Genomic DNA, 115343 nt, shown 5'->3' with positions numbered 1-115343 from the left:
GCCTGGATGCGCTCGCAGACCCGGTCCTCGAAGCGCTCCATGGCCGCCATTTCCTCCGCCGAGGCGGTGCCGGTGCCGTGGTCGTCCTGGTAGGCCCAGATCAGGTTCAAGCGTTCCGGATAGCCGCGAAAGTCGAAGCCGCGCTCGAACTGTTTGATCCGGGTCAGGGACAGGCCGTCGTCGGTGGCTTGCTCGGCCAGGGTCCAGGCGCGGGTGTCTTCCATATCAGATTTCGCGCGCCAGGCGCTCGGCCAGGCCGGTGTAGCTGCCCGGCGTCATCGTCAGCAGGCGCTGTTTGTCGTCGGCCGGCAGGTCCAGCGAGGCGATGAACTCGCGCATCGAGGCCTCGTTGATGCCGTGGCCGCGGGTCAGCGCCTTGAGTTGCTCGTACGGGTTCGGCAGGCCGTGACGGCGCATCACCGTCTGCACCGCTTCGGCCAGCACTTCCCAGGCCGCGTCGAGGTCGGCGGCCAAGCGCTCGGGATTGACGCTGAGCTTGTTCAAGCCGCGCAGCAGCGCGTCGATGCCGATCAGCGCATGGCCGAAGGCGGTGCCGAGCGCGCGCAGCACGGTCGAGTCGGTCAGGTCGCGCTGCCAGCGGCTGATCGGCAGCTTGGCGGCGAAATGTTCGAACAAGGCGTTGGCGATGCCGAAGTTGCCTTCGGCGTTTTCGAAGTCGATCGGATTGACCTTGTGCGGCATGGTCGAGCTGCCGACTTCGCCGGCCTTTACCGCCTGCTTGAAATAGCCCAGCGAGATATAGCCCCACACGTCGCGGCACAGGTCGATGCAGATGGTGTCGATGCGGCGCTGCGCGTCGCAGACCTCGGCGATGCCGTCGTGCGGTTCGATCTGGGTGGTGTAGGGCTGCCAGTCCAGGCCCAGGGACGTGACGAAGCGCTGCGAGAACGCGGCCCAGTCGATGTCCGGGTAGGAGGCGAGGTGAGCGTTGTAGTTGCCGACCGCGCCGTTGATCTTGCCCGGCATCTGCGCGCCGGCCAGGGTCTCGCCCTGGCGCAGCAGGCGCGCGACCACGTTGGCGATTTCCTTCCCGACCGTGGTCGGCGAGGCGGTCTGGCCGTGGGTGCGCGAGAGCATCGGCAGCGCGGCGTGTTCGTGGGCCATCGCGCGCAGCTTCTGGATCAGATCGTCCAGACGCGGCAGCAACACCTGCTGGCGCGCCTGATTGAGCATCAGCGCGTAGCTGAGGTTGTTGATGTCTTCGCTGGTGCAGGCGAAGTGCACGAATTCCAGGGCCGGGCCCAACTCGGCGTCGTCCTTGAGGCGTTCCTTGATCAGGTACTCGACCGCCTTGACGTCGTGGTTGGTGGTGCGCTCGATCTCCTTGACCCGGGCGGCGTCCTCGATCGACAACTCCTCGGCGAGCTTGCGCAGGCGCGCGGCGGCGGCGGCGGAGAACGGCTTGAGCTCGACGATGCCGGGCTCATCGGCCAGCGCCAGCAGCCATTCCACCTCGACCTTGACCCGGGCCTTGATCAGGCCGAATTCGGAGAAGATCGGCCTCAGCGCATCGACTTTGCCGGCGTAGCGGCCATCGAGCGGAGACAGGGCGAGCAGGGTGGTCTGGGAATCGGCGGACATGGCACGCGGTGGGGAGTAAGCAGTCCGCCATTCTACCCCAGCGCCCGCGCCGTGCCGGGCGCCGTCGACCCTGCCGGATCGGGCGGAAATCCGCCGCGCACTCGACGCGCGACGCGCGCGCGGCGATCATGACGGCCGCCAGCGAAAAACGATGCCAGCATGGCGTGCGCCCTTGCGATAGCCGGGCTCGCCCCAGACCTGATTGATACGACGCGCGGCGCGACAGGCGGCGCGTCTCCCCCACGACTCAATGGAGTTGGCAATGGCGAGCAAACGCAAGACCCCGGTCCGGACCTCCGGCCAGCCCGCGAAACCGGCGGCCAAATCCGCCGCCGCCGGGTTCCGCCTCGAACACGACAGCATGGGCGAACTCAACGTTCCCGCCGATGCCTTGTGGGGCGCGCAGACCCAGCGCGCGGTGCAGAACTTCCCGATTTCCGGCCAGCCGATGCCGCGCGAATTCATCCGCGCCCTGGCCCTGGTCAAGGCCGCCGCGGCGCAGGTCAACGGCGGCTTCGGCCTGCTCGAGGCCGGCGCGGCCAAGGCCATCGGCGCGGCCGCGGGCGAAGTCGCCGCCGGCCGCTTCGACGCGCATTTCCCGATCGACGTCTATCAGACCGGTTCGGGCACCTCCAGCAACATGAACGCCAACGAGGTCATCGCCACGCTGGCCTCGCGCGCGGGCAAGCACAAGATCCATCCGAACGATCACGTCAACCTGGGCCAGAGTTCCAACGACGTGATCCCGACCGCGATCCGGGTGTCGGCGCAGCTGGCGGTGGTGGAATCCCTGTTGCCGGCGCTCAAATATTTGCGCAAGACCATCGAGAAGCGGGCCAAGGAGCTGGCCAAGGTCACCAAGACCGGGCGTACCCATCTCATGGACGCCATGCCGCTCACCTTCGGACAAGAGTTCGGTGCATGGGCGGCGCAACTGGATTCGGCGCAGCAGCGCATCGAGGACAGCCTCAAGCGCCTGCGCCGGCTGCCCATCGGCGGCACCGCGATCGGCACCGGCATCAACGCCGATCCGCGCTTCGGCAAGGCGATGGCCAAGGCGCTGTCGGCGGCGACCGGCACGCGTTTCGAATCGGCCGCGGACAAGTTCGAGGGCCTGGCCGCGCAGGACGACGCGGTCGAACTGTCCGGCCAGCTGAGCACGCTGGCGGTGGCGCTGATGAAGATCGCCAACGATCTGCGCTGGATGAATTCCGGGCCGCTGGCCGGCCTGGGCGAGATCGAATTGCCGGCGCTGCAGCCGGGCAGTTCGATCATGCCGGGCAAGGTCAATCCGGTGATTCCCGAAGCGCTGGCGATGGTCTGCGCGCAGGTGATCGGCCACCACAGCGCGATCACCGTGGCCGGGCAGAGCGGCAATTTCCAGCTCAACGTGATGCTGCCGCTGATCGCCTTCGACCTGCTCGATTCGATCCGCCTGCTTGCCCGCAGCATGCCGCTGCTGGCCGACAGCGCGATCGCCCGGCTCAAGGTGCGTCAGGCGCATGTGCGCGAGGCGCTGGACCGCAATCCAATCCTGGTCACCGCGCTCAATCCGATCATCGGTTACGAAAAAGCCGCGGCGATCGCCAAACAGGCTTATAAGGAAGGACGGCCGGTGCTGGAGGTGGCGGTGGAGACCAGCGGTCTGTCGGAGAAGCAATTGCGCCGCCTGCTCGATCCCGGCGTGCTGACTCGCGGCGGCATTCAGGCCGGCGGCGCGGGTGGGGGAGGTTGAGCCGGACCGCGGCTTCGCGCAAAATCCTCGCGCGTCGCGTCAAGGCCAAGTGAAGGTTTTAGCGCGTAAATGTTCCAGGATTTTGTTTCGCGACCGAATTGGGGGTTCCGTTGTTGGCCCTTGGATATCCTCGGCGCGCACAGGGGAGGTAACCGGCATCGCGCCGGATAATCTTTCCGCGTGTCGGACAGGGGGCCGCGCCGGGCTGCGACTAGGGGCCATGCGGATTGGACCATTACGGTCCCAGGCTATCTTTATCCGCGTACAGATTCCCTGGCGCGCCGTCCTCGCGGCGTTGCGCCGCGGAACCGGCGGTCTCGGCCGCCGGGCGCACCCGCCGATACCCGGCGCGGGCGGACGGTTATTGAGCGGTAACCGTGGCGCCATGCCGGGTTTCATATTGGCGGTTTATGTAGTCCGTTCCGCGCGGCGCCGGATGCTCCGCGCGGACGAGTTTCTCCCCCAGAAATCACTGGTCCGATCCGGCCAGCCATAACGATGGAGCATCGCTCATGAAGTCCAGGCATTTTCTTCGGTACGCCGCTGTCCTCTCGCTGCTGGTTTGCGCTGCCTGCAAGCCGCAATTCATTCCCTTCGGCGAGAGCGTCAAGATCGATCTGACCGCGAAGGCCGCGCCCGCGGCGGCGCAAGCCGCGCAGGCCACGGTCGCTCAAGTCGCACCGAAGCACTGACCGGTCGCCCCGGGCCGGGACTGGTTCCGGCCCGGGCATCGGTAAAAGCACGGGCAAGGTGAGCGACGGTTTCGCCGTCGCGCGCCGGCGCAGGCGTTCAAGCCCGCGCGCCGGCTCACACAGGTTCGCGGTTTCTCTTCGAGTCTCAACGCGGCGCGGTCGCCGCGGGCCGCGAACCCAGGCAATCACGCTGCGCATCAGGCGGGCCGGTCCGGCTGGCGTGATGCGATCGCGCGCGCGATCGCTTGATCGCGGATGACAGCGCCGCGGGCGCTTGGCATAGTGAGCGCGCGGGCTGGGAGCGCCCGCACGGCAGCCCGTCTTTCGACGGCGACTTTGGCATTTGCCCGCCGCTACCAACGCTCAAGGATGCGATATGAACCGTGCCATTTCCGGCAAACCCTCGGCGGCTTTCGTCGGCGCTTCGTGGACCGCGCTCATGCTCGGCGCACTGGCCTATCTGATCGGCCTGTGGAACGCGAGCATGCAACTCAACGAAAAAGGCTACTACCTGACCCTGCTGCTCTACGGCCTGTTCGCCGCCGTGTCGGTGCAAAAGGCGGTGCGCGACCGGATGGAAGGCGTCCCGGTCACGAACATCTACTACGGCCTGGCCTGCGTGTCGGTGGTCAGCGCGCTGCTGCTGTTGTTCATCGGCCTGTGGAACGCGCAGATCAGCTTCAGCGAGAAAGGCTTCTACGGCATGGCCTATGCGTTGAGCCTGTTCGCGGCGATCGCGGTGCAGAAGAATACCCGCGACAGCGGCGCGGGCGCGGGCATGGGCTCGGGCGACGAACTGGAATAAGCCGGCGTCCGGGGGGCGGTTATCGGCCACGGCCTTGCTCGCGCAGGGCCTGGTGGCGAACGGCGGGCCGCGACCGGCGGCTCGCTTTGAACTAGCGGCGGCAATCCTTCGCCACGTCGGCGTCGATTTTGGCGAACGGCGCGAACGCCGGCAACGAGGCGCGCAGTTCGTCCTGCGCGCCGCGCAGGCTGGCGATGCGATCGCACATCTTCATCGCCCGCGCCTGCAGCTTCGAGGCTTCGGCTTCGACCTTCTTGCCGATCTGCTCCGGCTGGCCCTTGCTCAGCTCCTCGACCGCGGTGCTCACCGCCTGGCCGGCCATCGCCGCGCCGGCCTTGCCCATCGCGACGCTGTCCTGGCCGACACCCATGGCCTGTTGGTAGTACCGCCGGCTGATCGCCTGCTGCGCCGCGCTCAGGGTTTGCGCCTTGCCGTCGATGCTCAGGGCGCCGTCGGGGGCGATTTCGGCGCGATGCTCGCCGTCGCCTTTCACCAGCACATGGTCGCCGACCATGTTGATGTGATCGATCACCGAAATGTGGAGCGGGCGTTCGGGCGACTTCGAGCAGCCCGCGCTCGACACGGTCAGCACCAGGGCTGCAAGCACGGCGACGGGATGCAGCAGCGAAAGCGAGGCTTTCATGACGGAGTCCTGAGCGCGCGCAGCGCCGGCGGTAGGAGGGAGGCGACGGCGCGTGCGTACACGCGCCGTCGCGGTCAGTCTTCCTGCGGAATATCGATGCGGCCGGCGACGCCGCGGTGATGCACCGAGCCGCTGCCGACGCTGCTCACGCGCAGATTGCCGCGCACGTCGCTGACGTCCAGATCGCCCGAACCCAGGCGCTTGAGTTCGACCGAGCCGCCGACCTGGTTGAGTTCGACATCGCCCGAACCGACCGAGCCGATGCTGACGTCGCGGGCGATGCCGCGCGCCTTCAGATCGCCCGAGCCCAGGCGCAGCAATTGCAGCGAGCCGATCTTGTCCAGATCGATGTCGCCCGAGCCCACTTGCGCGGTTACCAGGCCGCGCACGCGGCTGATGTTGATGTCGCCGGAGTTCACGTCCGCGCTCAGCGCCGACACGTTCTCGACCGAGGCGTCGCCGGAGCCGACCTTGAGTTGCACCATCAGGTTGTCGGGCACCGTGGCGTGCAATTTCATGTGGCGCTGGCCGTTGAAATTCAGGCTGATCTTGTCGGCGTGCGCGGCGGTGACCACCAGCTTGTCGCCGACGCGTTGCTGGGTCAGGGTCAGGCCGGCCAGATCGGCGGCGTTGGACGCGCAGGCCTGTCCTTCGACCGCGCCTTTGGCGCCGGCGGCGCCCTTGACGGTCAGATCGTCGGAGCCGATCGCGAATACCACGGCTTTGACCCCGGCCAGGTCGAGTTGCAAATTGCGCGGCTGGGCGTTGTCGCAGCGGTCGGCGGCCTGGGCGGCCAGCGGCAGCAGCATGGCGGCGGAGAGGAGGGCGGTAGGCAGGCGCATTGGACGCTCCGGATAAGGGTGGAAGCTTAGAGATGCGGCGAAGGCGCAAACGGTTGAGGCCGTTCGGCGGCGCGGGGCCGCCGATCCCGCCCGCGGGGTGCGCGGGCGGGAGGCACGGACTCAGCCCTCGTCGCGCCAGCGGCGCAGGCGGATCGCGGCGTACACCATCGCCGCACCGAGAACCGCACCGATCCACAGGTCGATCGTGGTCAGGGCGTGCAGGCTGCTGGTGATGTTGATCGACTGGGCCAACGCTTCGGGACCATGCGTGGCTGCGTTCTGTGTGTTGGCGGCGACCTGTTCGTTGAGGAACCAGGTACCCGGCACCACGCTGAGCAGACCGCGCAGACCGACCGTGTACCAGATCGCGCCGTGCGGGATGTCGATGCCCGGCATGATGTCGAGGAAGCTGATGAACACGCAGGCCAGCAGCGGGATCACCACCGCCCAGACGAAGGGCACGCTGCGCGCCCAGGCCGAGCAAAGCATCAGCCAGCCGATGGTCGGCAGCGCCCACAGTGCGTAGACCGGGATCGCCAGCGCGATCTGCGCGATCAGTTGCAGCGGATGGGCCTGGGTGAAGATCGCCGAGGCGCCGTCCAGGCCGTTGAGCACCGCCGCCAGCCAGGCGAGCACCCACATCACCAGTCCCACGCCCAGCCCGATCACCGCCGCCAGCAGCGGCGCCAGCACCAGTGCCCACGCCAGCTTGGACAGCACCGCCTGCGTGTCGGAGACCGGCAGCGACTTCCAGAACAGGATGCTGCGGTCCTTGCGCTCGTCGTAAATCGAACCCAGGGCGTAGAAGAACACCACGAACACGAACACCGTGAACACCATGCCCAGGCCGCCGGCCAGGGCGATGTCGCCGACCCCGCCGAGGCTGTCGCCGCCGCTCATGTGGACGTTGACGCCGTCGCCGCTGTTGGCGGCGACCTTATGGAACAGCACGGAACCGGCGAGGATGCCGATCACGGCGAAGCCGATCGCGATCAGTCCGGCGATCAGCGGTCCCCACAGGAAACCGCCGCGGTGTTCCCAGAACTCGCGCTTGAGCAGCATCTTGAACACTTGCTGCGGCGGGAAGGCGGCCACTGCGCGCGGTGCGGCCGGGGTGGTCAGGTCTTGGGCGGCGGCATTCATGCGTAGGTCCCCTTCATGGTGGCGACGAACAGGTCGGCCAGGCCCGGTGTGCGGGTTTCGCCCAGGCCGGTGAGCTGGGCGGCGTTGACGCCGTCGAACAGCATCACCGTCTTGCCGAAGGGCAGGGCGCGTTCGTCCAGCGGTCCCAGGCTGCGCGCGTGCTCGGCCTTGTCGCGGTCGATCAGCACTTCGGTGAAGCGCTCGCCGAGGTTTTCCATCGGGCAGTCCAGGACGATCTTGCCGTCGCGGATGAACATCACGTCGGTGAGGATGTGTTCGATCTCCTCGACCTGGTGGGTGGTGATGACGATGGTCTTGTTCTCGTCGAAGTAATCCTCCAGCAGGCGCTGGTAGAACTGCTTGCGATACAGGATGTCCAGGCCCAGGGTCGGCTCGTCCAGCACCAGCAGGCGCGCGTCGATGGCCATCACCAGGGCCAGGTGCAGTTGCACGATCATGCCCTTGGACATTTCGCGAACGCGCAGGTCCGGCTTGAGCAATGTGCCGTGCAGGAAGCGCTCGCACTTGGCGCGGTCGAAGCGCGGGTGCACGCCGGCGACGAAGTCGATCGCCTCGCGCACCTTCAGCCAGCGCGGCAGCACCGCGACGTCGGCGATGAAGCACACATCGCGCATCAGTTCGTCGCGCTGGGTGCGCGGGTCGCGGCCCAGCACCGACAGTTCGCCGTCGAACGCGATCAGGCCGAGGATGGCCTTGAGCGCGGTGGTCTTGCCGGCGCCGTTGGGGCCGATCAGGCCGACGATGCGGCCGGCGGGGATGTCGAAGGTGGTGTCGTTGAGCGCGAGCTTGTTGCGGTACGCCTTGCGCAAGCCGCGCGCGGTGACGATGTGGCCCGGATCGATATGGATGGCATTGGTCATGATGCGTCCGCCTTGTCGTTGCCGGCGTTGTCGGCCGCCGCGCCGCCGAGCAGTTCCTGCGCGCTCAGGCCCAGTCGGGTGATGCGCTCGATGACCAGCGGCCATTCTTCGCGCAAGAAGCGTTCGCGCTCGTTGATGAGCAGTTTCCTTGCGGCTTCTTCGGTCACGTACATGCCCAGGCCTCGGCGTTTTTCGACCAGCGACTCGTCGGCCAACTCCTGGTAGGCGCGCGAGACGGTGATGGGGTTGAGTTGGTATTCGGCTGCGACCTGCCGCACGGAGGGCAGGGCATCGCCGGGCTTGAGCACGCCGTCGAGCATCATCGCGACGACGCGCTCCTTGAGCTGGCGATAGATCGGAGCGCCGTCGCTCCATTGGATTGCGGTCATGGCTCAGCCCCGCGTCAGAAAGGAGAAATAGGGCATGACGAGATTGCTTCGGTTGCGGCGCGAGGCGGTCCCGGCTTTGCGCTTGGGTTCGGTGCGTGCCGGCTCCGCGGCTGCAATGGGTTCGATGGCGTTGGCCATCGCACTGAGGTCGGCGACATCGCCGGCGAGCACGCCGGCCAGTTGCGCCAGTTCGCTGGCGCTGGCCGCGTTTTCGAGACGGGCGGCGCTGGCTTCGATCCTGCGGGCCGCGCCGCTGATGTCGCCGGAGCGGCTGCGGGCGCGTTCGACGAAGGCGCGGTCGAAACTGATGCGGGCCCTGACCGCGCCCAGATCGACTTCGATCGGGCGGGTGGCCGGCAGGTCGCCGGCGAACTGGGCCAGGCCCTGCGCCGGCGTGGCGACCGGGCCGGGCAGCGGAAGCATGACCACCAGGCCCAGGACCAGGGCGCCGCCGGCGGCCATCAGGGCCGATATGGAGTTATGCAGCTTGCGGTTCATGGGGATGTCCTGCTCGTTAGTGGGCCGGTGTTGTATGCAACTATAACACCTAAACACACCGAGTCAACCGGCGCGGACCCAACTGAAGACATAGGCGTCATACTTGGGCCCAGCCTCGTCCCACGCGGCCTTCGCCCCTGCGGCGACGGCCCCTCCCACCGTCCATCCGAGCCCGCCCCCGATGACTTTCCTGTCTCAATCGAGTCCGCGCCGCGCCCGCGCCGCCGGTTCCGTCCTGCTGCTGTCCCTGGCCCTGACCGCCGGCGTCGCCGCCGCGGCCGGCACCGGTCTGCTCGACCGCAGCTTCCGTCCGCTGGCCGGCAAGGTGCCGGTCGATCTGGCCAAGGCCTATGGCGGCGACGTCGTGCTGGTGGTCAACACCGCGAGCAAATGCGGCTTCACCCCGCAGTTCGAGGCCCTGGAAGGCCTGCATGCCAAGTACAAGGCGAAGGGCTTCGCCGTGCTCGGCTTCCCCTCGGGCGACTTCAAGGCGCAGGAATTCGAGGACGAGAAACAGATCCAGGAGTTCTGCACGCTGACCTACGGCGTGAAGTTCCCGATGTTCGAGAAAGTGCACGTGATCGGCGATCAGGCCACGCCGCTGTACAAGGACCTGAGCAAGGTCTCCGGCGAAGCGCCGAAGTGGAATTTCCACAAGTATCTGATCGGCCGCGACGGCAAGCTGATCGCCAGCTACGGCAGCAAGGTCACCCCGGACGATCCGGCCGTGGTCGCGGCGATCGAGCGCGCGCTGGCCGCGCCCTCGGCCAAGGCGGCCAAGCCCGCCGGCAAGACGGCCGCGGCGGCGGCCGGCAAATAAGCCGCGGCTGCGAAATCCAGGCCGATCGCGCGCGGATTTGCGCGCGCGGTCCGGTTTCGCGGCGGCGCCCGCGGGCGGGCTGCGGAACTTCGCCGCTTGTCCGCCGTCACACTGGAACATTGCCGCATCAGGCCGGGCCCGCGACAATGCCGGGCTGGCGCCGGATCGCGGCGCACACATTACGTAATCAGGACAAGCAACCAGGAGCTGGACCCCGATGAAGGCTTTCGTGCGCGGCGCTGCCGTGTTGATCACCACCGCAGCGCTGTTCGGCGGCGCCGCTTCTGCTCAGGACAAGACCGTGCTCGCCAACGATCGAGAAAAAATCAGCTACGCCATCGGCATGGACGTCGCGTCCTCGCTCAAGCCGGTCGGCCCGGACCTGGATGCGGCCGCGTTCGAACGCGCGGTCAAGAATGTATTCGACGGCGGCAAGCCGCTGATCACCCAGGACGAGGCGCGCACCGTCGACACCGCCCTGCGCGCGCGCATCGCCTCGCGCGAAGGCAAGCCGGTCGCCGGCGCCGCGCCCGGCGCTACGCCGCCGGCGGTGGACAAGAGCAAGGTCGGCCTGCTGGTCGGCACCTTCATGGTCGGCCCGGCGCTGCAGCAAATCAAAGGCGAAATCGAGCTGCCGATCCTGGTGCAGGCCGTGCGCACTTCGCTCGGCGGCGGCAAGACCCTGCTGGCCGATGGCGACGCGCGCACCGTGCTGACCAACTTCAGCGAGAAGATGCAGGCCAAGATCAAGGCCGAAGCCGCCGCCGCCGGCGACAAGAACCTGCAGCAGGGCACCGCCTTCCTGGCCGAGAACAAGAAGGTCAAGGGCGTGTTCGTGACCGGCTCGGGCCTGCAGTACATGATCCTGCGCCAAGGCTCGGGCGAGCGTCCCAAGCCGACCGACAAGGTCAGCGTGAACTACAAGGGCACGCTGCTCGACGGCAAGACCTTCGACAGTTCCTACGATCGCGGCCAGCCGGCCGAATTCCCGGTCAACGGCGTGATCCAGGGCTGGCAGGAAGGCCTGGCGATGATGCCGGTCGGCAGCAAGTTCAAGTTCTGGATTCCGGCCGAGCTGGCCTACGGCTCCAACGGCGCGCCGCCGAGCATCGGCCCCAACGCGACGTTGACCTTCGAAGTCGAGTTGCTCGACATCCTGTGATTGCGCTCCGCGTGCGGCGACGCATGCGGCCGTAGCGTAGCGTTCGACCGCCGGCCGGCAGCGTGTTGCCCGGCCGGCCCGGTTTCCCACCTATCCGGTTATCAGTCTCCTAGGAGTGCAGTTTGATGAAGCCTTTCATGCGTAACACCGCCTTCGCGTTCGCCGTGGCCTCGATGGCGTTGTTCGCCTCCGGTTGCGACAAGACCGGCAAGCCGGCCGGCGACAAGGCCGCCGAGGCCAAGCCCGGCGACAAGGCGGCCGACGGCAAGGAGGTCAAGGTGCTCGGCGGCATGAAGACCGAGAAAGAGCAGGAAAGCTATCTGATCGGCATGGACATGGGCCGTTCGCTGGAACTGCTCAAGGACGATCTGGACCTGGCCGTGCTGCAGAAGGCCATGCAGGCCAACATGAAGGGCGACAAGCCGCTGCTGACCGATGAGGAAGCGCAGCAGATCCGTCAGCGCCTGCAGGAAAAAGTGCGCAACAAGCAGGTCGAGAAGATGGTCGCGATGGCCAAGAAGAACCAGGAAGACGGCGTCAAGTTTCTGGCCGACAACGGCAAGAAGGCCGGCGTGGTGACCACCGCTTCGGGCCTGCAGTATCAGATCCTGACCGAAGGCAAGGGCGTCAAGCCCAAGGTCACCGACACCGTGCGCGTGCATTACAAGGGCACGCTGCTCGACGGCAAGACCTTCGACAGCTCCTACGATCGCAACGAACCGGCGGTGTTCCCGCTCGGCGCGGTGGTCCCGGGCTGGCAGGAAGGCATCGCGCTGATGCCGGTGGGCAGCAAGTTCAAGCTGTGGATCCCGAGCAAGCTCGGCTACGGCGAACAAGGCACCCCGGGCGGCCCGATCGGCCCGAACGCGACCTTGGTGTTCGACGTCGAGCTGCTCGACATCGTCAAGCCCGACGCTCCGGTCGGCGGCCCGGGTTCGGCGGCCATGGGCACCGGTCCGAAGCACTGATCGATTGAGGAATAAGGCGGGAGTGGCGTAGCGGTACCCGAACGCAGGGCAGGGGCTGCAGTTTCCGTCGCGATTGATACGCGACGCGGCTACAGTCTTCACATCCGGCGTTCGCGGTACGCGCGCCACTCCCGTTTTCGTTTCCACCTGAAAGAGAACAACGAATGCGCGTCACCATCTTCGGCACCGGTTACGTGGGCCTGGTTACCGGCACCTGCCTGGCCGATGTCGGTCACGACGTGGTCTGCGTCGATATCGACCAGGCCAAGGTCGAGGGCCTCAACCGCGGCGTGATCCCGATCTACGAGCCCGGCCTTGAGCCGATGGTCAAGGCCAACCACGCCGCCGGCCGTCTGCACTTCACCACCGACGCCGCCGCCGGCATCGTCCACGGCGACCTGATCTTCATCGCCGTCGGCACGCCGCCCGACGAAGACGGCAGCGCCGATCTGCGCTACGTGCTCGCGGTGGCTTCGACCATCGGCCGGCACATCGAGCGCCCGGTGGTGGTGGTCAACAAGTCCACCGTGCCGGTCGGCACCGCCGACAAGGTCCAGGCGACGATCGCGCGCGAGCTGGAAAACCGCGGCGTGCAGGTCGCCTTCGACGTGGCGTCCAATCCCGAATTCCTCAAGGAAGGCGATGCGGTCAACGACTGCATGCGTCCGGACCGCATCGTGATCGGCGCGTCCAATCAGGTCGCGGTGGAAAAACTCAAGCGCCTGTATGCGCCGTTCAACCGCAATCACGAACGCATCGTGGTGATGGACCTGCGTTCGGCGGAACTGACCAAGTACGCGGCCAACGCCATGCTCGCGACCAAGATCAGTTTCATGAACGAGATCGCCAACATCGCGGAGAAAGTCGGTGCCGACGTGGAGATGGTCCGCCACGGCATCGGTTCGGATCCGCGCATCGGCTGGCACTTCATCTATCCCGGCGCCGGCTACGGCGGCTCGTGCTTTCCCAAGGACGTGCAGGCGCTGTCGCGCACGGCGCAGCAGCACGGCTACAGCGCGCGCCTGCTCGACGCGGTGGAAGAGGTCAACGACAGCCAGAAGGGCCATCTGTTCGAACTGATCCAGCGCCATTACGACGGCGACATCCGCGGCAAGACCTTCGCTGTGTGGGGATTGGCGTTCAAGCCCAACACCGACGACATGCGCGAAGCGCCCAGCCGCAAGCTGCTCGCGCAGCTGTGGGCCGCCGGCGCGCGCGTGCGCGCCTACGACCCGGAAGCCGGCGAGGAAGCGCAGCGCATCTTCGGCGAGCGTGAAGACCTGGTGCTGTGCGATTCGGCGCGCGCCGCGCTGGTCGATGCCGATGCGCTGGTGGTGGTGACCGAGTGGAAGCAATTCCGCAGCCCGGATTTCATCCGCGTCCGCCAGGCGCTGGCCGACGGCGTGATCTTCGACGGACGCAACCTGTACCATCCCGATGAAGTCGAAGCCGCGGACCTGGCCTATTACGGCATCGGTCGCGGCCGCTCGATCCTGATCGACGGCGCCTGAGCCGTCGTTCGGATTTCACCTGTAGCCCCACCGGATTGATTGTTTTGGCCGATACCGAACTCCAGCAGCGTCTGATCGACCTGGAAACGCGCGTGGCGTTCCAGGAGCACGCGCTGAGCGAACTCAGCGACGCGCTCGCCGCCGCGCGCAGCGAAGAGGCGCGCAATTCGTTGCTGCTGTTTCGCGCGCTCGAAGAGATCAAACACATGCGCGCCGCCTTGGCGACGAGCCCGCTGACCGGCGAAACCGCCAGCGAACCACCCCCGCCGCATTACTGATCCGACTATCGAGCAATGAGCGACACTCTCCGCGACCAATTGCTGGGTCTGGGCTTCAAGCCCGCGCCCAAGCCCGAACGTACCGAGCGCAAGCCCGACGACCGCCGAGGCGGCAAGCCCGGCGCCGGCAAACCTCAGCATCGCGCCGACGGCGCCAACCGCGGCGACGCGCGCAAACCCGGCGAGCAACGCTCCGGCCGTCCTGCGTCCGCGCCCGGCGAAGCGCGTCCAAATCCGAATCCGAATCGCCCCGCGCACGCGCGTCCCGGGCAGAAACCCGGCGACACCCCGCGCGGCGGCAAGCCAGGGCAGGTCCGTCCGCCGCGTCCGGGCCAAGGCACGGGACAGGGCAAGCCGCGTTCGCGCGAAGACATCGATCTGGCCAAGGCCTATGCGATCCGCGCTCAGCGCGAGAAAGACGAGCGCATCGCCGCCGAGCAGGCCAAGCAGGAAGAGGCGCGTTTGCGCCGCGAAGCGCGCGCCAAGCTGGCCGAGTTGCTCAAGGATCAGGGACTCAATGTCGCCGATGCCGAGATCGCGCGGCATTTCCCCTACGGCGGCAAGATCAAGCGGGTTTACGTCACGCCTGATCAGCTCAAGCAGCTCAATGCGGGCGAACTGGGCGTGGTACAGCTTGAAGGCCGTTATGTGCTGGTGACCGCGGCGATGCTCGACCAGGCCGAAGCCGTGTTCGCGCCGGCGGTGGCTTTGCGGGTCGATCCGAATGCGACCGCGGAAGAGGATCCTTACGCCGATCCGCAGTATCAGGTGCCGGACGATCTGGTCTGGTAAGCCCTGACCGGCTGTTGCCAGTACCGCTGGTGTTGCCGTTGCCGTTGCCGAGATTTTGCTTCGGCTTCGGCTTCGGCTTCGGTTTCGGCTTCGCTTTTGCTTAGGCTTCGCTCCGGCTTTGCTTTAGCCGTTGCCCGGCGCAGCTAGTAACTCGCGGGACCCGGCGCACGTCCATGTGCGCCGCCCTCCGGGTGTCCCTGGTCTCGCGAGTTACTAGCTGCGCCGGGCAACAGCAACGGCAAAAGTAAAAAGCCAAGGCCGAAGCCGAAGCACCGCAAAGCCGAAGCACAACAAAGCGAAACCGAGGCAAGGCAAAATCTCGGCAACGGCAACGGCAACGGCAACGGCAACGGCAAAATAGATTGCAGATTTCGCCGGAATGACAAGCGTGAAAGATCGCCTCCCATCGGAGCGATGGAATCGGAAATCGGCTTCTGTCGAAATGACGCAACAGCGCAGATCACAAGCCCACGAACCGATCTCAGGCCCTCGCGGCCTTAGCCAGCGAAGCCTCCGCGACTTCCCGATGTTCACTCGGCGCGATCGTATCGATCATCGCCTCGATCGCACGCGCCGTCTCCATCGGGCGCTCCATCGGAAACAGATGACCGCCCTCGATCCAGGCCCAGCGCTCGCCGACCAGACGCCGGGTCGCGGCGGTGCCGGCGTTGCGCAGTTCGCGCGAATGCGTGCCGGCGAGAAAGCCGACCGGAACTCGCAGCTTCGACGACAGCCCGCTGAGCGTCGTGGTCGGCAGGCTGCGATAAATCCGATATTCGATTTCACGCTCGAACGCCAGTTCGCGCGCACCGGCATCGTCGGCGCGGGTGCCGTGTTCGACGTAATCGTTCAATACCCGCGCATCCCAACGCGCGAACGCCGGCTTGGCCAGGAAATGCGCGCGCACCGCGGCGCGGTCGGGCCAGTGCTTGCGCCGCTGCAGGGTAGCGCGCGTCGGCATGACCAGATTGTCCAGGCCGGTGCGGCGGCCGATCAACACCAGATGCGCGCGCCAGCCGGCGATCAGCGGCGAGTCGAGCATGATCACCCCAGCCAGGCGCGAGGCGATCGCTGAATCTGCCAGGCGGTGCGCGGCCAGCAGGCTGAGGTAGCCGCCGAGCGAATGCCCGACCAGCCAGATCCGGCGTGCGTTGCCGGCGGCCGCCTCGACCCGCGCGGCCAGTTCATCGACCAGATGCGGCCAGTTCAAAGTCACCGGATAACGCGGGTCGTGGCCGATCCGCTCCGGTCGAACGACGCGGTAGCGCGCGGCCAGCGCATCGAGCATCACGCTGTAGACCGGCGCGGGAAAACCGTTGGCGTGGGAGAACAGCAGAAGATCAGGCATGCGGGCCGCGTCTGGGGGAGAGAGCGGCGGCCGGGAGCGGCCGCCGACACGATGACGGGCAAGAACATACCATTGCGTACTGTCCGGCGATAGGACGCCGGACAGGGCGGCCGTCGAAAATCCGGACGGCCGGACTCAGGCGGCGGCGCGGTAGCGCGGCGCGGGCTGGGATTGCATGAAATTCGGCAGCATCGCCGTGCGGGCGGCCTCGAAGGCCTCCCACTGGCCGGCGTCGTGCAGGGGCGGGATCGTCACCGGCTCGCGGCGGTCGTAACCGGCCAGGGCGGCATCGACCAGATCATCGACTTCCATCACCGCCGGCAGAGCGTCGATATCCTTGCCCGAGCGCTCCCAGATCTCGGTGCGCGTCGCCGACGGCAGCACCGCCTGCACGTACACGCCCTTGGGGCCGAGTTCGAGCTGCAGGCCCTGGCTGAGGAACAGCACGAAGGCCTTGGTCGCGCCGTACACGGTCATGCCCAGCTCCGGCGCCAGGCCGACCACCGAGCCGACGTTGACGATGGCGCCGCGGCCGGCGGCGGCGAAACGCGGGGCGACCGCGGCGCTCAGCCGGGCGAGGGCGGTGATGTTGAGGCCGATCAGCTGCGCGACCTGATCCGGGGATTGGTCGAGGAAGCCGCCGGTCCCGGCGGCGCCGGCGTTGTTGATCAGCACGCCGATGCGCTCGTCGTTGTGCAACAGGGCTTCGAGCCGGCCCAGGGCGGCCGGGACGTTGAGATCGGTGGGGACGACATCGACGGCGACGCCGTAATCCTGGCGCAGGCGCGCGGCCAGGGCGTTCAGGCGGGTCAGATCGCGGGCAGCCAGGATCAGATCGTGGCCGCGACGGGCGAAGCGGTCGGCATAGACAGCGCCGATGCCGGTGGAGGCGCCGGTGATCAGAACGGAGGGAAGTGCGCTCACGGGGAAAACCTCGGGATGGGGAGGGATTTATTCATGATGGTTATCATGTATGAGTTATCATGATGATCATCATGTAAGATGTCAAGCACCCGGAAGGAGGGCGTTCCATGAAAGTCAGCCGCGAGCAAGTCAGCGAAAACCGCCGCCGGATCCTCGATGCGGCCGGACGCCTGTTCCGCGCCCGCGGCTTCGACGCGGTCACCGTGTCCGAGGTGATGAAGGCCGCCGGCCTGACTCACGGCGCCTTCTATGGCCATTTCCAGTCCAAGGACGACCTGATCGCCCAGACCCTGACCCACGTGCTGACCCACACCCGCACCGGCGACGGTCCGGCCGCGTTCCTCGACGGCTATCTGTCGCCCGACCACTGCGCCGACCTGGCCGGCGGCTGCGCCACCGCCGGGCTGGGCGCGGACACCATCCGCCAGTCGCCGTCGGCGCGCACCGCAATGACCGCCGGCCTGCGCGAGCAGTTGCGGCGCATGACCGCGCACATTCCCGGCGCGGACGAGGACGAGCGCCGCCGTCAGGCGATCGGGCAGTGGTCGGCGATGGTCGGCGCGCTGATCCTGGCCCGCCTCAGCGACGATCCGGCGCTGTCGCAGGAAGTGCTCGGCCAGACCCGGGCGTGGATCGCCGGGACGCAGGCGGCCGGAGCGGCGTCGTCGGACGAAGCGGCGGATTCGACCGCCGCGGGTTGAACCGCAAGCTCCCCGACCTCATCGCCGCGCACGCGGCGTCGCTGGTTGCGAAGGCGAGGGCATCGCACACAAAAATACAGTCGCCATCGCCATGGCTGAGATCGCTCATGGCTACTATCCAGGCTCGCAAGGATTCGCGACGCCGGAACGATCGCGGCCTGCCGTGTCTTCATGGATATCCACCCAGAGAGGGAACTCATGCGCATGCTTCCGCTCGCGGGCCTGGCACTGTCGGACCTGTTCTTCAGCCACTCCGCGCTTGCCGCCTGCGACACCGTGCTGGCGCCGAACCTGCGCTATATCGAGGCGCCGGGCTCGTACTGCCTCAACGCCGATCGCGCCCGCCAGATCATCATCTCCGCCGACAACGTCGAACAGCCGGCGCCGCCGCAAGGCCCGTAAGCGGTTCGGGCCCGGTCTCGGGTCGTCTGCGATCCGCCGGCGGTGTCACCGCCGGCGGAGTTTTTGTCTGCGGATCGGCGATGTCGGATCGAAGCCGGTGCGGCAACACATGCTTCGGCCGGACGCGGTCCGCTCGGGGGGCGCCAGCCGTTCAACCGCCACTCAATCGAGCGCGGAATCGATCCACTGCAGCGAGCGATGGCCCAGTTCGCGCACGGTCGACACGCCCAGGTCGCGGATGATGCGATGGGTGCTGTGCGGCAGCGGCGATTCGTCGATGTCGTGCGGGGCGATGTTCTTGCCGGGCACGCCGGGCAGAAACTCGATGCCGCCGGCGGCGTAGCAGTGCTGCACCAGCGCCGAGCAATACAGCGCGCCTTCCTTGGCCAGCAGATTGCTGCGCTTGCGCAGGCGGCGGCTGTGCATGGCCATCAAGGTGCCGACCAGCTCGCTGATCGAATAGCTGGACAGCCCCGACAGCAGGTCGAGGCCGGCGATCTGGATCTTGCGCAGCTGTTCGTCGTTCAGGTCGAAATCGAGGATCGCGATGTTCGGGAACGCCTGCGCGTCGTAATAGCGCTCGACGCGGTTTTCCTGCACGCCCAGGCGGATCTGCTTGTAGCGCATGTCCAGGTCGGACTCGATCACCCACCAGTGGCCGTCGATGCGCCGCTCGCTGAACAAGAATGCGTGCGACCACAGGCTGCGATGGCCGTCCACGGTCAGCGGCGACTGCGCCTTGCGGATCAGCTTGTTGATGAAATCGCGGCCGCCGCACAGGCCGATGCGGCCAGGGCCGGCGTGCTTCTCGATGAAGGCGGCGTTGCCGCGCGGGTCCGAGGATGCTTCGTCGGCGATGTCTTCGGGCAGGAGAATGTCGCTCATCCGTGCAACTCTCGTATCGGTCCTGTGGATCGGCAATCGCGCCAGGCCGACGCGCGCGGAAAGCGGCCGGCGAGGGCTGGGGATCGAGCCGCGCGGGCCGGGCGGCCCGCGTCGGCGCGTCAATCCGGATCGTAATCCAGATTCGAGGCCAGCCAGCGTTCGGCCTGGATCACGCTGACGCCCTTGCGGCGGGCGTAGTCCTCAACCTGTTCCTTGTTGACCCGGCCGACCACGAAGTACTGGCTGCCCGGATGGCTGAAGTAATAGCCCGAGACCGCCGCCGCCGGGTACATGGCGAAGCTTTCGGTCAGCTCCAGGCTGGTGTGGCGGGTGGCATCCAGCATCTGGAACAGCGTGGCCTTCTCGCTGTGCTCCGGGCAGGCCGGGTAGCCCGGGGCCGGGCGGATGCCGCGGTAGCCTTCGTCGATCAGCGCTTCGTTGTCCAGGGTCTCGTCGCTGCCGTAGCCCCAGAACTCCTTGCGCACGCGCTGGTGCAGGCGCTCGGCCAGGGCCTCGGCGAGGCGGTCGGCCAAAGCCTTGACCATGATCGAGTTGTAGTCGTCGTGATCGGCTTCGAAGCGCGCCACGTGCGGCTCGATGCCGATGCCGGCGGTGACGGCGAAGCCGCCGATCCAGTCCTGGAGGCCGGACTCCTTCGGCGCGATGAAATCGGCGAGGCAGAAGTCGGGGCGGTCGGCCGGCTTGTCGGCTTGCTGGCGCAGGAAGTGCAAGGTTCGGGAATGGGGAGTCGAGAATCGGGAATCGGAAGAAGCCTCGGCGGCCTGAGCCGATTGCCGATTCTCAATTCCCGATTCCCAGACCACGACATCGTCGCCGACCGAATTCGCCGGCCACAGCCCGAACACCGCCTTGGCCCGGATCCACTTTTCCTCGACCAGCTGCTTGAGCATCTTGCGCGCGTCGCGGTACAGCTCGGTGGCCTGCTTGCCGACGATCTCGTCGCTCAGGATCGCCGGATAGCGCCCGGCCAGTTCCCAGGTGTTGAAGAACGGCGTCCAGTCGATGTACTCCACCAATTCGGCCAGCGGATAGTCGTCGAACACGTGCAGGCCCGGATGCTTCGGCGCCGGCGGAACGTAATCGTCCCAGCCGCCGTCGAAACGCTGGCCGCGCGCTTTGTCCAGCGACACCAGGCGCTTGCCGTCGCCGCGGTTCTTGTGGCGCTCGCGGATTTCCGCGTAGTCCGAAGCGTTGGCGGCGACGAAGGGCTCGCGCAGCTCGATGGAGATCAGCGACTGCGCCACGCCGACCGCGCGCGAGGCGTCCTTGACCCAGACCGTCGGCGATTTGTAGTGCGGGTCGATCTTCAGCGCGGTGTGTGCGCGCGAAGTGGTCGCGCCGCCGATCAGCAGCGGCATGGTGAAGCCCTGGCGCTGCATTTCGCGGGCGACGTGGCTCATTTCCTCCAGCGACGGCGTGATCAGGCCGGACAGGCCGATCAGGTCGGCCTTCTCCTCGCGGGCGCGATCCAGAATGGTCTGCGCCGGCACCATCACGCCCAGGTCGACCACGTCGAAGTTGTTGCAGGCCAGGACCACGCCGACGATGTTCTTGCCGATATCGTGCACGTCGCCCTTGACGGTCGCCATGATGATCTTGCCGTTGGACTTGCCGACATCGCCGGTGCGCAGCTTCTCGGCTTCGATGTACGGCAGCAGGTAGGCCACGGCCTTCTTCATCACCCGCGCCGACTTGACCACCTGCGGCAGGAACATCTTGCCGGCGCCGAACAGGTCGCCGACCACGTTCATGCCCGACATCAGCGGGCCTTCGATCACGTCCAGCGGGCGCGTGGATTCGGCGCGCGCCGCTTCAGTGTCTTCCTCGATCCACTGGTCGATGCCATGGACCAGCGCATGGCTGAGGCGGTCGCGCACCGGCTTGTCGCGCCAGCGCAGGTCTTCGACCTTCTTCTCGCCTTTCTTGCCCTTGAAGCGGTCGGCGATTTCCAGCAAACGCTCGGTGCCGTCCGCGCGGCGGTTGAGCACCACGTCCTCGACGCGTTCGCGCAGGTCCGGGTCCAGATCGTCGTACAGCGGCAGGCCGCCGGCGTTGACGATGCCCATGTCCATGCCGGCCTTGATCGCGTGGTACAGGAACACCACGTGGATCGCCTGGCGCACGATCTCGTTGCCGCGGAACGAGAACGAGACGTTGGATACGCCGCCGGAGATATGGCTGTACGGAAAACGCCGCTTGAGCTCGCGCGTGGCCTCGATGAAATCGACCGCGTAGTTGTTGTGTTCCTCGATGCCGGTGGCGATGGCGAACACGTTAGGGTCGAAGATGATGTCTTCCGGCGGAAAGCCGATTTCTTCCGTCAGCAGCTTGTACGCGCGCGAACAGATATCGACCTTGCGATCGATGGTGTCGGCCTGGCCGACCTCGTCGAAGGCCATCACCACCACCGCCGCGCCGTAGCGCCGCACCAGCCGCGCCTGGCGCAGGAACTCGGCTTCGCCTTCCTTCATCGAGATCGAGTTGACGATGCCCTTGCCCTGCAGGCATTTCAGGCCGGCCTCGATCACCGTCCACTTGGAGCTGTCGACCATCACCGGAATGCGGGCGATGTCGGGCTCGGCCGCGATCAGGTTGAGGTAGGTGACCATGGCCAGCTCGGAATCGAGCATGCCCTCGTCCATGTTGACGTCGAGCACCTGCGCGCCGTTGTCGACCTGTTGGCGCGCCACGACGATGGCTTCGTCGTAGCGGCTTTCCATGATCAGTTTCTTGAACTGCGCGCTGCCGGTGACGTTGGTGCGCTCGCCGACGTTGACGAAGTTGCTTTCCGGCGTGATCTGCAGCGGTTCGAGACCGCTCAGGCGGGTTTGGCGGGGAAGGGTTGCGGTCATTGCTCGGTATGTGTCTTAGTCTTGTGCTCTTGCTCGTCATTCCCGCGAACGCGGGAATCCAGGGCCTTTCGTGCGAGAACGTTCGAAGTCCGTGGATTCCCGCCTTCGCGGGAATGACGGTTGGAAAGTGGCGCGGTCGCGGAAAGAAAACTCACGCCGCCGCATCGACCAACTGCAACGGCCGCCGCGGCTCCACGCCCTCGACCACCGCGGCGATCGCGGCAATGTGCGCCGGGGTGGTGCCGCAGCAACCGCCGACCAGATTCAGCAGCCCGGCGCGGGCGAACTCGCCCAGCACCGCGGCCATGTCTTCCGGGGTCTCGTCGTAGCCGCCGAAGGCGTTGGGCAGGCCGGCGTTGGGATGGGTGCTGATGTTGGCGTCGGCGATCTGCGCCAGCACGTCGATGTGCACGCGCAGGTCCTTGGCGCCGAGCGCGCAGTTCAGGCCGATCGCCACCGGCTGGTTGTGCCGCACCGAGTACCAGAACGCCTCCGCCGTCTGCCCCGACAGGGTGCGGCCGGAGGCGTCGGTGATGGTGCCGGAGATCATCACCGGCAGCCGCGCGCCGCGCGCGTCGAAGGCTTCCTCGATCGCGAACAGCGCGGCCTTGGCGTTGAGCGTGTCGAAGATGGTCTCGACCATGATCACGTCGGCGCCGCCGTCGATCAGCCCGTCGGTGGCTTCGCGGTAGGCGATGCGCAGTTCGTCGAAGGTGATCGCGCGGTAGCCGGGGCGGTTGACGTCCGGGCTCAGCGATGCGGTGCGGCTGGTCGGGCCGAGCACGCCGATCACGTAGCGCGGCTTGTGCTTGCCGGCGGCGGCGTCGCGCGCCTCGGCTTCGTCGCAGGCCTTGCGCGCCAGCCGCGCGCCTTCCAGGTTCAACTCGCGCGCCAGATGCTCCAGGCCGTAGTCGCTCAGCGAGATCGTGGTCGAGTTGAAAGTGTTGGTCTCGATCAGGTCGGCGCCGGCGGCCAGATACTGGGCGTGGATGTCGCCGATGATGTCCGGCCGGGTCAGGGTCAGCAGGTCGTTGTTGCCGCGCTGGTCGCGCTCGCAGCCGCAGCCTTCGCCGTGGGCGTGCTCGCCGCCGTGCTCGTCGCGCGGCGCGTACAGGCGGTCGTAGCCTTGCGCGAAGCGTTCGCCGCGATAGTCGGCCTCGGCCAGTTCATGCTGCTGGATCATCGTGCCCATCGCCCCGTCCATGATCAGGATGCGCTGGGCCAGTCCGGTTTCCAGCGCCTGGGCGCGTTCGGGGTTGATCCACGGAAGTCGATTCATCGGTCGGTCCTCACTTCTTGCCGGGCTTGCGCACCGGCTCGCCGCCGGGCTTGCGCGCCATCAGCGCGATCACTTCGAAATGCGGCGGGCGGCGCTCGCGGGTCACGGTCTGGCAGCTGACGATGTCGAAGCCGGCCTTGGTGGCGAACTTCTGCAGGTCTTTCTCGGCGAAGCCGAGGTTGACGTGGCCGAAGGCCTCGACCGCGCCCCGGTGTTCGTGCCTGGCCAGGCTGGTGACCAGCACGCGTCCGCCCGGGCGCAGCACGCGTCCGGCTTCGGCCACGGCCTGGGCCGGATGTTCGGCGTAGGTCAGCGCGTGCATCAGCACGACCAGGTCGAAGGTTTCATCGTCGAACGGCAGCGCGTGCATGTCGCCTTCGCGCACTTCCACGTTCTTGAGCTTGCGCAGGCGCTCGGAGGCGGCGGCCACGACCTTGGTGCTGGCGTCCAGGCAGATGTAGCGGTGCGAATGCGGCGCCAGCAGCTCGGCCAGCACGCCGTCGCCGGAGGCGATGTCGAGCACGTCGCCGGGTTGCAGCAACGGCAGCGCCGAACGCGCCAGTGCTTCCCAGGTGCGGCCGGGCGAGTAGTGGCGTTCCATGTCGCCGGCGACCGAGTCGGCCCAGTTCTGGTCCGAGGCGCGCATCGCCAGCACCGCGGTCACGCGTTCGCCGTCCTGGCGCAGCAGCGGATCGTCGCTGCCGGTGCTCAGCGTCTGCCACAGGGCGCACTGGGCGTGGTCGAGCGCGCCTTCGTCGAAGCGGTAGTACGCCGACACGCCGGCGCGGCGGTCGCGCACCAGTCCGGCTTCCTTGAGCTTGGACAGGTGGGTGGACACCCGCGGCTGGGCCAGACGGGTGATCGCCGACAGCTCGGCCACGGTCAGTTCCTCGCGCTCGAGCAGGGCCAGCAGACGCACGCGGGTGGCGTCGGCGAACACTTTCAGACGGGACGACCAGCCTTCGAGATCCATGAGAGATACGCAACTTAGTTGAAGGAGACGAGACCAGGAGCAGGGACTGGGAACTTGAACCTCGACGAATCGGCAAGACCCAGGCTTCAGCGGCTCTCCGGCTTGCGAACGCTGCCTTTCATCAACGTATCGCGATATAGCGATAAGTGTGGTGGCGAAGGGCTCTCAGGTCAAGTCGTGCGGCGGCGCAGCAAGTCAGAACGCGGACTGAAAGCGGGCGGGCGTAACGCCAGATCGGGGCAGTTGGATGGGTGGGGTTATTGCGCGCGCGCGGCTACAATTCGCATTCGCGGCTCGACGAACGGGCCGCGGCCCCTGAAACGGGCCGAGGTGCAACGGGCAGGAGGTACCGCGTCGGCGCCGTGGCGGCGACAGCGCGGCGCCGCAGGCTCGCCAGCGCTCACCGCCTGCAATCACCACATGAAGAGGTGTCGACGTGGATTTTGGCTTTACCGAAGAGCAGTTGATGATCCAGGACGTGGCGCGCCGTATCGCCCAGGAAAAGATTGCTCCCAGCGCCGAGCACCACGATCACACCGGCGAGTTCCCCCTGGAGAACATCCGCACCCTCGGCGAGAACGGGCTGATGGGCATCGAAGTGCCGGCCGAGTACGGCGGCGCGGGCATGGACCCGATCTCCTACGTGCTGGCGATGGTCGAAATTGCCGCCGGCGACGCCGCCCATTCGACCATCATGTCGGTCAACAATTCGCTGTTCTGCAACGGCATTCTCAAGTTCGGCACCGAGGCGCAGAAGCAGTTGTACGTGCGCGCCATCGCCGAGGGCCGCGAAATCGGCGCCTTCGCCCTGACCGAGCCGCAGTCGGGCTCCGACGCCACGGCCATGCGCTGCAAGGCGGTCAAGCAGGCCGACGGCAGCTTCGTCATCAACGGCAAGAAGAGCTGGATCACCTCCGGCCCGGTGGCGAAGTACATCGTATTGTTCGCGATGACCGACCCGGACAAGGGCGCGCGCGGCATCACCGCCTTCATGATCGACACCGCCAAGCCCGGTTTCCACCGCGGCAAGACCGAGCCCAAGCTCGGCATCCGCGCTTCGGCCACGTGCGAAATCGAGTTCGAGGACTATGTCGCCTCCGCCGACGACGTGCTGGGCGAGGAAGGCCACGGCTTCAAGATCGCCATGGGCGTGCTCGACGCCGGCCGCATCGGCATCGCCTCGCAGGCCATCGGCATCGCCCGCGCCGCCTACGAGGCCACCCTGACCTACGTGCGCGAGCGCAAGGCCTTCGGCCAGCCGATCGGCGCGTTCCAGATGACCCAGGCCAAGATCGCCGACATGAAGTGCAAGCTCGATGCGGCGCTGCTGCTGACCTTGCGCGCGGCCTGGCAGAAGGGCCAGACCGAGAAGCACGGCGGCCGTTTCAGCAACGAGGCCGCCATCGCCAAGCTCACCGCCTCGGAGGCGGCGATGTGGATCGCCCATCAGGCCGTGCAGATTCACGGCGGCATGGGCTATTCCAAGGAAATGCCGCTGGAGCGGTACTTCCGCGACGCCAAGATCACGGAAATCTACGAAGGCACCAGCGAGATCCAGCGCCTGGTCATCGCCCGCAACGAAACCGGTCTGCGCTGAACACGCCGACTGAGCCGAGTCGATCAGCCTCTCGATGAAACGCTCCGCTTCATCCTGGCCCGGCCATCGCCGCGACAACGGCGGGCCGGGCTCGCGGGTTTGGGAGCGCTTCCAGGCCGCTGCCGCGACGGCGTTTTCCTTATCCCTATTTCACTCGCACACGGCGCGCCGGATTCAAGCCCGGCGCGCCGGTTTGGTTTTGTCCGCTACCACCGATTCTCAAATCACTTCACGAGCTGGTCAGATCCTGGCGCGGTAGTTCGGCTTTCTTCGTCGATCCGAGTCAGCGCCCGACGCGGTGGTTCGGTTTTCGACATCCGATTCTCAAGCAGACATCCAGCCTTAGCCTCGTCTTTTTGCCTCATTCCATCCGGACCTCAACGTTCCCATGAGCAATAAACCCAAAGCTTCCAAGTCCGAACCCGCCAAACGCGCCGCCGCCAAACCGGCCGCGAAGCCGGCGTCGGCCAAGCAGGCCCCGGTCAAGAAAACGGCGGCACCGGCCGGCAAACCGGCTGCGCCGAAGAAAGCCGCCGCGCCCGGCCGCAGCCAGTCGGCGCCGCCGGTCGATGCGCAGGCGGTGAATCTGCAGCCGATCATCGCCGCGATGCACAAGCGCCTGCCCAAGGCGCGCCACGCCGAGGCGGAAGCCTTCGCGCAGGCGTTCTACAAGCGCATGAGCGCCGATGAGCTGCCGCAGCACCAGCCCGACGGCTGGGCGGCGCTGGCGGCGGACTTTCTGGATTACGCGCGCGACCGCAAACAGGGTTCGGCCCTGGTGCGTTTGTTCAACCCGACGCTGAAGTCGCATGGCTGGGAATCGCCGCACACCGTGCTGCAGATCGCCAACGACGACATGCCGTTCCTGGTCGATTCGGTGACCATGGCGCTGGCCGATCAGGGCATCGGCGTGCACGTGCTGGGCCATCCGGTGGTGACGTTCCAGCGCGACAAGGCCGGCAAGCTGCTGGCGGTCGGGCAGGGCGTGGCCGAGTCGCTGATGCACCTGGAAATCGACCGTCAGACCGCCGAATCGGCCGCCAAGATCAAGCATGCGCTGGAAGTGGTGCTGGCCGACGTGCGCGCGATCGTGCGCGACTGGTCGCAGATGCGCGACAAGATGAATCAGGTCGCCGACGAATTGCCCGGCCAGAACCTGCCGATCGACGAAGACGGCAAGCGCGAGGCGCAGGCGTTCCTGCACTGGGCCGCCGAGAACCATTTCACCTTCCTGGGCTACCGCGAGTACGAAGTCGTCAAGCAAGGCGGCGACGAGGTGCTGCGCGCGGTCAAGGACAGCGGCCTGGGCCTGCTGCGCGGGAAGGAAGTCGGCAAGCCGCGCCTGCTGACGTCGCTGGCGGCGCACTACATGCCGCACTCCGGCGCGGTCGACGCGCTGATCCTGACCAAGACCAATGCGCGTTCCACCGTGCACCGTCCGGGCTACATGGACTACATCGGCGTGCTGAGCTTCGACGCTCAGGGCCGTCCGACCGGCGAGAAGCGGTTCCTCGGCCTGTACACCTCCAGCGCCTACAACCGCCGCCCCTGGGATATCCCGCTGGTGCGTCAGCGCCACGCCTACGTGATGGAGCAGTCCGGCCTGGCGCCCGACAGCCACAGCGGCAAGGCCCTGCGCCACGTGCTGGAAACCTTGCCGCGCGACGAGCTGTTCCAGTCCAGCGAGGACGAACTGCTCAAGACCACCTCGGGCATCCTCGGCCTGCAGGAGCGCGTGCGCAGCAAGCTGTTCCTGCGCCGCGACCGTTACGGCCGCTATTACTCGGGCCTGGTCTACATTCCGCGCGAGCGCTTCAACACCGACGTGCGCCTGCGCGTGGAGGCGATGCTCAAGGACAAGCTGCACGGCGAGCACATCGACACCACCGTGCACATCGGCGAATCGCCGCTGGCGCAGTTGCACCTGATCGTGCGCCCGAAGTCGGGCGAAGCCGCGCAGAACGGCGCGCGCGTCATCGACAACGCCGCCATCGAAGCCGAACTGGCCGAGATCGTGCGCAACCGTCAGGACGACCTGCGCGAAGCGCTGGTGCGCAACAACGGCGAGCAGCAGGGTCTGGCCCTGGCCAATCGTTATGGACGGGCGTTGCCGCCGGGCTATATCGATGAAGTCTCGGCCGGCGTGGCGGCGCAGGACATCGCCCATCTCGCCGCGCTCAGCGGCCCGGACGATCTGCGCCTGAGCCTGTGCCGCACCCGCCAGGGCGAAGGCGGCCTGCGCTTCAAGTTCTACCGCCAGCTCGACGACATCCCCTTGTCCGACGCGCTGCCGATGATGGAGAACATGGGCCTGCGGGTGATTTCCGAACACCCCTACCGCCTGACGGTGGACGGCCAGCCGGTCTACATCCAGGACTTCGAGGTCGAGACCGCCAACAACGACATCGACGTCGATCGCCTGGACGAGAATTTCGAAGAAGCCTTCGCCCAGATCTGGCGCGGCAACGCCGAGAACGACGGCTTCAACCGCCTGATCCTGACCGCCAACCTGTCCTGGCGCCAGGTCGCGATGCTGCGCGCGTACTGCAAGTACCTGCTGCAGGTCGGCGTGCCGTTCTCGCAAAGCTACGTGGAAGAAACCTTCAGCCGCTATCCGCTGCTGGCGCGCCTGCTGGTGGAGCTGTTCGAAGCGCGCTTCGACCCGTGCACCGGCAACGAGAGCAAGGACGAGATCAAGGCCGGCCAGGAGCGCCTGGTCCAGCAGTTCGACACTCTGTCCGGCGGCGACGCCGCGGTCATGGCCGCGCTCAAGCCGGTGATCCAGGCGCGCAGCGGCAAGCGCGACGAGCAGGCCCAGGCCACGGTCGCATCGATCAAGGCGCTGCTCGACCGCGTCTCCAGCCTCGATGAAGACCGCATCCTGCGCAGCTTCATCGGCGTGATCAACGCCACCTTGCGCACCAGCTACTACCAGACCACCGCCGACGGTTCCGAACGCGGCTATGTCAGCTACAAGTTCGATTCGGCCCAGGTGCCGGATCTGCCCAAGCCGCGTCCGTACCGCGAAATCTTCGTGTACGGCCCGCGCGTGGAAGGCGTGCACCTGCGCTTCGGCCCGGTCGCCCGCGGCGGTTTGCGCTGGTCCGATCGCCGCGAAGACTTCCGCACCGAGGTGCTGGGTCTGGTCAAGGCGCAGATGGTCAAGAACACGGTGATCGTGCCGGTCGGCTCCAAGGGCGGCTTCTTCGCCAAGCGTCCGCCGATCGGCGGCGACCGCGACGCGGTCCTGGCCGAAGGCATCGCCTGCTACAAGATGTTCATCAACGGTCTGCTGGACATCACCGACAACATCGTCGATGGGAAAATCGTCCCGCCGGCGAGAGTCGTGCGCCATGACAATGACGACCCCTACTTGGTCGTCGCCGCCGACAAGGGCACCGCGACCTTCTCCGACATCGCCAACGGCATCGCCGCCGAGCACAAGTTCTGGCTCGACGACGCTTTCGCCTCGGGCGGTTCGGTCGGTTACGACCACAAGGGCATGGGCATCACCGCCAAGGGCGCGTGGGAGTCGGTCAAGCGCCACTTCCGCAGCATCGGCCGCGACAGCCAGACCCAGGACTTCACCACGGTCGGCATCGGCGACATGTCCGGCGACGTGTTCGGCAACGGCATGCTGCTGAGCAAGCACATCCGCCTGCTGGCCGCGTTCGACCATCGCCACATCTTCCTCGATCCCGATCCGGACGCGGCCAAGACGTTCAAAGAACGCGAGCGCATGTTCAAGCTGCCGCGTTCGAGCTGGGACGACTACAACAAGGCCCTGATCAGCAAGGGCGGCGGCGTGTACCCGCGCTCGGCCAAGTCGATTCCGCTGTCGCCGCAGATCAAGGCCGCGCTGGGCATCGAAGGCAACGTCACGGCGATGAGCCCGGTCGAGCTGATGAGCGCGATCCTCAAGGCGCCGGTCGATCTGCTGTGGAACGGCGGCATCGGCACCTACGTCAAGGCCAGCAGCGAAACCAACAGCGACGTCGGCGACCGCGCCAACAACGCACTGCGCGTCAACGGCAACGATCTGCGCTGCAAGATGGTGGGCGAGGGCGGCAACCTGGGCCTGACCCAGCTCGGCCGCATCGAGGCGGCGCAGCACGGCGTGCTGCTCAACACCGACTTCATCGACAACTCGGCCGGCGTGGACACCTCGGACCACGAGGTCAACATCAAGATCCTGCTCAACGGCCAGGTTCAGGCGAAGAAGCTGTCGTTGCCCGATCGCAACAAGCTGCTGGCGTCGATGACCGACGAAGTCGCCGAGCTGGTGCTCAACGACAACTACCGCCAGAACCAGGCGATCAGCCTGATGGAGCGCATGAGCCTGTCGCGCCTGGGCTCCAAGCAGCACTTCATCCGCACCTTGGAGTCGCAGGGCCTGCTGGATCGCCAGATCGAGTTCCTGCCCAGCGACGCCGAGATCGCCGAACGCAAGGCGCGCGGGCAGGGCCTGACCCGTCCGGAACTGTCGGTGCTGCTGTCGTACTCCAAGCTGGTCGCGTTCCAGCAGATGCTGGATTCCGACGTGCCGGAAGACCCGTACCTGTCGAAGGAACTGGTGCGCTACTTCCCGCAGCCGCTGCAGGCCAAGTACGCCAAGGCGATGGAGAACCACCGCCTGAAGCGCGAAATCATCGCCACCGCGGTGACCAACTCGACCATCAACCGGATGGGCGCGACCTTCCTGCTGCGCATGCAGGAAGACAGCGGCCGCACCCCGGGCGAGGTCGCCAAGGCCTTCACCATTACCCGTGAGACCCTGGACGCGCGCGAGCTGTGGGCGCAGATCGACGCGCTCGACGGCAAGGTCGCCGAATCGACCCAGATCGACGCCCTGCAGGTGATCTGGACGCTGCAGCGTTCCTTCACCCGCTGGCTGCTGTCGCGTCCGGGCGCGATTCCGGACATCACCACCGCGGTCGATCGCTACCACGACGGCTTCAAGAACATCCGCGCCGGCCACGGCATCCTCGGCGACGGCGAGCGTCCGGCCCACGATGCCGCCTTCGCCGATTGGAAGGCCAAGGGCGTGCCCGAGTCGCTCGCGGCGCAGTTGGCCGCGCTGCGGTACCTGGAGCCGAGCTGCGACATCATCGAACTGGCGCGCGAGCGCAAGCTCAAGCCGGTCGATGTGGCCAAGGTGCACTTCCGCCTCGGCGAAGCCCTGCGTCTGCCGTGGCTGCAGGAGCAGATCGACGCGCTCACCGTCGATGGCCGCTGGCATGCGGTGGCGCGCGGCGTGCTGCGCGAAGAGCTGGCGACCCAGCAGCGCATCCTGGTCGGCCAGGTGCTCAACATGGCCGGCGCCAACGCCGACGCCAAGGTCAAGCAGTGGCTGAGCCGCGACGACCAGTCGCTGCGCTTCACCCTGGCGATGCTGACCGAACTGGCGGCGCAGAAGACCCTGGACTATCCGACCGCTTCGGTCGCGGTGCAGCGTCTGTCGCAGTTGGCGGCGCGCGGCTGATAGCGGCGGCGGGCCGGCGTTCGCGCCGGTCCTGCGTGGTTTCGAAATACCCCCGGCCCCGAACGGCCGGGGGTTTTTTGTAGGAGGGCCTTCAGGCCCGATGCTTTTCTTTCAGGTCGCGGCGATCTGAGACAAAGGTATCGGGCCTGAAGGCCCTCCCACAGAAAGCGAGCCCTTCCATAAAAGCGCTCTCGCAAGCGAAATCGCGAATGCGTCGCGAAACCGGCGAGGCCGCCGTCGCCGTGGCGATACGCGACCTTGTGCGCGGACCGTGGTCCCGACACGAATCCCCCGCATCGGCCGGGTTATGCTGACGGCATCCTTCCGGAGCCGCCGATGACCGCGACGCCACGCATCGCCTTCCTCGCCAGTCACACCGACGACGCCCAGCGCGCGCTTGCGACGCTGTTGACCCAGCACGATCAGCACGAACCCGACAGCGCCGACGTGCTGGTCGCGCTCGGCGGCGACGGCTTCATGCTGCAGACCCTGCATCGCCACGGCGCGCTCGGCAAACCCGTATACGGGATGAAGCTGGGCACGGTCGGCTTCCTGATGAACCAATACGCCGACGCCAGCGGCGATTTGCTCGAGCGCATCGCCAGCGCCGAGCCGGCGGTGCTGCGTCCGCTGGAAATGGTCGCGCAGACCGAGTCCGGCGCGAGCTTCGGTTCGCTGGCCTATAACGAAGTTTCGCTGCTGCGCCAGACCCGCCAGGCCGCGCACGTGCGCATCGACCTCAACGGCCAGACCCGGCTCGACGAGCTGATCTGCGATGGCGTGCTGGTCGCGACCGCGGCCGGCAGCACCGCGTACAACTTCTCCGCGCACGGGCCGATCCTGCCGCTGGGTTCGGCGGTGATCGCGCTTACCCCGATCGCCGCGTTCCGCCCGCGGCGCTGGCGCGGGGCCCTGCTCAAGGCCGACACCGAAGTGCGTTTCCGCGTGCTCGATCCCTACAAGCGCCCGGTCAGCGCCACCGCCGACTCGCACGAAGTGCGCGACGTGGTCGAGGTGATGATCCGCGAGTCGCGCGACCGCACGGTCACGTTGCTGTTCGATCCTGAGCACAATCTGGAAGAGCGGATGTTGATCGAGCAGTTCACCAGCGGCTGAGCGCGACCGCGCTCGGCTTGAAGCAAATCCGCATTCTCTCCTTCTCTTTCTCCCTCTCCCGCTTGCCACCCAAGGTGACTTCCTTCGGGGCGCGGGAGAGGGGCTCCAACGTCGCTACCCTCAGCGCCGCAACCGCCCGATCAACTCGATCAGACGCCCATCGGCCAGATTAGGCAGCGCCCGCGCCTGCACCGGATCGAACCACTGCAGCCGCACGTGTTCGTCGCCGCGCATGGCGACTTCGCCCTGCCAGGCATCGACGCGGTAGACGGTCAGGCTGGCGCCGGCCCATATCAGCGGTTCGCCCAGTTGGCAGTAGTCGGTGGCGACGACGCCGGCTTCTTCTTCCAATTCGCGCAGCAAGGCCTGTTCCAGGGTTTCCCCGGCCTCGACATGGCCGCCGAGGATGTCCCAGCAGTTCGGCGCCAGGCGCTTGTAGGCGTTGCGCAGGCCCAGCAGCAGGCGGCCGTCGCGGATCAGCACCGCGCCGACCATGGGGGCGCCGGCTCGGCTGTCGGCGGACGGCGGGTTGGCGGTCTCGCTCATGCCGCAACTCCCGCGCCCGCGTCGGCGCGGCCGGACAGCCGTTGCGGCAGCCGGGCGCGCTCGCACGCTTCGATCAGATAGTCCACGAACACCCGCGTCTTGCTCGGCAACAGATTGCGACTAGCGTAGTACAGCGAGATCGAACCCAGGTCGGCGTACCAATCCGGCAGCAGCCGTTGCAGGCGCCCGTCGTCGAGGTAGGGCAGTGCATGCTGTACCGCGACCAGAGTCACGCCCAGGCCATTGAGCGCGGCGCGGCACATAGCTTCGGGATCGTTGAGGACGATGCGTTCACGAGTCAGCGCCACCGCTTCGCGCCCGCCCGAGTCGCGCATCGCCCAGTGGCGCACGCGGCCGGTGCGCGCCGAGCGCATGGCGATGCCGTCGTGTTCGGCCAGATCCTCCGGTTCGGCCGGCAGCGGCCGGCCTTGCAGATACGTGGGCGCGGCCACCGCGATCACGTGCAGCGGCGCCAGCGGCCGCGCCACCATTCCGGCCGCCAGCTCGATGCCGCCGCCGATCGCCGCGTCGAAGCCCTCCGCGATCAGATCGACCTGACGGTTCTCCAGCAGCCAGTCCAGACGGATATGCGGATGCCGGCGCAGGAACTGCGGCATCAGCGGCAGCACGTAATCCATGCCGAATCCCGGCGCCATGCTGAGCTTCAGCGTGCCGGCCGGCTCCTCGCTCTCGACCGAGGCGACGCTGAGCGCGCTGTTCAAGGCCTCGACGTGCTCGCGCACCGAGTCGAGAAAGCGCTCGCCGGATTCGGTCAGGGTCAGCTTGCGGGTGCTGCGCTGGAACAGGCGCAGACCCAGGTTGCGTTCCAGCACCGCGACATTGCGGCTCACCGCCGCCGGCGTCAGCCCGAGCTGGCGCGCGGCCGCGGAAAAACCGCGCAGGTCGGCGCTGCGGACGAAGGATTCCAGGTTGGCCAGGGTTTCCACAGGTGCGCAGCCTTCAAGTAATGCTTGAAATTCATTCTAGCCATTGCCGGCTTATCCGGCCTGAGTGGGGCGCGCATAGTTCGCTCCACGGCGGCGGAACCGGGTTCGAAACGACTTGAGGTTCCGGCGATTATCCAATTTTATTAGTCACTTGAAGGAGAAACCTCATGCAGATCGGCATTCTCGGCGCGGGCCACATCGGCACCGCCATCGCACGCACCCTGGCCCGCGCCGGCATCGCGGTTTCGATCGCCAACAGTCGCGGCCCGCAGTCGCTGGCGCCCCTGGTCGCCGAACTGGGGCCGAGCGTCACCGCGGCCACGCCGGAACAGGTCGCGCAGGCGGATCTGGTGTTCGTGGCGATCGGTTGGTCGAAGCTGCCGCAGGCCTTGAAGGGCCTGGACCTGAGCGGCCGCATCGTGGTCGATGCCAACAACCCGATCGAGGCGCCGCAGTTCAAGCCCTTCGATCTGCACGGCCGCACCTCCAGCGAAGTGTTCGCCGACCTGGTCCCGGGCGCGCGGGTGGTCAAGGCGCTGAATCATCTGCTCGCGGAGGTGCTCGGCACCGATCCGCGCGGCCACGGCGGCCAGCGCGTGCTGTTCGTATCCGGCGATGACGTCCAGGCCAAGGGCGAGCTGGCGGCGCTGCTGCAGCGAACCGGTTACGCCACGATAGATCTGGGCGGGCTGGTTGAAGGCGGCCGCATGCAGCAATTCCCCGGTGGTCCGCTGGCGGTCCAACACTTGGTCAAGCAGGCCTGAGCCGGGCCGGTTTGGGGCGCGCCGGCCTCAGCCGCGCGCGCGCACCCGCCGCGCGACTTCGCTGATCGCGGCGATGCACAGGGTCAGCGCCGCGGTCGACAGCAGCTGCATGCGCGGGCCTTCGGTCAGCAGCGCCAGCACGAACACCATCGCCAGGATGCCCAGGCCCAGCCAGGTTACGTACGGGAAGGCCCACATCTTGAACGGCAGCACGGTGCCGGCGCGATCGGCGCGGCGGCGCAGGATCAGCTGCGACACCAGCGACAAGGTCCACACCAACAGGCAGGTCGAACCCACCACGTTGAGCAGCGCCGGCAGCACTTTCTCCGGATACAGCAGCTCCAGCGCGGTGGCGATGAAGCCGAAGGCGACGCTGGCCAACACCGCCGCCACCGGCACGCGGCTGCTGCTGAGGTGGGCGAGGAAGCCCGGCGCCTCGCGGCGCTGCGCCAGGGAAAAGATCATGCGCGAGGCGCCGTAGAGATTGGCGTTGAGCGCCGACAACAGCGCGACCACCGCGACCAGGGTGATGGCCGTGGCCGCGCCGGGAATCCGCGCCGCCTCCAGCACCGCCGCGAACGGCGACTTCAGGCTTTCGCTGTTCCACGGCACCACCGCGATGATCACCGCCAGCGAGCCGATGTAGAACACCAGGATGCGCCAGGCCACGGTGCGGATCGCGCGGGTGATGCTGCGTTCCGGGTCCTGGGTTTCGGCCGCGGCGACCGCGACGATCTCGGTGCCGCCGAAGGCGAACACCACCACCAGCAAGGCCGCGCCGACGCCGGCCCAGCCCTTGGGCGCGAAGCCGCCGTGGGCGGTGAAATTGGCGAAGCCGGGCGAGGCCACCTCCGGCAGCAGCCCCAGCAGCAACAGCGCGCCGATCACGATGAAGGCCAGGATCGCCGCGACCTTGAGGATCGCGAACCAGAATTCGAACTCGCCGAAGTTCTTCACCCCGAGCAGGTTGACGCAGGTGAACACGCTCATGAACACCAGCGACATCGCCGCGACCGGCAACTGCGGCCAGATCGTCGCCAGCAGCCCGGCCGCGCCGACCGATTCGGCCGCGATCACGATCACCAGTTGCACCCACCACAGCCAGCCCAGGGTCGCGCCCGCGGTCGGGCCCATCGCATCGGCGGCGTAGACCGAGAACGCGCCGCTGGTCGGCCGCACCGCGGCCATTTCGCCGAGCGCGCGCATCACGATGATCACCAGCACGCCGGCGATCAGATACGACAGCAGCACCGCCGGCCCCGCGGTCTGCACGCCCACGCCCGAGCCGAGGAACAGGCCGGCGCCGATCGCGCTGCCCAGGCCCATCATGACCAGCTGGCGGGATTTGAGGGCGTGGCCGAGTTGCGAGTCGGCGGTGGCGGGTGCGGCGGGGCTGGACGACATGGGCGTTTCCGGGCCGAGAGGCGGTGCGGAACGATAGCAGGCCGCGGAAAAGAGTGGAGGAGAGTGAGCAATGAGCAAAACCCCGCTGTTACCCGCTCCTGCGTCCTCGCCATAGCGAGTCCCGGCGGCCGGCAAGCGGAAGGAGTGATGGCGGCTCTTACTCGTTCCTCACTTCTGCCCGCTCACTCCTGCCACAATAGGCCCATGCCCGACCGTGATGCCGACCCGTTGATCGTCGCGATTTCCTCGCGCACCTTGTTCGACATGGAAGAAAGCCATGCGCTGTTCGAGCGCGAGGGCATCGATGCCTACGCCGCGTTCCAGCGCGAGCGCGAGGACGATCTGCTGCGGCCCGGCATCGCCTTCCCGCTGGTGCGCAAGCTGCTCGCGCTCAACCAGGGCGCGCCGACGGACGCGCCGCGGGTCGAGGTGATCCTGATCTCGCGCAACTCCGCCGACAGCGGCCTGCGCATCTTCAATTCGATCGCCCACCACGGCCTGTCGATCAAGCGCGCGGCTTTCAGCAACGGCGCGCCGCCGTTTCCGTACATCCGGCCGTTCGGCGCGGACCTGTTCCTGTCGGCCAACGCCGAGGACGTCAGCGCCGCGCTCGCCGCCGGAGTGGCGGCGGCGACGCTGTTGCCGGCCACGCCCAATTCGAAGCTGGCGCCGCATCTGCGCCCGGACCAGTTGCGCATCGCTTTCGACGGCGACGCGGTGATCTTCGACGACGAAGGCGAGCGGGTCTCGCGCGAGGGCGGCCTGGCGGCGTTCGCCGAACACGAGCGCAGCCACGCCGGCGAACCGCTGTCGGGCGGCCCGTTCCGCGGGTTCCTCGATGCGCTGCACCGCCTGCAGGCGGCGTTCCCGGTCGGCCAGGACGCGCCGATCCGCACCGCGCTGGTGACCGCGCGCTCGGTGCCGGCGCACGAGCGGGTGATCCGCACCTTGCGCGAGTGGGGCATCCGCCTGGACGAAGCGCTGTTTCTCGGCGGCCGCCCCAAGGGCCCGTTCCTGGAAGCCTTCGGCGCGGACATCTTCTTCGACGATTCCGAGCACAACATCCTGTCGGCGCGCGATCACGTCGCGGCGGGACATGTGCCGCATGGGGTTGCGAACCGCTGAGACAAAAGCATCGGGGCTGAAGCCCCTCCCACAAAAGACTACGCGGCTACGCAATCTTTTGTGGGAGGGGCTTCAGCCCCGATGCCTTTTTTCATCAGGCCACGCCGATCCCGACCTCTACAGGCGAGCCGGACGAAAGCCATAGTTCTGCAATCAATTCCAGTGCATCCATAAAGACTGCGCAGCCGCGAAGTCTTTTGTGGGGCTTCAGCCCCGATGCTTTCCGGTCAAACCAGGCCGATCCCGACCCGCCCACAGGCGAGCCGGGACGAAAGCCATGGTCCTGCAATCAATTCCAGGACTTCTTCACGATCTCATCGTTGCGGCAGGTGCCGGCCTTGCACTCGCGCACGCGATCGCGCAGGTACTCGCCGCGCTCGCGGTTGACCCGGTAATTGCAATCGACATTGATGCTGCCCGACGACTCGCAGCTGTTGTCGCGGTACTTGATCCAGTCCAGCTGGGTGGCCTTCAACTGCTGCTTCACCGGCTCCTTGATCAGGCCGCGCAGGTCGTTGTAGGCGGTGTTGAGTTCCTTGTCCGATTCCAGGAACAGCTTGGCGAAACAATAGGTCTTGTCGTAGCTGGTCCGGTACTTGTCGCATTCGCCCTGGGCGTTTGCGGCGAAGGAGGCGAAACCGAGCAGGCCCAGAGCCAGGGCGGAGAAAATCGCTTTCATGGAATTCCTGTCCAAACGATATGAGTGACGATCGGTGCGGGACATGCCTGTCCCGGTGCCCGCCGCGCGCATCGGCGCCGCGGGCACGCTGCAAAGTATTTCGCGCGGTGCGCAAACGCAAGCCTGCGTGCGCGAGGCAGACGCGGTCCGCGCTGATCGCCGGAAATTTCCATGGCAGTCAGGCGCGGACGGCCGCGCCGTTCAGGGCAGCATCTTGTCCAACGGCAGACGGATGTCGGTCACCTGCCAGCTCAGCCCGTCGCGGGTGAGCACGAACACCACCGGATCGCCGTCGGCGTTGTTCACCGTGGCGGTAAAGCGCGAGGGCGATTCGAAGCGATAGCTCAAATGCTTGAGCGGCTGGGCCGGTTCGACCGGCGCATAAGTGTCGCGGCCCGCGCCGCTGCCGTCGAAACGTTTGAAGACTTTGCGGCCTTCGAGCACCGCGCCGATGCCGACCGGCGTTGCGATCGCGTCCACCGCGGTGCCGGTGACGGTGCTGGCCAGGCTCAGGCCGATCGCGCCAAGCACGCTGGATTGCGTGCCGGGACCGGCGCGGCGGACCAGGTAATCATCGACCTGGGCCTTGAGGCTGAGCCGGACCTGGGCGAAGTCGATGTGCTTGGACAATTCGCCGGTATTGCCTTCCTTGACCGCCGCGCGGATGGCGTTGACGGTCAGGAACGGGCCCGCGGCGAGGTAGCCGAGCAGCAGCACTGCGATCAGAACAAGGGCGGCAATCCATTTTTTCATGACGGCGATCCAGGTTGCGGACCATCAGATTAGCGGGGTTGGCATTACCTGGGCTTAAGGGGCAGGTGCCTTTAATCCTTCTCCCGCAAGCGGGAGAAGGTGCCCGGAGGGCGGATGAGGGCAAGCAGGCCTGGTTGCCCTCACCCCAACCCCGCCCCCGGCCCGAACGCATGGCGTTCGGGCGTTCGGCGACGCGCGAGCCAGTGGCTCGCAAGCCGCGTCGCCTCACCCCGCAAGCGGGAGAGGGGCTCAATGCCGAGGCAGTGTGTTGAACCCTTCTCCCGCTTGCGGGAGAAGGGGCCCGGAGGGCGGATGAGGGCAACCAGGCCTTGCTGCCCTCACCCCAACCCCGCCCCCGGCCCGAACGCATGGCGTTCGGGCGTTCGGCGACGCGCGAGCCAGTGGCTCGCAAGCCGCGTCGCCTCACCCCGCGAGCGGGAGAGGGGCTCAATGCCGAGGCGGTGTGTTGAACCCTTCTCCCGCAAGCGGGAGAAGGTGCCCGGAGGGCGGATGAGGGCCGCTTTGGCTTGTATGGATTGCGCTCGGCCGCCCTCAACGCCCCACCCGAGCCACCCGCTGCCGCCGCTCGATCGGCGCCAACCGCGTCTGATCGTTGAGCTCGACATCGCGCAACTCGTACGGCGCGCCATACCCTTTGGGCAACTGAGTCCGATCGAACGCGAGTTCGATCCGCGCCGCGCCGCCGTCGAGCCACTGCGCGCTGTGCGCGATCGCCACCGGACGCAGTTCGCGCCGGGCGTTGCTTGCGTACAGAGTGCCGCGCACTTCGAAGCGGCCCGGCGAGGCCGCGCGCAAGGGCAGGCCGAAGCTGAGCTTGCCGGCGTCGAAGGCATACGCGCCATCGAGCTTGGCGGTCGGCTGAGCCACCGCGATCGCGGTGCGCGCATCGCGCTGGATCTCGCCGTCGCCGGCGAACACCTGCACTTCCCACAGCCCGGGCGGTTGCTCGCCGGCATCGCTCGGCAACGGCACCGATGCGCGCAGCGTACCGTCGCCGGCGCGCTTCAGAGCCAGCGGCCAGCTGCGGCCCGACGGCGCCACCAGCAGCGCGCCGCCCTCGGCCTTCAGCGTGGCGTCGCCGCGCTTGAGGTCGACCACGACTTCGCGCGTGCCGCCGGCCAGGGCGTGATCGCGGCTGAGATGAGCGAGCAGGCGCACGTCGCTGCGCGGTTCGAACACGTGCACGACGTAACGGCCGCTGGCCTGGGCGACCTGCACCGCGTAGTGGCCCGGCGCGGCGTCGGCGCCGAGTTGCACCGCGGCGGTGCCGGCGCCGACCGCGAGGCCGGCGGCCTGCAGTTGCTCGGCGCCGGTGCGCTTGGCCGCGCCGATGTTGCGTCCGCCCTGGGTGATGCGCACCGCGTCGGCGGCGACCTTAGTCGCGCCCGCGACCGGGCTGACCCGGATCAACGCGCCCGGCGCGCTGGTGGCGATGTCCAGGCCGCGCTGCAAGGCGGCGCCGTCGGTTTCCTGCCAGTACTCGCGGCTTTCCACCACGGCAGGCGCGGCATCGGCGACGAGTCCGGCATCGGGGTTCAGCGCCCAGGAAAACTGCATGGGCGCGCGTTCGGACGCGGCTTTGGGCGCGGCGAGCACGGCCAGGCGTTGCGGAATCTGATCGGATTTCGCGGCCGGCAGCATCGGCGCATCGGCCGCCGCTGCATCGCTGAGCGCCGCGAGCAGGGCGAGGGTCAATATCGTTCGCATGGTCGTCGGCCTCACGGGGTCATGTCGCTGCGCAGGATGGTGTTGAGGTTGAAGCACGCGCGCCGGCTCTGGTTGTGACTGAGCGGTTCGGCGCCGGCGGTGCGCTGCTTGTCCTGGAACCACACGCTGCCCGCGGCCGATTGGCTGGAGCAGTTGAGGAAGCCGTCGGAGCAACTGTTCAACCAGTTCTGCGTGGTCTCCAGGCCGACGTTCTCGGTATAGCCGCCGCAATAGCTGTCGCTGTCGAACGGCGAGGAATCCACGTCGGTGCCGACCACGGCGCGGAAGGTCTTGGGCAGGGCGGGGCGTCCGGACGTGCCGTAGAGATTGTTCGCGTTGTAGGTCGCCATCCAGCTGACCTGCTGCATCTTCACCGCGTCGGACTTGTAGCCCAGCAGCCAGCCGACGGCTTGTTCGAAGGCGTTGCCGTTCATGGCCGCGTCGGCCAGCGGCGTGCCGGCCGAGGACGGCGCGATGGCGTCGACTCGCACGATCTTGCTGATGATGTTCGGGTAGCGGCTGTCGTAGGTCGGGTTCGACATGATCCAGCGCATCACGTTGCCGCCGTTGGAATGGGTGATCACGATCAGCTGGGTGATGCCGCGGGCGTTGATGAAATCGGTGAGCTGCTGGGCCAGGCAACCGGCGGCGCGGCTGTCCCACATGTATTGCTCGAAATCGCAGTTGACCACGGTGTAGTTGGACGGATTGGCCAGGCCGCCGCGGACGCTGTCGACCATCGCGGGTTGCCAGTAATCCTGGTAGGCGTTGGTCTGCTTGCCGGTGCCGTGCACGAAGGCGACGCCGGTGGCGGCGGCGTGCGCGGCCGAAGGCGCGGCGAGCAACGACAGGCCGAACAAAGGCGCGGCCGCGAGCAGCGCCGCGGCGAGCGGCCGCTGCGTGATGCGAAGCTGATGCATGTCTCCTCCCCAAGAGGCCGAGGGCGCGAGATCACGGGCGTCCTGCCCGCAGGCCTTCGGTCGATATGCCGCGCGTTCCTGCACGGCGATCGACCGAGCATACGCGGGCGAATGTTGCTGTCATGCCGCAGCGCCGCAGCGCGGTGCGGCAAAACGTGATCGCTGCCGGAGGCGGAAACGACTCAGCGCACAGATCCGCCAAACGCCAGCGCAAATGGGCTCTGGCGGCTACCGCGTCGCGGCTGGGCGCAGCTGCGATGTTTCGTCCCTTCTTTTGTGGGCAGGATGGATATGCGGCAGCCCGTCGAAGTCATCGATGCGATGACGTCGATCGGGAAACCGATCCGCGCCGGTGCGGCCTAGACGCCGCCGCGATTGTCTTCGACGGGCGAAGCTCGAAGATCGTCGATGGCTTGCGCAGCCAGATCGCGCATCGACACCGGTACGCCCCAATAATCGAAAATGCCGCCACGCCGGGAGTTCTGGCCGCATACCACGAACACGCCCGTGCCCAGCCGCCGCTTGAGTTCCGACGCCAGCCAGCCGACGAAGCCGCTGTTGTCCAGACCGTCCTGGAAGTGGAACGAAAACACGGCGAAGGTTTCCGTCGCGGGTCGATCGGCCGACTTGAGAATGCTCCAGACCTCATCGTCCGCGACCGCCGCCAAAGCCCCGCTCAACGTGTCGAGGCCGAGTTCGTTTTTCGGCAGCTCATAGAACGCATACGGACCGTCGTACCAGACCAGATCCGCAGCGGCGACGACGCGCCGCAATCGCGTCTGGATTTGGCTTGGAGTTTCATGGCTTATGTACATGCAGCGACTCCAGATGGCGAAGAAGGGCTAAATAGAGGCAGACACTGGGAATCAGGGTTCGTCCGAAGCCGTCGAACCGCGCAGCCCCCGACTTGCTTGCCATTACGCGCTCGATCGCGACCGGCCCGCGTGCTCGCTTATGTCTCAGCGGCTGGCGCGGTGCTGGTCCGGCGCTGCGTGCCCAAGTGCACGGCCAGCGACAACAGTGCGCAGACCGCGCCGGCCACGAACGCCGCCGCGCCGCCGCCGTGCTGCCAGAAGAACGCCGCCATGCCCGCGCCGAGCACGCCGCCGATGCCGCCGCTGAAGCCGTACAGCATGCCTTGCGCCGAGGCCATGTCGCGCCGCGCCGGAAACAGTTCGGCCATGCGCCGCATGCAGCCTGCGTGGAAAGCGGCGAAGCTCACCGCGTGGCCGGTCTGCGCCACCGCCATCCAGGCCAACGAGTCGGCGAAGAACGCGACAAGAATCCAACGCAGCGCAGTGGCGAGCAGACACGCCGCCATCAACCGGTGCGCGCCGAAGCGCTGCACCAAGCGCGGCGCCTGCCAGAACATCACGATCTCGCACAGCACGCCGATCGCCCACAGCAAGCCGACCGCGAAGCCGTCGTGGCCATGCGCCTGCAGTTGCAAGGTGTAGAACACATAGAACGGACCGAAGCCCAGTTGCATCAGCATCGCCGTGCCAAGCAGGGCGCGCACGCCGGGCCGTCGCCACAGTTGTTCGCGCGGCGCGCCGGCTTCAGGCGCGGGCGAGGGCGGGTCGGCGCGATGCAACCAGGCCGCGGCGGCGGTCAACGCCACCCAGGGCAGGGTGAGCCAGACGAAAGCGTCGTTGCCGAGCCGGTCGAGCAGCCAACCGTAGCTGGCGGCCACGAGCAGAAACCCGACCGAGCCCCACATGCGGATCTTGCCGTAATCGTGATTGCGCGTACCCAGCGCGTTCAAGGTCATCGCCTCGAACTGCGGCATCACCGCGTTGAAGAACAGCGCGAACGCGCCCATGACCACGAACAGCATCGCGCCATGATCGAATTGAAGGAAGCCGGCGAACATCGCCAGCGCGATCACGCAGCCGGCGACCAGCCAATGGCCCGGCGCGGAACTGCGGGCGACCTGTCGCGCCCAGGTCGGCGGCGCCAGGATGCGGCCCCCATACCACAGCGCCAACATCGCCCCGACCGCATACGCGCCGTGACCGTTGGCGCTGACCCATCGGCCGATATAAGGCGTATAGGCGCCGAGCGCGCCGTAATAGCCGAGGTAGAACAGCGCGTAACGGCGGAATTCGGCGGTGGGCAAGCGCGGCTCGGCGATGGGGCGGACTGGCGCTCACGATACCGGAACGGCAGCGGATTCCCATCGAGATTCGGACTCGGAATCGCGGGTGCTTGGCAGGTCCGGACGGCGATGCTCGCCGGTCGCGGTCGAGCCGCGGACTGATTCAGGCCAAGCGCCCTGAACCGGCGTTTTCACTGCGCAAAGATGCGCTCGGTTTACGCTCCGCGGGATATCCGGTCATATTCGCTCCCGGCCGGAGCTAGTATGGTTACCGCGGCATAGCCCGCTGCGCTCAGAACTCCAGATCCAGGGCCGCGCACAGGTAATCGGTGAACGGCGCCAACCCGGTCAGATCCTTCTCCAGGGTCTTGAGCAGACGCGGACCGGTCATGGTTTCGTCGTCGAGCGCGCGCAGGGCGACGAAGTTCTTGCGGCGCAGATCCTCCGCGAACTCGAACTCGGGCGGAAACCCGCGCGGCGAGCGCGTCAGCATTTCGCTATCGTCCAGGTCGAAGCGGCGGCGGAACTTGGGATCGTGCGCGGCCGCCTTCCAGCTGCCGGGGTTGTCGAACACGAAGTGGCGGATCTTGCGCAGCGAGTCGGGCTGCGGATGCCACACGCCCGAGGCGATGAAGCATTCGCCGCCTTGCAGGTGGATGTAGAACGACGGCGCCTCGACCTGGCGGCTGCGCTCATGGAACAGGCGCGCGCCCTGCCAGTTCTTGTACGGGGTCTTGTCGTTGGCGAAGCGGGTGTCGCGATGGATGCGGAACAGCGAGCCGCCGACGGTCTTGGGCTCGCTGCGGTAATGCGGGCTGACCTGCGCCAGCACCGGCTGCAGGTCGCCGAGCAGGCTCAGGAACGGGCCGCGCACGTGCTGCTCGTAGGCGTCCTTGTGCGCGTGGAACCATTCGCGATTGTTGTTGCGCGCCAGCGAACGCAGGAACTTGAAGCTGGCTTCGGAGAAGTAGCGGCTCATTCAAATGTCTCGAAAGCTGGAGGCGAAGCGGCGGAGATCGGTTCGTGCGCGGCGGCGGCGGATTCTGTGGGAGGGGCTTGAGCCCCTCCCACAAACGTCGCCTGCCTCACATATAGCGGCGACCGCACAGATTCCAAGCGGGCCGGCCATGAACGCAGGGCAATGCGGTTACGCGCCCGGCCGGATCGCAATCAAGCTGAAGCATTCAGATCCCGATCGATCTCGCCGGCCCAGGCTTCCAGGCGATCGAGCAGCGCCTGCCTGGCGCCGTCCTCGCCGGCCGCGGCGCGGGCCTGCAGCAGCTCGGCGTGGAAGCGATCGAAGCTGTATTCCGACATCCCGGACTCGGTGTACAGGCGCTGCCGGCGATAGTCGTTCCAGCGCTGATGCTCGGCCGGGCTCAGCGTTTGCGGCCAGTTGCGCGCGCGATAGCGGAACAGCAGCTCGGGCAGGCGCGCGTCGCGGAATTCGAACGCGGCCGCGCCCAGCGCTTCTGGCCGGGTGGTGCGCACGTTGCGGAACAGGCGCTTGTCGCCGTCGCCGATGAAGGCGTCGTAGAGCGAGGCGTCGACGTCCGACGGGGCGCGCGCCTGATCGTTGGCGTAGACCCGGCGCACCTTCTCGACCAGTTCCGGGCCGGCTTCGCGAATCTGCGCGGCGCGGCGTTCGGCCACGGCCGGATCGATCTGCAAGCGCTCGAAATCGGCCGGGCGCAGATGATTCCAAGCGATCAGCGCCGGGCAGCGGTTCAGATGCACTTCCTTCAGCGCGACGCGTTCCTCGCCCTCGGGCAGATCGGCGAACGGCGTATACAGGCGGTCGGCGATTTCATCGGGCGCCAAGGTCAGCAGCGCCTGCGGGTCCTGGGCCAGATCGAACACCAGCACGCGATTGTCGATGCGCGGATGCCGCGACAGCGGGATCACCGGCGCCGCGCACAGGCGCGCGGCCGGATAGCGCTGCGAGACGTGCAGCGCCGGCGTCATCGCGATCACGTCCAGCAGGCCGGCGGCGAAGCGCTTGTCGCGCAGGCGCAGCGCGTACTCCCACAGCTTGGGCTGCGCCTGCTTGAACTTGCGGGCGATGCCGATCAACGCGCGCACGTCCGACAGCGCTTCGTGCGCGTCGCCGATGCGGACCTCGTTGGCGGTGGCCAGATGCTCGAGCTTGAACGAGGTCGCGCCGTCCTCGCGCTTGGGCCAGATCAGCCCGTCGGGGCGCAGCGCATGCGCCAGCCGCAGCACGTCGAGCAGGTCCCAGCGCGAATTGCCGCCGCGCCACTCGCGCTCATAAGGATCGTAGAAATTGCGGAACAAACCGTGGCGCACGAACTCGTCGTCGAAGCGCAGCGAGTTGTAACCGGCGCTGCAGGTCTCCGGCCGCGCCATTTCGTCGAAGATCAGCGCGAAGATTTCCGCCTCGCTGACGCCGTCGCGCAGGGCGTCCTGCGGGGCGATGCCGGTGATCAGCGTGGCCGCGGGCGAGGGCAGAAGATCGTCGGCGGGTTTGACGAACACGCTGATCGGCGCTTCGACTTCGTTGAGATCGGCATCGGTGCGCATCGCCGCGAACTGGGCGATGCGAGTCGTGCGCGGATCGGCGCCGAAGGTTTCCAGGTCGTAGAACAGAAAGCTCGCGGGCATGGTCAGGCGTCCGCCGGCAACGGGGTCAGGCGTTCGCGCACGGCCGCATCGACTGCGCTCCAGTCCAGCGAGTCCAGGCTGTCGTGGCCGCGGGTGAGCTCGACCAAGAGCTCGCGCTGGCGCTGGCCGCGTTCGAAGGCGACCTCGTACGGCATGCGGTGGAAGGTCACCATCGCGTAGCGCGGCATGAAGCGATCCGGATGGCGCTCGGCCAGTTCGCGTTCCAGTGCGCGTTGCAGCAGGTAGTCGTCGTTGTCGACGCGGTCGCGCATTTCCAGATAGTTCTCCAGCGCCATCGCCTGGATCGCGCGGGCGCTGCGCAGGCGCTGTTGCTGGAAATCGGCGAAGGCCTGGGCGCGGTCGTTGCCGGCCAGCAGGCGCTCGGCCAGGGCGACGCAGTCTTCGAAGGCGCAGTTCATGCCCTGGCCGTGGAACGGCACCATCGCGTGCGCGGCGTCGCCCAGCAACACGGCGCGGTCGTCCAGATGCCAGCGGTCCAGATACAAGGTCGCCAGCAAGCCGGTCGGGTTGTGCTCGAAATCGCGTTCCAGCTGCGGAATCAGCGGCAGGGCGTCGGCGAAGTCGCGTTCGAACAACGTCCGCGCCTGGGCGCCGGTGCGGATGCTGTCGAAACTCGGCTCGCCCTCGTTGGGCAGGAACAAGGTGACGGTGAAGGTGCGTTCGTCGTTGGGCAGGGCGATGCACATGTAGCGGCCGCGCGGCCAGATGTGCAGGGCGTTGGCCTCGATGCTGAAGCCGCCGTCGGGCGCCGGCGGGATTTCCAGTTCCTTGTAGGAATGGCCGAGGAATTCCGTGCGCTCGCCCAGATCGGTGGCCTGATTCATCGCCGCGCGCAGCGCCGAACCGGCTCCGTCGGCGCCGACCAGACTGTCGAAGACGATCTCGTGCGTGCTGTCGTCGCGATCGTCGTTGAAGCGGGCGATGCGCGCGTCGAAATCGACCGCGCTCAGGCCGCGGTGGAAATGCAGCTTGGCACCGGCATCCTCGGCGATCTGCAGCAGGATCACGTTGAGCTCGCCGCGATGCACCGACCAGATGACCTCGCTGTCGTCGCGGCCGTAGCGTTGCAGGTCGGTGCGCCCGTCGAGGAAATGCACCATGCGCCCGCGCATCATCACCGCCTGGGCCATGACCGCCTCATCCGCGCCGGCCAGCCGCAGCGCGTGACGGCCGCGTTCGGCCAGCGCCAGATTGATCGAGCGGCCGCCGGCGTAACCCTTCAGGCGCGGATCGCCACGCTTCTCATACACGTCCACCTGCCAGCCCTGGCGGGCGAGCAGGGTGGCGAGCAGGGCGCCGGCGAGGCCTGCGCCGATCAGGGTGATGTGGTTGGGGGTATTCAAGTGGTAGGCCCTGCCATCGACTGCGTGTTGATTGGTTGTCGGGTGAAACCCTCCAGACCGTCATTCCCGCGCAGGCGGGAATCCAGAGACTTCAGAACGTACTGGCGATGTCCGGCCACAGATCCCTCCACGTCGGGTTGGTGTCCTCGATCTGTCGAATCTTCCATTCGCGGTTCCATTTCTTCAGCCGTTTCTCGCGAAGGATGGCGCTTTCCATCGTGTCGTGCATTTCGTACCAGACCAGTCGATCGACGTTGTAGCGAGTGGCGAAACCATCCGCGGCATGCTCGCGATGTTGCCATATCCGCCGGACCAGGTCGGAGGTGACGCCGATGTACAAGGTGCCGCGCTTGGCGCTGGCGAGTATGTAAACGGCGGGCGATCTGGCCACATCGACCTCACTGTGGATTCCCGCCTTCGCGGGAATGACGGCAGGTGAGGACGCCGAGGCGGGTGGATTCGCTCGGCAGGTGAATCATGGTGTACGCCGAGCCGTGCGATCGGTTCAACCGCGCCTCCAGTGCTCCACCACCTCAGTAAACCGCAGCACATCCACATGCGTGTTGTACAACGGCGCAGGCGAGATGCGGATCACATCCGGTTCGCGCCAATCGCCCAGCACGCCGTGCTCGGCCAGATAGTCGAACAAGGCCCGTCCCGCCGGCCGGCCGGTCAGGCCGCGGCCGCCGATCACGCGCAGCGACAACTGACAGCCGCGCTGTTCCGGCGCGGACGGAGTCAGGATGTCGAGGGTGTCGCTCAGGCGGTCGCGGATCAGGGATTCCAGGTAACCGGTCAGGCGCCGCGATTTCTCGCACAAGGCGCGCATGCCGACCCGGTCGAACAGATCCAGCGACGCGCGCAGCGGCGCCAGCCCAAGGATCGGCGGATTGCTCAGCTGCCAACCGTCCGCGCCCGGGGTCGGCACGAACTGCGGGCCCATGCAGAAGCGGGTCGAGGTCTCATGCCCCCACCAGCCGGCAAAACGCGGGCGATCGCTGTGAGCGTGGCGCTCGTGCACGAAGCAGCCGGCGACCGCGCCGGGGCCGGAATTCAGATATTTGTAGTGACACCACACGGCGAAATCGACGCCGCTGTCGTGCAACGCCAATTCGAGATTACCGACGCCATGGGCCAGATCGAAACCGCACACCGCGCCCTGCGCATGCGCCAGCTGCACGATCCGGTCCAGATCGAAGGCCTGCCCGGTGCGGTACTGCACGCCCGGCCACAGCACCAGTGCCAGACGCGGGCCGTGCTGCGCGATCGCGCGCTCGATGCTCTCCATCGAAATCAGCCCGCCGGGTTCGTCCGGCTGGAGTTCGATCAGGTCGGTGTCCGGATCGAAGCCGTGAAAGGCGATCTGCGAGGCGACGGCGTAGCGATCCGACGGAAACGAGCCGGCTTCGATCAGGATCGCCGGCCGCTCGCGTGTGGGCCGGTAAAAGCTGACCATCATCAGATGCAGATTGGCGGTCAGCGAATTCATCGCGACCACTTCGTGCGGCAACGCGCCGACCACGCGCGCCAGCGGTTCGCGTACCAGTTCGTGGTACGGCATCCACTGCGCCTGGCCGGTGAAGTGTCCTTCGACCGCTTCCATCGCCCATTTGTCCATGACCTCTTCGACATGCGCTCGCGCGCCGCGCGGCTGCAGGCCGAGCGAATTACCGACGAAGTAGGTCTGTTCCCGGTCGCGATGCTTCGGGATCAGGAATTCGCCGCGCAAGCTCGGCAGCGGGTCGGCGGCGTCGAGCGCGGCGGCGTGGGCGGGCGAATGCAGGTCGGTCATCGAAGTCCAGGACAAAAGTGGGGCGGGCAGTGCGGGGCAAGACTCATGCGAAGCGCGACTTCGACAGCCCCAGCCATTCCAGCGCGGTGCCGTGATACAGCCGCGCCTGCTCGGTTTCGCCCAGGTTCAACGAGGCGATGCCGGCGCCCGGAGTCTGTTCGCCGAGCGGGAAGGGATAGTCGGTGCCGAGCATCACCCGCGATACGCCGCAGGTATCGAGCAGATATTGCAGGGCGCGCGGATCGGCGACCCAGGAATCGAAGTAGAACTGCGACAGGTAATCGCGCGGATTGCGCGGGTTGTCGGTCGCGACCAGATCCGGGCGCATGTTGAAGCCGTGTTCGATGCGGCCGATGGTGTAGGGGAAGCTGCCGCCGCCGTGGGCCAGGCAGATCTTCAGCTTCGGCAGGCGTTCCAGCACGCCGCCGAACACCAGACAACAAGCCGCGCGCGATTGCTCGGCCGGCATGCCGACCAGCCAGGGCAGCCAGTACTTGGGCATGCTGGGCGTTCCCATCATGTCCCAGGGATGGACCAGGATCGCCGCGCCCAGATCGGCGGCGGCTTCGAAGAATTCGAACAGTTCCGGGGCGTCGAGATTCCAGTCGTTGACGTGGCTGCCGATCTGGCAGCCCTGCAGGCCCAGTTGGTCCATGCAGCGCTCCAGCTCCTGCACCGCCAGCCGCGGCGATTGCAGCGGCACCGTGCCGATGCCGGCGTAATGGCGCGGATTGTCGCGACAGGCCTGGGCCATGTGATCGTTGAGCGCCTGATGCAGTTCCAGCGCCTGATTGGCCTTGGCCCAGTAGCTGAACATCACCGGCACCGTGCTGATCACCTGCACCTGCACGCCGAAGCGCGTGTAGTCGTCGATGCGCTCCTGCGGGTCCCAGGTCTTGGACCAGATTTCGCGAAAAAACTTGCCGTCCTTGTAAATGCGATGGCGGCCGTCGTCGGTGTGATGGATCACCGGAAAGCGGTCGTCGCCGAACTTGCGCGCCAGATCGGGCCAGTCGCGCGGCAGGTAATGGGCATGGGTGTCGATCTTGAGCATCGCGGCCTCAGGTGTCCGGCATCACATAGCGCGCGGGCGCCGGGTTGAGGTGACCGCAGTTCTTGCAGGTGCGGTGCTCGCGCGAGGAATAGAAACGCTCGAACACCGGCGGGAAGTCGGTTTCGATGTTGTGCAGGTGGAAATATTCCTCGTAGATCTTGTGATTGCACTGCTCGCAGTACCACAGCAGGCCGTCGTCTTCGTGCGGCAGGCGCTTGCGCTCGATCACCAGCCCGATCGAATCGGGCATGCGCTGCGGCGAATGCGGCACGCGCGCGGGCAGCAGGAAGGTCTCGCCGGCGCGGATCGGGATGTCCCGCACCGCGCTGCTGCCGTCGGAAAGCGTGTCCTGGATGCGCAGGACCATCTCGCCCTCGAGCTGGTAGAACCATTCCGGGCCTTCGTCCCAGTGGTAGTCGGTGCGCTGATTGGGGCCGCCGACCACCATGACGATGAAGTCGCCCACGTAGATCACCTTGTTGCCGACCGGCGGCTTGAGCAGATGGCGATGCTCTTCGATCCAGGCGGCGAGGTTGATCGGTCCGGGAAGCATGGGTCTTACTCCGTGGCGGCGCCGCGCAGGTGCGCGATGCATTTGAGTTCGATCGCGATCGGCGTGGGCAACGCGGTGATGCCCAGGGTAGTGCGGCACGGGGCGCGGTCGATATCCGGGAAATACTCCGCCCACACCGCGTTATAGGCGGTGAAATCGCGCTCCATGTCGGTCAGATACACGGTCACATCGACCAGATCGTCCCAATTCGCGCCGCTGGCCTGCAGCACCGCGCGCACGTTGGCGAACACCGAGCGGCATTGCAGATCGATGTCGTACGCGATCAGCCGGCCCTGCGCATCGTGGACGTTGCCGGGAATGGCGTTGCTGGCCGCATCGCGCGGGCCGATCCCGGACAGGAACAGCAGATCGCCGACCCAGCGCGCATGCGGGTACAAGCCGACCGGCCTGGGCGCGTCGCCGGTGCGCACCGACCGGCTCATCGCGGCGAGCCGCCGTGGGTGGAGTGGACCTTGGCGACGGCGCGGTCGTAGGCCGGTTGCAGGGCCTCGAAGGAATCCACGTTCATGCCGGTGTCGTGCACGCGGCCGTTGCGCAGACTGTAGACCCAGCCGTGCACGCTCAAGGGCTGGCCGCGCGACCAGGCGTCGCGCACCACCGTGGTCAGGCAGACGTTCTGTACCTGCTCGATCGCGTTGAGCTCGCACAGGCGGTCGTGACGCTCGCTCTCGTGCACGTGGGCGATGCAGCCCACGTGTTTGTCGGCGACATCGCTGACATGGCGCAGCCAGTTGTCGGCCAGACCCACGCGCAGCCCGTGCAGGGCCGCGTGCACGCCGCCGCAGCCGTAGTGGCCGACGACCAGGATGTGTTTGACCTTGAGCACATCGACCGCGTACTGGATCACCGACAGGCAGTTCAGGTCGGTATGCACCACCACGTTGGCGATGTTGCGGTGGACGAAGACCTCGCCCGGCGCCATGTCGATGATCTGGTTGGCCGGAACGCGCGAGTCCGAGCAGCCGATCCACAGATACTCCGGCGCCTGCTGATGCGAGAGGCGGTCGAAGAACTGCGGGTCTTCGGCGTTGATGCGTTCGGACCACTCGCGATTGCGTTCGAGCAGATCGTCCAGCGTGGTCGAAGCGCCGGCGTTGGCCTCGCCAGCTACGCCGGAACTGTTGGAATTTGAATCTTTGGAACTCATGCAGCGGTCATCCCAGGTGAAGACCGACGTTCTTCGCGTCGGTGAAAAAACGCATGGCCTCGATGCCGCCTTCGCGGCCGAGGCCGGACGCGCCGGTGCCGCCGAACGGCGTGCGCAGGTCGCGTTGCAGCCAGGTGTTGATCCAGACCATGCCCACGTTCAGGCGCGCGGCGACGCGGTGGGCGCGGTTGAGATCGCGTGTCCACAGCGAAGCGCTCAGGCCGTAGTCGCTGGCATTGGCCAGGGCCAAGGCGTGTTCGTCGTCGTCGAAGGCCTGCAGTGTCGCGACCGGCCCGAAGATTTCCTCGCGATTGCTCGCGCAGTCCGGGCCCAGGCCTTCGATCAGCGTGGGCGCGACATACCAGCCGGGCCGATCCAGCGCCGAGCCGCCGCACAGCACGCGGCCGCCTTCGTCGCGGGCGCGGGCCAGCGCTGCCATCACTTTGTCGAAATGCGCCTGCGAGACCAGCGGGCCGAGGGCGGTGGTTTCATCGCTGGGCTCGCCGACCTTCAGTGCGAGCGCGCGTTCGACCAGCGCGTCGCGGACTTCGGCGTAGATGCCGCGCTCGATCAGGATGCGCGAACCGCATAGGCAGATCTGCCCGGAGTTCTGGAACGCCGAGCGCACCAGCACATCCAGGTTCGCGCGCCAGTCGCTGTCGGCGAAGATCAGGGTCGGGTTCTTGCCGCCCAGCTCCAACGAGACTTTGCGCAGCAGCGGCGCGGCGATGCCGGCGATGCGCCGGCCGACCGCGGTGCTGCCGGTGAACGACACCGCGCGCACGTCGCGGTGGCCGACCAGCGGTTCGCCGACCTGCGGCCCCAGGCCGTGCACGATGTTCAGCACGCCGCGCGGAAAACCGATCTGCGCGCACAACTCGCCGAGCATGGCCGCCGTGGCCGGGGTGACCTCCGAGGGCTTGGCCACCACGGTGTTGCCGGCCGCGAGCGCCGGCGCGATCTTCCAGGTGAACAGGTACAGCGGCAGGTTCCACGGCGAGATCGTCGCGACCACGCCCAGCGGCGCGCGCAAGGTGTAGTTGAGCCCGGCCTGGCCGTGATGGGATTCGCTCGCGAACTGGGTCGCGGCCTGGGCGAAGAAGCGCAGGTTGGCGACGGCGCGCGGAATCTCGGCCTCGCGCGCGAGCCGGATCGGCTTGCCGCCGTCGCGCGATTCGGCCTGGGCGAACTCGTTCAGGCGGGCCTCAAGGGCCGCGGCCAGGGCTTCCAGCCAGTGCGCGCGTTCGCTGTGGGGCAGGCCCGACCAGGCCGGGAACGCGGCCTTGGCGGAGGCGATGGCGGCTTCGACATCCTCCGCGTCGCCGGCGGCGACCTGCGCATACGGCTGCGCATTGGCCGGATCGAAGACGTCGAGCCAACGGCCGCCGGCCGCATCGCGCGGCTCGCCGTCGATCCAGTGCCGGAATCTATGCATGCGCCAAGCTTAACGCGTGGGCGTGATGGCGCCCATAGCGCGGCCGGGCGGCTGCGGGGAGGGCGCTCGCACAACCACGGGACACACGCCATGGCGCAGCGATCGTCTGGGCCGGGCGGTCGTGAGTCACCACGTGGCGAAGGCATCGCCGCGATGCATCCTTCGCTTCATCGTGCGCTCACCGCGACATCACGGCTTTGCCGATCGAGCTGTCACGATTTCGTCGTAGGTCGAAAGTAATGCCTCATGCGCCCGATGCGCGAAACCGCCTGGACCAAGCGCAAAAAACGCTCGATCGAGACGATCGGCAAATACGTCGATCGCGCCTGACGGCACTTGACGCGCAAGTACGACGCTGCGCACATTCCGGCGGGGACACTTTCATCCATGCCTGGCGATCGCCACGCGCGCTCGTGGGCCACAACGGCGGAACCATCACGTGGATAGACGCAACTTTCTGGGCATGTCCGGACTCGGCATCGCCGGGCTCATGATTCCCTTCGGTAATCTCATCGCCGCCGAGGATTTGCTGGCGCCGCTGGACGTGGGCAAGAAAAAGGTCTGGGCCGACGCCGCGCTCAACGCCGCCAAGGCCGCCGGAGCCAGTTATTGCGACGTGCGCATCGGCCGCTATCTGCGCCAGTTCGTGATCACGCGCGAGGAAAAGGTCCAGAACGTGGTCAATACCGAATCGACCGGCATTGGCATCCGCGTGCTGGTCGACGGCGCCTGGGGCTTCGCCGCGACCAATCAGCTCAACAACGATGCGGTGGCCAAGGCCGCGCAGCAGGCCGCGGCGATCGCCCGCGCCAATTCCAAGAGCCAGACCGCCAAGGTCGAACTGGCCAAGGCGCCCGGCGCCGGCGAGGTCAGCTGGAAAGCGCCGATCCGCAAGAACGCGATGGCGGTGCCGCTCAAGGACAAGGCCGACCTGTTGCTGAGCGTCAACGCCGCGGCGATCAACGCCGGCGCCGACTTCGTCAATTCGATCCTGTTCCTGGTCAACGAGCAGAAATACTTCGCTTCCACCGATGGTTCGTACATCGATCAGGACGTGCACCGCATCTGGGCGCCGCTGACGGTCACCGCCATCGACAAGGCCAGCGGCAAGTTCCGCACCCGCGACGGGTTGTCCGCACCGATGGGCATGGGCTACGAATACCTGGACGGCGCGGCTGCTGGCAAGATCGTCTCGCCCAACGGCGTGACCACCTATCACAAGTCCTACGACATGCTCGGCGACGCGGTCGCCGCGGCCAAGCAGGCGCGCGAGAAGCTCACCGCGCCTTCGGTCAAGCCGGGCAAGTACGACCTGGTGCTCGATCCTTCGCACACCTGGCTCACCATCCACGAATCCATCGGCCATCCGCTGGAACTCGACCGCGTGCTCGGCTATGAAGCCAATTACGCCGGCACCAGTTTCGCCACGCTCGACAAGCTCAAGGCCGGCTTCAAGTACGGCAGCGACCAGGTCACCGTGTTCGCCGACAAGACCCAGGAAGGCAGCCTGGGCGCGGTCGGCTACGACGACGAGGGCGTCAAGACCAAGCGCTGGAACCTGATCAAGGACGGCGTGCTGGTGGACTACCAGGCCATCCGCGATCAGGCCCATATCCTGGGCAAGACCGAGTCCGATGGCTGCTGCTATGCCGACTCGTGGTCGTCGGTGCAGTTCCAGCGCATGGCCAACGTGTCGCTGGCGCCGGGCAAGAATCCGCTCAGCGTCGCCGACATGGTCAAGAACGTGGAGAACGGCATCTACATCGTCGGCGCGGGTTCGTTCTCGATCGATCAGCAGCGCTACAACGCCCAGTTCGGCGGCCAGCTGTTCTTTGAAATCAAGAACGGCAAGATCACCGGCATGCTCGAAGACGTGGCCTATCAGATCCGCACGCCGGAGTTCTGGAATTCCTGCGTCGCGGTCTGCGATCAGAGCGACTACCGCTTCGGCGGCTCGTTCTTCGACGGCAAGGGCCAGCCCGGGCAAGTCTCGGCGGTCTCGCACGGTTCCAGCACGGCGCGGTTCAACGGCGTCAACGTCATCAACACCGCCCGCAAGCTCGGCTGACCGGCGCAGGAGAATCCAACATGAGCATTTTCACCGAAGCCCAGTCCAAAGCCATCCTCGACAAGGTCATCGCCCTGTCCAAGGCCGATGAGTGCACCGCCAGCCTGACCGGTTCGATCGAAGGCAACGTACGGTTCGCGCTCAACAATATTTCCACCAGCGGCATCGTCAGCGACGTCAATCTGGCCGTGCAGGTCGCCTTCGGCAAGCGCGTGGGCACTGCCACCATCAACGAGTTCGACGACGCCGCGCTCGAACGCGTGGTCCGCCGCGCCGAGGATCTGGCGCGCCTGGCCCCGGAAAATCCCGAGTTCATCCCGGCGATCGACAAGCAGACCTACAAGCCCAGCCCGACCTTCAGCGCCGCCACCGCCGCGATCACGCCCGATTACCGCGCCAAGGTCGCCGCCGACGCGATCGCGCCGTGCCGCGAAAACAAGCTCACCGCCGCCGGCTTCCTGGAAGACAGCCAGAGCTTCGTCGCCATCGCCAACAGCAAGGGCAATTTCGGTTACCAGACCTCGACCGGTTTCAACTACACCTGCACCGTGCGCACCGACGACGGCCGCGGTTCGGGCTGGGTCGGGCGCAACCTGCAGGACTCGACCGACTTCAAGGGCGAGTCCGACGTGCGCGTGGCCATGCGCAAGGCCACCGAGTCGGCCGAGGCCAAGGCGCTGGAGCCGGGCAAGTACACGGTGATCCTGGAGCCGCACGCGGCCGCCGGCCTGATCTCGTTCATGATGGCGTTCTTCGACGCGCGCCAGGCCGACGAAGGCCGCAGCTTCCTGTCCAAGAAGGGCGGCGGCAACAAGCTAGGCGAGCTGGTCTACGACTCGCGCGTGAACATCAGCGCCGACCCCTGGGATTCGCGCGCGCCGGTGCTGCCCTGGGACCAGGACGGCCTGCCGCGCGAGAAAATGGCGATTATCGAAAACGGCAAGGTCGCCTCGCTGAATTATTCGCGCTACTGGGCGCAGAAGCAGGGCAAGAAAGCGGTCGGCGCGCCCGGCAATCTGCTGATGGCCGGCGGCGACAAGTCCACCGCCGAGCTGATCAAGGGCACGCAGAAGGGCATCCTGGTCACCCGCACCTGGTACATCCGCATGGTCGATCCGCAGACCGTGCTGCTGACCGGGCTGACCCGCGACGGCACCTTCTACATCGAGAACGGCGTGATCAAGCATCCGGTGAAGAATTTCCGCTTCAACGAATCGCCGGTGATCATGCTCAACAACATCGAAGAGCTCGGCCGTCCGGTGCGCGTGGCCGGCGACGAGTCCAGCTTCGTGATGATGATCCCGCCGATGAAGCTGCGCGATTTCACCTTCACCTCGCTGTCGGACGCGGTCTGACCGGGTGACGCGGGCGGCGCGGCCGGTGCATCGGCCCGCCGCCCGCCGCTTCGCCGCCGCATCACGCCCCTTGTCTTTCTGCGAGCCTGTCCGCTGTGCAACGACGCGACTTCCTCAGTTTTACCGGCCTGGGCCTGGCGGGCCTGGTGCTTCCCTACGGCCGCAGCATCGCCGCCGAAGCGCTGCTTGAACCGGTCGACGCCGCGCTGCGCCGGCGCCTGGCCGACATCGCGCTGAACGCCGCGCGCGAAGGCGGCGCGGATTACTGCGACGTGCGCATCGGCCGCTATCTGCGCCAGTCGGTCATCACCCGCGAAGCGCAGGTGCGCAACATCGTCAACGCCGAATCGGCCGGGATCGGCATCCGCGTGCTGAGCCGTGGCGCATGGGGCTTCGCCGCCGTCGCCAACGCGAACCCGGACACGGTGGCCGCCGCGGCGCGCCAGGCGGTGGCGATCGCGCGCGCCAACGCCCGTGTGCTCACGCGCAAGGTCGAACTGGCGCCGGTCAGCGGCGTCGGCGAGGTGCGCTGGGCCACGCCGGTGCGCAAGAACGCCATGGCGGTACCGATCAAGGACAAGGTCGATCTGCTGCTCGCGGTCAACGCCGCCGCGCTCAAGGCTGGCGCCGACTTCGTCAATTCGACCTTGTTCGCGATCAACGAACAAAAATACTTCGCTTCCACCGACGGCAGTTATATCGACCAGGACGTGCACCGCATCTGGTTGCCGCTGACCGCAACCGCCGTGGACAAGGCCAGCGGCAAGTTCCGCAGCCGCGATGGTTTGTCCGCGCCGATGGGCATGGGCTACGAATACCTCGACGCCGATCCGGCGGGCAAATTCGCCTTGCCCGGCGGGCTGACCGGTTACGGCCGTTCTTATGATGTGATCGAGGACGCTACCGCCGCGGCGCGCCACGCCCGCGCCAAGCTCAAGGCGCCGTCGGTGAAACCGGGCAAGTACGATCTGGTCCTGGACCCGTCCAATCTGTTCCTGACCATCCACGAGAACGTCGGCCATCCGCTGGAGCTCGACCGCGTGCTGGGCTACGAGGCCAACTACGCCGGCACCAGCTTCGCCACGCTGGACAAGCGCGATCAGGGTTATCGCTACGGCAGCGAGCTGGTCAACTTCGTCGCCGACAAGACCCGCCCGGGCAGTCTGGGTGCGGTCGGCTACGACGACGAGGGCGTGAAAACCCGCGAGTGGGACCTGATCCGCGACGGCATCCTGGTGGACTACCAGGCCACGCGCGATGAAGCGCATCTGCTCGGGCACAAGCAGTCGCATGGTTGCAGCTATGCCGATTCGTGGTCGAGCGTGCAGTTCCAGCGCATGGCCAATGTGTCGTTGAAGCCGGGCAAGCAGCCGCTGAGCGTGGCCGAGATGGTCAAGGGCGTGGAGCGCGGCCTGTACGTGCACGGCCGCGGCTCGTATTCGATCGACCAGCAGCGCTACAACGCCCAGTTCGGCGGGCAGTTGTTCTTCGAGATCAAGAACGGCCAGGTGACCGGCATGATCGAGGACGCGGCCTATCAGATCCGCACGCCGGAATTCTGGAGTTCCTGCGTGGCGGTGTGCGACGAACGCGACTTCCGCCTGGGCGGCTCGTTCTTCGACGGCAAGGGCCAGCCCAGCCAGGTCTCGGCGGTGTCGCACGGGTCGAGCACCTCGCGCTTCAACGGCATCAACATCATCAACACCGCGCGTGCGTTGTAAGCGATGGGCGTGATCGGCCAGGCCGCTTCATCCGCCGCCGCGCTGTGTGGCGCGGGCGGGGTGCCGTGAACCGGGCGCAGTTCCTGCGGCTGATGCTCGGCGCCGCCGCCGGCGCTTGGCTGGCGCGTTCGCCGGCGGCGCGCGCGGGCGCCGACTACGATTTCTGGTTCACCCGGCTCAAATACGATTCCGGCGACTGGGACGTGGACCAGCGCATGCCGGCGAACCTGATCACTTCGCTGATCGACTACACCAACCTGCGAGTGGACCCGAAGGAACACGTGCTGGCGCTGGCCGACCCGAAGATGCTGACCGCGCCGTTCTGCTATCTGGCCGGTCACAAGCTGGTCGAGTTCAACCCGGACGAGCGGCGCAATTTCGAGCGTTATGTGCGCAACGGCGGTTTCGTGTTCGTCGACGATTGCAATCACGACATCGACGGCTTGTTCGCGAAGTCGTTCGAAGCGCAGATGGCGAAGATCTTCGGCGCCAAGGCGCTCAAGCGATTGCCGAAGAACCACGCTATCTACCGCAGCTTCTTCGTCTTCGACGGCCCGCCGGCGACCGGCTTCGAGCTCAACGGCTGGGGCGACGATCTGGTGCACGACTATTTGCGCGGCATCGATATCGACGGCCGGCTCGGACTGCTGTACAGCAATAAGGACTACGGCTGCGAGTGGGATTACGACTGGCGCAACAAGCGGTTTTTGGCCGAGGACAATACGAAGTTCGGGGTCAATATCGTGATGTATGCGTTGAATTCGTGAGTCCGGAGCAGGGCGTCGAGGACATGATTGAGCGCTGAGGAGTCGATTGAGCAAGGACGCGTCGGCAGTTGCCCCCTTTAAAAAAGGGGACGGCGACCGCGAAGCGGACGCGGGGGATTTGCTTTTGATTTTGCTGTTGCGCGGGAAGGGCAAAGCAAAAGCAAATCCCCCCTAGCCCCCCTTTTTTTAAAGGGGGGAACTTTGACGCTGTCGTTTGGGCAGCGTCGTTTCATGGGACGCGTAGATGAATACGAACGTGACAAGCGGCGACGAAACCGAACTGAAAGCGCAACTCGCCCGCCTGGGCGAACTGCGCAGTGCGATCGCGCAAGCCATCGTCGGCCAGGACGAAGTCGTCGAACAATTGCTGATCGGCCTGCTCGCCGGCGGGCACTGCCTGCTCGAAGGCGTGCCCGGGCTCGGCAAGACCCTGTTGGTGCGTTCGCTGGGACAGGCGCTGGAACTGCAGTTCCGCCGCGTCCAGTTCACCCCCGACCTCATGCCCAGCGACATCCTCGGCACCGAACTGCTGGAGGAAGACCACGGCACCGGCCATCGCCATTTCCGCTTCCAGCCCGGGCCGATCTTCACCAGCCTGCTGCTGGCCGACGAGCTCAACCGCACGCCGCCCAAGACTCAGGCCGCGCTGCTGGAAGCGATGCAGGAGCGCACCGTCAGCTACGCCGGCGTCACCCACGCCCTGCCGGCGCCGTTCTTCGTGCTGGCGACGCAGAATCCGCTCGAACAGGCCGGCACCTATCCCTTGCCCGAAGCGCAGTTGGACCGCTTCCTCCTGCATATCCGCGTCGGCTACCCCAGCGAGCGCGAAGAACACGACATCCTGCAGCAGACCACCGGCTCGCACAGCGCACAGGTGCCGCGGGTGATGAACGGCGAGGACGTGCTGGCGCTGCAGGCGCGGGTGCGCGAGGTGCACTTGGGCGAAGACCTGCTGCTGTGGGTGACGCGGCTGGTGCGCGCGAGCCGACCGGACGAGCGCTCGATCGCCGAAGTCAAACAATGGGTGAAATGGGGCGCTGGCCCGCGCGCGGGCCAGTCGCTGGTGCTGGCGGCCAAGGCGCGGGCCTTGCTGCACGGGCGCTTCGCCGCGACGCGCGAGGACATCGCCGCACTGGCCGCGCCGGTGATGCGCCATCGTCTGCTGCTGTCGTTCGCGGCCGAGGCCGAGAACAAGAGCGCCGACGACGTGATCGCCGCGTTGCTGCGCGGCGTGCCGTTTCCGGACGGCTGAGCGGCGGTGAACGGTAACGGGATCGGCCATCGTGCCGGCGTCGCCACGGTCGCGGCGGCAGCCGCGCGTGCGTGCGCGCTTAACCGCGGGAGCCGCCCGTGCACGATCTGATCCCGCCGAAGGTGCGCGCGCGCCTGCGCAATCTGCACTTGACCTCCAAGCGCGCGGTCGGCACCCACGGCATCGGCATGCACAGCAGCCGCAGCCGCGGCGCCGGTCTGGAATTCGCTCAGTACCGCGCCTATGAGCCCGGCGACGAACTGCGCCAGATCGACTGGAAACTCTACGCGCGCTCGGATCGCTTCTTCGTGCGCGAAGCCGAACGCGAAAGCCCGCTGGCGATCTGGCTGCTGCTGGATGCCACCGCCTCGATGCGCCAGGAAGACGCGGCGCGGCCGGGCTGGTCGCGACTGGACGCGGCCAAGGCCCTGAGTGCCTGCGTGGCCGAACTGGCGCTGCGCCAGGGCGACCGCTTCGGCCTGATCGTGCTGCGCGGCGACGGCCTGCGCCTGCTCGCGCCCGCGGCCGGCGCGCGCCAGCGTGATCGTCTGTTGCTGGAACTGCACAACGTGTCGGCGCAAGGCGCGTGGCCGGCGGCCGAACAACTGCGGCCGCTGTGGGAACGCATCGGCGCCGGCGATCTGGCGCTGATGATCGGCGACGGCTTCGACGAAGACGCGGTCGCCATCGCCGAGCGCCTGGCCTCGGCGCGGCGCGAAGTGCTGAGCCTGCGCATCGTCACCACGGAAGAACGCGACTTCCCGTTCCGTGGCGGTTACCGCTTCCGCGATCCGGAAACCGGCGAAGAACTGCTCGGCGACGGCGCCGCGCTGCGCGACGAGTTCCTCGGCCGCTTCGCCGCCGCGCGCAAGGCGCTGGACGCGCGCCTGGACGCCAGCGGCATCCGTCACGCCGAGTACGTGCTCGACGAAGAACTCGATCTGCCGCTGCGCCGTCTGTTCGGCGCGCGCGATGCGATGGAGGCGTCGTGACGCCGGTGCTGTTGCTGCCGATCGGCCTGGTCGCGCTGGCGGCGCTGGCGATTCCTCTGCTGATCCATCTGGCCCGGCGCAGCGAGCAGCGCCCGACCGATTTCGCCGCGCTGCGCTGGCTGCGACACAAGCCCAAGCCGCGTCATCGCATCCGTTTCGATGAATGGCTGTTGCTGGCGCTGCGCCTGCTGTTGCTGGCGGCGCTGGCGCTGCTGCTGGCCCGGCCGGCGCTATTCGGTGCGCATAGCGACACGCCCTGGGCCGTGGTGGTGCCCGGTGTCGATGCCAAGGCCGCGGCTGCGCAAGGCGGATCGCAGGAAGTGGAATGGCGTTGGTTGGCGCCTGGGTTCCCAGCGCTCGATCGCCCGGTGCCGACTTCGCCGCAGCCGGTCGCCAGTTTGCTGCGCGAACTGGATGCGACCTTGCCGGCTGAAATTGCTTTAACCGTGTACGCCCCGCGACGGCTGACCGGCGCCGACGGCTCGCGACTGCAATTGTCGCGGCCGCTGCAGTGGCGGATCGTCGACAGCGCCGCGGCCGATCTGCCCGTGCCCGCGCCGCCGCGTTCGCCGCCGCCGCAGATTCGCTACGCCGCCGAGCGCGCCGCGGCCTTGCCGTATATGCGCGCCGCCATCGCCGCGGGTGTTGATGCGAACGCTGCGGGCGATCCCGCATCGGCGTCCATCGCGCCGATCGAACAAGCCTTCGACCCGAAAGGCCGCTCGCTGATCTGGCTGGCGCCGGGCCCGGCGCCCGAGGCGGTGAGCGCCTGGGTGGAGCAGGGCGGCAGCGTGTTGATCGATGCCGACAGCCGCTGGCCCGGCGCAGCGCTGAAATTCGACGCGGCGGTCTGGCGCGACGGCGACGGAACGCTGCGCATCGAAGGCGCGCCGTTCGGACGCGGCCGCGTGCTGCGTCTGACCGGGCCGTTGTCGCCGCGCGCCTGGCCGCAGATGCTGCAACCCGGATTCGCCCAGCGTTGGCTGGCTTTATTCGAACCGGCCGCCGCGCAACCGGCGCGAGTGCTGGCGCAGGATTACGCGCCGAGCGCCGGCGGGCCGTCGTTCGCGCGGCCGCCGCTGGATCTGCGGCCGTGGCTGGCGCTGCTGATCGCCTTGTTGTTCCTGATCGAACGCTGGTTCGCCACCGGCCGTCGACGCGGAGCGGCGCCATGAGCGCGGCGCAACGCCTGCATCAGTACCTGCGCGATGCGCGGCGCCGGCGCAGCGTCGACCTCGCCTTGACCTTGCTGCCGTGGCTGGCGCCGGTCGCGCTGCTGATCGCCCGCTGGCAGGGCGCGACGCCGGCATGGATCGCGTTGCTCGTGGGCTTGTGCTTGATCGGCGCGATCGCCTGGCGGCATGGCTCGCGACTGGATACGCCGTGGCTGATCCGCCGGCTCAACGCCTTGCGCACCGACATGGACGACAGCGCCGATCTGCTGTTCGCGCGCGAAGAGGGTTTGCGCGGGCTGCAGCGCCTGCAACAAGCGTGGCTGCGGCAGCGGATCGAAACTGCACCCACAACGGAATTGCGCCCGGCGTGGTCGCGACGTCGCGCACTTGTGTCGCTGCTGCTCGCCGCGCTCGCATTGGCGGCAGTCGCATTGTGGCCAGCCGCGCCGACGTCGGCCGCGCTCGATCGCTTATCGCCATCGCCGCAAATCGCCGCCGCGCCGGGCCAGCCCCGATTGGTCCAGCAGGCCTTGCGCATCGACTCCCCGGCATACACCGCGCTGCCGCCGCGCAACGAGCCCAGCCTGGAAGGCCGCGTCGCCGAAGGCGCGCGCCTGCGCTGGACCCTGCGTTTCCAGCCGCAACCCGATGCAGTGGCGCTGGTGTTCCACGACGGCCAACGGCTGGCGCTGAGCCGCGCCGGCGAGGACTGGAGCGCGCAACGGGTCATGACGAAGTCGCTGCTGTACCGAATCGAAGCGACCGCCGCGCCGCAGGCGCAGACGCGCAGGCTCTATCGCATCGACGTCACGCCCGACCGTGCGCCGCAGTTGCGCGTGCTCGAACCCGATCGCGGATTAAGCCTGATGACGCCCGGGCAGAAGGCCTGGCCGCTCGCGTTCGAAGCCAGCGACGACTACGGCCTGGCCGGCAACGCGCGGTTGCGCATCACCCTGGCCCAGGGCAGCGGTGAGAACATCACCTTCCGCGAGCAATTCGTCAGCGTGCGCGGCAGCGGCGGCGCAAGGCTCAAGCGTTACCAGCACCGGCTCGATCTGGCCGCGCTCGGCTTCGCGGTCGGCGACGATCTGATCGTGCAACTGGCGGTGGACGACAATCGCGCGCCCAAGCCGCAGAGCGCCCTGAGCCCGAGCCTGATCCTGCGCTGGCCGGCCGATCTGGGCAGCGAAGCCACCGGCATCGAAGGCATGGTCAAGACCACGCTGCCGGCGTATTTCCGCAGCCAACGCCAGATCATCATCGACGCCGAAGCGCTGATCGCGCAGCGGCGCAAGCTCGACGGCGAGCATTTCCTCAAGCGCTCGGACGAGATCGGCGTGGATCAGCGCCTGCTGCGGCTGCGCTACGGCCAGTTCCTCGGGGAAGAAGCCGAAGGCGAGCCGAAGCTGCCGACCAGCGACAGTGAACAGACGCCAGACGATGCGCATCCGGCCGAAGCCGGCGCCTCGGCCAAGACCGAGGCGCACGACGACCACGACGATCACGGCCACGCGCCCGACGCCAAGCCGGCGGTGTTCGGCGAAGAAGGCTCGGTGCTGGAGCAATACGGCCACACCCACGATCACGCCGAGGCCGCGACCTTGCTCGATCCGCAGACGCGCAAGCTGCTCAAGTCCGCGCTCGACGAGATGTGGCAATCGGAACTGCATCTGCGCCAGGGCCATCCGCAACAGGCCCTGCCGTATGCGTACAAGGCGCTGGCCTTCATCAAACAGGTGCAGCAGGCCAGCCGCATCTATCTGGCGCGGGTCGGGCCGGAATTGCCGCCGATCGACGAAACCCGGCGGCTCAGCGGCGAACGCGAGGGGCTGGCGCGGCGCGGCGATGAGCTGCGCGCGGCCACCGCGTCCGATCCGACCTTGACCGCGTTGTGGCGCGAACTCGAACCCGGCGCGGGCGGCACGGCATCGGCGTCGATCGACTACGCCGCGCTGGAGCGCTGGCTGCGCGAACACGATGAGCGCGTGCCCGATCCGCTGGCCTTCGCCGCCGCGTTGGCGGCGTTGCGCGACCAACCCGAGTGCGCGAGCTGCCGCGCGCAACTGCGCGGCCTGTTGTGGCCGCTGTTGAACCGGCCGGCGGCGTCGGTGCGGCCGCGCGACGGCGGCGACGCCAGCGACCGGCGTTACTTCGACGCCTTGCAGCAGGCGCGGCCATGAGCGCGGGCATGACCATCGAACTCGCCGTCGCCATCGTGCTGGGACTGGCCGCGATTCTCGCGACCGCGCGGTTGCTGTATCGCCAGTACCGCAGCGATGCGGCGACGCGCTCGCGCCGCTGGCGCATGGCCGTGTTGATGATCGCGCAGCCGTTGATCGCCGCGCTGCTGTATTTCGCCGTATTGCCGCCGCGGCTGCCGGGTCAGGCCGGAACCATGATCGTCAGCACCGCCGGCGCCGCCGACGGCGCTAGCGAGGGCGCCGGCGATATCCGCGTGGCCTTGCCCGAAGCGCCGCCTGCCGCGGTCGGCGAGCGCGTTCCGGATCTGGCCAGCGCGCTGCGCCGTCATCCCGGTACGCAGCGGCTGCGCGTGCTTGGCGCGGGTCTGTCGCCGCGCGATCGCGATGCCGCACGCGGGCTGGCGATCGAATTCGTCCCCGCGCCGTTGCCGCGCGGGCTGAGCGGACTTTGGTTGCCGGCGCGGGTCGGCGAAGGGGAAGAGTTCTGGCTGTCGGGGCGGGTCGAGGCCATGCCCGGCGGCAGCGTGGAATTGCTCGATCCGGGTTCGCAGCGGGTGGATCGCGCGGTGCCGCGCGGCGACGGCGGCTTCGCCCTGAGCGCGGTCGCGCGCAGCGCCGGGCTGGCGATGTTCCAGTTGCGCCTGCGCGATGCGCGCCAGCAGGTGATCGAACAGGTCGACGTGCCGGTCGCGATCGAAGCGCGGCCGGCGCCGAAACTGTTGTTACTGGCGGGCGCGCCCGGTCCTGAGCTCAAGTATCTGCGCCGCTGGGCCGCCGACGCCGGGCTCAAGCCGCACACGCAGATCAGCGTCGGCGCGGGGCTGCAGCTCGGCGATGCGCCGTTGAATTTGAACGCGGCGAGCTTGGCCGGATTCGATCTGCTGGTGCTGGACGAACGCGCCTGGGAGTCGTTCGGCGAGACTCAGCGCAACGCGGTGATCGCGGCGGTGCGCGGCGGCCTGGGCGTGTTGCTGCGCGTCGGCGGGCCGTTGTCGCCGCGCACACGCGCGCAGTTGCGCGAACTGGGTTTCGAGCCCGGCGCCGGCGCGGATGCGAGCGAGCTGCGTCTGCCGGCCATCGGCACCGACGAAGCGGCCACACGCGCGCGCCTGGGGCCGGGCAGCGTCGACGCGCCGCGTCCGCGCGATCAGGCGCCGGCCGAGGCGCCGGCATTGACGCGGCGCGTGCTCGCGCTCGACGGCGCCAGGCTGCAACCGCTGGCGCGCGATGCCGACGGCAAGGCGTATGCGGCGTGGCGCGCGCTCGGGCAGGGACGGTTCGCGCTGTGGGGCCTGAGCGACAGCTTCAAGCTGGTGCTGGCCGGGCGCGACGATCTGCACGGCCGGCTGTGGAGCGATGCGTTGTCGGCGCTGACCCGGGCGCGTTCGAGCGAATCGGCGCGCATCGACGGCACGCCGCGTCAGGATGTGCGCACGCGTGTGTGCGGCCTCGCCGACGGTGCGCAGGTCCTGCCGCCGCGCGGGGCGGCGGTGGCGCTGGTGGTCGATCCGGACACGGGTCGCGAGCGCTGCGCCGGGTTCTGGCCGACCTCGGCGGGCTGGCATTCGTTGCGGCAAGGCGAGCGCTTGCTGCCGTTCTATGTGCGCGCTCGCGACGAAGCGCCGGGGTTGCGCGCCAGCGAATTGCGCGAAGCCACGGCCGGGTTGAGTCTGGCGTCGGCGCAGCGCGGTGGCGCGGCGACGGGAGCGCAGGCCGCCGATGGCGAACGCGGCTCGCCGTGGCCGTGGTTCTTCGCCTGGCTGGCGCTCAGCGCGGGCTTGTGGTGGTTCGAGCGTTCGCTGCGCGGTCGATATTCAGCGGCCGAGTAGGGCGGTGAGGGTATTGCCGTGGTTTGATCGAACAGCATCGGGGCTGAAGCCCCTCCCACAAAAGACTGCCCGGTCTTCGCTAGGCGTCGAGGTTTTTGTGGGAGGGGCTTCAGCCCCGGCGCTGTTCGGTCAGCAGCGAACCCCAATCCTCAGATCGACTGCATCCGCCCGCCATCCACCGCCAGACTCACGCCGTTGACGTAGCCCGCGGCCGGCGAACACAAGAACGCGATGCACGCGGCGATCTCCGCCGCTTCGGCGAAACGGTTGAGCGGCACGGTCCTGCGCATGGCCTCGATCACCGCGTCCTCGCTCTGGCCGGTGTTGCGCGCGCGATCGCCGATGATCTGCTCGATGCGCGCGGTCCTGGTATAGCCGGGCAGTACGTTGTTGACGGTGATGCCGTCGATGGCCAGTTCGCGCGACAAGGTCTTGGCCCAGCTGGCGACGGCGCCGCGGATCGTGTTGGACACGCCCAGGCCCTCGATGGGTTCCTTGACCGAGGTGGAGATCACGTTGACCATGCGCCCCCACTGCGCCGAGCGCATGCCCGGCAGCACCGCGCGCACCAGGGTCTGGTTGGCGATCAGGTGGCGCGCGAACGCGTCCTGATAGGCCGCATCGAGTGCGGTATGCGCCGGCCCGCCCGGCGGGCCGCCGGTGTTGTTGACCAGGATATGCACCGGCTTGCCGGCCGCCAGCGCCGCTACCTGCGCGCTGAGCGCGGCGGCGTCGCCGACGTCGGCGGCGATCCAGCCGTGCGCCTGCGCGCCGCTGCGCGGCAGGGCTTCGGCGACCGCGGCCAGGGCCTCGGGACGGCGCGCCAGCACAGTGACGTCGCAGCCGAGCAGGGCCAGTTCGTGCGCGCTCGCGCGGCCGATGCCTTCGGAGGCGCCGCAGACCAGGGCGTGTTTGCCGGTGAGGTTGAGGTCCATGCGATCTCCGGATGCGGCGACGGTGAGCGTTCGTATCGCGGCGCGCGTCAGTGGCGCGGCGGCAGCTTCTGCATCATCAGCGCGGCCAGCGCCTCATCGTTGCCGGCCTGCGGCGGCGTCAGCTCGGCCAGGGAGAAGCCGCGGCTTTGCGCGTCGTCTTCGTCCAGGCCGCTGAGTTCGACGAACTCCGCGTCCATCAGCGCTGCACGCGCGGTGTCTTCGCTGTCGTAGGGCAGGATCTTGCCGTCGCTGTCCAGGACCTCGGCGGTGCCGGCTTCGAGCACGCGCAGCCGCGCCCAGACCAGAGTGCGGCCGAGCGTGGCCAGCCACCATTGTTCGTTTTCGTATTTATCGTTCATCAGGACACCACGGAGGAAAGCAGCCAGAGCAGGCCGGCGCAGGCCAGCGACGCGAACACGATCAGCAGCGACACCCGCGCCGGCGTCGCCAGGCCGTCGAGATTGCGGTCGGCGGCGGCGCGATAGCGCTGGCGCAGCAGCCAGTTCCACGCCGCCGGATGCACGAACGCGGCCTCGCCCAGTTGCCCGCGCAAGGCCGGATGGCGGTCGCGCAGATGCACCAGCGCCAGCGGCCAGAAGATCGCGAAGGCGCAGAAAGCGGACACCGCGATGCCTACGAAGGTCAGGGCCAGGAACAGGATCACGTGCTTGTTACCTCGTTGGCCGAATGCAAGCCGATGACGCCGCGCCCGAGTGCGTGCGACGCCTCTTCAAGGCCGTCATTCCCGCGAACGCGGGAATCCAGTGCCTTTCGTGCCCGTTGCGATGCAAGTCGCTGGATTCCCGCGTTCGCGGGAATGACGGGCAAAAAACAGGAGCGCGAACTTGAAGGTGAACCTCGCAAGCCCGCGCCCGGTTCGAATCAGAATTCCGCATTACCCGGCGCGCGCGGATACGCGATCGCATCGCGGATATTGCTCAGCCCGCACACGTACACCACCAGGCGCTCGAAACCCAGGCCGAAGCCGGCGTGCGGGACCGAGCCGTAGCGGCGGAAATCGCGGTACCAGCCGTAATGCGCCGGGTCCAGGCCGAACTGCGACATGCGCGCGTCGAGCACGTCCAGGCGCTCTTCGCGCTGGCTGCCGCCGATGATCTCGCCGATGCCAGGGGCCAGCACGTCCATCGCCGCGACGGTCTTGCCGTCGTCGTTCAGGCGCATGTAGAAGGCCTTGAAGTGCTCCGGGTAATTGGTCACCACCACCGGGCGGCCGACGTGCTGCTCGGTCAGCCAGCGCTCGTGCTCGGTCTGCAGGTCCAGGCCCCATTCGACCGGGAACTCGAACTTCTGCCCGGACTTCTGCAGCAGGCTGATCGCATCGGTGTAGTCGATGCGCTCGAACGGCGCGTTGACGAAACCCTCGAGCCGGGTCAGCGCGGTGGGCTCGACGCGTTCGGCGATGAAGGCCAGATCGTCGGCGCGTTCGCTGAGCACAGCGCGGAACAGGTACTTGAGGAAGTCCTCCGCCAGCTGCGCGTTGGCGGCCAGGTCGTTGAACGCGACTTCCGGCTCGATCATCCAGAACTCGGCCAGGTGGCGCGTGGTGTTGCTGTTCTCGGCGCGGAAGGTCGGGCCGAAGGTGTAGACCTTGCTCATCGCCAGCGCGTAGGCCTCGGCGTTGAGCTGGCCGGACACGGTCAGGAAGGTTTCCTTGCCGAAGAAGTCGCGCGAGAAATCCACCGCGCCTTCCTTGTCGCGCGGCAGGTTGACCAGGTCCAGCGTGGACACGCGGAACATCTGCCCGGCGCCTTCCGCGTCGGAGGTGGTGATGATCGGCGTGCTGATCCAGAAATAACCGTTCTCGTGGAAGAAGCGGTGCACGGCCTGGGCCAGCGAGTTGCGGATGCGGGTGACCGCGCCGAACAGGTTGGTGCGGGGGCGCAGGTGGGCGAACTCGCGCAGGTACTCCAGCGTGTGCTGCTTGGGCTGCATGGGGTAGGTGAGCGGGTCCTCGACCCAGCCGACCACTTCCAGCTTGCTGGCCTGGATCTCGTAGCTCTGGCCCTGGCCTTGCGATGCGACCAGATGGCCGGTGGCGATCACCGCGCAGCCGGCGGTGAGGTGCTTGACCTCATCGTCGTAATTCGACAGCGCATTGGTGGCGACCACCTGGATCGGCGCGAAGCAGGAGCCGTCGCTGACGTTGACGAAGCTCAGTCCGGCCTTGGAATCGCGCCGGGTGCGCACCCAGCCGCGTACCGTGACCTCGCCGCCCGCCGGGATCTTGCCCGCGAGTGCCTGTTCGACGCTTACCACCGTCATGTCGTGCCGCCTTAGCGCAATGAAAAGTGAGGGACGGCGATCATAACGGATGGGACCGGCGCAGCGCGCCGGCGGCGGCGCCCGTAGACTGCGCTATCGATCACGGGTGGGGGCGTGGCATGAGCGGAATCGGGACAGGCGGCAAGGGGCGGATCGGTGCGCGGCGATGGCTGCGGGCCGGCGCGCGGGCGTGGGCCACGCTGGCGCTGCTGTGCTGCGCGGGCGGCGTATCGGCGCAGGAGCCGATGCCCAAATCGCCGCTGCTGCCCGAGCCGGAGATGGTCGCGCTGGATCAAGCCCATGCCGCTCATTTCGCCGGCCTGGCGCTGAGCTGCGTAGGCCGCGAGTACCCGAACAAGATCGCCCACCGCCTGGAAGGCGCCGGCGATGTCGCCGCGCCGAGCAAACTGTATCCGGCGTTTTTCGGCTGCTACGACTGGCATTCCTCGGTCCACGGCCACTGGCTGCTGGCGCGGCTGGCGCAGCGCTTTCCGCAGGCGCCGTTCGCGGCCCAGGCGCGCGCGGCGCTCGCGCGCAGCCTGATCGACAGCAACCTCGCCGGCGAACTGGCTTACCTGCGCCATGCCGACGAGAGTTTCGAACGCCCCTACGGCCTGGCCTGGCTGCTGCAACTGGGCGCGCAACTGCGCGGCTGGGACGACCCGCAGGCGCGGCAATGGGCCAAGGCGCTGGAACCGCTGGAACGCGAGGCATCGCAGCGGCTGCAGCGCTGGCTGCCCAAGCTGACCAAGCCGATCCGGGTCGGCGAACACAGCCAGACCGCGTTCGCCTTCGGCCTGGCCCTGGACTGGACCGGGACCAGCGGCGACAGCGCCCTGCGCGAGGCGCTGATCGCCCGCTCGCGCTTCTATTACCTGGGCGACCGCGACTGCCCGCTGGCGTACGAACCCTCGGGCCAGGACTTCCTCTCGCCATGCCTGGCCGAGGCCGACCTGATGCGGCGGGTACTGCCGGCGCCGGAATTCGCCCGCTGGCTCAAGGGCTTCCTGCCGCAGATTCCGCGCCGCGCCCGCGCCGACTGGCTGACCCCGGGGCTGGTCCTGGACCCGGGCGACGGCAAGCTGGCGCACCTGGACGGCCTCAATCTCAGCCGCGCCTGGATGCTGGAAGGCATCGCCCGCGGCCTGCCGCCGCGCGATCGCCGCATCGGCGCCTTGCGCGCGGCCGCGGCATCGCATCGCGAACTGGGGCTGATCGCGGTCGGCGACACTCATTACGCCGGCGCGCATTGGCTGGGCAGTTTCGCGACCTATCTGCTGGCGCCGCCGGAGTCGGAACCGGCGCCGGGCGCGAGCGCGGCGGGCGGGGGCGGCTGACCCCGATCGTCGAGGATCGGGGCTGATCGACGCCGATCGAAGCCCGAACCGCAGCCAGGCCGGGCACCGCGGCCGGTTCAGCCCGGCTTGAACCGGCCGCACATGCCGCCATATCGGGTACAGCCCCCGAATGCCGGACTGATAAGATTCCGCCATCGGTGAACCATCGCAGCCGGCCGGACCGACCGGCTCAGCCAACCCGTCGAGCCGCATCCTACGAGTACCGTCATGCCCGTCACCCTCGCTCCCGCCGCTCTTGCCCGCGTCCAGACCTTCCTGGCCGAGACGCCGACCGCCCTGGGCCTGCGTTTCGGCGTGACCCGCACCGGTTGTTCGGGCTGGCAGCACACCGCCGACCTGGCCCGCGAAGAACGCGCCGGCGACACCGTGTTCGAACAGGACGGCGTACGCATCTACGTCGATCCGATCAGCCTGCCGCTGGTCGAAGGCACCCGCATCGATTTCCTCAAGCAGGGCCTGGGCGAGATGTTCGTGTTCCAGAACCCCAACGCCACCGCCGAATGCGGTTGCGGGGAGAGCTTCACCACGCAGGCCGACGCGGCCTGAAGTCGCGCGGCCCGAAACCGGGCCGGCGGATTCACATCACTTCTGCGGCTGGCCGGAAGGCCCGCCGTCGGCGGCAGCGTGGCAGTCTGCGGCGAGACGGTCGCAGACGCGCACGGGCTGGTTGTTTTTCGGACCCATGCTCAACCGGACCAGGGAAATGCCGAGTAGGCGCGGATCCTGACCGATCCCGAGCTGCTGCGGCGAGGTCGGCTGCGGCACACGAATCACCAAGCTGCGTGCATCGACCACATCGGGAAAGTACAACGTGTGGACCTGCGCCGTAGTCCCCAATTGCAGCGGCTGCTCCACGTCACCGAGCGCAATGGCGAAAGTTTGACCGACGTTGGGCCCGAACGCGCTGGCTTCGACCGTCACCTGCAGGTCGCCGGAGATCGGTTCATTGAGAACGAGCACGACTTCCTTGCCCTGCGACCAGCGTCCGAACGATTCCGGCGCCGCCAGGCCTTGCGCCGATTTCACCGAAGCCGGCAGCGGCTTGCTGAAATCCAGCGTGTCGCGCTTGCGCAACCAGTAGACGGTGAAACCCTCGTACGCCCGCTTGCGGTGGTAACTGCCGGGCGGCAGTTCCCAATCGTCGAACAACACCGCGCTATCGCGCGTCCAGTCCAGACCTTTGTCGAAGCTGCCGCTGGGATTGGTGGCGACGACTTCGAGCGCATTCGAGTCGGCATAGAACTTCGCCTTGAGCAGTCCGGCATGTTGATCGCCCACCAACTGCCCATGTCGGGCGACATCGGGATACTGAGTCCGAAGCAACTGTCCTGCCTGCACGAACACGTCGGCGTAGGTGCGCGAACGCGTCGTCACCGTCGCCGCCGCCGTGCCCGCGGCGACGATCAGCACGTAGTAGCCCAGGGCGGCCAGACGGGCCTTGCGCCAGTGGCCGAAAATGAAACTCAAGCAGGCGATCGCGCCGATGCCGCCGACCAGCGCCGGCAACAGTCGCCGGCCCTGGACCCAGCTCAGTTCGGGCGAATCGACGAAATACGGGGTGTAGAGCCGAAGCCCGATGGTGGCCGCATACAGCATCAGCAGCGCGATGATCACGGTCGCGGCACGGGTAAGTGCCTGCTTCCACGCCGCCGGATGGGCCTCCAGCCCGCGCCAGGCGAGCGGACCGAGCAACAGCAGCGGCAAGCAGAAATCGTAATAGCGCTGGTGCAGGCGGCCGATGTTTTCGCTGTAGCTCATGCTGGCGGTGAAGTACGCGGTGATGGTCACCAGCGCCGCCAACATGGTCAGTCCGAACAGGACCGCGCTGCGCGCGCGTTGCGACTGCTCGTCGTTGCCGCGCACCAGATTGAACACGGCGGCGACCAGCAAGGGTCCGAACAGCATGCACAGCCCGATCACATGCCCCCAGCCGGACTTCATCGTGTTCCAGATCAGCGCGTCCAGCGGAAGCTGTCCCTTGCTCACGTTCGCCTGGGTCGAATAGAACTCGCCCATCAAGCTCAACGCGCCCTTTCCGCCGAGCACATAGCCCAGGCCGAAGCGCACCGCGAAGAACACCGCGACGGTCGCGGCCAGTACGATCAATGCCGGTTTAAGCCGGCCGCGCACTCCGGGCCACAGCGCGTCGATCAGCACGAAGGCGCACAGGCCGCCCAGCAAGAACAAGGCATGCAGCTTGACCAGACACATCAAGCCAAGAACCGCGCCGCATTGGGCTGCGTATCGCCAAGGCCGGGCGGCATACGGACGCAGCGCCATGAAGCTCAACACCCAGAACATGAAGAAGTACAGCGATTCGGGCATGAACAAGGTGGTGAACGAATTGGCCGGCGCGGCGATAGCGACCAGCGTCAGCGCCACGGCTTTTCCCGGGCTGGTGTAAGGCTTGAGTACCGCGTAGATGAAGGGAGCCGCGGCTACGAAGAAAATCGCGTTCAACCAGCGGGCACAGCTCAGAAAGTCGGCGCCGCATTGATTGGTCAGCCGGAATATCCACAAATACAGATAGGACGGGATTTTCGCATCAGCGATCGGAGCCAGGCGCGAGTTGGAGCTGTAAGTCCATTCATCGCCGAATACCGATGCGTACAGGCCGGTATCGCGCGCAATGATCGCCGCCAGCACCGCGACGGCGCCGAGCGCGAGAACTGCATTCCAGTGATTAAAACGGGTCGGCTGGTCGAGCTTCAACAGAACTTGTCCTTATGGTGAAGATGAGGCGCGCGGCTCGGTGCGCGCCGCCGATCGACTGTCGAGCCGACGGAGCGCGGGTGCCGGGCCTTTATCTATTGCGAAACGTGTCCGGCAGCAGGGGAGCGATGGTGCGGGCCGGAACATTGGCTACGTCGAACGAAACGAAAGCAAGCACGAACTGCAAGCCCACGATCAACGGCAGCGCCGCCAGCATCACCGAGCCGGCCGGCGTGGTCACGCCCAACTGCATGGACGAAAACCACTGCCAGCAGCCGTAGATCAGGCCGAAGGCGATGAGCAGGCTGCCGAACGCCAGTTCCAGCGACGCGGCCGACATGTCGCGCAGGAAGTAGTTGTAGAAGATGCGCTTGAAGAAATTGCGGATGTGCTTGCCGAGAAATTCGCCGAAGATCTTGCGGATGTGCAGGTTGCTTTCTTCGTCGGCGTAGACCGCGTCCATCGGGATGTCCAGCACGGTCGCGCGGGCGATGTTGAGCCGGAACAGCATGTCGGTCTCGAAGAAATAGCGGCGGCTGATGCGGTCGAACGGAAGGTGCGCGGCGACCCGGGTGTGGATGGCGGTGTAGCCGTTGGTGGGGTCGAAGGTATTCCAGTAGCCGGTCGACAGCTTGCTCAGGAACGACAGGCCGGCGTTGCCGATCAGGCGGATCTTGGGCATGCGCTGGATCTGCGACAGATCGTAGAAGCGGTTGCCCTTGGTGTAGTCGGCGCGGCCTTCGAGGATGGGCTGGACGAAAATGGGCAGCAGGCGCGGGTCCATCTGGCCGTCGCCGTCGATCTTCACGGCGATGGTGAAGCCGTCCGCCGCCGCCGCCGCATAGCCGGTCATGACCGCGCCACCGACGCCCTGGTTGGCCTCATGACGCAGCACTACCACGCGCGGGTCGCGGCAGTTTTCCGCGACGTAGCGTCCGCTCTCGTCCGGGCACTGGTCATCGACCACGTAGACGCGCTCGACCTCCGGCCCGATCGCGTCGATGACGGCCAGGATGTGCCGGCGCACCTTGTAGCTGGGGATGATCACGGCGATCCGGTCGGGCGCGGCGTGGGTAGGCATCTGTATGGCGAATCCCGATTGAGCGGATGTGCGCTGCCGCGACAGCGGGCAGGGCATTGATATGACAGAGATTTTTCACATGGTAACGAAATGGAACGTCGCCGATGTGAGCCGATTCATGGCCGGTTAGGGAAAACGCGTCTCGCCCGGTCGATCCGAGTCGCGCATCGGCATGACGGCCCCCCATCTTTCGTCACGCGGCCGCGCCCGGGTCCGGCGGCTAGACTGCGGCGATCGCCTCGCTGGAAATCCCACATGCTTCGTTCCGTGCTGCTCGCCTCGGCCCTGGCCTGCGCGTGCGCTACTTCCGTCGCCGCCGCGCCTGCGGCGTCCGCCACCGCCACGCCCACCCGCAACGCCTCGGCGCAAGCCTTGTTCCGCTTGTTCGACGCGCAATGGGAACGCGGCCTGCGCGAAAGTCCCGAAGGCGCCAGCTACAACGGCGACAAGCGCTACAACGACCGCTGGACCGACCAGAGCCTGAGCGCGATCCAGGCGCGGGCCGAAGGCGATCGCAAGGCGCTCGCCGAGCTCAAGGCGATCGACCGCGGCCAGTTGTCGGTGGACGATCAGCTCAACTACGACGTATTCGCCTGGAACCTGGAAAGATCGATCCAGCGGCAGAAGTATCGTGAATACCTGATGCCGCTGAGCCAGCAGGGCGGGGTGCAGACCCTGGACGGCGTAGTCGAAGCGCTGAGCTTTTCCGAGGTCAAGGACTACCGCGACTGGCTCGCGCGCATGCGCGCGGTGCCATTGGTGATCGAACAGAACCAGGCGCTGCTGCGCGAGGGCGTCAAGGCCGGCCTTACCCCGCCGCGAGTGCTGATGCAGCGCGTGCCGGCCCAGATCGCCAAGCAGGTCGTGACCGATCCGAGCAAGAGCCCGTTCTACAAGCCCTTCGCCCGTTTCCCCGACAGCATTCCGGCGGCCGAGCGCAGCGCGCTGCAGGCCGAGGCCAGGAAGGTGATCAGCGAAACCCTGGTGCCGGCCTACCGCCGCTTCGGCGAGTTCTTCGACAAGGAGTATCTGCCGAACACCCGCGCCACCATCGCCGCCGGCGACCTGCCCGACGGCAAGGCCTATTACGACTTCCTCGCCGCCGACTACACCACCACCGACCTGAGCGCGGAGGCGATCCACCAGATCGGCCTGAAGGAAGTCGCGCGCATCCGCGCCGAGATGGAGAAGATCAAGAGCGAGGTCGGCTTCAAGGGCGACTTGCCGGCGTTCTTCCATTACCTGCGCACCGATCCGAAGTTCTTCCACAAGACCCCGGCCGAATTGCTGGAGGCGTACCAGGCGGCCGCCAAGCGGATCGATCCGGAACTGGTGAAGATCTCCAAGATCATCCCGCGCCAGCCCTACGGCGTGCGCCCGATCCCGGACAACATCGCGCCCGACACCACCACCGCCTATTACCTGGCCGGCGCCGTGGACGGCAGCCGCGCGGGGTTCTACTACGTCAACCTGTACAAGCCCGAGATGCGCCCGACCTGGGAAATGATTCCGCTGTCGCTGCACGAAGCGGTGCCGGGCCATCACTTCCAGTTCGCCCGCGGCCTGGAGCTGCCCGACGCGCCGATGTTCCGCCGCACCGGTTACTTCGTCGCCTACGGCGAGGGTTGGGGCCTGTACGCCGAGCGCCTGGGCTACGACATGGGCCTGTACGACGATCCCTACGACCGCATGGGCCAGCTGTCCTACGACATGTGGCGGGCGGTGCGGCTGGTGGTCGACACCGGCATGCACGCCAAGGGCTGGAGCCGCGAGCAGGCGATCAAGTTCTTCACCGACAACGCGCCCAAGACCGAACAGGACGTGGTCAACGAGATCGACCGCTACATCGGCACCCCGGGGCAGGCGCTGGCATACAAGATCGGCCAGCTCAAGATTTCCGAGCTGCGCGAGCGCTCGCGCCAGGCGCTGGGCAAGGACTTCGATCTGCGCGATTTCAACGATGAAGTGCTCTCGACCGGCTCGGTGCCGCTGAGCGTGCTGGAGAAGCATATCGATGCATGGATCGCCAGTAAGAAGCGTGCCTGATTAATTAATTCAATTGCTTGCGGGTTTTATTTAAGGTTTTGCGAAAACATGCGCCGTGATCGGATCACGGCGCCCGCCGCGGCCGCCGGCCTGAGGCGGCCCGACCGCGCGGTCCCGGCAACGGGGCGGCCTGTCGTTCGACCGGGCTTCGGGCCCGCATCCGGATCGCCGGCCCCGTTCGCCGCCCTGGCGTCGATTTGCACGTAAGCCCCTGTCCCTGCCATACTTTCCGGCTCCCACATGGCCTGCGGCCGTGTCGGGACCTTGCTCCACCGGACCTGATGCGGGTCTTGGGGGGCTGAATCGGGTCGCCCTCGGCGATCCCTCATCCACAAGGAATCACACCATGCGTCATTACGAAGTCGTGTTCCTGGTCCATCCCGACCAGAGCGAGCAGGTGCCGGCCATGATCGAGCGCTACAAGTCGCTGATCGAAGCCGGTGAAGGCAAGATCCACCGTCTCGAAGATTGGGGCCGCCGTCAGCTGGCTTACCCGATCTCGAACCTGGTCAAGGCCCACTACGTCCTGCTGAACATCGAAGTCACCCAGACCGTGCTCAACGAGCTGGTCGACGGTTTCCGTTTCAACGATGCCGTGCTGCGTCACCTGGTCATGAAGCGCGACGACGCCGACACCGAACAGTCCCTGATCATGAAGTTCAAGGACGAGAAGGGCGACAAGCCCGAGCGTGGCGAACGCCGTCGTCGCGACGATGACAGCGACAACGCCGTCGGCACCGCCGACAGCGCCGAAGACAACGCCGAAGCCGCCTGAGGATTGCCCCCATGTCCAAGTTCTTCCGTCGCCGCAAGTTCTGCAAGTTCACCGCCGAGGGCGTCAAAGAGATCGATTACAAGGATCTCAACACCCTGCGCCAGTACCTGACCGAGACCGGCAAGATCGTGCCGAGCCGGGTCACCGGCACCAAGTCCAAGTACCAGCGTCAGCTGGCCACGGCGGTCAAGCGCGCTCGTTTCCTCGCGCTGATCCCGTATACCGACAATCACAACGCCTAACGGCGTAGGAGTGAGTGGCGGCTTTGCCGCCCTGGAGGAGTGAGAAACGAGAGAGAGCTTTTGCTTTTACTCACTTCTCACTCCTCTGAACTCACTCCTCGCTTCTTCGGACAGCGAATCCCGCTGCGGACCTACAGGCCCGCTAACGAATACGGAGCAATCCCATGCAACTGATCCTCCTGCAGAAAGTCACCAACCTCGGCAACCTCGGCGACAAGGTCAACGTGAAGCCGGGCTACGGCCGCAACTTCCTGGTCCCGCAGGGCAAGGCCGTTCCGGCCACCGCCAGCAACCTGGCCGAGTTCGAAACCCGTCGCGCTGAGTACGAAGCCAAGGCCAAGTCGCAGCTCGAAGGCGCCGAAGGCCGCAAGGCCAAGCTGGAAGGCGCCACGGTGACCGTCCACGCCAACGCCGCGACCGAAGGCAAGCTGTACGGTTCGGTGACCCCGCGCGATATCGCCGAGGCGCTGACCAAGGCCGGCTACCCGGTCAACAAGTCGGAAGTGATCATGGGCGAAGGCCCGATCCGCCGCACCGGCGAGTACGACGTGCTGATCCACCTGCACGCCGACGTCGAAATCACCGTCAAGGTCACGGTCGCCGGCGAAGTCGCCTGATCCGAGCCTGACGCGGTACGAACGAGGGCGCCGCGAGGCGCCCTTCGTTTTTGCGGCGATCGACAAGCATTCCGCGGCAGCCACTGCGCGTCGCGCGCGCACATGGCGAACCGCGCCGTGGCTGGTTCTCACGCGGTGAGATTGGGCTGTGACATACCGGTGAGCACAATTGCCCACCTCTTATCCACAGCTTGGCCACAGTTCTATCTGCAACCGACCGCAAGGCATCGCGACTAGGATGCGTGTCCGACCCGAGAGTGCAGCGACTGGTCCCGACGACGCGTCCAGTCCGAATCGGCCGGCACGCCACGCAAGCCCCTGAGCCCTGACCGGCTCGATTGGCCGTGCACACGGCCGACCCGACGAGGATCGTCTCCCCGATGAGCGCACGCGGATTCCGTGGCGAAAAACGTTTCGAGACCCGCGCCGAACAGCGCATCGACCAGCTGCGCGTCCCGCCGCAGTCGGTGGAGGCCGAACAGGCCGTGCTCGGCGGCCTCATGCTCGCGCCCGACGCCTACGACCGCGTCGCCGACCAGATCGTCGAAGAAGACTTCTACCGCCGCGATCACCAGCTGATCTACCGCGCGATCCGCGAGCTGGCGGAAAAGAGCCGACCGTTCGACGCGGTGACCCTGGGCGAATGGTTCGAATCGCAAGGCCTGACCGAGCAGGTCGCCGGCGGCGCCTATCTGATCGAACTGGCCACGACCACGCCGTCGGCTGCCAACATCACCGCCTACGCCGAGATCGTTCGCGACAAGGCGGTGATGCGCAAGTTGATCGAGGTCGGCACCGAGATCGTCAACGACGGTTTTCAACCCGACGGCCGCGACAGCGGCGAGATCCTGGCCAAGGCCGAGCAGCAGGTGTTCGCGATCGCCGAAGCCGGCGCCCGCGGCCGGACCGACTTCACCCCGGTCACCAAGGCGCTGTCGGAAGCCTTCGACGTGCTGCAGACCCGCTACGCCAACGGCGGCTCGGTCACCGGCATCCCGACCGGCTACACCGAATTCGACGAGATGACGGCCGGCCTGCAGAACACCGATCTGCTGATCCTCGCCGCGCGTCCGGCGATGGGCAAGACCGCCTTCGCCCTCAACATCGCCGAGCATGCCGCGTTCCGCACCAAGAAAGCGGTGGCGGTGTTCTCGATGGAAATGTCCGCCAGCCAGCTGGCGCTGCGACTGATCTCCTCGGTCGGCCGCGTCAACGCCCAGCGCCTGCGCTCGGGCCAGCTCGAGGACGAGGACTGGGCGCGCGTCACCGGCGCGATCCGCCAACTGCGCGAGGTCAAGATCTTCATCGACGACACCCCGGGCCTGTCGCCGGAAGTGCTGCGCGCCAAGTCGCGCCGGCTCAAGCGCGAGCACGACCTGGGTCTGATCGTGATCGACTACCTGCAGCTGATGTCGGTGCCGGGCAACAACGAAAACCGCGCCACGGAAATTTCCGAAATCTCGCGCTCGCTCAAGCATCTGGCGAAGGAACTCAACCTGCCGGTGATCGCGCTGTCGCAGCTCAACCGCTCGCTGGAACAGCGCGCCGACAAGCGTCCGGTGATGGCCGACTTGCGCGAATCGGGCGCTATCGAGCAGGACGCGGACGTGATCGTCTTCATCTACCGCGACGATTACTACAACAAGGAAACCTCGCCGGACAAAGGTCTGGCCGAGGTCATCATCGGCAAGCAGCGTTCCGGCCCGACCGGCTCGCTCAAGCTCAAGTTCTTCGGCGAGTACACCCGCTTCGACAACCTGGCCCACGATTCGGTCGGTTCGTTCGAGTAAGTCCGCATCCGCCTGCGCCGCCCCGCATCGGCCGGGCGGCTGCTGGGGCAGGGCATTGCCGCATTCGCCGGCTAGCCTGCCAACTGATCCAAACTTTCCGCGTTCAAGCCGCCGCCGGTCGGGCCAAGGCCCGCCGTCGCCGCCGGCAGTTGCCGTGTGCAAGGCCGGAACGGTAGCCTTGCCGGTGTTGCTCCAGTTCGTCTGAACTCACACAGGAAGTGTCATGGTCGATTCCCGATTCCGTGCAGGCGCCCGCGCCGCCGCCGTGCTGCTGGCCGCGACCGCGGCGCTGGCCGCGTGCAAGGCGCCCCCGGCACCGGCTGCGCCGAGCGCCGCCGCACCCGCCGCCGCCACGCCTGCACCGGCCGCCACCGTTTCCCAGCAAGGACAGCCCGACATGTCGTCTCTGCAAGATGCGTTGAAGAAGGACATGGCCTACGCCGATCTGCGCAAGCTCGCCCTGGACGGCGGCTGGCAGCCGGTCGTGGACCCGCAGTGCCGGACCCAGGTGGTCGGCCACGACGAACAGACCTGCAAGGAAAACCCGGACCTGGCGATCTGCCGGGCCTGCACCGACATCCCCGAGCTGAGCGCCTACAGCGGCGACGGCTACGCCACCACCCGCTTCAGTCACGATGCGCAGCGCCTGGAAGTCACCAGCTACGGCATGATCGAAGACTGGAACGTGGCCGGCGCGGACTCGCGCCTGCGTGTGACCGAATGGAGTTTCAGCAAATAACACCGGGACGGCCGCGCTGAGCGGCCGCCGGATCGGGCCAGGGCCCGGCGCGCAATCACGCGCCGCCCGCCGGATCAGACTTACACAAGATGTTTCCACCCAGACGTTTCCACCAGACGTTACAGAGGAACCCAGCAAACGCCTGCCAGTGAACCCCGGCAGGTCGCGGTGCAGTCAGGGCCGCAAGCGGTACGGATTAGCAAGGATCCGTGCCGCGAAGTGCAAGTCGGACACCCGTCCCGCTTGCCATGGCCGGAGCTGATTCAGGACGAAACTCTCCGGATACGCCATCCAACCACTTGTCAGTAAACGGAGATTTCCAACATGAGCAATCCACTGAGCGAGCTCCTGGAGCGCGGCGAAGGCGGCTATGGTTCCTATAACCGCGGTCGCGCCGGCGATGCCAACGGACGCACCATCGATTTCTCGCAGATGACCCTGGGCGAACTGCAGCGTCGCCAGCATCTGCCCGCGGGCGATCCCGACCGCCTGTTCGCGGTCGGCAAATACCAGATCATTCCCGGCACCATGGATCTGGCCGTGGCCAGCCTGCGCCTGGACCCGAACCAGCGCGTCACCCCCGAACTGCAGGAGCGGATCTTTTCCGATTACCTGATCTCGCGTAAGCAACCCGGCATCCGCGACTACATCACCGGTCAGCCCGGCGCGAGTTTGCATCGCGCCCAGGATCAGCTGGCCGGCGAATGGGCCAGCGTGGCCGATCCAGACACCGGCCGCAGCCGTTACGGCGGCGTCGGCGGCAATGCCGCCTCGATCTCGGCGCCCGACGCCGGCCGCGCCCTGCAGCAGATGCGCGCCAACTATCAGGAAGCGATCGGCCGCGGCCAGACGCCGGAGCAGGCCTGGCGCACGGTCACCGACGTCGGCCCGACCCGCACTCAGACCCAGACGCCGGCCAATCCGCTGGCCGACGGCGTCCTGAGCCGCAACGAGAGCGGCGAACCGGTGCGTCAGCTGCAGCGCAACTTGAACCAGCTCGGCTTCAAGGACGAGCGCGGACAGGCGCTAGAAACCACCTCCGGCGTCTACGGCGCGCATACCGCGGCCTCGGTGCGCAGCTTTCAGCATGCCAACCATCTGCCGGAAACCGGCGTGGCCGATCGCGCCACTCTGGCGGCGGTGCAGACGCAACTGCAATTGCCCGAAGCCAGCCGCAACCATCCGGCCCCGGCGACGCCGCAGCCGCAGGGCACCGGCCACTGGCCGGCGCCGGGCAACACCACCATCAACCATGCCGACAAGCCGGGCGAAGGACATGGCGAATTCGGCACCTCGCGCGGCGGCGGCGCGCGCACCCACAAGGGCGTGGACATCGTCGGCCGCGAAGGCGACCCGATCCAGGCCTACGGCGGCGGCACCGTGCACGTGAAACCCAACAACGGCGCGGCCGGCAACATGGTCAGCATCGACCACGGCAACGGCGTCACCACGGTCTACATGCACATGCGCGACATCAACGTGCGCGACGGCCAGCATGTCGAGCCCGGCCAGCAGATCGGCACCATGGGCCGCACCGGCAACACGCCGCGTCAGGGCGACACCCACCTGCACTTCGAGTATCGCGTCAACGGCGTCGCGGTCGATCCGATGCAGCACCTGACCGTGCCCGGCCGCGGCCAGACCACGCCGGCCGCTCCGACCACGCCGGCACCGACGCCGGCGACCCGCGACGCGATGGCCGACGGCGTGCTGCGCCAGGGCGAACGCGGCGCCGACGTGCGCGGCCTGCAGCAGTCCCTGAACCAGCTCGGCGTGCGCGACGAGCGCGGCCAGCCGCTGGAAACCCGTTCGGGCATCTACGGCGAACACACCGCCGGCGCGGTGCGCAATTTCCAGAGCGCGCACAATCTGGAACCGACCGGCATCGCCGATCAGCGCACCCTGGACGCGATCGGCCGGCAACTGCCGCAGGGCCGGGTGACCGCCAACGCCGAGGTCAACGCACCGACCGCAACGCCGGCCGCGCCGCAGAGCACGGCTCCGGCGGCGCCGTCGCCGACGCCGGGCACACCGCCGGCCCCGCGCGAAGCCGCTGCCGGCCCGTTGATCACCGATGCCTCGCATCCCAACCATGCGCTGTACACCGCCATCGGCCGGCAGATGCCGGGCGCGCGTCCGGAAGCCGTCGCCAACGTCACCTTGCAGGCGATGGAGAACGGCATGACCCGCCCGGACCAGGTCGGCACCGTGTGGAAGAACGGCAGCGATGTGCTGGTGCAAGGTTCGACCCCCGGCTTCCACGTGCGCGTGGACACCCAGGCGCCGACCCCGCCGATGCAGCAGATGAGCGACCACATGGCCAAGCAGAGCCAGCAGCACGACCAGGAGCAGCAACAGCGCCAGCAGTTGGCGGCTCCGGGGCGTTGATGGCTTGGATCGGATGAGCCTGACGATTGTCGGGCTTCGCAGGCGGCTCTCGGCTGCCTGTTGATCGATCCTCATCCGCACGAGACAACCGGCCCCGCTTCGGCGGGGCCGGTTGTTGTTGGGCTCGGTATTGCTCGCGTAAGAGCCGGCTCAAAGCTTCTGCTTCGGGCGCCGCTTTTTTTGTTCGTCATTCCCGCGAAAGCGGGCTCCGCTTTACTTTGGCGAAGCCGAGCATCCAAAGGCTTCAGCGCCATCTCTCCAGTCCGTCATTCCCGCGGAGGCGGGGATCCAGAGACTTCAGCGCGATCCTTTCAGATCGTCATTCCCGCGAACGCGGGAATCCAGTGAGTTCAGGCGTTCTCGCACGAAAGGCGCTGGATTCCCGCGTTCGCGGGAATGACGAGCAAAAAAAACGGCGCCCGAAGCAGAAACTTTGAACCGGCTCTTACACGCCGGCTCACACGAACTCCCGCCAACCACACTGCGATCTCGCGCACCGTTTGCGCAAGATCGGCATGCGCCCGATCGCGGTACGATGCTCCTCGCCGCCAACCCCCGCCATGCAGTCGTGAGGACCCCCGTGAGCAATCCGCTGAGCGCACTGATCGAACGCGGCTCGGGCGGATACGGCGCCTTCAATCGCGGCCGCAGCGGCGATTCGCAGGGACAGCGCATCGACTTCTCGCGCCTGACCTTGCGCCAGGTGCAGAACCTGCAGCATCTGCCGCGCAACGATCCCGACCGCCTGTTCGCGATCGGCAAATACCAGCTCATTCCATCCAGCGTCGATCTCGCCGTGCGCGCGCTCAAGCTCGATCCCGTGCAAGCCTTCGACCCGCAATTGCAGGAGCGGATCTTTTCCGAGTACCTGATCGTGCGCAAACGCGCGTCCGTGCACGCCTACATCGCCGGCCGCGACGGCGCGACCGTACAACAGGCGCTGGCGCAGCTCGCCGCCGAATGGGCCTACCTGGGCGGCACGCCGGCCGATGCGTCCGCGATCGCGATCCCCGCCGACGAGGTCGCGCAGGCGCTGGAGCAGATGCGCGCGCAGTACGCGGAGGCGATCGGACGCGGGCTCGCCGGCAAGCAGGCGTGGGCCCTGGTGACTTCGGTGGATGGCGAATGACGGGGTGAGGCGACGGCTTGCGTGCAAGCCGGAATGCCGTTCGCCCGTACAAAAGAAAAGCCCCGCTGCGACGCGGGGCTTTTCATTAGCGAGTCGATGAGCCGCGGCGCCGCTCTGCGCCGGCGCTTGCGACCGCCGGACTCAACCGGCCCGAATGCCGCTCAAGTGCAAGGACCTTCCCAAGCCAGGCGCCGTTCGGCTCCGCTCGCATCCTTGATCACGAAGCACTGCTCGGCGTCGGACTGGGCAAAGCTCGGCAGCTTCGGGCAATCGACCATCTTCGCCGTGTCGTACAGCGAGGCCGCCTGGCTGGTGATCGGTTCGACCGTGCCGGAGGCATCGGTGGCGAAGGCGCCGCGCTGCCACTTGTCGTCCACCCGGAACTGCAGTCGCTGCCCGTCCAGGCCGATCAGATCCGAGCCCATCGGTTTGCCCCAACGGGTCAGCTCCTGGCCCTTGGCATCGAACTCGACCACCGAGTCGGGCAGCAGCCACGGGTCCGACAGCGGAATCGAGTCGACCTTGACGATCGGGTAGCGGCCGCAGCCGTCTTCGCCCCAATCGACGATGCGCGGGTCCTTCGACTCTTCGCTCTTGGCAGCGAAGGAGAACTGGTAAACCGGCTTGGCCGCCGGTGCCGCGGCGGGCGCAGGCGCGGGCTGCGCGGCCGGTTCCGTATTCGCGGCGGGCGCGGGCGTCGCCGCCGGCGCGGCGGTGTCGGAGGGCGCGCCGGCCTTGCAGGCGGCGAGCACGAGGCAGAGCGTCATGGCCGGGATCGAGCGATTCATTCGCGGGAACTCCTTGTTGCAGCGCGTTGGTCGTGTGAGCGGTCGGGCAGGGTGGCGGCATCGCAAGCGCGACCTGCCGATGCGGCGAATCATAGGTCAGTTTCGCCGCATCACGAATGGGGCCTCGGCGCTCGCGCGAGGCCTCCCGGCCCCGTTCGATGGCGGAAGAAGCCGTCGCGAGCGATTATTGACCTCGCGCACGCTATGAAGTTTTGTTGCATGCAACCGGTTTCTTGCATGCGCCCGTTCAGCCAGTTCGGGCTAGCCTGCGTCCGCGGTGCGTGGGTTCGTCCACGGATTGACGCGTTGATGACGAGTCGCGGCGCATCGTAGCCATTGCCCCCCAACTCCATCGGTGAGTTATATGAATTCCAATATCAAGACCATGATCGCCGCCGTACTGATGTCCTGCGTCATGGTGACCGGCGCCGCGGGCGCTCAGTCCAAGTCGTCCAAGAAGACCCCGCATTGCTACAACGTCGAAGTGCAGCGTCCGAAGCAGATCAAGGACCAGCACAAGATCGCCGGCACGGCGATCGGCGCGGTGGCCGGCGGCCTGCTGGGCAACCAGGTCGGCGGCGGCAACGGCAAGAAGCTCGCGACCGCAGCCGGTGCCGTGGGCGGCGCGTTCGCCGGCCGTAAGATCCAGGAACACCAGCAGAACAAGACCGAGACCGTGATCGAGCGCCGCTGCGACTGATTCGCGGCTTCCGGCCGCAAGGTCCGGACGCAAACAAGAAGCCGCGCGTGGTTCGCCACGCGCGGTTTTTTTATGGGAGGGTCATCAGGCCCGATGCTTTATCGCGGTTCTTTCGCCACCGCAGCCGTTTTTGTGGGAGGGCCTTCAGGCCCGATGCTTTCGGCTCAGTTCGCCGCGCGCACTCAAATCCGCGATACCCAGCCCGACCCGGCGCATCTTTAGATCTTTCGCGACCATCCCAGCCGAACTCGGTCAGACTGAGCCCTGGACATGGAAGACGAATCGACAATGGCATCCACGATCGCCCGTTGGCTAGGGATTTCCGCACTGGTGTTCGCCTGCGCCGCGAGCCCCGCGCAGGCCGCGCCGCCGCTGGATCAAGCCGCCCTGGAGCTGGCGAGCGGCAACGAGGACGCCGACTGGCGCATCGTCGAAGCCACCGGCGTCTACGAGGCCCTGGGCAACGCACACGCGCTGGCCGAAGGCATCACCGCGCCGAACGGCCTGGTCCGGCTCAGTCCCGCGCAACTGCGCACACTGCGCGAGCGCTACCTGCGAATCGAGAAAGCGGGCGAGGCAGCGACGGGCCCGCGCCTATGGCTGGTGGTCAACTCCAACCCCAAGCCGATCGCACCGCGCTGGTCGGTACGGCTGATGCACCGCGACGGCGGCGTCGACAGCATGCGTGCGGCACGCCCGCTGGATGAACTATGGGATGAGGCCGGCGCCTGGCGCATCGTCGCCACGAACGAAGACCTGGCCCGCCGGCCCGAAGCGATCGCCAACGCCGCCGCATCCGCGCCGATCCTGCAAGGCCGGCAGGCAGACGCCATCGCCATCGGCGAAGCCGAGCAAACACAACTGTGGCAGGCCCAACAAAGCGCCCGTCCGGGCAGGCTGTGGCTGATCACCGATTGCTGCATCGGCCCGGTCGGCTGGCAATGGGCCGTGCTCGATGTCCACGGCCGGCCGTCGCCCAAGCCGGAGCTGCGCTCGCCGCTGCCGGCAACCCTCGATCCGGTCGCCGCCTCGGCCTACGCCGACTGGGTGCAGCGCTTCACGGCCGATTATTCGGCCTCGGCCAAGCGCGACGGCGAAGGCGAAGACGGCATCGCCCGCGCCTTTGCTCACTCGGTTGCGCCCGACAGCCTCGCTTTGGCCTATCTGCGCGAACTCGCCGGACAACGGCAACTGCACGGCGCATCGGTGCACGCGCAGATCGCCACCGCCGCGCCCGGCCGCGTCGTCGCGGAAGTGATCGGCGGCAGCGTGTTCGCCGGATCGGCGGGGCGTCACCCAGGCGCGGACTTTGGCCCGGCCCTGCCGGCGAAGGAATCGTTCGAAGGCGTCTACATCTGGTTCTCCGGCGACGACGAAGGCAAGCGCCCGATCCGGTCCGCGCTGCAATCGAAATGGCGGCGCGACGCCCTGCGCGTTCCGGCCGAGGGCCGCGTCGAGCGCGACGCGTTCCCACTGCTGATCTTCCGCCGCATCGGCGGCAAGCTGTATCTGGCCGCGTTTACCCGCGAATTCCAGGCCGTCGTCGAACCGCTCTATCAGCAGCAATGGTTCTGACTCCGGCGCGTCGCGCGGTTTGCACAGCGTGCCGCCTCGGCCCGACTTCACATTGGGCTCATAGGCCGGGCAGGGGCCTTCGCTAGACTAGGCGCCATGGCACGACCGACTTGCGCAAACATCCACACCGACGCTCTGCGTCATAACCTCGCCCAGGCCCGGGCGCTGGCTCCGCACAGCCGGGTGATGGCCGTGGTCAAGGCCGACGGCTACGGCCACGGGCTCGAACGCGTCGCGCGCGCGCTCGAAGGCGCCGACGCGTTCGGCGTGGCCGCGCTGTCGGACGCGGACCGCCTGCGCGCGGCCGGGCTGTCGCAGCCCATCGTGCTGTTGTCGGGCTTCGACGAGGCCGACGATCTGCCGCAACTGCGCCGCCTCGGCGTGGAGACGGTGGTCCACCACATCAGCCAGATCGAAATGCTGGAGCAGGCCGCGCCGGGCGATCCGATCCGTTGCTGGCTCAAGGTCGACAGCGGCATGCACCGGCTCGGCTTCGCCCCCGAACAGGTGCGCGAGGCCTATGCGCGCCTGAGCGAAGCGGCCAGCGTCGCCGACGGCATCGTGCTGATGAATCACTTCGCCAGCTCCGACGAGTTCGACGGCAACTCGCCCGGCAGCCGCCAGACCCGCGAGCAGTTGGCGGCCTTCGCCGCCGCCACCGAGGGCTTGCGCGGCGTGCGCTCGCTGTCCAATTCCGCCGCCGTGCTCGGCTGGCCCGAAGCCCACGCCGACTGGATTCGTCCCGGCGGCCTGTTGTACGGCATCAGCGCGGTGGAAGGCCGCACCGGCGCCGACTTCGGCCTGCGCCCGGCGATGACCCTGTCCACGCGCCTGATCGCGGTCAACCGCGTACGCAAGGGCGAACGCATCGGCTACGCCGCGACCTGGCAAGCGCCGCAGGACATGCTGATCGGCGTGGCCGCGATCGGCTACGGCGACGGCTACCCGCGCGCCGCGCCTTCGGGCACGCCGCTGCGCGTGGCCGGCCACGACACCCAGGTCATCGGCCGGGTGTCGATGGATCTGATGACCATCGACCTGCGCGGCGTCCCCGCGGCCAAGGTCGGCGATCCGGTCGAGTTGTGGGGGCCCGAGCTGCCGGTCGAGCGCATCGCGCAGATCAGCGGCACGATCGGTTACGAGCTGACCTGTTCGATCACTCGCCGGGTGCGTTTCGTCGAAGCTTGAGCGTCGGCGGCGTTCGGCGCGGCGCATTCGCGGCACCGTGAACCAGGTCTGGAAAATCCCTCGCCGATAGCGACCCTTGCTCTTGCAAGCACTTTTCTTGTGCCTGGCCGTTCAGCCGGCTCAGGAAAATCCTGCGGGCGGGGTAGGGAGGCAACGCTTTGAGACCGTTAGCAATGAGATCGGGCGACGCCCGATGGCGGCTCCGACCGGAGTCCGGCCGATCATTGCATTCGGGGTTTCGATGAAGCAGAGCAAGTTGATGTGCGCGCTGGGACTGGGTCTGGCCACCATGATCGCGTCGGCCGCGAGCGCGGCCCAGGAAGGTCCCAACCCGAACCGCGTATGGGTCAAGTTCAAGTCCGTCAACGCCGCCGGCTCGGCATCCGCGCGCGGCGCCGTGGCCGCGCCGAACCTCGGCCAGCGCATCCAGGCCCTGCGCAGCAAGCTCGGCGCGGCCAAGGCCGGCGATGCGGTGCTCAACTACCAGTTCGACCGCATCAACGCCGCGGTGATGACCCTGGCCTCGCCCGAGGCGGTCAAGGCGCTGCGCGCCAACCCCGACGTGGAATCGGTCGAGATCGACCAGCCGCGTTACCTGCAGGCCCAGAGCGTGCCCTACGGCATCGACCAGGTGCAGGCGCGCGATGCCTGGGACGCCAACCGCGACGGCGTCATCGACACCGGCGCCGCCACCGGCGCGGGCATCAAGGTCTGCATCATCGACTCGGGCCTCAACAAGAACCACGAAGAATTCGCCGGCCTGACCATCACCGGCTATCCGACCGGCTGGGACACCGACACCTGCGGGCACGGCACCCACGTCGCCGGCACCATCGCCGCGGCCAACAACAGCGCCGGCGTGGTCGGCGTGAGCCCGGGCAAGGTCTCGCTGCACATCGTGAAGATCTTCGGCAGCAACGGCTACAACGGCGGCGAACACGGCCAGTGCTCGTGGACCTATTCCTCGACCCTGGCCGATGCCGCGCAGCGCTGCCAGGCCGCCGGCGCCAAGGTCATCAACATGAGCCTGGGCGGCCCCAACTCCAGCATCACCGAACGCACCGCGTTCCAGACCGTGGCCGACGCCGGCGTGCTCAGCATCGCCGCGGCCGGCAACGACGGCAACAACACCCAGAGCTATCCGGCCGGCTACAGCAGCGTGGTGTCGGTGGCGGCGGTGGACTCGGCCAACGTCAAGGCCGGCTTCTCCCAGTTCACGCCCAAGGTCGAACTGGCCGCGCCGGGCGTAGATGTGCAGAGCACCTATCCGCTCAAGAACGACCCGCTGACCGTCGGCACCTCCAGCTTCGCCGCGACCCCGGTCGCCGGTTCCAAGCAGGCCACCGCCAGCGCCGCCTGGGTCAACGGCGGGCTGTGCCAGACCTCGTCGAGCACCTGGCGCAACAAGATCGTGGTCTGCCAGCGCGGCACCAACACCTTCCTGGACAAGATCACCAAGGCCAAGAGCGGCCGCGCCGCGGGCGTTGTGATCTACAACAACGTAGACGGCGCCTTGAACATCGGCCTGTACACCGGCACCGCGCCGAACCTGAGCCCGACCACCACGACCCTGCCGGCGGTGGGCATCAGCAAGGCCGACGGCGAATACCTCGTCGCCAACCTGGCGGGCCAGACCGCGACCGTGGATGCCACCCCGTCGGTGGCCAACAATGCCTACCAGACCATGAGCGGTACCTCGATGGCTACCCCGCATGTGGCCGGCTCGGCCGCCGTGGTGTGGAGCGCCAAGCCCACCGCGACCGCACAGCAGGTGCGCGACGCGCTCGACGCCACCGCGCTGGACATCGACGCGGCCGGCCGCGACGACAACACCGGCTGGGGGCTGGTGCAAATTCCGGCGGCGATCGCCGAGTTGCAAGCGCAGTAAACGCGTAGTTCGGTTCGAACCAGGAAACGGGGGCCTTCGTGGCCCCCGTTTTTTCTGCAACGTCCGATCGGCTGGCGTGCGCGAGCGGCCGTATGGACGCGCACGCGCGCGTTGGCGCCGGGTTTCCGTGGAGCCGAGCCGGCAAATGCATCCGGAAAATTTCGCGGAGGCCACTAATTGCGTGTCCGAGCGGCTTGCCGTTTGCCGTCGAATTCATCGCCAGTCCGCCTCAGCTCGCTCGGACACGCAAGTTCCGTGCATTCCATCAGTTGGGACAAGTCCGAAAAGCCAGCGACGCCGTAGGGGGCGCAGGCCGCGCCGTCGTTTTCGTCCTCGACCCGGCCGCATCCGTCAACGGATGCGTATCGGCCGGGCGCAACCTCCTTCACAAAAGCTCAGGGGACGACACGATGAAGCAGACCAGGCTGGCAGGTGCGATGTGTGTGGCGTTGGCCACGATGTGCGTCGCGGGTGCGACGCAGGCCGAAAACGCTACCGGCGCGAAGCGGGTGTGGATCCAGTTCAAGGAAACGCCGGCAGCGGTGCCCAAGCTGTCCACCGACCCCAAGGCGATGCTCGACCAGATCGCCGCGATCGTGGGCCAGGCGCACGAACGCATGAACGCCAACGTGCGCGGCGTGAATGCGCGGCTGGCCCAGCGCAAGTTCGGCCAGGCGAAGCAGCACTATCTGTTCGAAGGGCTCAACAAGGCGGTGCTGACCCTGCCGTCGGCCGCGGCGATGGAGGATCTGCGCAAGGATCCTTCCGTGGAGTCGATCGAGATCGATCCGGAGCGCTATCTGCTGGCGCAGGACACGCCGTGGGGCGTCAATCAGATCCAGGCCAGCGCGACCTGGGACGCCGACGGCGACGGCGCGATCGACGCCGGCGCACCGACCGGCGAGGGCATCAAGGTGTGCGTGATCGATTCGGGCCTCAAGCGCTCGCACGAGGATCTGGCCGGGGTCGCGATCACCGGCATCAACAATCCCAACGCCACCGAGGGCTGGGATACCGACACGTGCGGCCACGGCACTCACGTCGCCGGCACCATCGCCGCGGCCAACAACGACACCGGCGTGGTCGGCGTGAGCCCGGGCAAGGTGGCGTTGCATATCATCAAGCGGTTCGCCGGTGCCGGCTGCAAGCAGGCCAGCTATGCCTCCGACACCGTCGCGGGGGTCAAGCAATGTGAGGCCGCCGGAGCCAAGGTCGTCAATATGAGCCTGGGCGGGGCGATATCCTCGAGCACCGAGAAGAGAGAATTGCAGGCGGCGGCCGATCGCGGCGTGCTGGTCGTCGCGGCGGCCGGCAACTGGGCCTTGTCCGGAGCGCCCAGCCTGTTCGGCACCACCCCGCCGAACCCGCTGGGGTACCCCGCGTCCTATCCCAGCGTGCTGTCGGTGGCGTCGGTCGACGTCAACAACCAGCGCGCGCCGGACTCCGAGTTCAACAGCGAGATCGACCTGGCCGCGCCGGGCGTGGGCGTGCGCAGCCTGGGCCTGGCCAAGAGCGAGCCGCTGCTGGTCGGCAACTCCAGCATGCCGGCCGACGTCTTCACCGGTTCGGCAGGTACCAGCGCCAGCGCCGGTTGGGTCGACGGCGGTCTGTGCAAGGCTTCGTCGGCTACGTTCAAGAACAAGGTCGTGCTGTGCCAGCGCGGCGAGATCAATTTCGGCGTCAAGGCCAGCAACGCGAAATCGGGCGGCGCGCTCGGCGTGGTGATCTACAACAATGTCGACGGCCAGCTCAGTGCCGGACTGTTCAACGCCAGCGGGACGGCGATCACCCTGACCATTCCGGTGGTCGGCATCAGCAAGGCCGACGGTGAAGCTATCCTGGCCCGCATGGCAGGACAGGTCGCCACGGTCGACGGCAAGTTGACGGTCAACGACAGCTCGTATGCCTACAGGAGCGGTACCTCGATGGCGTCGCCGCACGTGGCCGGCGCGGCCGCGGTCGTGTGGAGCGCACGCCCGACCGCGACGGCCCAGCAGGTTCGCAATGCCTTGCTGACCACCGCGAAGGACATCGACGTTGCCGGCCGCGACGACAACACCGGTTGGGGCCTGGTCCAGATCAAGGCCGCGATCGAGGAGCTCAAGCGCGCGCCGTAATCCGTCCAGAGCGGTCCGAATCCGCGGGACGGCAGGCCGGCCCCGATGGACTGAGCGTCGAGCCGGAATCGCCGCTTCCTCAGGGAAGCGGCGATTTTTCTTTCCGGGCGCACGGATTGCCCATGCCGATGCCGTCGACGCCGGCCGCGACGGCATACTGAGTGCCCGTCGAGCGCGCCGCCCCGATGCCCGTAGCCCCACCTCTCGCCCTGGTCTGGTTCCGCGACGACCTGCGCCTGGCCGACAACCCGGCCTTGCGCGCGGCGCTGGACGCCGGCTACGTCCCGGTGCCGATCTACATCCATGCGCCGGACGAACACGGCACCTGGCGACCCGGCGCCGCCTCCGACGCGTGGCGGCATCGCTCGCTGGCCGCGCTCGACACCGACCTGCGCAAGCGCGGCTCGCACCTGCGCCGGTTCTTCGGCCCCAGCCTGACCACGCTGCAATCGCTGATGCTGGCCACCGACGCCCAGGCGGTGTTCTGGAATCGCCGCTACGAGCCCTACATCGAAAAGCGCGACACCAAGATCAAGCAGGCGCTGCGGCGCATGGGCCTGGAGGTGGAGAGCTACAACGGCGCGCTGATGTTCGAACCATGGACGCTGCGCACCAAGCAGGGCGGGCCGTTCAAGGTGTTCACGCCGTTCTGGCGCTCGGCGCTGGCGAATTGGAAGGACGAGCCGCTGTGGGAGCCGCCGGCATCGCTGCCCGACACCCGCGAAGGCCCCGAGGGCGTGCCGCTGGCGGCGCTCAAGCTCTCGCCGCAACGCGGCTGGGCGGAGACCTTCTGGGAACACTGGACGCCCGGCGAAGCCGGCGCGCACGCGGCGCTGGAGACGTTCGTGGACGGCGCCTTGCGCGGCTATGCGAGCCAACGCGACCGGCCCGACCGGGTCGGCACCTCGCGGCTGTCGCCGCATCTGCATTTCGGCGAGATCGCGCCGTGGCGCGCGGCCGCGGTGTTGCAGCGCGAGCGCAACGCCGGCAACGCGCGCGATGTCGAATCGGCGATTCGCGAACTGGGTTGGCGCGAATTCGCTCATCACCTGCTGCATCATTTTCCGGATACGCCGGAGCAGAACTTCAATCCGCGCTTCACCGACTTCGCCTGGGCGCGACTGTCGCAGCCGAAGTTGGAGGCGTGGCAGCAGGGACTGACCGGCGTGCCGATCGTCGATGCCGGCATGCGCGAACTATGGGCCACCGGCTGGATGCACAACCGCGTGCGCATGATCGTCGCCAGCTACCTGACCAAGCACCTGCGCTATCACTGGCGTCACGGTGCGCGCTGGTTCTGGGACACGCTGGTCGACGCCGACCTGGCCAGCAACACCCTGGGCTGGCAGTGGGTGGCCGGCACCGGCGCGGATGCGGCGCCGTATTTCCGCGTGTTCAATCCGGTGACGCAGGCGGAGAAGTTCGATCCCGACGGCGACTACATCGCCCGTTGGGTGCCCGAACTCGCCGCGTTGCCGGCGCCGTTGCGGCATGCGCCGTGGCGCGATCCGCAGGCGTTGCGCCGGGCCGCGCCGGACTATCCGCCGCAGCCGCTGGTGGATCTGGGAGCCGGACGCGATGCGGCGTTGGAGGCGTATCGCAAGTTGCGGGATTGAGGCGGGACTTGGGACTTGGGACTTGGGACTTGGGAATCGGGAATCGGGAATCGGGAATCGGGAATCGGGAATCGCAAGAGCGAAGCACATGCTTGCTCGTGTTGCATGCGTACCGCGTAATGCTTTGCGAGTCCCAAATCCCGAGTCCCGCGTTGACCCGCCCGCAACCGCGTGATTCACTCGCCGGACACGTTGGGAGGACGCATGGCCAAGGCTGAATCGGATGCACCGCCGCGCAAGCGCGCGCGCCGCGAAGCGATGTCGCGGGTCGATACCGCATGGTTGCGGATGGAACGTCCGACCAATCCGATGATGATCACCGGCGTGCTGATGTTCGCCGAGCCGATGTCGGTCGACGCGCTCAAGCGGGTGATCAAGCAGCGTTTCCTCGCCTACGCCCGGTTCCGCCAGAAGGCCGTGGACACCGCCGGCGGCGCCTATTGGCAGACCGACGACGACCTGGATCTCGACTGGCATGTGCAACACACCGCGCTGCCCGGACGTGGCGGCAAGCGCGTGCTGGAGCGTTTCGTCAGCCAGCTCGCGTCCAGCCCGCTCGATGGCAGCCGGCCGCTGTGGCAGTTCCATCTGATCGAGCGCTACAACGGCGGCTCGGCGCTGGTCGCGCGCATTCACCACAGCTATGCCGACGGCATCGCCCTGGTGCAGGTGCTGCTGTCGCTGACCGACACCACCGCGCAGCCGGCCAAGGGCAGCGACCTGGCCCATGCCTGGCTCAAGCAGGACGGCGCCGATGTCGCCCGCCGCGTCGGCGCGGTCGATCGCTACATGAAGCTGGGCAGCCGCGCGATCGAAAAAGGCATGGAGATGTACCGCGACCCGACCCTCGCTGCGATGCTGGCGAAGGAGGGCGGGGAGATCGCCCGCGAACTGTTGCATGCGCTGTCGCTGTCCGACGATCCGCCGTCGATGCTGCGCGGCAAGCTCGGCGTGTCCAAGCGCGTGGCCTGGGCCGAGCCGCTGGATCTGGAAGAAGTCAAAGCGGTCGGCCGCGCCTGCGACTGCACCGTCAACGACGTGCTGATGGCGACCGCGGCCGGCGCGCTGCGCAGCTACATGATCGAACGCGGCGATCAGGTCGACGGCATGACGCTGCGCGCGACCGTGCCGGTCAACCTGCGTCCGCTGGAGCATGCGCGCAAGCTCGGCAATCACTTCGGCCTGGTGTTCCTGGATCTGCCGGTGGGCGAGGGCAATCCGATCCGTCGCGTGGAGCGGGTCGCCGAGTGCATGAATAATCTTAAGAATTCACGCCAAGCCATTGTTGCATTTGGACTTTTGGCTGCGCTCGGCATGGCGCCAGCGCAGGTACAGGGCTTGGCGCTGGAGTTGTTCAGCCGCAAGGCCACCGCGGTGGCGACCAACGTACCCGGGCCGCAGCAGCCGCTGTACATGGCCGGCTGCCGTCTGGACGAGATGATGTTCTGGGTTCCGCAGACCGGTTCGATCGGCGTGGGCATTTCGATCCTGAGCTACAACGGCCGGGTCCACTTCGGCCTGATCGCCGACGGCAAGCTGATCCCCGATCCCGACGCGGTCATCAGCCGCTTCGGCGCCGAGTTCGACAAGCTGCTGTATCTGGCGCTGATGGGCAATTGGGATGTGACGCTGGATGCGGAAGGCGCCGATGCGTTGATGGTTTGAGGGGGGGGGTCGGGAATGGAACCTCGATTCGGGCGTCGGGCCACGTACCCGGGTCTCGTCGTAACCCACCAGCGGTCACTCGTCCTGACGTATTTCCCGTTCTTGTCCTGCCTTCACTCATCGCAACCCACCAACCTTCAATCGCACCCACCTACCGTCATTCCCGCGAACGCGGGCTCCGCTTTGCTTCGGCGCAGCCGAACATCCGGGGACTTTCGTGCGAGAACGTTTGAAGTCGCTGGATTCCCGCGTTCGCGGGAATGACGACCTGGAAGGATCGCGCTGAAGTCTCTGGATGTTCGGCAACGCCGAAGTAAAGCGGAGCCCGCGTTCGCGGGAATGACGACTTGGAAGGGGCGCGCGGAAGTCTCTAAATTCCCGCCTTCGCGGGAATGACGACCTGAGAGTTGACGCTTAAGGCCCGGATTGAACCCGCCAGATCCACAGGTACTTTCCTACCGTCATTCCCGCGAACGCGGGAATCCAGGGCCTTTCGTGCGAGAACGTTTGAAGTCTCTGGATGTTCGGCTACGCCGAAGCGTTCGCGGGAAAGATGGCGCTGCACTCTCTGGATGTTCGGCTGCGCCGAAGTAAAGCGGAGCCCGCGTTCGCGGGAATGACGGTAGGTGGGTTGCGAGGAGTGACCGTGGGTGAGTACGCCGATCCAGCTTCGCGATGACACAGATCAGTGCCGCGGCCCCCTTGCGAGAACAACTACAGCCGGGCGCGCAGCCACCCGATCCCCAATTCCGTATCGCATCCCCAATTCCGTACCGCCGCCTGAACAGGCCCGGGCCCTCGTCACTCGCCACCAACGGCGGCGTGATTAGCTTGTCTGCGCTCCGCCACACAGACGAGGAATCCCATGAAGACCCAGCTCAAACTCGCCCTCGCGGCTTCCGCGATGACCGCGCTGCTCGCCGGTTGCGCCACCGGTGGCGGCGGTTACTACGGCGGCCAGCAGCCGTATCCCAATAACCAGTATCCGCAGGGCCAGAACCCGCCGCCGCAACAGCAGGGCGGGATGAGCCGCACGCAGAAGGGCGCGCTGATCGGCGCCTTGGCCGGCGTTGCCGCCGGTCTGCTCAGCGGCGACGACGCCACCGAACGCCGCCAGCGCGCCCTGATCGGCGCCGGTGTCGGCGGCCTGGCCGGCGGCGCGATCGGCAACTACCAGGACCGCCAGGAACGAGCCCTGCGCGAGCGCATGTCGGGCACCGGCGTGGACGTGGTCCGCCAGGGCGACAACATCACCCTCAACATGCCCAGCAACATCACCTTCGCTTTCAACAGCGCCAACCTGGATCCGCAGTTCTATTCGGTGCTCGACAACGTCGCCAGCACGCTCACCGAATATAACCAGACCATCGTCGAGGTCGCCGGCCACACCGACAGCATCGGCTCCGACGCGGTCAACCAGCGCCTGTCCGAGCAACGCGCGGCCAGCGTCGGCAATTACCTGATGTCGAAGGGACTGGTGCGCGACCGCTTCATTCTCACCGGCGCCGGCAAGACCCGCCCGATCGCGAGCAACGACACCGAACAGGGCCGGGCGCAGAATCGCCGTGTCGAAATCACCCTGGTGCCGGTGCGCTCCTGAGGCATCGGCCGCGATATCGATCGGCGTAGTCGCGACGGCGACGCACATCGCGCCAGGTGGCCAGGCGCAGGTTGCGCCGCGATCGATCCAGCACCGGGCCAGCTCACGGCCCGGTGCTTATTCTTAGAATTCATTTAGTAATTCACTTGCTCGGTTTTCATGCCTTTGCATGGGGTGCGATTGGTTTCAGAGGGAATCAAGCGTTTTTGCAGGCGTTACAATGCCCCGGGTCGAAGCGCGATTGTGTGCTCGCGCTTCGATGCCGCCGTTGCGACTTTGGTCGCACCGGCTAATGGCCCACCCTGTGGTAGTAATGAGCGACAGTGAATCTCCGTATCGACGGCATGAATCTACGCATCGCGCTTTCCGACGATCACCCGGTGGTGCGGGCGGGCGTGCGCGCGCTGTTGGAATCGGCGTCGGCGTTCAACGAAAACTGGCGAGTGGTCGCCGAAGCGGCCAACGCCGACGAATTGCTGACCCTGCTGGCCAGCACGCCGGTGGATCTGCTGATCACCGATTTCTCCATGCCCGGCAGCCGCGCCGGCGACGGCCTGAGTCTGTTGGGACAGATAAAACGCCGTCATCCGCAATTGCCGGTGATCGTGCTGACCATGATCGGCAACGTGCCGGTGCTGCGTTCCATCGCCGATGCCGGAGTCAAGGGCCTGCTCGACAAAGCCGCCGCCGGCACCGAACTGCCGCAGGCGGTGCGCGCGGTGATGCAAGGCCGGCATTACTACGGCGAGGCCCTGCGGCAGATGCTCGACAGCGTGCGCAGCGGCGGCGAGCGCGATGAGGCCGCATTGTCGCCGCGCGAAGCCGAAGTCCTGCGCCTGTTCGCCGCCGGCAGCAGCGTGTCGGAGATCGCCGCGCAACTGCATCGCAGCAAGCAGACCATCAGCCGCCAGAAGACCGATGCCATGACCAAGCTTGGGCTCAAGAACGATCTGGAAATTTACGACTACGCCCGCTCCAAGGGACTGCTTTCCTGAGCCGGCGATGACAGCGGCGAGGGCCATCGACGCGGCGGCGGACACGGGCCCGCGCGTTGGCGCGATGCCGAGACGGGGCTCACGCATGCATCGAGGCGTGTTTCGATGGACGCTGGCGATGGCGTTCGGGCTGGCCGCGTTCGCCGGCCTGGCCAACGAGGCGACCGCGCCGGTGCGGACGGATTCGCCCCAGACCAACGCGGTTACCCGTGCCTTGCCCGACGCCCTGGTCCAGGTCGGGACCGATTCGCAAGACCGGGCGCAAGACACCGGGCCTGCGTCCTCCGGCGCATCTGCCGCGACGATCCCCGATTCCATCGTCGCCACACCCGTCACCGCTCCGGCGCGCACCGGGCCGGTGATCGCGCCGCCCCTGAGCGTGCGCTCCGGTACTGCGGCGTTGCCCAGGCGCGTACGCGTGGCGGTCAGCGATTGGGGAACGATGCCGTTCGACGACTACAACCAGGGCCACCCGCGCGGCTTCAGCGTCGAACTGCTGGAGGAAATCCTGCGTCCGCGTGGCATCGACCTGGAGTACGTGCGCGCGAGCAACACCGAGGACATGCTCAAGTCGCTGTGCGAGGGCCGCGTCGATCTGGCCGTCAACGTACTGATCACCTATGAGCGCAGCCGCTGCCTGTCCTACACCGACCCGATCCTGCAGGTGTCGATGTATGCGGTGAAGCGCAAGGACGATACGCGCCCGCTCACCCAGGACAATCTCAAGCGCATGCGCATGGCGGTCCCGGCGGCGATGATGGAGCACACCCGCAATCGCCAGCGTTATCCGCAAACCGAACTGGTCCCGGTGGCCGACAGCGCCCAGGCTCTGCGCGCGATCGAGGACGACAGGGCCGACGTCTATTTCGAGGCGCCGTACACGCTGGACTGGTATCTGCGCCAAGGCGGTTATCCGCGCCTGGAACTGGTCCCGGGCACGCAGATCCCGCCGTCGATGCAGCAGCCCGACCTGGCCGTGCTGTACGCCGCGCCGCATGCGCAACTGCCGCTGCTGAAACTGATCGACGAGGAAATAAAGCGCGATCCGGCGCGCGTGGACCGGTTGCGCGTGCAGTGGCTGCGCGGCGATTTCGAAAACGCCGATCTCAACGGCGAGCTCACCTCGGCCCAGCGCGAGTGGCTGGGCCGCCTGCCCAAGCTGCGCATGGTGCTGAACGACAACGCCGCGCCGCTGTCGGCGCGCGACAACGACGGCAACCCGGTCGGCATTCTTCCGGACTACGCGCAAATCGTCGAAGACCGGCTCGGCATCCGGTTCCAGCCGGTCAACGCCAACGGCTTCAAGGGCGCGGCCACCGCGCTGACCACCGGCGCCGCCGATCTGGCGGTGATCCCGATCGGCGCCTTGCCCGGCGCGCACTGGATCTACAGCCAGCCGATCGAGCGCATCCCGGTGGTGATCGTGACCGTGCAGGGCGCGGCCAGTCCGATCGGCCTGGAAAGCCTGGGCGGCAAGCGCGTATCGGTCACCCATCTGCATCTGACCGGGCGCGCCGTGCTCAAGGCCGCGCCCGAGGTCAATCTGGTCGGGGTGACCACCGACGCCGAGGGCCTCAAGTTGCTGGCCGCCGGCAAGGTCGATGCGCACGTCGGCAACCTGGTGGTGATCGATCGGCTGATCAACACCCAATACCCCTCCAGCGACCTGCAGGTCACGCCCGCCGGCAGCGACGAGGAACTCGCCTTCGCCGCCGACCGGCGCCTGACGCCGCTGATGACGATCATCGACCAGCAACTGGCGACGGTGCCGCAGGTCGAGCGCCAGCGCATCCACAACCATTGGATCAGCGCCAAGTACAACTACGGCGTGCCCTGGAGCCGGGTCATCGTGATCCTGGGCGTGGCGGTGCTGGTGATCGGCGCGATCGCCGCCGGTTATCTGCGCCTGCGCCACGAATCGCGCCGCCGCGAAGCGGCCGACAGCAAGCTGCGCGAAGTCGCCGGCAATCTGCCCGGGGTGGTGTTCAAGGCCCAGCGCGACAGCGACGGCCGCCTGCGTTTCCCGTATCTGACCGGGCGCCCGGAGCCGCTGTTCGGCATCGACGCGGAAGCCATCGTCGCCGATGCCCGGGCCTTGTTCGCGCGGATTCATCCCGACGATCGCGCCGGCGTGCTCGACGCCATCGCCGCGGCCGAGCAGGCGCGCAGCGAGATCAACGCCGATTTCCGCGTGGCGACCGAGGACGGCTCGATCCGCTGGGTGCGGGTCAACGCATTGCCGCGGCAAACCCAGCCGGGCGAAGACGCCGGTGCCGCCGGCTACACCGGTTACTTCCTCGATGTCACCCACGCCCATGCGCAGGCCGCGGCGCTGGAGGCGGCGAAGGAACTGGCCGAGGCCGCGACCCGGGCCAAGTCGAATTTCCTCGCCACGATGAGCCACGAAATCCGCACGCCGATGGGCGGCATGGTCGGCATGCTCGAACTGCTGGAGCAATCGCGGCTGGACGACGATCAGCACGTGCTGCTCGGGCACATGCACGATTCGGCGCGGGCGTTGCAGGACATCCTCGACGACATCCTCGATGTGTCGAAGATCGAGGCCGGCCATCTGCGTATCGAACATGCACCGCTGCAACCGCGCGTGCTGGCCGATTCGGTGGTCATGCACATCGCCGCGATCTGCCGCAAGAAGGGCCTGCGCCTGGACGCGCGCATCGACGCGGCGGTACAGCGGTTCTACCTGGGCGATGCGATGCGGCTGCGACAGGTGCTGCTGAACCTGCTCGGCAACGCGGTCAAGTTCACCGAGCGCGGCGGCGTGTGGCTGGATATCCGCCTGGAACCGGGCGCGGCGCAGGATCGCGCGGGCAATGCCGGCGCGCTGTTGCGGATCGAAGCCGGCGATACCGGCATCGGCATGGACCCGGAGCAGGTCGCGCGCGTGTTCGAACCCTTTCATCAGGCCGACGACAGCACCTCGCGCCGTTTCGGCGGCACCGGCCTGGGCCTGTCGATCTGCCGCAGCCTGGTGGAACTGATGGGCGGGGCGATCCACATCGACAGCGCGGTGGGCGAGGGCACGCGGGTGATCGCCACGGTGCCGCTGGGGCTGTTCGACGCGCCCGGCGCGGACAACGCCGGCCTGCGCGTCGCGGTCACGCTCGATGATGCGCGCCGCGCCGATGCATTGCGTCAGCTGCTGTTGGCGCTGGGGCACGAGCCGGTCGGCAGCGACGCGCCCGCCGAACTGTGGTTCGACGACGGCGATGCCGCGAACACGGTGCGCGTGGTGCGAATGCCGGGCACGTCCGCCGCGGCCGACTACGTCATCGACGCCAATCCCCTGCTGCATCTGCATGTGGTGCGCGCCTGCGCCTGGGCGCGCGATCCTTCCGGCGAGGGCCAGAGCGAGCGCGACTACACCGCGCCGGCGGCGGTGCGGCACGACGCGCGCATCCTGGTGGTCGAGGACAACGCGGTGAATCGCGAACTGATCCGGCGGCAACTGCTGCAACTGGGCTACGGCTGCGATCTGTGCAACGACGGCCGCTCGGCCCTGGCCGCGTTGCAGCACGGCGGCTACGATCTGCTGCTGACCGATTGCCAGATGCCGTTGATGGACGGCTACACGCTCACGCGCGAAATCCGCGCCTGCGAACGCGAACGCGAACGCGGCGGGCTGCGCCTGCCGATCGTGGCCATCACCGCCAGCGCATTGCCGGAGCAGGTCGACCTGTGCCGCGCCGCCGGCATGGACGCTTATCTGACCAAGCCGGTGCATCTGGCGGAATTGCGCGAGACGCTGCAACGTTGGATACCGGCGCAGTCGCGCTCGCACGACGCGGCCGGAGTCGCCGCCCAGCCGCAAACCGATGCACCCGCGTTGACCGCTGCGTTTCCGCAGGTGTACGCGCAGGAATTGACCGCAGCATTCCCGCCGGCCCTGCATGCGGTGCTGCCCCTGCTGCTGCGCGAACTGCCGCACGACCAGGAGCGGCTGGCGCAGGCGCTCGCCAGCGGCAGCGGCGCGGCGGTCGCGGCGGCGGTCCATCGCGTGGTCGGCAGTGTCGCTTTGTACGACGCCGAGATCGCGCGTGCCGGTCAGCAATTGGAAGCCCGATTGTTGAGTCAGCCGCTGCCGGAATTGCTGGGCGAAGCCGACGCCTTCGCCGAGCGGCTGCAAGGGCTTCGCGAGCGTTTGCAGCAGGCGATCGGGCCGGGTTGAGCCGGACCCTCGGCACGTGTCCGGCACGCGCTTGCGGAGCTGGGTAGAGGCCGTCGCGATCTGAGCGAAAGGCATCGGGCCTGAAAGGCCCTCCCACAAAAAACTTCGGAGCCACGAGGCCTGTGGTGAGAGAGCCTTTCAGACCCGATGCTCTTGGCTCAGCTCACCGCGCAATCTGCATGCCGGCATTACTTCAGCCGCTCGAACGAGAACAGATTCGCCAACGGATGCTTGCGCCGCTGGATGCGCGCACGCAGCAGGCCAGCACCGATCATGCTGTAGGTGATGCCGTTACCGCCGTAGGCCATCGCGAACTGCACCCGGGGCCCATGCTGCGGATGCGGGCCGAACCAGGGCAAACCGTCGGCGGTTTCGGCGAAGGTGCCGGCCCAGGCGAAGGCCGGTTGCAGTTCCAGCCGCGGCAAACGCTCGCCGACCTTGCGCACGAGTTTCTTCGCCCGCGACTCGACCCGGCGATCGCGCCTGGCCGGAATGTCGATGGCGTCGTCGCAGCCGCCGACCACCAGCCGGCCGTCGCCGGTGCTGCGCATGTACAGGTACGGACGCGCCGATTCCCACACCATGGTGTCTTTCAGCGCCTGCAATTCCGCGGCCGGCAACGGATCGGTGACGAAGGCGTAGCTGCTGCGGTTGCGCGCCAGGCGCCGATCGATCCACTGCTGTCCGGCATAACCGGCGGCGACCACGACGTGCTCGGCGCGCACGCGCACGCCATCGCTGCTGATCAGCTCGACCGAGCGCGATCCCGCCTGCATTCGTTCGATGCGGCTGCGATCGAACACCTGCGCGCCGCGTTTGCGCAGTCGCGCCAGCAGCCGCAGGCTCATCCGGTACGGGTCCACCGACGCCGCGCATTCGCTGAGGATCGCGCCGGGCGCGCGCAGGCCGTAGTCCGACGCCAGCGCCTCGGCGTCGAGCCAGCGCAGGCGCAGGCCGTGGCGGGCGCGCAGCGCCGCTTCCTCGCGCAGCACCGCCACGTGAGCGGGCTTGCTGGCGTAGTACAGGCTGGATTGATCGCGGAAATCGACATCGCGCAGGTCGCGCGCGACGGTGCGCAGATCGCCGATGGCCTGTGCACAGGCCAGATAGGCCCGAGCCGCCAAGGTCTCGCCGTAGCGCGCGCACAGGTCGATCAGGTGGGTGTCGATCTCATACTGCAGCAGCGCCGTGCTGGCCGCGGTGCTGCCCCAGCCGGCGTCGCGTTGCTCGATCACCGCCACCTGGAACCCGTGCGCGGCCAGTTCGTCGGCGATCAGCGCGCCGCTGATGCCGCCGCCGATCACCGCCACCTCGCAGCGCAGATCCTGCTGCAGGCGCGGGAACGCGTGCATCAGGCCGTTGCGGATCGCCCAGAACGGGTATCCGCTTTTCAGGTCCACGGGCAGCGGGGCAGGCGAGGCATGCGCCTAGCAAAGCCGGCGCGGTGTAATCGCAAGGTGATTGCGCGGCGCGGCGAGCGGCGCTGAATGAGTCAGTGCCGGACTTCGCTGCCGCCCTGGACGACGTTGAGGGCCGGCACCGGGTCGATCGCCAGCTCTTTCTCCAGTTCCAGCTGGAACTGTTCGAAACTCAGGCCGCGCTCGGCCACTTCGCTCTGCGCGGCGATGCGCAGCGCGCTGGAACAGCCCAGGCTGACCTCGCGGCCTTCGTTGCGGTGCATGGTCGCGGCGCGTTCGAGCAGGGCCAGCACCCGTGCCGCGCTGTCGGAGCCGCCGACGATGCGGCCGCCCAGGCCCAGGGTCCATTCGCCCTCGCGGCGGACGATGCCGCCGAGCAGGCGGCCCTGGGCGTCGCGCAGTTCCGCGTGCGGCTCGATGCGGGTGCCGGCGATCGGCAGCGGCGTGTTGCGGGCCTTGGCGAGTTTGCGTTTCTTGGCGTCGCGGCGGGCCTTGGAATTGATCGACATGGTGCTTCCTCGGCTGTGCCGGTACGTTCTGCGGCCATCATAACGTGTCGGCCGGCGCGCCCAAACCGCCGCCGGGACGTGTTCATCATAGCCACGGGAACGGTCGGAACCTCGCCGCCGCCGCGCCCGGCGAGCGGCCGGGCGCGGCGGCGTGCGGGTCAATGGCCGTGCGCGTGTCCGTGTTCACGGTTCCGCGGCGACTCGGCCGGTTTGGCGCCCGGCGGCGGGGCCGCTTCGTGACCGTGGTCCGCTGCAGGCTGCGCGGGGGCGTCGTGTTCGCCGTGCGGATGCGGCGGCTGGCCCGGCGCGTCCGACGGCATCGTCGCGTGACGATCGTCGTCGCCGGTTTCGCCGCCGCCGTGCGAATGCCCGCCGCTGCGCGCGACCAGATCGCGGTATTGCGCCGCGTCCAGCGCGGGCAACCTGCCCAGGAACGCGACCAGGTCCCAGATGTGTTCATCGCCCATGCTCGCGCCCCAGGCCGGCATGCCGGAGGCCTTGATCCCATGCTTGATGGTCCAGAACGCGGCGGCCGCATCCACCTGCCGCGCGGACAGATTCGGCGGCGCCGGATACAGCCCTCGCGACAACTCGCTGGGGGCCATGCCCGGAGCCAGATGGCAGCCCGCGCACATGGCCTGGTAGTTGCCCGCGCCGTTGCGGATGCGGGCTTCGTCGTCGAGCGCGGGCACGCTCAGCTGCATCGCGCGCATCGCCACCGATCGCTCGCGTGCGAGCTCCAGCACGGCGTACACCGGCCTGGTATGCGGCGCATCCGCGCCGACGTCGTACACGCCCCACCACAACGCGCCCGCCACCAGGCCGAGCGCCGCCAGCGTCGCGGCGCTCAGCCGCAACGTTCCTCGTATCGTCTTGTTCATTACGACCTCGTCAGAACCAAACCCGTAGGCCCGCGACCACGCGGGTGTCGTCGATGTCCTCGCCGTCGGCGCGGCGGTAATCCGCCGTGCCGCCGAACGCGCGCTCGCGGCTGATGCCGACATAGGGCGCGAACCGCCGCGTGAACTCGTAGCGCAGACGCAAGCCGGCTTCGACCGTGCTCAGGCCCGAGCCGATGCCGCGGCGCGGATCGTCGCTGCCGAACAGGTCGACCTCGATCAGAGGCTGCAGGATCAACCGGTTGGTCAGCAGCAATTCGTACTCGGCTTCGAAGTTCAGGGCGCTGCGACCGGAGTCGCCGACGTAGGCGGTCGCGGCGATCTCGAACTTGTACGGCGACATGCCCTGCACGCCGATCGCGGCCCAGCTTTGCGACTGTCGCGGCAGGAAATCGTGCCTGGCGCCGACCACCACGTCCCACCACGGCGAGATCGCACGGCCGTACAGCACTTCCAGGTCGGCCGATTCGGTGTGTCCGCGTTCGCGTTCGCCCTCGCTGCGCAGCCACAGCCGGTCGGTGTCGTTGCCGATCCAGCCCTGCGCTTCCCAGGCTTGCGCGCTGCCGTGATCGACGTCGGCCGCTTCCAGGCGGTTGAACAGCAGATAGTGATTAAGCTCGGAGGCGTGCTGCATGTGACGCGACAACGGCGGAAACGCCGCGGCGCGATCGGCTTCGGTCGGCGTGGGGATGGGTTCGCGCGGCTCGCTCGGCGCGTCGGGCCTGGCGGCCGGCTTCATGCCGCTGTGATCCATGCCGCTGTGGTCCATGTTGCCCTGATCCATGCCGGAATGATCCATGCCGGAGTGATCGGTCGCGGCCTGATCCTGCTTCGGCGCGGGCATGGCCGAATGATCCATCTTCGAGTGATCCATCTTCGAATGATCGACCGGCTTGGAGGCATCGGCCTTCCGGCTCTGCGCCTGCATCGCCGCATGATCGTGGCTTTGCGCCTGCGCGGCGCCGGCCACGGACAGCCCCAACGCGAGCGCCGTGCCTGCGAAACTAGAAATGCGCGCGGTCGTCTTCATTCCTCGACCCTCACTTCGCGCATCATCCCGGCTTCCATGTGGTAGAGCAGATGGCAGTGATAGGCCCAGCGGCCGAGCGCGTCGGCGCGCACGCGGTAGCTGCGGCGCGTTCCCGGCGGCATGTCGATGGTGTGCTTGCGCACCTGGAACTGGCCTTGTTCGTTTTCCAGATCGCTCCACAGGCCGTGCAGATGGATCGGGTGGGTCATCATGGTGTCGTTGACCAGCACGATGCGCAGGCGTTCGCCGTAGGTCAGCCGGATCGGCTCGGCGCCCATGAATTTCTGCCCGTCGAAGGACCAGGCGAATTTCTCCATATGCCCGGTCAGATGCAGCTCGATCTCGCGGCCGGGTTCGCGGCCGTCGGGATCGTCGAACAGGCTGCGCAGATCGCTGTAGGTCAGCACCTTGCGGCCGTTGTCGCGCAGGCCTATGCCGGGATCGTCGAGCTTGGCCGAAGTGGTCATCGCGCGCATGTCGATCAGGCGCGGGTCGCCTTGCGCCGGAGCCTTGCCCATCGCGCCGTGATCCATGCCGGCCATGTCGCCGGCCATGGCGGGCGCGGAATGATCCATGCCGGCCATGCCCATGTTCGCGCCGCAGCCGCCTTCCATGCCTTTCATCTTCGACATGTCGTGGCCGCCGCTCATGCCGCCGTGACCCATGTCGTCCATCGTCATCAGCGGTCGCGGATCGTTGCGCGGCACGTCCGCCTGCAAGCCTTCGCGCACCGCCAGGGTGCCGCGCACGTAACCGGTGCGGGCGTTGTCCTGGGCGAAGATCATGTACGCGTCCTGGCCCGAGGGTTCGACCAATACGTCGAAGGTTTCCGCCACCGCGATGCGGAACTCATCGACGCTGACCGGATGGATGTACTGCCCGTCGGCCGCCACCACGGTCATCTTCAGCCCTGGAATGCGCACGTCGAAGTAGGTCATCGCCGAGCCGTTGATGAAACGCAGCAGGACTTTCTCGCCGGGCCGGAACAGGCCGGTCCAGTTGCCCGCCGGGGTGACGCCGTTGAGCAGATAGGTGTAGGTGTGGGCGTTGACGTCGGACAGATCGGTCGGGGTCATGCGCATGCGGCCCCATTCGCCGCGGTCGCGCAGCGTCTGCGCCAGCCCGCGTTCGCGCGCGTCGCGCATGAAATCGCCGACGGTGCGCTTGTAGTAGTTGTCGTAGCTGGACATCTTCTTCAGCCGGCGGAACAGCGCGGCCGGATCGACATCGGTCCAATCCGACAGCAGCAGCACGTGCTCGCGGTCGTAGTGGTAGGGCGCCGGCTCGCGCGGATCGATCACTATCGCGCCGTACAAGCCGGCCTGTTCCTGGAACAGCGAATGGCTGTGATACCAGTAAGTGCCCGACTGGCCAACGTGGAATCGATAGACGTAGCTCTCGCCCGGATGGATGCCGTCGAAGCTCAGCCCCGGCACGCCGTCCATGTTGGCCGGCAGGATCAACCCGTGCCAATGGATCGAACCCATGCCTTCGCGCAGGCGGTTGGCGACGCGCAAGGTCACCGTGTCGCCTTCGCGCCAGCGCAGGATCGGCGCGGGCAGGCTGCCGTTGACGGTGATGGCCGGACGCGTGCGGCCGGTGAAATTCACCGTGGCCTCGCCGATCGACAGATCGAACTGGTTGCCGCTGAGCACGCGCGGAGACTGCGCCAGGGCAGGGGAGGCATGCACGCCGCGCCACAGGCCGCTGCCGGCGACCGCGCCGCCGGCGGCGAGGCCGGCGACGAAACGGCGCCGTCCGGCATCGGCGGGTTCGCCGTTGTTGGAAAAAAATCGGTTCATCAGAATCTTCCTATGGGGAAGAGTCGCGATCAGTCTCGCGATGCGCGCGGGCCGGCGCAAGGCCGCGATAGCGGCGATGGGCCCGCGCGAACGAACGATTCAGCCACGCCGGCATCGCGATTACGCGCGACACAGACCCGTCGAACCGTGCAGCCGGGACGAACCCGGCGCGGCGATCAGGCGATCGGAGGCCGTATCGGCAGGCTCAGCACGCCGCTGGGCGCGGCGGCCTCGCGCGGCAGCGCGAGCGGAGCGTTGGACAGCTGCGGCGGCGCCGGCAGCTCGATGCGCACGATCGCCACCGCCTGCAGACAGTCGCATTGGCAACGGAACTTGCCGCAGCAGTCGTCGCCGTGCTGGTTGGGATCGGGAGAATTCGGATCGGGTTTGGCCGGTTGCGGATCGGAGCCGCCCGCGCCGTGATGCATCGCCATCGGGACTGGCCCGTCGTGCATCATCGCCGCCATGCCCGCGCCGTCGTGGCATTCCGCGCTGTCCGCGACCTGCGCCGATGCGACCGCCTTGGGCTTGCCCATGAACATCGCATGCCCGCCGCCGACCGACATCGCCGCCGCCGCGTAGCCGTTCAGGCTCAGCGCGACGATCAGCAGCAAGCGCAGCAGTAGCGAGGGATAGGTCATGGGGCGCCGGTTCGAGTGCGGCCAAGAATGGTGCACGTCGGCGACAGTTTCAAGCATTCGCGCGTGCTTGAGGTTAAGCGTTCGTGAGATCGCGGCGTCGGCATCGTGGGAAGGTTGCGGCGCGAACGCAGGCCGCACTCACTCGGCGACATCGCCGTATTCGGTGTAAACGACCCGCTGCACACGCAGCCCGCCGATCCGGTCGCGCTTATGCAACTCGCCGCTCGGCGTGGCGATCTTGCCGTCGCGCACCACCGCCTGATCCTCGGCCGCCGCATCCGCGCCGCGTGCGCCCGACACCTGCACGATCTGGTCCATGTCCGGCGGACCTTCCAGGCGATGGGCCAGGAAGCGCTCGCCGGCGCGGCCGAAACCGATCCATTGCGCCGGCTGCGGCTTGCGCCCGGGCTCGAAGCGGCGGAAATGCACGATCCGGCGCACGCCGACTTCGATGTTGGAGGCGATCGGCGTGCCGCCGCGCTCGAAGTGGCCGCGGTACAGATCGGCCTTGAAATGGCCGTCGGGGCGGATGGTTTCCGGCAGCACCCATTGCGCGGTCGGCGCCAGGGTGTAGTACTCGCCCGGATGCGCCTTGGCGTCGGCGCGGTAAGTCCGCAGCGCGACGTCGGGCAGCGCGGCTTCGAAGATCAGCTGATAGTTGTGCGGCCGGTGGAACATCGGCAGATGCGACAGATACACCGCCTCGACGCCGACCACCAGCATGCCGTGGGTATTGGGCTTGTCGGCGAATTCGTCCGGCTGGGCGATGCGGGCGAAGGCGAAATCCGCGCCGCCGTGCTCCTGCACGAAATCGCCGAGGCCTTCGACCGTGCGCTGCCACTGCGCCAGTTGCTTCGCGCTCAGCGACAGCGCGTGTTCGTCGGGCTGATTGGCGCTGCCCAGGGGATACAACTGCCCGGGCGTGGCGCCCATTTCGATATGAGCGCCGAGCACGTGGTCGATCCGGTGCGTGCGCGCGAACTCGGCCAGACGCCGTGCGCTGGCGCGATAGGCCTGCCAGTCGCGCACGGTCAGCAGTCCGGGATAGAGGCTGTCGCCGCTGAGCAAGGTCGCGCTGCCGGCGTCGTAGATCGCGATATGCGCCGGCTCGTGTCCGGGCAGCGGCACTACGGTGAGCGCGCGATGGCCGAGATCGAACTGCGCCCGACCCTCGGGCCAGCGATCGAGCCCGAAGAACGCCGCTACCTGCGCCGGCTCGATGCCGACGATGCGGGTATCGGCGCGGTCGCGAAATTGCGCGTCGCCGTGGACGTGATCGCGATGGCCGTGGCTGTGCGCGATCACCAACGGCAGCGAGCTCAACCCATGCTCGCGTTGCCACTGCGCCAGCAGACGGTCGACGGTGGCGCGCAGCGGCAGCGCGCCGCCGGCCGCGGGCTCGGCGCCGGTATCGAGGAGCAGGGCGCGCTGATTTCCGGCGATCAAATACATGAACGGCGCTTCGAAGTTGCTCGCCTTGGACTGGCGCAACACCCACAGCCCGGGCGCCGCCTGCTGCACCTGCAGGCTCGGTTCGCCGACGGCGCCGTGGATCCAGCGTTGCGGCAGATCCAGCGCCGGCGCCGGCAGCGCGACGGCGAACAGCAGGGCGATCAGCAGCGATGCCGGCGACAGCCAGCGGCGAATGGGCAGGTTCATGAAGACGGCGAGGGCGATGGGAGCGCGATTATCCGCCACCGGCGCGGCTTTGCGGGCATCGGCTGCTGTTCGCAAGCCGTGCTGTCGTGCAACACGCTTGCGTCTCGCGCCTGCGCGGACTACCAACCAGCCCACATCGGGAATGTGAAGCCGGCCCCGCAAAAAACACATGCCGCATGACAGAGATTGACAGCGCTGTCATGCGAATCCAGTTTCGGCCGCGAACCTGTCGCCGGGCCGTCTTCCGACGCCGGCGCACAGGCCGACCCCTCGCAAGCCGGAGCTGTCCAATGAACGTCTCACGCGCTTACACGCTCGCTGCCGCCGCTTTGATCGCCGGCGGCAGCCTGATGGTTTCATCCGATGCTTCCGCCCAGACCCTGGTGTGGGAAGACAACTTCAACGGCCCGTCGATCGACGGCAACAAATGGATCTACGACGTCGGCGACGGCTGCCAGCTGGGCATCTGCGGCTGGGGCAACAGCGAATTGCAGTACTACACCAGCCGTCCGGAAAACGCGCGCATCGAAAACGGCAATCTGGTCATCGAAGCGCGGCGCGAGAACTTCGGCAGCCGCGTGTTCACCTCGGCGCGCCTGAAGACCGAAGGCCGCATGCATTTCAAGTACGGCACGCTGGAAGCGCGGATCAAGGTGCCCGACCTGCGCAACGGCCTGTGGCCGGCGTACTGGATGCTCGGCACGATCGGCAACTGGCCGGCGCGCGGCGAGATCGATCTGCTGGAAATGGGCTCGGCCGCGGCGATCGCCGCCGGCGTGACCAACCGCCGCGTCGGCGCGGCCGTGCATTGGGACTATAACGGCTCGCAGGCCGACTACGGCCTGGACTACAACAGCGCCAGCGACCTCAACGGCGGTTTCCACACCTATCGCATGAGCTGGGACCCGCAGTTCATCCGCGTGTCCATCGACGGCCAGCAGTACCTCGAATTCGCCATCTCCAACATCGAGGGCGCCTCGCTGCATGAGTTCCACCAGCAGTATTACGTGTTGCTCAATCTTGCGGTGGGTGGTAGCTACACCGGGGTGATGAGCAACAACGCGATCACCGCGCCGCTGCCGGGCAAGATGGAGATCGATTACATCCGCCTGTACCAGAACCCGGGCAGCGAGCTGTACACCGGCGCCAATCCGCCCAGCGGCAAGTTCGGCGTCTACACCGAGCGCGCCGACATGAACGCCCGCCTGAACTACAACGGCGACGCCAATCTGTGGCTGTGGAACAACCTCACGCCGATTTCCGCGTCCGCGTTCGAAGGCAATCAGCTGATGGCCTACCGCGCCAACGCCGGCGCCTGGTACGGCCTGGGCGTGGCCTTGAACGGCTACAAGAACATGAGCTTGTTCGGCAACGGCCGCTTGAAGTTCCATATGCGCACGACTACGCCGTCGACCTTCAAGATCGGCATCAACAGTTCCTTCGGCGACAGCTGGCTCGATTTCGTCAACGGAGGCCAGCAATACGGACTGGTGCGCGACGGCAACTGGCATGAGGTCAGCATTCCGTTCAGCGCCTTCCACGATCTGGATCTGCGCGCGGTGAAACAGATGTTCATGGTCGTATCGGATCCGCCGGCGGCCAATGTCGACGTGCTGATCGACAATGTGTACTACCAGGACAACTGAGAGCACGCTCGCGCATTGTGATGTTGCAGGCTCGATACGCTCATCCGGCGATCAGCGGTGAGCCTGCGTGAGGCAAAGCAAAGCGCCGACCTGGAAATCCAGGTCGGCGCGGCGTCGCGCGAAATCGTCCGTTGGACGATTCAGAACGTTCAGGGCAGAACGATGCCGCGGCTGTCGTCTTCGCCGACCACGCCGCTGTCCACGCCGTTGCTGTTCCATACGATGTACAGATACTTGCGCTCGCCCGGCGCCGGATCGCCATAATCGCCGTTGTTGGCCCAGAACTCGCGCTGCTTGTTCGCGTATTGCTGCGAGACCTTGCTGGTGACGTCGTTGGTGCTGTTCCAAACGCCGTAACCGGCGTAGCTGATGGTAGCCATGATCGTGTCCTCACTGATGAGACGACGCTCGCCCGCATGGAGAGTCCTGGCGGGCCGCTCGCCGGTGTCGTCCTGACCGGCGGTCAAGCACAGCGTCCACGAAGGCGAGGGCGGCGACCTTTCGGAAACCTTACGGTTGATGCGGATCGGCCGAAGTCGCGCAACAGCGACCGCCGCGTTCCGGGCGCGGTGTTGCGCGCACGCAACACCGCGACGAGCCGCCGTGCGCCGCCCGTGCGCGGCGACAGCGCTTTACTTCTTGGCGTTCGCGGCCTGCTCGATGATCTTCGCGACCACATCGGGCCGCGAGACATAGATCGCATGGCTGCCCGGCGCCTCGACCACGGTCGCGCCGGCGCGTTTGGCCATCGTCTGCTGGACCGGCGGCGGGATCATGCGGTCGTCGTTGGCGACCAGATACCAGCTCGGCTTGGACTTCCACGCCGGCACGGTGACCTTGCCGCCGGCGGCTTCCAGGCCCCACGGTACCTGCGAGGCGGCCATGAATTCGGCGTCTTCCTTCGGCAGATCGGCGGCGAAGGATGCGGCGAACTTCGCCGGGTCCAGGCGCAGGAACCCATCCTTCGGCGGCACGATCGGCGGAACCGGCGCGCCCGGGGCCGGGTTGGCGGTCAGCGACAGCACCGACTCGCCCGCTTCCGGAGCGAAGGCTGCGATGTAGACCAGGCGCTCCACCTTCGGATCGGTTCCGGCTTCGGAAATCACTGCGCCGCCGTACGAGTGTCCGACCAACACCACCGGCCCGTCCTGCCGGGCGATGACGCGCTTGGTGAACGCAACATCGTCGGCGAAGGTAATCGTCGGCTGCTGCACGATGCTGACCTTGTAGCCGTCCTTGGTCAGACGGTTGTAGACGCGCTGCCAGCCGGAGCCGTCGGCGAAAGCGCCGTGCACCAGTACGATGTTCTTGACGCCCTTCGGCGCCTCGGGCTTGGCGGCATAAGCGGAGGAGGCCACGGACAGAGCGGCGGCCGCGGCGAGGGCGAGAGTCGTGAGTTTCATGGGAGTCTCCTGGAGTAAGTAGTGTGTGGAGCGGACCTTGGGTGGGGCAGGCGGGTGGGGTGAACCAACCTGGGACATAGCTTCGGCCCGCCTCATCGCGCGCACCATCGGTTGAATGACCGAGGCCCGCGCGAGGGTGGCGGCGATAGACTTGCGCCTTGTCTTGTTACCGGAACGACACGCGTGGACGATTCCGCCGTCGCCCTGCTGGATGTGATCCGCGCCCTGGCCTTCGTGGGCGACCTCGCCATGGGCCAGCCCACCGATCATTCGCCGCGTGCGGCGTGGATCGCGGGGCGGCTGGCCGGCGAACTGGGCGCCGACCGCGCCGGCGTCGCGCGTGCCAGCGCGGTTTCGCTGCTGCGCTGGTCGGGTTGCACCGCCAATGCGCCGGAGTTCTCGCACTTGTTCGGCGACGATGTCGGCGGGCGCAAGGCCTTGCTCGCCAATCAGTCCTCCGGCAGCGGGTTTCGCGCCGGCACGCGCGGTAAAAGCTCGGCGTTCTTGTCGCTGTCGCGGATTCATTGCGAAGTCTCCGGAGACATCGCGGCGCAACTGGGCCTGGACGAAGAAACCCAGTTCGCCTGCCGCCATCTGTTCGAAAGCCACGACGGCAGCGGCGCGCCGGAAGGCTTGCGCGGCAATGAAATACCGGCCGCCGTCTACACGGCCTCGCTGGCCGGCGATCTGGATATTTTCAGCCGGCTCTACGGTTTGGACCAGGCGTGCCGGCTGATCGAGTCGCGCGCGGACGGTTTGTATCCCAAGGCGATGGCGACGGTGGCGATCGCGCACGCCGCCCAGTGGCTGGCCGCGCTCGACGACGAATCGGCGCTGTCCGGCGCGGATTCGATCGACGCCGCATTCGCTGGCCGCACCACGTCGTTGGAAATCCTCGCGCACGTGATCGACTTGAAGCTGCCGTGGATGACCGGCCACTCGCGCAGGACCGCCGAACTGGCGCGCAATGCGGCCGTGCGGCTGGGCCTGGATGGCGCTGGCCAGCAACGGCTGTACCGCGCCGCGCTGATTCACGGCATGGGCCGCGCGGCCGTGCCCAACATGATCTGGGACACGCCCGGCCGGCTGGCGCAATGGGCGTGGGAACGCGTGCGGCTGGCGCCGTACTGGACCGGTCGCGCCGCCAAACGCATCGGTTCGCTCGCCGACGAAGCGGCGATCGCCTCCTACGCCTACGAACGCGCCGACGGCTCCGGTTATTTTCGCGAAAGCAGGCGCAGCGACATCCCGCTGGAAGCGCGCATTC

At 67.4% G+C, this 115343-nt stretch carries 96 protein-coding genes and 1 pseudogene (2 of these 97 only partly in view); 48 read left to right on the top strand and 49 right to left on the bottom strand.

The window, feature by feature from the left end; all coding sequences use genetic code 11:
- Nucleotides 1-224, bottom strand: the 5' portion of a protein-coding gene (locus LG3211_RS12275; RefSeq protein ID WP_057943101.1) for a DUF695 domain-containing protein. Its footprint begins 205 nt before the window's first position; 224 of the gene's 429 nt are visible here — the first part of the coding sequence; it begins with the start codon at nt 222-224; its stop codon lies beyond the left edge, outside the window.
- Nucleotide 225: 1 nt separating this feature from the next.
- Nucleotides 226-1602 (bottom strand): adenylosuccinate lyase, encoded by a 1377-nt coding sequence (gene purB / locus LG3211_RS12270; protein WP_057943100.1) that lies wholly within the window; start codon nt 1600-1602, stop codon nt 226-228.
- A 361-nt stretch (nt 1603-1963) separates the two neighbouring features.
- Here purB and LG3211_RS12265 point away from each other — a divergent pair, with 361 nt between their 5' ends.
- The 3 genes from LG3211_RS12265 to yiaA all read left to right on the top strand — a co-directional run bounded on the left by LG3211_RS12265 (nt 1964) and on the right by yiaA (nt 4834).
- Nucleotides 1964-3337, top strand: a complete 1374-nt coding sequence (locus LG3211_RS12265; RefSeq protein ID WP_057945444.1) for a class II fumarate hydratase — start codon at nt 1964-1966, stop codon at nt 3335-3337.
- Between the two features lie 512 nt (nt 3338-3849).
- Nucleotides 3850-4029: a hypothetical protein gene (locus LG3211_RS12260; RefSeq protein WP_057943099.1), complete on the top strand. Its 180-nt coding sequence runs from the start codon at nt 3850-3852 to the stop codon at nt 4027-4029.
- A gap of 376 nt (nt 4030-4405) precedes the next feature.
- A complete protein-coding gene (gene yiaA, locus LG3211_RS12255; protein ID WP_057943098.1) occupies nt 4406-4834 on the top strand; it encodes an inner membrane protein YiaA in 429 nt (142 codons plus the stop codon).
- Nucleotides 4835-4925: 91 nt separating this feature from the next.
- Here yiaA and LG3211_RS12250 read toward each other — a convergent pair whose 3' ends face one another.
- The 6 genes from LG3211_RS12250 to LG3211_RS12225 all read right to left on the bottom strand — a co-directional run bounded on the left by LG3211_RS12250 (nt 4926) and on the right by LG3211_RS12225 (nt 9230).
- Nucleotides 4926-5477 (bottom strand): DUF2884 family protein, encoded by a 552-nt coding sequence (locus tag LG3211_RS12250; protein WP_057943097.1) that lies wholly within the window; start codon nt 5475-5477, stop codon nt 4926-4928.
- 74 nt (nt 5478-5551) lie between these two features.
- On the bottom strand, nt 5552-6319 hold the full coding sequence (locus tag LG3211_RS12245) for a DUF4097 family beta strand repeat-containing protein (RefSeq protein ID WP_057943096.1): 768 nt from the start codon (nt 6317-6319) through the stop codon (nt 5552-5554).
- Nucleotides 6320-6439: 120 nt separating this feature from the next.
- The gene (locus LG3211_RS12240) at nt 6440-7381 is read right to left on the bottom strand and encodes a hypothetical protein (protein ID WP_057945443.1); all 942 of its coding nucleotides are present in this window, start codon (nt 7379-7381) and stop codon (nt 6440-6442) included.
- Between the two features lie 77 nt (nt 7382-7458).
- Nucleotides 7459-8343, bottom strand: a complete 885-nt coding sequence (locus LG3211_RS12235; RefSeq protein ID WP_057943095.1) for an ABC transporter ATP-binding protein — start codon at nt 8341-8343, stop codon at nt 7459-7461.
- Nucleotides 8340-8732 (bottom strand): GntR family transcriptional regulator, encoded by a 393-nt coding sequence (locus tag LG3211_RS12230; protein ID WP_057943094.1) that lies wholly within the window; start codon nt 8730-8732, stop codon nt 8340-8342. Before LG3211_RS12230 ends, LG3211_RS12235 begins: the two co-directional genes overlap by 4 nt.
- A 3-nt stretch (nt 8733-8735) precedes the next feature.
- Nucleotides 8736-9230 carry a hypothetical protein gene (locus tag LG3211_RS12225; RefSeq protein WP_057943093.1) on the bottom strand — a complete coding sequence of 165 codons (495 nt, stop codon included), beginning with the start codon at nt 9228-9230 and terminating at the stop codon, nt 8736-8738.
- Nucleotides 9231-9411: 181 nt separating this feature from the next.
- Here LG3211_RS12225 and LG3211_RS12220 point away from each other — a divergent pair, with 181 nt between their 5' ends.
- The 6 genes from LG3211_RS12220 to LG3211_RS12195 all read left to right on the top strand — a co-directional run bounded on the left by LG3211_RS12220 (nt 9412) and on the right by LG3211_RS12195 (nt 14761).
- The gene (locus LG3211_RS12220; RefSeq protein WP_057943092.1) at nt 9412-10050 is read left to right on the top strand and encodes a glutathione peroxidase; all 639 of its coding nucleotides are present in this window, start codon (nt 9412-9414) and stop codon (nt 10048-10050) included.
- A 217-nt stretch (nt 10051-10267) separates the two neighbouring features.
- Nucleotides 10268-11212 (top strand): FKBP-type peptidyl-prolyl cis-trans isomerase, encoded by a 945-nt coding sequence (locus LG3211_RS12215; protein ID WP_057943091.1) that lies wholly within the window; start codon nt 10268-10270, stop codon nt 11210-11212.
- Between the two features lie 137 nt (nt 11213-11349).
- Complete coding sequence (gene bamJ, locus LG3211_RS12210; RefSeq protein WP_148648881.1) at nt 11350-12180, top strand: BamJ family beta-barrel-assembly machinery protein; 831 nt, start codon at nt 11350-11352, stop codon at nt 12178-12180.
- A 164-nt stretch (nt 12181-12344) separates the two neighbouring features.
- Nucleotides 12345-13691 carry a UDP-glucose dehydrogenase family protein gene (locus tag LG3211_RS12205; protein WP_057943089.1) on the top strand — a complete coding sequence of 449 codons (1347 nt, stop codon included), beginning with the start codon at nt 12345-12347 and terminating at the stop codon, nt 13689-13691.
- Between the two features lie 44 nt (nt 13692-13735).
- Nucleotides 13736-13969 (top strand): SlyX family protein, encoded by a 234-nt coding sequence (locus tag LG3211_RS12200; protein WP_235114618.1) that lies wholly within the window; start codon nt 13736-13738, stop codon nt 13967-13969.
- Between the two features lie 15 nt (nt 13970-13984).
- Nucleotides 13985-14761, top strand: coding sequence for a DUF2058 domain-containing protein (locus LG3211_RS12195; RefSeq protein ID WP_057943088.1), 777 nt, complete (start codon nt 13985-13987; stop codon nt 14759-14761).
- Between the two features lie 481 nt (nt 14762-15242).
- On the opposite strand, the gene LG3211_RS12190 is transcribed toward LG3211_RS12195, so the two are convergent.
- A complete protein-coding gene (locus LG3211_RS12190) occupies nt 15243-16109 on the bottom strand; it encodes an alpha/beta fold hydrolase (RefSeq protein WP_057943087.1) in 867 nt (288 codons plus the stop codon).
- 135 nt (nt 16110-16244) lie between these two features.
- Nucleotides 16245-17033, bottom strand: coding sequence for an SDR family NAD(P)-dependent oxidoreductase (locus LG3211_RS12185; RefSeq protein ID WP_057943086.1), 789 nt, complete (start codon nt 17031-17033; stop codon nt 16245-16247).
- Nucleotides 17034-17140: 107 nt separating this feature from the next.
- On the opposite strand from LG3211_RS12185, the gene LG3211_RS12180 reads away from it, so the two are divergent.
- Both LG3211_RS12180 and LG3211_RS12175 read left to right on the top strand, forming a co-directional pair.
- A complete protein-coding gene (locus LG3211_RS12180) occupies nt 17141-17734 on the top strand; it encodes a TetR/AcrR family transcriptional regulator (protein ID WP_057943085.1) in 594 nt (197 codons plus the stop codon).
- 204 nt (nt 17735-17938) lie between these two features.
- Nucleotides 17939-18136 (top strand): hypothetical protein, encoded by a 198-nt coding sequence (locus LG3211_RS12175; protein ID WP_148648880.1) that lies wholly within the window; start codon nt 17939-17941, stop codon nt 18134-18136.
- 162 nt (nt 18137-18298) lie between these two features.
- On the opposite strand, the gene LG3211_RS12170 is transcribed toward LG3211_RS12175, so the two are convergent.
- The 4 genes and pseudogenes from LG3211_RS12170 to LG3211_RS12155 form a co-directional block, all read right to left on the bottom strand.
- A complete protein-coding gene (locus LG3211_RS12170) occupies nt 18299-19021 on the bottom strand; it encodes a hypothetical protein (protein ID WP_057943083.1) in 723 nt (240 codons plus the stop codon).
- Between the two features lie 119 nt (nt 19022-19140).
- Nucleotides 19141-21894 (bottom strand): methionine synthase, encoded by a 2754-nt coding sequence (metH, locus tag LG3211_RS12165; protein WP_057943082.1) that lies wholly within the window; start codon nt 21892-21894, stop codon nt 19141-19143.
- Between the two features lie 151 nt (nt 21895-22045).
- A complete protein-coding gene (locus LG3211_RS12160) occupies nt 22046-23173 on the bottom strand; it encodes a homocysteine S-methyltransferase family protein (protein WP_057943081.1) in 1128 nt (375 codons plus the stop codon).
- A gap of 43 nt (nt 23174-23216) precedes the next feature.
- A pseudogene (locus LG3211_RS12155) lies at nt 23217-24146 on the bottom strand (ArsR/SmtB family transcription factor); the annotation flags it as partial.
- Nucleotides 24147-24582: 436 nt separating this feature from the next.
- Here LG3211_RS12155 and LG3211_RS12150 point away from each other — a divergent pair.
- The 3 genes from LG3211_RS12150 (at nt 24583) to LG3211_RS12140 (ending at nt 32341) form a co-directional block, all read left to right on the top strand.
- On the top strand, nt 24583-25743 hold the full coding sequence (locus tag LG3211_RS12150; RefSeq protein WP_057943079.1) for an acyl-CoA dehydrogenase family protein: 1161 nt from the start codon (nt 24583-24585) through the stop codon (nt 25741-25743).
- A gap of 607 nt (nt 25744-26350) precedes the next feature.
- On the top strand, nt 26351-31225 hold the full coding sequence (locus LG3211_RS12145; RefSeq protein WP_425479972.1) for an NAD-glutamate dehydrogenase: 4875 nt from the start codon (nt 26351-26353) through the stop codon (nt 31223-31225).
- Between the two features lie 336 nt (nt 31226-31561).
- On the top strand, nt 31562-32341 hold the full coding sequence (locus tag LG3211_RS12140) for an NAD kinase (protein WP_057943077.1): 780 nt from the start codon (nt 31562-31564) through the stop codon (nt 32339-32341).
- A gap of 120 nt (nt 32342-32461) precedes the next feature.
- Here the strand turns inward: LG3211_RS12140 and LG3211_RS12135 are convergent, their stop codons facing one another.
- Together LG3211_RS12135 and LG3211_RS12130 are read right to left on the bottom strand one after the other, a co-directional pair.
- Nucleotides 32462-32887, bottom strand: coding sequence for an NUDIX hydrolase (locus tag LG3211_RS12135; protein ID WP_083512498.1), 426 nt, complete (start codon nt 32885-32887; stop codon nt 32462-32464).
- Entirely contained in the window at nt 32884-33834 is a 951-nt protein-coding gene (locus LG3211_RS12130) for a LysR family transcriptional regulator (RefSeq protein ID WP_057943075.1), read from the bottom strand. The genes LG3211_RS12135 and LG3211_RS12130 overlap by 4 nt, the downstream gene beginning before the upstream one ends.
- Nucleotides 33835-34001: 167 nt before the next feature.
- Between LG3211_RS12130 and LG3211_RS12125 the strand changes: the two genes are divergently transcribed.
- On the top strand, nt 34002-34598 hold the full coding sequence (locus tag LG3211_RS12125) for an NADPH-dependent F420 reductase (protein WP_057943074.1): 597 nt from the start codon (nt 34002-34004) through the stop codon (nt 34596-34598).
- Between the two features lie 27 nt (nt 34599-34625).
- On the opposite strand, the gene LG3211_RS12120 is transcribed toward LG3211_RS12125, so the two are convergent.
- Nucleotides 34626-36002, bottom strand: coding sequence for an amino acid permease (locus LG3211_RS12120; protein ID WP_057943073.1), 1377 nt, complete (start codon nt 36000-36002; stop codon nt 34626-34628).
- 204 nt (nt 36003-36206) lie between these two features.
- On the opposite strand from LG3211_RS12120, the gene LG3211_RS12115 reads away from it, so the two are divergent.
- Complete coding sequence (locus LG3211_RS12115; RefSeq protein ID WP_057943072.1) at nt 36207-37127, top strand: 5'-nucleotidase; 921 nt, start codon at nt 36207-36209, stop codon at nt 37125-37127.
- A 289-nt stretch (nt 37128-37416) separates the two neighbouring features.
- On the opposite strand, the gene LG3211_RS12110 is transcribed toward LG3211_RS12115, so the two are convergent.
- The 16 genes from LG3211_RS12110 to LG3211_RS12035 all read right to left on the bottom strand — a co-directional run bounded on the left by LG3211_RS12110 (nt 37417) and on the right by LG3211_RS12035 (nt 53293).
- A complete protein-coding gene (locus tag LG3211_RS12110; RefSeq protein WP_222837615.1) occupies nt 37417-37806 on the bottom strand; it encodes a lysozyme inhibitor LprI family protein in 390 nt (129 codons plus the stop codon).
- 201 nt (nt 37807-38007) lie between these two features.
- Nucleotides 38008-38559 carry a DUF2939 domain-containing protein gene (locus LG3211_RS12105; RefSeq protein WP_057943071.1) on the bottom strand — a complete coding sequence of 184 codons (552 nt, stop codon included), beginning with the start codon at nt 38557-38559 and terminating at the stop codon, nt 38008-38010.
- Nucleotides 38560-39111: 552 nt separating this feature from the next.
- Nucleotides 39112-40287: a DUF4785 domain-containing protein gene (locus tag LG3211_RS12100; protein WP_083512496.1), complete on the bottom strand. Its 1176-nt coding sequence runs from the start codon at nt 40285-40287 to the stop codon at nt 39112-39114.
- An 11-nt stretch (nt 40288-40298) separates the two neighbouring features.
- Nucleotides 40299-41207, bottom strand: coding sequence for an alpha/beta hydrolase family protein (locus LG3211_RS12095; protein ID WP_057943069.1), 909 nt, complete (start codon nt 41205-41207; stop codon nt 40299-40301).
- Between the two features lie 359 nt (nt 41208-41566).
- The gene (locus LG3211_RS12090) at nt 41567-42022 is read right to left on the bottom strand and encodes a DUF6196 family protein (RefSeq protein WP_057943068.1); all 456 of its coding nucleotides are present in this window, start codon (nt 42020-42022) and stop codon (nt 41567-41569) included.
- 137 nt (nt 42023-42159) lie between these two features.
- Complete coding sequence (locus LG3211_RS12085) at nt 42160-43326, bottom strand: MFS transporter (protein WP_057943067.1); 1167 nt, start codon at nt 43324-43326, stop codon at nt 42160-42162.
- A gap of 271 nt (nt 43327-43597) precedes the next feature.
- Entirely contained in the window at nt 43598-44284 is a 687-nt protein-coding gene (locus LG3211_RS12080) for a DUF2461 domain-containing protein (protein WP_057943066.1), read from the bottom strand.
- A 191-nt stretch (nt 44285-44475) separates the two neighbouring features.
- Nucleotides 44476-45927: an exodeoxyribonuclease I gene (gene sbcB, locus LG3211_RS12075; RefSeq protein ID WP_057943065.1), complete on the bottom strand. Its 1452-nt coding sequence runs from the start codon at nt 45925-45927 to the stop codon at nt 44476-44478.
- A 2-nt stretch (nt 45928-45929) separates the two neighbouring features.
- Nucleotides 45930-47291, bottom strand: a complete 1362-nt coding sequence (locus LG3211_RS12070) for an FAD-dependent oxidoreductase (protein WP_237049875.1) — start codon at nt 47289-47291, stop codon at nt 45930-45932.
- 91 nt (nt 47292-47382) lie between these two features.
- Nucleotides 47383-47682 (bottom strand): GIY-YIG nuclease family protein, encoded by a 300-nt coding sequence (locus tag LG3211_RS12065; protein WP_057943064.1) that lies wholly within the window; start codon nt 47680-47682, stop codon nt 47383-47385.
- 114 nt (nt 47683-47796) lie between these two features.
- Complete coding sequence (gene kynU / locus LG3211_RS12060; RefSeq protein ID WP_057945439.1) at nt 47797-49083, bottom strand: kynureninase; 1287 nt, start codon at nt 49081-49083, stop codon at nt 47797-47799.
- A gap of 43 nt (nt 49084-49126) precedes the next feature.
- Nucleotides 49127-50137 (bottom strand): amidohydrolase family protein, encoded by a 1011-nt coding sequence (locus LG3211_RS12055; RefSeq protein ID WP_057943063.1) that lies wholly within the window; start codon nt 50135-50137, stop codon nt 49127-49129.
- Between the two features lie 7 nt (nt 50138-50144).
- Nucleotides 50145-50690, bottom strand: coding sequence for a 3-hydroxyanthranilate 3,4-dioxygenase (locus LG3211_RS12050; protein WP_057943062.1), 546 nt, complete (start codon nt 50688-50690; stop codon nt 50145-50147).
- Nucleotides 50691-50695: 5 nt separating this feature from the next.
- On the bottom strand, nt 50696-51133 hold the full coding sequence (locus LG3211_RS12045) for a RidA family protein (protein WP_057943061.1): 438 nt from the start codon (nt 51131-51133) through the stop codon (nt 50696-50698).
- Nucleotides 51130-51858: a carbonate dehydratase gene (gene can / locus LG3211_RS12040; RefSeq protein WP_083512494.1), complete on the bottom strand. Its 729-nt coding sequence runs from the start codon at nt 51856-51858 to the stop codon at nt 51130-51132. Before can ends, LG3211_RS12045 begins: the two co-directional genes overlap by 4 nt.
- Nucleotides 51859-51865: 7 nt before the next feature.
- Nucleotides 51866-53293, bottom strand: coding sequence for an aldehyde dehydrogenase (locus LG3211_RS12035; RefSeq protein WP_057943060.1), 1428 nt, complete (start codon nt 53291-53293; stop codon nt 51866-51868).
- Between the two features lie 439 nt (nt 53294-53732).
- Here LG3211_RS12035 and LG3211_RS12030 point away from each other — a divergent pair, with 439 nt between their 5' ends.
- The 9 genes from LG3211_RS12030 to LG3211_RS11990 all read left to right on the top strand — a co-directional run bounded on the left by LG3211_RS12030 (nt 53733) and on the right by LG3211_RS11990 (nt 66653).
- A complete protein-coding gene (locus LG3211_RS12030; RefSeq protein WP_057943059.1) occupies nt 53733-55361 on the top strand; it encodes a TldD/PmbA family protein in 1629 nt (542 codons plus the stop codon).
- Between the two features lie 20 nt (nt 55362-55381).
- Complete coding sequence (locus LG3211_RS12025; protein ID WP_057943058.1) at nt 55382-56716, top strand: TldD/PmbA family protein; 1335 nt, start codon at nt 55382-55384, stop codon at nt 56714-56716.
- A gap of 95 nt (nt 56717-56811) precedes the next feature.
- On the top strand, nt 56812-58437 hold the full coding sequence (locus LG3211_RS12020; protein WP_057943057.1) for a TldD/PmbA family protein: 1626 nt from the start codon (nt 56812-56814) through the stop codon (nt 58435-58437).
- 92 nt (nt 58438-58529) lie between these two features.
- Complete coding sequence (locus tag LG3211_RS12015; protein ID WP_187313194.1) at nt 58530-59204, top strand: DUF4159 domain-containing protein; 675 nt, start codon at nt 58530-58532, stop codon at nt 59202-59204.
- 244 nt (nt 59205-59448) lie between these two features.
- Nucleotides 59449-60456, top strand: coding sequence for an AAA family ATPase (locus LG3211_RS12010; protein ID WP_057943055.1), 1008 nt, complete (start codon nt 59449-59451; stop codon nt 60454-60456).
- 98 nt (nt 60457-60554) lie between these two features.
- Entirely contained in the window at nt 60555-61448 is an 894-nt protein-coding gene (locus tag LG3211_RS12005) for a DUF58 domain-containing protein (RefSeq protein ID WP_057943054.1), read from the top strand.
- Nucleotides 61445-62623, top strand: coding sequence for a BatA domain-containing protein (locus LG3211_RS12000; RefSeq protein WP_057943053.1), 1179 nt, complete (start codon nt 61445-61447; stop codon nt 62621-62623). The genes LG3211_RS12005 and LG3211_RS12000 overlap by 4 nt, the downstream gene beginning before the upstream one ends.
- The gene (locus tag LG3211_RS26390; protein ID WP_057943052.1) at nt 62620-64803 is read left to right on the top strand and encodes a hypothetical protein; all 2184 of its coding nucleotides are present in this window, start codon (nt 62620-62622) and stop codon (nt 64801-64803) included. Before LG3211_RS12000 ends, LG3211_RS26390 begins: the two co-directional genes overlap by 4 nt.
- 8 nt (nt 64804-64811) lie before the next feature.
- Nucleotides 64812-66653: a carboxypeptidase regulatory-like domain-containing protein gene (locus LG3211_RS11990; protein WP_148648879.1), complete on the top strand. Its 1842-nt coding sequence runs from the start codon at nt 64812-64814 to the stop codon at nt 66651-66653.
- Between the two features lie 149 nt (nt 66654-66802).
- On the opposite strand, the gene LG3211_RS11985 is transcribed toward LG3211_RS11990, so the two are convergent.
- From LG3211_RS11985 to asnS, 4 genes are all read right to left on the bottom strand, one after another.
- Nucleotides 66803-67588, bottom strand: a complete 786-nt coding sequence (locus LG3211_RS11985; protein WP_057943050.1) for an SDR family oxidoreductase — start codon at nt 67586-67588, stop codon at nt 66803-66805.
- A gap of 47 nt (nt 67589-67635) precedes the next feature.
- The gene (locus tag LG3211_RS11980; protein WP_057943049.1) at nt 67636-67947 is read right to left on the bottom strand and encodes a hypothetical protein; all 312 of its coding nucleotides are present in this window, start codon (nt 67945-67947) and stop codon (nt 67636-67638) included.
- A complete protein-coding gene (locus LG3211_RS11975) occupies nt 67947-68252 on the bottom strand; it encodes a hypothetical protein (protein WP_057943048.1) in 306 nt (101 codons plus the stop codon). Before LG3211_RS11975 ends, LG3211_RS11980 begins: the two co-directional genes overlap by 1 nt.
- Before the next feature lie 218 nt (nt 68253-68470).
- Nucleotides 68471-69871: an asparagine--tRNA ligase gene (gene asnS / locus LG3211_RS11970; RefSeq protein WP_057943047.1), complete on the bottom strand. Its 1401-nt coding sequence runs from the start codon at nt 69869-69871 to the stop codon at nt 68471-68473.
- Between the two features lie 119 nt (nt 69872-69990).
- Between asnS and LG3211_RS11965 the strand changes: the two genes are divergently transcribed.
- Entirely contained in the window at nt 69991-71208 is a 1218-nt protein-coding gene (locus LG3211_RS11965; RefSeq protein ID WP_222837614.1) for a DUF2891 domain-containing protein, read from the top strand.
- 228 nt (nt 71209-71436) lie between these two features.
- Nucleotides 71437-71775 carry a HesB/IscA family protein gene (locus LG3211_RS11960; RefSeq protein ID WP_057943046.1) on the top strand — a complete coding sequence of 113 codons (339 nt, stop codon included), beginning with the start codon at nt 71437-71439 and terminating at the stop codon, nt 71773-71775.
- 36 nt (nt 71776-71811) lie between these two features.
- On the opposite strand, the gene LG3211_RS11955 is transcribed toward LG3211_RS11960, so the two are convergent.
- Together LG3211_RS11955 and LG3211_RS11950 are read right to left on the bottom strand one after the other, a co-directional pair.
- On the bottom strand, nt 71812-73941 hold the full coding sequence (locus LG3211_RS11955; protein WP_057943045.1) for an ArnT family glycosyltransferase: 2130 nt from the start codon (nt 73939-73941) through the stop codon (nt 71812-71814).
- 91 nt (nt 73942-74032) lie between these two features.
- On the bottom strand, nt 74033-75022 hold the full coding sequence (locus LG3211_RS11950) for a glycosyltransferase family 2 protein (RefSeq protein WP_057943044.1): 990 nt from the start codon (nt 75020-75022) through the stop codon (nt 74033-74035).
- 255 nt (nt 75023-75277) lie between these two features.
- Between LG3211_RS11950 and LG3211_RS11945 the strand changes: the two genes are divergently transcribed.
- From LG3211_RS11945 to LG3211_RS11910, 8 genes are all read left to right on the top strand, one after another.
- Nucleotides 75278-77068, top strand: a complete 1791-nt coding sequence (locus LG3211_RS11945) for a DUF885 domain-containing protein (RefSeq protein ID WP_083512493.1) — start codon at nt 75278-75280, stop codon at nt 77066-77068.
- A 346-nt stretch (nt 77069-77414) separates the two neighbouring features.
- Nucleotides 77415-77843 carry a 30S ribosomal protein S6 gene (gene rpsF, locus LG3211_RS11940; protein WP_057943043.1) on the top strand — a complete coding sequence of 143 codons (429 nt, stop codon included), beginning with the start codon at nt 77415-77417 and terminating at the stop codon, nt 77841-77843.
- An 11-nt stretch (nt 77844-77854) separates the two neighbouring features.
- Complete coding sequence (rpsR, locus tag LG3211_RS11935) at nt 77855-78085, top strand: 30S ribosomal protein S18 (RefSeq protein ID WP_031372470.1); 231 nt, start codon at nt 77855-77857, stop codon at nt 78083-78085.
- A 164-nt stretch (nt 78086-78249) separates the two neighbouring features.
- Nucleotides 78250-78702, top strand: coding sequence for a 50S ribosomal protein L9 (gene rplI, locus LG3211_RS11930; protein WP_057943042.1), 453 nt, complete (start codon nt 78250-78252; stop codon nt 78700-78702).
- A gap of 380 nt (nt 78703-79082) precedes the next feature.
- Entirely contained in the window at nt 79083-80492 is a 1410-nt protein-coding gene (locus tag LG3211_RS11925; protein ID WP_057943041.1) for a replicative DNA helicase, read from the top strand.
- Nucleotides 80493-80715: 223 nt separating this feature from the next.
- Nucleotides 80716-81231, top strand: coding sequence for a hypothetical protein (locus LG3211_RS11920; protein ID WP_057943040.1), 516 nt, complete (start codon nt 80716-80718; stop codon nt 81229-81231).
- Nucleotides 81232-81555: 324 nt separating this feature from the next.
- A complete protein-coding gene (locus tag LG3211_RS11915; RefSeq protein ID WP_057943039.1) occupies nt 81556-83619 on the top strand; it encodes a peptidoglycan-binding protein in 2064 nt (687 codons plus the stop codon).
- Between the two features lie 580 nt (nt 83620-84199).
- Nucleotides 84200-84748, top strand: coding sequence for a hypothetical protein (locus tag LG3211_RS11910; protein WP_057943038.1), 549 nt, complete (start codon nt 84200-84202; stop codon nt 84746-84748).
- A gap of 161 nt (nt 84749-84909) precedes the next feature.
- Here LG3211_RS11910 and LG3211_RS26385 read toward each other — a convergent pair whose 3' ends face one another.
- A complete protein-coding gene (locus LG3211_RS26385; RefSeq protein ID WP_057943037.1) occupies nt 84910-85536 on the bottom strand; it encodes a hypothetical protein in 627 nt (208 codons plus the stop codon).
- A 364-nt stretch (nt 85537-85900) separates the two neighbouring features.
- Between LG3211_RS26385 and LG3211_RS11900 the strand changes: the two genes are divergently transcribed.
- From LG3211_RS11900 to LG3211_RS11855, 11 genes are all read left to right on the top strand, one after another.
- Complete coding sequence (locus LG3211_RS11900) at nt 85901-86236, top strand: glycine zipper 2TM domain-containing protein (protein WP_148648876.1); 336 nt, start codon at nt 85901-85903, stop codon at nt 86234-86236.
- Nucleotides 86237-86308: 72 nt separating this feature from the next.
- A complete protein-coding gene (locus tag LG3211_RS27460; RefSeq protein WP_425479960.1) occupies nt 86309-86458 on the top strand; it encodes a DUF6053 domain-containing protein in 150 nt (49 codons plus the stop codon).
- 66 nt (nt 86459-86524) lie between these two features.
- On the top strand, nt 86525-87811 hold the full coding sequence (locus tag LG3211_RS11895) for a hypothetical protein (RefSeq protein WP_148648875.1): 1287 nt from the start codon (nt 86525-86527) through the stop codon (nt 87809-87811).
- A gap of 96 nt (nt 87812-87907) precedes the next feature.
- Nucleotides 87908-88999, top strand: a complete 1092-nt coding sequence (gene alr, locus LG3211_RS11890; RefSeq protein WP_057943035.1) for an alanine racemase — start codon at nt 87908-87910, stop codon at nt 88997-88999.
- A 241-nt stretch (nt 89000-89240) separates the two neighbouring features.
- Nucleotides 89241-90887 carry a S8 family serine peptidase gene (locus LG3211_RS11885; RefSeq protein ID WP_057943034.1) on the top strand — a complete coding sequence of 549 codons (1647 nt, stop codon included), beginning with the start codon at nt 89241-89243 and terminating at the stop codon, nt 90885-90887.
- A 410-nt stretch (nt 90888-91297) separates the two neighbouring features.
- On the top strand, nt 91298-93004 hold the full coding sequence (locus LG3211_RS27250; protein WP_187313178.1) for a S8 family serine peptidase: 1707 nt from the start codon (nt 91298-91300) through the stop codon (nt 93002-93004).
- A gap of 185 nt (nt 93005-93189) precedes the next feature.
- Nucleotides 93190-94620 carry a cryptochrome/photolyase family protein gene (locus tag LG3211_RS11875; RefSeq protein ID WP_057945434.1) on the top strand — a complete coding sequence of 477 codons (1431 nt, stop codon included), beginning with the start codon at nt 93190-93192 and terminating at the stop codon, nt 94618-94620.
- Between the two features lie 204 nt (nt 94621-94824).
- Entirely contained in the window at nt 94825-96285 is a 1461-nt protein-coding gene (locus tag LG3211_RS11870; RefSeq protein ID WP_057943032.1) for a WS/DGAT/MGAT family O-acyltransferase, read from the top strand.
- Nucleotides 96286-97150: 865 nt separating this feature from the next.
- A complete protein-coding gene (locus LG3211_RS11865) occupies nt 97151-97885 on the top strand; it encodes a YiaD family glycine zipper/OmpA-like lipoprotein (protein WP_057943031.1) in 735 nt (244 codons plus the stop codon).
- Nucleotides 97886-98208: 323 nt separating this feature from the next.
- Nucleotides 98209-98880, top strand: coding sequence for a response regulator (locus LG3211_RS11860; protein ID WP_328230716.1), 672 nt, complete (start codon nt 98209-98211; stop codon nt 98878-98880).
- A gap of 97 nt (nt 98881-98977) precedes the next feature.
- Nucleotides 98978-103069, top strand: a complete 4092-nt coding sequence (locus tag LG3211_RS11855) for an ATP-binding protein (RefSeq protein ID WP_187313177.1) — start codon at nt 98978-98980, stop codon at nt 103067-103069.
- A 188-nt stretch (nt 103070-103257) separates the two neighbouring features.
- Here the strand turns inward: LG3211_RS11855 and LG3211_RS11850 are convergent, their stop codons facing one another.
- The 7 genes from LG3211_RS11850 to LG3211_RS11820 form a co-directional block, all read right to left on the bottom strand.
- Nucleotides 103258-104469 carry an NAD(P)/FAD-dependent oxidoreductase gene (locus tag LG3211_RS11850; protein ID WP_057943028.1) on the bottom strand — a complete coding sequence of 404 codons (1212 nt, stop codon included), beginning with the start codon at nt 104467-104469 and terminating at the stop codon, nt 103258-103260.
- Nucleotides 104470-104561: 92 nt separating this feature from the next.
- Complete coding sequence (locus tag LG3211_RS11845; protein ID WP_057943027.1) at nt 104562-104996, bottom strand: hypothetical protein; 435 nt, start codon at nt 104994-104996, stop codon at nt 104562-104564.
- Between the two features lie 158 nt (nt 104997-105154).
- Complete coding sequence (locus LG3211_RS11840; protein ID WP_057943026.1) at nt 105155-105877, bottom strand: c-type cytochrome; 723 nt, start codon at nt 105875-105877, stop codon at nt 105155-105157.
- A 10-nt stretch (nt 105878-105887) separates the two neighbouring features.
- Nucleotides 105888-106925, bottom strand: a complete 1038-nt coding sequence (locus LG3211_RS11835) for a copper resistance protein B (RefSeq protein ID WP_057943025.1) — start codon at nt 106923-106925, stop codon at nt 105888-105890.
- Nucleotides 106922-108727, bottom strand: coding sequence for a copper resistance system multicopper oxidase (locus tag LG3211_RS11830; RefSeq protein ID WP_057943024.1), 1806 nt, complete (start codon nt 108725-108727; stop codon nt 106922-106924). Before LG3211_RS11830 ends, LG3211_RS11835 begins: the two co-directional genes overlap by 4 nt.
- Before the next feature lie 176 nt (nt 108728-108903).
- Nucleotides 108904-109368: a CopL family metal-binding regulatory protein gene (locus LG3211_RS11825; protein WP_057943023.1), complete on the bottom strand. Its 465-nt coding sequence runs from the start codon at nt 109366-109368 to the stop codon at nt 108904-108906.
- Nucleotides 109369-109506: 138 nt separating this feature from the next.
- Entirely contained in the window at nt 109507-111027 is a 1521-nt protein-coding gene (locus tag LG3211_RS11820; RefSeq protein WP_057943022.1) for an MBL fold metallo-hydrolase, read from the bottom strand.
- A 290-nt stretch (nt 111028-111317) separates the two neighbouring features.
- On the opposite strand from LG3211_RS11820, the gene LG3211_RS11815 reads away from it, so the two are divergent.
- Nucleotides 111318-112673, top strand: a complete 1356-nt coding sequence (locus tag LG3211_RS11815) for a glycoside hydrolase family 16 protein (protein WP_083512488.1) — start codon at nt 111318-111320, stop codon at nt 112671-112673.
- A gap of 149 nt (nt 112674-112822) precedes the next feature.
- On the opposite strand, the gene LG3211_RS11810 is transcribed toward LG3211_RS11815, so the two are convergent.
- Both LG3211_RS11810 and LG3211_RS11805 read right to left on the bottom strand, forming a co-directional pair.
- A complete protein-coding gene (locus tag LG3211_RS11810; protein WP_057943021.1) occupies nt 112823-113053 on the bottom strand; it encodes a hypothetical protein in 231 nt (76 codons plus the stop codon).
- Between the two features lie 252 nt (nt 113054-113305).
- Nucleotides 113306-114076 carry an alpha/beta fold hydrolase gene (locus tag LG3211_RS11805; protein WP_083512487.1) on the bottom strand — a complete coding sequence of 257 codons (771 nt, stop codon included), beginning with the start codon at nt 114074-114076 and terminating at the stop codon, nt 113306-113308.
- 183 nt (nt 114077-114259) lie between these two features.
- Between LG3211_RS11805 and LG3211_RS11800 the strand changes: the two genes are divergently transcribed.
- Nucleotides 114260-115343, top strand: the 5' portion of a protein-coding gene (locus LG3211_RS11800) for an HD domain-containing phosphohydrolase (RefSeq protein WP_057943020.1). It continues 377 nt past the right edge of the window; only the first 1084 of its 1461 coding nucleotides appear in the window; its start codon is at nt 114260-114262; its stop codon lies off the right edge, out of view.

It is taken from the genome of Lysobacter gummosus, from assembly GCF_001442805.1.
Classification (GTDB): domain Bacteria; phylum Pseudomonadota; class Gammaproteobacteria; order Xanthomonadales; family Xanthomonadaceae; genus Lysobacter; species Lysobacter gummosus.
This window is presented reverse-complemented; position numbering and strand designations above follow the sequence as displayed.

Coding starts and splice junctions, on each gene's coding strand:
- can (WP_083512494.1), bottom strand. CDS start 51,858: ATGAGTTCCAAAGATTCAAATTCCAACAGTTCCGGCGTAGCTGGCGAG.
- purB (WP_057943100.1), bottom strand. CDS start 1,602: ATGTCCGCCGATTCCCAGACCACCCTGCTCGCCCTGTCTCCGCTCGAT.
- LG3211_RS12225 (WP_057943093.1), bottom strand. CDS start 9,230: ATGAACCGCAAGCTGCATAACTCCATATCGGCCCTGATGGCCGCCGGC.
- LG3211_RS11805 (WP_083512487.1), bottom strand. CDS start 114,076: ATGAAACTCACGACTCTCGCCCTCGCCGCGGCCGCCGCTCTGTCCGTG.
- bamJ (WP_148648881.1), top strand. CDS start 11,350: ATGCGTAACACCGCCTTCGCGTTCGCCGTGGCCTCGATGGCGTTGTTC.
- LG3211_RS12220 (WP_057943092.1), top strand. CDS start 9,412: ATGACTTTCCTGTCTCAATCGAGTCCGCGCCGCGCCCGCGCCGCCGGT.
- LG3211_RS11865 (WP_057943031.1), top strand. CDS start 97,151: ATGAAGACCCAGCTCAAACTCGCCCTCGCGGCTTCCGCGATGACCGCG.
- LG3211_RS12125 (WP_057943074.1), top strand. CDS start 34,002: ATGCAGATCGGCATTCTCGGCGCGGGCCACATCGGCACCGCCATCGCA.
- LG3211_RS12010 (WP_057943055.1), top strand. CDS start 59,449: ATGAATACGAACGTGACAAGCGGCGACGAAACCGAACTGAAAGCGCAA.
- LG3211_RS12135 (WP_083512498.1), bottom strand. CDS start 32,887: ATGAGCGAGACCGCCAACCCGCCGTCCGCCGACAGCCGAGCCGGCGCC.
- LG3211_RS12090 (WP_057943068.1), bottom strand. CDS start 42,022: ATGTACATAAGCCATGAAACTCCAAGCCAAATCCAGACGCGATTGCGG.
- LG3211_RS12160 (WP_057943081.1), bottom strand. CDS start 23,173: ATGAATCGACTTCCGTGGATCAACCCCGAACGCGCCCAGGCGCTGGAA.
- LG3211_RS12100 (WP_083512496.1), bottom strand. CDS start 40,287: ATGCGAACGATATTGACCCTCGCCCTGCTCGCGGCGCTCAGCGATGCA.
- LG3211_RS26390 (WP_057943052.1), top strand. CDS start 62,620: ATGAGCGCGGCGCAACGCCTGCATCAGTACCTGCGCGATGCGCGGCGC.
- LG3211_RS12115 (WP_057943072.1), top strand. CDS start 36,207: ATGCCCGACCGTGATGCCGACCCGTTGATCGTCGCGATTTCCTCGCGC.
- LG3211_RS12025 (WP_057943058.1), top strand. CDS start 55,382: ATGAGCATTTTCACCGAAGCCCAGTCCAAAGCCATCCTCGACAAGGTC.
- LG3211_RS12050 (WP_057943062.1), bottom strand. CDS start 50,690: ATGCTTCCCGGACCGATCAACCTCGCCGCCTGGATCGAAGAGCATCGC.
- LG3211_RS11895 (WP_148648875.1), top strand. CDS start 86,525: ATGGCATCCACGATCGCCCGTTGGCTAGGGATTTCCGCACTGGTGTTC.
- LG3211_RS12230 (WP_057943094.1), bottom strand. CDS start 8,732: ATGACCGCAATCCAATGGAGCGACGGCGCTCCGATCTATCGCCAGCTC.
- LG3211_RS11830 (WP_057943024.1), bottom strand. CDS start 108,727: ATGAACCGATTTTTTTCCAACAACGGCGAACCCGCCGATGCCGGACGG.
- rplI (WP_057943042.1), top strand. CDS start 78,250: ATGCAACTGATCCTCCTGCAGAAAGTCACCAACCTCGGCAACCTCGGC.
- LG3211_RS11990 (WP_148648879.1), top strand. CDS start 64,812: ATGACCATCGAACTCGCCGTCGCCATCGTGCTGGGACTGGCCGCGATT.
- LG3211_RS12045 (WP_057943061.1), bottom strand. CDS start 51,133: ATGAGCCGGTCGGTGCGCACCGGCGACGCGCCCAGGCCGGTCGGCTTG.
- LG3211_RS12140 (WP_057943077.1), top strand. CDS start 31,562: ATGACCGCGACGCCACGCATCGCCTTCCTCGCCAGTCACACCGACGAC.
- LG3211_RS11925 (WP_057943041.1), top strand. CDS start 79,083: ATGAGCGCACGCGGATTCCGTGGCGAAAAACGTTTCGAGACCCGCGCC.
- LG3211_RS12215 (WP_057943091.1), top strand. CDS start 10,268: ATGAAGGCTTTCGTGCGCGGCGCTGCCGTGTTGATCACCACCGCAGCG.
- LG3211_RS11980 (WP_057943049.1), bottom strand. CDS start 67,947: ATGAACGATAAATACGAAAACGAACAATGGTGGCTGGCCACGCTCGGC.
- LG3211_RS11960 (WP_057943046.1), top strand. CDS start 71,437: ATGCCCGTCACCCTCGCTCCCGCCGCTCTTGCCCGCGTCCAGACCTTC.
- LG3211_RS12260 (WP_057943099.1), top strand. CDS start 3,850: ATGAAGTCCAGGCATTTTCTTCGGTACGCCGCTGTCCTCTCGCTGCTG.
- LG3211_RS12110 (WP_222837615.1), bottom strand. CDS start 37,806: ATGAAAGCGATTTTCTCCGCCCTGGCTCTGGGCCTGCTCGGTTTCGCC.
- LG3211_RS11835 (WP_057943025.1), bottom strand. CDS start 106,925: ATGAAGACGACCGCGCGCATTTCTAGTTTCGCAGGCACGGCGCTCGCG.
- rpsF (WP_057943043.1), top strand. CDS start 77,415: ATGCGTCATTACGAAGTCGTGTTCCTGGTCCATCCCGACCAGAGCGAG.
- metH (WP_057943082.1), bottom strand. CDS start 21,894: ATGACCGCAACCCTTCCCCGCCAAACCCGCCTGAGCGGTCTCGAACCG.
- kynU (WP_057945439.1), bottom strand. CDS start 49,083: ATGACCGACCTGCATTCGCCCGCCCACGCCGCCGCGCTCGACGCCGCC.
- LG3211_RS12055 (WP_057943063.1), bottom strand. CDS start 50,137: ATGCTCAAGATCGACACCCATGCCCATTACCTGCCGCGCGACTGGCCC.
- LG3211_RS11945 (WP_083512493.1), top strand. CDS start 75,278: ATGCTTCGTTCCGTGCTGCTCGCCTCGGCCCTGGCCTGCGCGTGCGCT.
- LG3211_RS11845 (WP_057943027.1), bottom strand. CDS start 104,996: ATGTCGATCAATTCCAAGGCCCGCCGCGACGCCAAGAAACGCAAACTC.
- LG3211_RS11875 (WP_057945434.1), top strand. CDS start 93,190: ATGCCCGTAGCCCCACCTCTCGCCCTGGTCTGGTTCCGCGACGACCTG.
- LG3211_RS11870 (WP_057943032.1), top strand. CDS start 94,825: ATGGCCAAGGCTGAATCGGATGCACCGCCGCGCAAGCGCGCGCGCCGC.
- LG3211_RS11915 (WP_057943039.1), top strand. CDS start 81,556: ATGAGCAATCCACTGAGCGAGCTCCTGGAGCGCGGCGAAGGCGGCTAT.
- asnS (WP_057943047.1), bottom strand. CDS start 69,871: ATGACGGTGGTAAGCGTCGAACAGGCACTCGCGGGCAAGATCCCGGCG.
- LG3211_RS12250 (WP_057943097.1), bottom strand. CDS start 5,477: ATGAAAGCCTCGCTTTCGCTGCTGCATCCCGTCGCCGTGCTTGCAGCC.
- LG3211_RS26385 (WP_057943037.1), bottom strand. CDS start 85,536: ATGAATCGCTCGATCCCGGCCATGACGCTCTGCCTCGTGCTCGCCGCC.
- LG3211_RS11840 (WP_057943026.1), bottom strand. CDS start 105,877: ATGAACAAGACGATACGAGGAACGTTGCGGCTGAGCGCCGCGACGCTG.
- LG3211_RS12170 (WP_057943083.1), bottom strand. CDS start 19,021: ATGAGCGACATTCTCCTGCCCGAAGACATCGCCGACGAAGCATCCTCG.
- LG3211_RS11825 (WP_057943023.1), bottom strand. CDS start 109,368: ATGACCTATCCCTCGCTACTGCTGCGCTTGCTGCTGATCGTCGCGCTG.
- LG3211_RS12105 (WP_057943071.1), bottom strand. CDS start 38,559: ATGAAAAAATGGATTGCCGCCCTTGTTCTGATCGCAGTGCTGCTGCTC.
- LG3211_RS12175 (WP_148648880.1), top strand. CDS start 17,939: ATGCTTCCGCTCGCGGGCCTGGCACTGTCGGACCTGTTCTTCAGCCAC.
- LG3211_RS12245 (WP_057943096.1), bottom strand. CDS start 6,319: ATGCGCCTGCCTACCGCCCTCCTCTCCGCCGCCATGCTGCTGCCGCTG.
- LG3211_RS11950 (WP_057943044.1), bottom strand. CDS start 75,022: ATGCCTACCCACGCCGCGCCCGACCGGATCGCCGTGATCATCCCCAGC.
- LG3211_RS27250 (WP_187313178.1), top strand. CDS start 91,298: ATGAAGCAGACCAGGCTGGCAGGTGCGATGTGTGTGGCGTTGGCCACG.
- LG3211_RS12080 (WP_057943066.1), bottom strand. CDS start 44,284: ATGAGCCGCTACTTCTCCGAAGCCAGCTTCAAGTTCCTGCGTTCGCTG.
- LG3211_RS12095 (WP_057943069.1), bottom strand. CDS start 41,207: ATGCATCAGCTTCGCATCACGCAGCGGCCGCTCGCCGCGGCGCTGCTC.
- LG3211_RS11820 (WP_057943022.1), bottom strand. CDS start 111,027: ATGAACCTGCCCATTCGCCGCTGGCTGTCGCCGGCATCGCTGCTGATC.
- LG3211_RS11920 (WP_057943040.1), top strand. CDS start 80,716: ATGGTCGATTCCCGATTCCGTGCAGGCGCCCGCGCCGCCGCCGTGCTG.
- LG3211_RS12180 (WP_057943085.1), top strand. CDS start 17,141: ATGAAAGTCAGCCGCGAGCAAGTCAGCGAAAACCGCCGCCGGATCCTC.
- alr (WP_057943035.1), top strand. CDS start 87,908: ATGGCACGACCGACTTGCGCAAACATCCACACCGACGCTCTGCGTCAT.
- LG3211_RS12195 (WP_057943088.1), top strand. CDS start 13,985: ATGAGCGACACTCTCCGCGACCAATTGCTGGGTCTGGGCTTCAAGCCC.
- LG3211_RS11885 (WP_057943034.1), top strand. CDS start 89,241: ATGAAGCAGAGCAAGTTGATGTGCGCGCTGGGACTGGGTCTGGCCACC.
- LG3211_RS11900 (WP_148648876.1), top strand. CDS start 85,901: ATGAATTCCAATATCAAGACCATGATCGCCGCCGTACTGATGTCCTGC.
- LG3211_RS12190 (WP_057943087.1), bottom strand. CDS start 16,109: ATGCCTGATCTTCTGCTGTTCTCCCACGCCAACGGTTTTCCCGCGCCG.
- LG3211_RS27460 (WP_425479960.1), top strand. CDS start 86,309: ATGGGAGGGTCATCAGGCCCGATGCTTTATCGCGGTTCTTTCGCCACC.
- LG3211_RS12035 (WP_057943060.1), bottom strand. CDS start 53,293: ATGCATAGATTCCGGCACTGGATCGACGGCGAGCCGCGCGATGCGGCC.
- yiaA (WP_057943098.1), top strand. CDS start 4,406: ATGAACCGTGCCATTTCCGGCAAACCCTCGGCGGCTTTCGTCGGCGCT.
- sbcB (WP_057943065.1), bottom strand. CDS start 45,927: ATGCCCGCGAGCTTTCTGTTCTACGACCTGGAAACCTTCGGCGCCGAT.
- LG3211_RS11985 (WP_057943050.1), bottom strand. CDS start 67,588: ATGGACCTCAACCTCACCGGCAAACACGCCCTGGTCTGCGGCGCCTCC.
- LG3211_RS12120 (WP_057943073.1), bottom strand. CDS start 36,002: ATGTCGTCCAGCCCCGCCGCACCCGCCACCGCCGACTCGCAACTCGGC.
- LG3211_RS12235 (WP_057943095.1), bottom strand. CDS start 8,343: ATGACCAATGCCATCCATATCGATCCGGGCCACATCGTCACCGCGCGC.
- LG3211_RS12015 (WP_187313194.1), top strand. CDS start 58,530: ATGCTCGGCGCCGCCGCCGGCGCTTGGCTGGCGCGTTCGCCGGCGGCG.
- LG3211_RS11810 (WP_057943021.1), bottom strand. CDS start 113,053: ATGGCTACCATCAGCTACGCCGGTTACGGCGTTTGGAACAGCACCAAC.
- LG3211_RS12145 (WP_425479972.1), top strand. CDS start 26,351: ATGCACAAGCGCCTGCCCAAGGCGCGCCACGCCGAGGCGGAAGCCTTC.
- rpsR (WP_031372470.1), top strand. CDS start 77,855: ATGTCCAAGTTCTTCCGTCGCCGCAAGTTCTGCAAGTTCACCGCCGAG.
- LG3211_RS12205 (WP_057943089.1), top strand. CDS start 12,345: ATGCGCGTCACCATCTTCGGCACCGGTTACGTGGGCCTGGTTACCGGC.
- LG3211_RS12240 (WP_057945443.1), bottom strand. CDS start 7,381: ATGCTGCTCAAGCGCGAGTTCTGGGAACACCGCGGCGGTTTCCTGTGG.
- LG3211_RS11965 (WP_222837614.1), top strand. CDS start 69,991: ATGAGCGGAATCGGGACAGGCGGCAAGGGGCGGATCGGTGCGCGGCGA.
- LG3211_RS12265 (WP_057945444.1), top strand. CDS start 1,964: ATGGGCGAACTCAACGTTCCCGCCGATGCCTTGTGGGGCGCGCAGACC.
- LG3211_RS11815 (WP_083512488.1), top strand. CDS start 111,318: ATGAACGTCTCACGCGCTTACACGCTCGCTGCCGCCGCTTTGATCGCC.